General features: G+C 55.7%; 118 protein-coding genes and 1 tRNA gene (2 of these 119 only partly in view). 61 read left to right on the forward strand and 58 right to left on the reverse strand.

Features of this window, described 5'->3' with window-relative positions:
* Positions 1–717: the 5' end (the start) of a SulP family inorganic anion transporter gene (locus tag HK24_RS00255; protein WP_086632850.1), read on the reverse strand. The gene continues 738 nt to the left of window position 1, outside the view; the window shows 717 of its 1,455 coding nt (coding positions 1–717); it begins with the start codon at positions 715–717; its stop codon lies beyond the left edge, outside the window.
* Positions 718–890: 173 nt separating this feature from the next.
* Between HK24_RS00255 and HK24_RS00260 the strand changes: the two genes are divergently transcribed.
* Entirely contained in the window at positions 891–1,754 is an 864-nt protein-coding gene (locus HK24_RS00260; RefSeq protein ID WP_086632851.1) for an SDR family oxidoreductase, read from the forward strand.
* Positions 1,755–1,830: 76 nt separating this feature from the next.
* A tRNA-His gene (locus HK24_RS00265) sits at positions 1,831–1,906 on the forward strand.
* Positions 1,907–2,085: 179 nt separating this feature from the next.
* On the opposite strand, the gene HK24_RS00270 is transcribed toward HK24_RS00265, so the two are convergent.
* The 3 genes from HK24_RS00270 to rplM form a co-directional block, all read right to left on the reverse strand.
* On the reverse strand, positions 2,086–3,165 hold the full coding sequence (locus tag HK24_RS00270) for a branched-chain amino acid aminotransferase (protein WP_046901115.1): 1,080 nt from the start codon (positions 3,163–3,165) through the stop codon (positions 2,086–2,088).
* 190 nt (positions 3,166–3,355) lie between these two features.
* Entirely contained in the window at positions 3,356–3,847 is a 492-nt protein-coding gene (rpsI, locus tag HK24_RS00275; RefSeq protein WP_010502298.1) for a 30S ribosomal protein S9, read from the reverse strand.
* 9 nt (positions 3,848–3,856) lie between these two features.
* Positions 3,857–4,330, reverse strand: a complete 474-nt coding sequence (gene rplM / locus HK24_RS00280; RefSeq protein ID WP_046901116.1) for a 50S ribosomal protein L13 — start codon at positions 4,328–4,330, stop codon at positions 3,857–3,859.
* A gap of 326 nt (positions 4,331–4,656) precedes the next feature.
* Here rplM and HK24_RS00285 point away from each other — a divergent pair, with 326 nt between their 5' ends.
* From HK24_RS00285 to HK24_RS00300, 4 genes are all read left to right on the forward strand, one after another.
* A complete protein-coding gene (locus HK24_RS00285) occupies positions 4,657–6,072 on the forward strand; it encodes a hypothetical protein (protein ID WP_233125908.1) in 1,416 nt (471 codons plus the stop codon).
* Positions 6,069–6,974, forward strand: coding sequence for an NAD-dependent epimerase/dehydratase family protein (locus HK24_RS00290; RefSeq protein ID WP_086632853.1), 906 nt, complete (start codon positions 6,069–6,071; stop codon positions 6,972–6,974). Before HK24_RS00285 ends, HK24_RS00290 begins: the two co-directional genes overlap by 4 nt.
* A gap of 93 nt (positions 6,975–7,067) precedes the next feature.
* The gene (locus HK24_RS00295) at positions 7,068–8,003 is read left to right on the forward strand and encodes a DMT family transporter (protein WP_086632854.1); all 936 of its coding nucleotides are present in this window, start codon (positions 7,068–7,070) and stop codon (positions 8,001–8,003) included.
* Between the two features lie 364 nt (positions 8,004–8,367).
* Positions 8,368–9,789: a mannose-1-phosphate guanylyltransferase/mannose-6-phosphate isomerase gene (locus HK24_RS00300; RefSeq protein ID WP_086632855.1), complete on the forward strand. Its 1,422-nt coding sequence runs from the start codon at positions 8,368–8,370 to the stop codon at positions 9,787–9,789.
* Positions 9,790–9,798: 9 nt separating this feature from the next.
* Here the strand turns inward: HK24_RS00300 and HK24_RS00305 are convergent, their stop codons facing one another.
* Entirely contained in the window at positions 9,799–10,389 is a 591-nt protein-coding gene (locus HK24_RS00305) for an NTP transferase domain-containing protein (RefSeq protein ID WP_086632856.1), read from the reverse strand.
* On the reverse strand, positions 10,389–11,354 hold the full coding sequence (locus tag HK24_RS00310; RefSeq protein ID WP_086632857.1) for an XdhC family protein: 966 nt from the start codon (positions 11,352–11,354) through the stop codon (positions 10,389–10,391). Before HK24_RS00310 ends, HK24_RS00305 begins: the two co-directional genes overlap by 1 nt.
* Before the next feature lie 146 nt (positions 11,355–11,500).
* Between HK24_RS00310 and HK24_RS00315 the strand changes: the two genes are divergently transcribed.
* The 6 genes from HK24_RS00315 (at position 11,501) to HK24_RS00340 (ending at position 16,313) form a co-directional block, all read left to right on the forward strand.
* Complete coding sequence (locus tag HK24_RS00315; protein WP_233125909.1) at positions 11,501–12,697, forward strand: molybdopterin molybdotransferase MoeA; 1,197 nt, start codon at positions 11,501–11,503, stop codon at positions 12,695–12,697.
* Positions 12,651–13,724, forward strand: coding sequence for a GTP 3',8-cyclase MoaA (gene moaA / locus HK24_RS00320; RefSeq protein WP_369826500.1), 1,074 nt, complete (start codon positions 12,651–12,653; stop codon positions 13,722–13,724). Before HK24_RS00315 ends, moaA begins: the two co-directional genes overlap by 47 nt.
* 18 nt (positions 13,725–13,742) lie before the next feature.
* The gene (gene moaC / locus HK24_RS00325; protein ID WP_086632860.1) at positions 13,743–14,225 is read left to right on the forward strand and encodes a cyclic pyranopterin monophosphate synthase MoaC; all 483 of its coding nucleotides are present in this window, start codon (positions 13,743–13,745) and stop codon (positions 14,223–14,225) included.
* Positions 14,222–15,049: a MoaD family protein gene (locus HK24_RS00330; protein ID WP_086632861.1), complete on the forward strand. Its 828-nt coding sequence runs from the start codon at positions 14,222–14,224 to the stop codon at positions 15,047–15,049. The genes moaC and HK24_RS00330 overlap by 4 nt, the downstream gene beginning before the upstream one ends.
* Positions 15,046–15,552 (forward strand): molybdenum cofactor biosynthesis protein MoaE, encoded by a 507-nt coding sequence (locus tag HK24_RS00335; RefSeq protein ID WP_086632862.1) that lies wholly within the window; start codon positions 15,046–15,048, stop codon positions 15,550–15,552. Before HK24_RS00330 ends, HK24_RS00335 begins: the two co-directional genes overlap by 4 nt.
* A gap of 200 nt (positions 15,553–15,752) precedes the next feature.
* The gene (locus tag HK24_RS00340) at positions 15,753–16,313 is read left to right on the forward strand and encodes a hypothetical protein (protein WP_198942027.1); all 561 of its coding nucleotides are present in this window, start codon (positions 15,753–15,755) and stop codon (positions 16,311–16,313) included.
* A gap of 124 nt (positions 16,314–16,437) precedes the next feature.
* Here HK24_RS00340 and HK24_RS00345 read toward each other — a convergent pair whose 3' ends face one another.
* Together HK24_RS00345 and HK24_RS00350 are read right to left on the reverse strand one after the other, a co-directional pair.
* Positions 16,438–16,644 carry a molybdopterin-binding protein gene (locus HK24_RS00345; protein WP_046901128.1) on the reverse strand — a complete coding sequence of 69 codons (207 nt, stop codon included), beginning with the start codon at positions 16,642–16,644 and terminating at the stop codon, positions 16,438–16,440.
* A gap of 118 nt (positions 16,645–16,762) precedes the next feature.
* Positions 16,763–17,902 carry a type III PLP-dependent enzyme gene (locus HK24_RS00350; protein WP_086632864.1) on the reverse strand — a complete coding sequence of 380 codons (1,140 nt, stop codon included), beginning with the start codon at positions 17,900–17,902 and terminating at the stop codon, positions 16,763–16,765.
* A gap of 383 nt (positions 17,903–18,285) precedes the next feature.
* Here HK24_RS00350 and HK24_RS00355 point away from each other — a divergent pair, with 383 nt between their 5' ends.
* Positions 18,286–19,434, forward strand: coding sequence for a YihY/virulence factor BrkB family protein (locus tag HK24_RS00355; RefSeq protein ID WP_086632865.1), 1,149 nt, complete (start codon positions 18,286–18,288; stop codon positions 19,432–19,434).
* A gap of 30 nt (positions 19,435–19,464) precedes the next feature.
* Here HK24_RS00355 and HK24_RS00360 read toward each other — a convergent pair whose 3' ends face one another.
* The gene (locus HK24_RS00360) at positions 19,465–20,082 is read right to left on the reverse strand and encodes a septal ring lytic transglycosylase RlpA family protein (RefSeq protein WP_233125910.1); all 618 of its coding nucleotides are present in this window, start codon (positions 20,080–20,082) and stop codon (positions 19,465–19,467) included.
* 155 nt (positions 20,083–20,237) lie between these two features.
* Here HK24_RS00360 and aroQ point away from each other — a divergent pair, with 155 nt between their 5' ends.
* From aroQ to HK24_RS00380, 4 genes are read left to right on the forward strand one after another with little or no spacing between them, the layout of a single operon-like run.
* Entirely contained in the window at positions 20,238–20,687 is a 450-nt protein-coding gene (gene aroQ, locus HK24_RS00365; RefSeq protein WP_023943307.1) for a type II 3-dehydroquinate dehydratase, read from the forward strand.
* Positions 20,684–21,139 carry an acetyl-CoA carboxylase biotin carboxyl carrier protein subunit gene (locus HK24_RS00370; RefSeq protein WP_086632866.1) on the forward strand — a complete coding sequence of 152 codons (456 nt, stop codon included), beginning with the start codon at positions 20,684–20,686 and terminating at the stop codon, positions 21,137–21,139. The genes aroQ and HK24_RS00370 overlap by 4 nt, the downstream gene beginning before the upstream one ends.
* Positions 21,139–22,488, forward strand: coding sequence for an acetyl-CoA carboxylase biotin carboxylase subunit (gene accC / locus HK24_RS00375; protein ID WP_046901132.1), 1,350 nt, complete (start codon positions 21,139–21,141; stop codon positions 22,486–22,488). Before HK24_RS00370 ends, accC begins: the two co-directional genes overlap by 1 nt.
* Before the next feature lie 15 nt (positions 22,489–22,503).
* A complete protein-coding gene (locus HK24_RS00380) occupies positions 22,504–23,073 on the forward strand; it encodes an NIPSNAP family protein (protein WP_086632867.1) in 570 nt (189 codons plus the stop codon).
* Between the two features lie 104 nt (positions 23,074–23,177).
* On the opposite strand, the gene HK24_RS00385 is transcribed toward HK24_RS00380, so the two are convergent.
* Positions 23,178–23,852, reverse strand: a complete 675-nt coding sequence (locus HK24_RS00385; protein WP_086632868.1) for a YfdX family protein — start codon at positions 23,850–23,852, stop codon at positions 23,178–23,180.
* Positions 23,853–24,289: 437 nt separating this feature from the next.
* Between HK24_RS00385 and edd the strand changes: the two genes are divergently transcribed.
* From edd to HK24_RS00410, 5 genes are all read left to right on the forward strand, one after another.
* Positions 24,290–26,137: a phosphogluconate dehydratase gene (edd, locus tag HK24_RS00390; protein WP_086632869.1), complete on the forward strand. Its 1,848-nt coding sequence runs from the start codon at positions 24,290–24,292 to the stop codon at positions 26,135–26,137.
* 12 nt (positions 26,138–26,149) lie between these two features.
* Complete coding sequence (eda, locus tag HK24_RS00395) at positions 26,150–26,773, forward strand: bifunctional 4-hydroxy-2-oxoglutarate aldolase/2-dehydro-3-deoxy-phosphogluconate aldolase (protein ID WP_086632870.1); 624 nt, start codon at positions 26,150–26,152, stop codon at positions 26,771–26,773.
* A 214-nt stretch (positions 26,774–26,987) separates the two neighbouring features.
* Complete coding sequence (locus tag HK24_RS00400) at positions 26,988–27,551, forward strand: metal-dependent hydrolase (protein WP_083956515.1); 564 nt, start codon at positions 26,988–26,990, stop codon at positions 27,549–27,551.
* Positions 27,548–29,125, forward strand: a complete 1,578-nt coding sequence (gene purH, locus HK24_RS00405; RefSeq protein WP_064275084.1) for a bifunctional phosphoribosylaminoimidazolecarboxamide formyltransferase/IMP cyclohydrolase — start codon at positions 27,548–27,550, stop codon at positions 29,123–29,125. Before HK24_RS00400 ends, purH begins: the two co-directional genes overlap by 4 nt.
* Positions 29,122–29,475: a hypothetical protein gene (locus tag HK24_RS00410; RefSeq protein ID WP_046901138.1), complete on the forward strand. Its 354-nt coding sequence runs from the start codon at positions 29,122–29,124 to the stop codon at positions 29,473–29,475. Before purH ends, HK24_RS00410 begins: the two co-directional genes overlap by 4 nt.
* Positions 29,476–29,808: 333 nt before the next feature.
* On the opposite strand, the gene HK24_RS13380 is transcribed toward HK24_RS00410, so the two are convergent.
* Entirely contained in the window at positions 29,809–30,003 is a 195-nt protein-coding gene (locus tag HK24_RS13380; RefSeq protein ID WP_143412271.1) for a hypothetical protein, read from the reverse strand.
* Here HK24_RS13380 and HK24_RS00415 point away from each other — a divergent pair.
* The 9 genes from HK24_RS00415 to HK24_RS00455 all read left to right on the forward strand — a co-directional run bounded on the left by HK24_RS00415 (position 30,002) and on the right by HK24_RS00455 (position 39,390).
* Positions 30,002–30,844 carry a hypothetical protein gene (locus tag HK24_RS00415; RefSeq protein WP_143412272.1) on the forward strand — a complete coding sequence of 281 codons (843 nt, stop codon included), beginning with the start codon at positions 30,002–30,004 and terminating at the stop codon, positions 30,842–30,844. The genes HK24_RS13380 and HK24_RS00415 overlap by 2 nt on opposite strands.
* 13 nt (positions 30,845–30,857) lie before the next feature.
* Positions 30,858–31,580: a flagellar hook assembly protein FlgD gene (locus HK24_RS00420; RefSeq protein ID WP_086632872.1), complete on the forward strand. Its 723-nt coding sequence runs from the start codon at positions 30,858–30,860 to the stop codon at positions 31,578–31,580.
* A gap of 164 nt (positions 31,581–31,744) precedes the next feature.
* Positions 31,745–33,412: a flagellar basal-body MS-ring/collar protein FliF gene (gene fliF / locus HK24_RS00425; RefSeq protein ID WP_086632873.1), complete on the forward strand. Its 1,668-nt coding sequence runs from the start codon at positions 31,745–31,747 to the stop codon at positions 33,410–33,412.
* 2 nt (positions 33,413–33,414) lie between these two features.
* Entirely contained in the window at positions 33,415–34,428 is a 1,014-nt protein-coding gene (locus tag HK24_RS00430; RefSeq protein ID WP_086632874.1) for a flagellar motor switch protein FliG, read from the forward strand.
* Complete coding sequence (locus HK24_RS00435; protein ID WP_086632875.1) at positions 34,425–35,096, forward strand: hypothetical protein; 672 nt, start codon at positions 34,425–34,427, stop codon at positions 35,094–35,096. Before HK24_RS00430 ends, HK24_RS00435 begins: the two co-directional genes overlap by 4 nt.
* Positions 35,097–35,101: 5 nt before the next feature.
* Positions 35,102–35,434, forward strand: a complete 333-nt coding sequence (gene fliN, locus HK24_RS00440; RefSeq protein ID WP_086632876.1) for a flagellar motor switch protein FliN — start codon at positions 35,102–35,104, stop codon at positions 35,432–35,434.
* Positions 35,435–35,577: 143 nt separating this feature from the next.
* The gene (gene flhA / locus HK24_RS00445) at positions 35,578–37,659 is read left to right on the forward strand and encodes a flagellar biosynthesis protein FlhA (protein ID WP_369826502.1); all 2,082 of its coding nucleotides are present in this window, start codon (positions 35,578–35,580) and stop codon (positions 37,657–37,659) included.
* Between the two features lie 124 nt (positions 37,660–37,783).
* Positions 37,784–38,626, forward strand: a complete 843-nt coding sequence (locus HK24_RS00450; protein WP_086632878.1) for a carbon-nitrogen hydrolase family protein — start codon at positions 37,784–37,786, stop codon at positions 38,624–38,626.
* 5 nt (positions 38,627–38,631) lie between these two features.
* Positions 38,632–39,390 carry an NAD kinase gene (locus HK24_RS00455; protein ID WP_086632879.1) on the forward strand — a complete coding sequence of 253 codons (759 nt, stop codon included), beginning with the start codon at positions 38,632–38,634 and terminating at the stop codon, positions 39,388–39,390.
* Positions 39,391–39,395: 5 nt separating this feature from the next.
* Here the strand turns inward: HK24_RS00455 and HK24_RS00460 are convergent, their stop codons facing one another.
* From HK24_RS00460 to HK24_RS00470, 3 genes are read right to left on the reverse strand one after another with little or no spacing between them, the layout of a single operon-like run.
* The gene (locus HK24_RS00460; protein WP_086632880.1) at positions 39,396–40,328 is read right to left on the reverse strand and encodes a 2-hydroxyacid dehydrogenase; all 933 of its coding nucleotides are present in this window, start codon (positions 40,326–40,328) and stop codon (positions 39,396–39,398) included.
* A 17-nt stretch (positions 40,329–40,345) separates the two neighbouring features.
* Positions 40,346–40,837 (reverse strand): low molecular weight protein-tyrosine-phosphatase, encoded by a 492-nt coding sequence (locus HK24_RS00465; RefSeq protein WP_086632881.1) that lies wholly within the window; start codon positions 40,835–40,837, stop codon positions 40,346–40,348.
* Positions 40,819–41,799, reverse strand: coding sequence for an AEC family transporter (locus HK24_RS00470; RefSeq protein WP_086632882.1), 981 nt, complete (start codon positions 41,797–41,799; stop codon positions 40,819–40,821). The genes HK24_RS00465 and HK24_RS00470 overlap by 19 nt, the downstream gene beginning before the upstream one ends.
* Positions 41,800–41,959: 160 nt before the next feature.
* Between HK24_RS00470 and HK24_RS00475 the strand changes: the two genes are divergently transcribed.
* The gene (locus tag HK24_RS00475; protein WP_086632883.1) at positions 41,960–42,271 is read left to right on the forward strand and encodes a hypothetical protein; all 312 of its coding nucleotides are present in this window, start codon (positions 41,960–41,962) and stop codon (positions 42,269–42,271) included.
* A gap of 357 nt (positions 42,272–42,628) precedes the next feature.
* On the opposite strand, the gene HK24_RS00480 is transcribed toward HK24_RS00475, so the two are convergent.
* Together HK24_RS00480 and HK24_RS00485 are read right to left on the reverse strand one after the other, a co-directional pair.
* Positions 42,629–43,186 (reverse strand): hypothetical protein, encoded by a 558-nt coding sequence (locus HK24_RS00480; protein WP_143412273.1) that lies wholly within the window; start codon positions 43,184–43,186, stop codon positions 42,629–42,631.
* 60 nt (positions 43,187–43,246) lie between these two features.
* Positions 43,247–44,419, reverse strand: a complete 1,173-nt coding sequence (locus HK24_RS00485) for a hypothetical protein (protein WP_143412274.1) — start codon at positions 44,417–44,419, stop codon at positions 43,247–43,249.
* An 883-nt stretch (positions 44,420–45,302) separates the two neighbouring features.
* On the opposite strand from HK24_RS00485, the gene HK24_RS00490 reads away from it, so the two are divergent.
* Both HK24_RS00490 and HK24_RS00495 read left to right on the forward strand, forming a co-directional pair.
* Complete coding sequence (locus tag HK24_RS00490; protein ID WP_086632886.1) at positions 45,303–45,680, forward strand: LexA family transcriptional regulator; 378 nt, start codon at positions 45,303–45,305, stop codon at positions 45,678–45,680.
* The gene (locus HK24_RS00495; protein WP_086632887.1) at positions 45,680–46,939 is read left to right on the forward strand and encodes a Y-family DNA polymerase; all 1,260 of its coding nucleotides are present in this window, start codon (positions 45,680–45,682) and stop codon (positions 46,937–46,939) included. Before HK24_RS00490 ends, HK24_RS00495 begins: the two co-directional genes overlap by 1 nt.
* A gap of 170 nt (positions 46,940–47,109) precedes the next feature.
* On the opposite strand, the gene HK24_RS00500 is transcribed toward HK24_RS00495, so the two are convergent.
* The 5 genes from HK24_RS00500 to HK24_RS00530 form a co-directional block, all read right to left on the reverse strand.
* Positions 47,110–47,640, reverse strand: coding sequence for a hypothetical protein (locus tag HK24_RS00500; RefSeq protein ID WP_198942028.1), 531 nt, complete (start codon positions 47,638–47,640; stop codon positions 47,110–47,112).
* Entirely contained in the window at positions 47,637–48,557 is a 921-nt protein-coding gene (locus HK24_RS00505; protein WP_086632888.1) for a hypothetical protein, read from the reverse strand. The genes HK24_RS00500 and HK24_RS00505 overlap by 4 nt, the downstream gene beginning before the upstream one ends.
* 588 nt (positions 48,558–49,145) lie before the next feature.
* Positions 49,146–49,415: a hypothetical protein gene (locus HK24_RS00520; protein WP_143412275.1), complete on the reverse strand. Its 270-nt coding sequence runs from the start codon at positions 49,413–49,415 to the stop codon at positions 49,146–49,148.
* A gap of 132 nt (positions 49,416–49,547) precedes the next feature.
* Entirely contained in the window at positions 49,548–49,874 is a 327-nt protein-coding gene (locus tag HK24_RS00525; RefSeq protein WP_086632892.1) for a hypothetical protein, read from the reverse strand.
* Positions 49,861–50,364, reverse strand: a complete 504-nt coding sequence (locus tag HK24_RS00530; RefSeq protein ID WP_086632893.1) for a lysozyme — start codon at positions 50,362–50,364, stop codon at positions 49,861–49,863. The genes HK24_RS00525 and HK24_RS00530 overlap by 14 nt, the downstream gene beginning before the upstream one ends.
* Positions 50,365–50,462: 98 nt before the next feature.
* Here HK24_RS00530 and HK24_RS13385 point away from each other — a divergent pair, with 98 nt between their 5' ends.
* Positions 50,463–51,110: a hypothetical protein gene (locus HK24_RS13385; RefSeq protein ID WP_143412276.1), complete on the forward strand. Its 648-nt coding sequence runs from the start codon at positions 50,463–50,465 to the stop codon at positions 51,108–51,110.
* On the opposite strand, the gene HK24_RS00535 is transcribed toward HK24_RS13385, so the two are convergent.
* The 32 genes from HK24_RS00535 to HK24_RS00695 all read right to left on the reverse strand — a co-directional run bounded on the left by HK24_RS00535 (position 51,061) and on the right by HK24_RS00695 (position 81,737).
* Positions 51,061–51,399: a hypothetical protein gene (locus HK24_RS00535; protein ID WP_086632894.1), complete on the reverse strand. Its 339-nt coding sequence runs from the start codon at positions 51,397–51,399 to the stop codon at positions 51,061–51,063. The two genes, HK24_RS13385 and HK24_RS00535, sit on opposite strands and share 50 nt — an antisense overlap.
* Before the next feature lie 66 nt (positions 51,400–51,465).
* Positions 51,466–52,122, reverse strand: coding sequence for a hypothetical protein (locus HK24_RS00540; RefSeq protein ID WP_086632895.1), 657 nt, complete (start codon positions 52,120–52,122; stop codon positions 51,466–51,468).
* Positions 52,123–53,217 (reverse strand): hypothetical protein, encoded by a 1,095-nt coding sequence (locus HK24_RS00545; RefSeq protein WP_086632896.1) that lies wholly within the window; start codon positions 53,215–53,217, stop codon positions 52,123–52,125.
* 1 nt (position 53,218) lies between these two features.
* Positions 53,219–53,983, reverse strand: coding sequence for a hypothetical protein (locus HK24_RS00550; protein ID WP_086632897.1), 765 nt, complete (start codon positions 53,981–53,983; stop codon positions 53,219–53,221).
* A 4-nt stretch (positions 53,984–53,987) separates the two neighbouring features.
* Positions 53,988–55,610: a hypothetical protein gene (locus HK24_RS00555; RefSeq protein WP_086632898.1), complete on the reverse strand. Its 1,623-nt coding sequence runs from the start codon at positions 55,608–55,610 to the stop codon at positions 53,988–53,990.
* Positions 55,610–60,682, reverse strand: coding sequence for a phage tail length tape measure family protein (locus HK24_RS00560; protein ID WP_086632899.1), 5,073 nt, complete (start codon positions 60,680–60,682; stop codon positions 55,610–55,612). Before HK24_RS00560 ends, HK24_RS00555 begins: the two co-directional genes overlap by 1 nt.
* A 267-nt stretch (positions 60,683–60,949) precedes the next feature.
* Positions 60,950–61,594 carry a hypothetical protein gene (locus tag HK24_RS00570; RefSeq protein ID WP_086632900.1) on the reverse strand — a complete coding sequence of 215 codons (645 nt, stop codon included), beginning with the start codon at positions 61,592–61,594 and terminating at the stop codon, positions 60,950–60,952.
* Between the two features lie 2 nt (positions 61,595–61,596).
* A complete protein-coding gene (locus HK24_RS00575) occupies positions 61,597–61,791 on the reverse strand; it encodes a hypothetical protein (RefSeq protein WP_143412277.1) in 195 nt (64 codons plus the stop codon).
* A gap of 182 nt (positions 61,792–61,973) precedes the next feature.
* The gene (locus tag HK24_RS00580; protein ID WP_086632902.1) at positions 61,974–62,414 is read right to left on the reverse strand and encodes a hypothetical protein; all 441 of its coding nucleotides are present in this window, start codon (positions 62,412–62,414) and stop codon (positions 61,974–61,976) included.
* A gap of 95 nt (positions 62,415–62,509) precedes the next feature.
* Entirely contained in the window at positions 62,510–63,466 is a 957-nt protein-coding gene (locus HK24_RS00585; protein WP_086632903.1) for a phage tail tube protein, read from the reverse strand.
* Positions 63,467–63,530: 64 nt separating this feature from the next.
* Positions 63,531–64,304, reverse strand: a complete 774-nt coding sequence (locus HK24_RS00590) for a hypothetical protein (protein ID WP_086632904.1) — start codon at positions 64,302–64,304, stop codon at positions 63,531–63,533.
* Entirely contained in the window at positions 64,301–66,616 is a 2,316-nt protein-coding gene (locus HK24_RS00595; protein WP_086632905.1) for an SGNH/GDSL hydrolase family protein, read from the reverse strand. Before HK24_RS00595 ends, HK24_RS00590 begins: the two co-directional genes overlap by 4 nt.
* 12 nt (positions 66,617–66,628) lie before the next feature.
* A complete protein-coding gene (locus tag HK24_RS00600) occupies positions 66,629–67,633 on the reverse strand; it encodes a phage tail tube protein (protein WP_086632906.1) in 1,005 nt (334 codons plus the stop codon).
* A gap of 24 nt (positions 67,634–67,657) precedes the next feature.
* A complete protein-coding gene (locus HK24_RS00605) occupies positions 67,658–68,071 on the reverse strand; it encodes a hypothetical protein (protein ID WP_086632907.1) in 414 nt (137 codons plus the stop codon).
* Positions 68,068–68,394, reverse strand: coding sequence for a hypothetical protein (locus HK24_RS00610; RefSeq protein WP_086632908.1), 327 nt, complete (start codon positions 68,392–68,394; stop codon positions 68,068–68,070). The genes HK24_RS00605 and HK24_RS00610 overlap by 4 nt, the downstream gene beginning before the upstream one ends.
* Positions 68,394–69,044, reverse strand: coding sequence for a phage head-tail connector protein (locus HK24_RS00615; RefSeq protein ID WP_086632909.1), 651 nt, complete (start codon positions 69,042–69,044; stop codon positions 68,394–68,396). Before HK24_RS00615 ends, HK24_RS00610 begins: the two co-directional genes overlap by 1 nt.
* Before the next feature lie 21 nt (positions 69,045–69,065).
* Complete coding sequence (locus tag HK24_RS00620; RefSeq protein ID WP_233125911.1) at positions 69,066–70,307, reverse strand: phage major capsid protein; 1,242 nt, start codon at positions 70,305–70,307, stop codon at positions 69,066–69,068.
* A gap of 105 nt (positions 70,308–70,412) precedes the next feature.
* Positions 70,413–71,141 (reverse strand): head maturation protease, ClpP-related, encoded by a 729-nt coding sequence (locus tag HK24_RS00625; RefSeq protein ID WP_086632911.1) that lies wholly within the window; start codon positions 71,139–71,141, stop codon positions 70,413–70,415.
* Positions 71,138–72,475, reverse strand: coding sequence for a phage portal protein (locus HK24_RS00630; protein ID WP_086632912.1), 1,338 nt, complete (start codon positions 72,473–72,475; stop codon positions 71,138–71,140). The genes HK24_RS00625 and HK24_RS00630 overlap by 4 nt, the downstream gene beginning before the upstream one ends.
* On the reverse strand, positions 72,463–74,256 hold the full coding sequence (locus tag HK24_RS00635) for a terminase large subunit (protein ID WP_086632913.1): 1,794 nt from the start codon (positions 74,254–74,256) through the stop codon (positions 72,463–72,465). The genes HK24_RS00630 and HK24_RS00635 overlap by 13 nt, the downstream gene beginning before the upstream one ends.
* On the reverse strand, positions 74,246–74,833 hold the full coding sequence (locus tag HK24_RS00640; protein WP_086632914.1) for a hypothetical protein: 588 nt from the start codon (positions 74,831–74,833) through the stop codon (positions 74,246–74,248). Before HK24_RS00640 ends, HK24_RS00635 begins: the two co-directional genes overlap by 11 nt.
* Positions 74,834–75,020: 187 nt before the next feature.
* A complete protein-coding gene (locus HK24_RS00645; RefSeq protein ID WP_086632915.1) occupies positions 75,021–75,335 on the reverse strand; it encodes an HNH endonuclease signature motif containing protein in 315 nt (104 codons plus the stop codon).
* 18 nt (positions 75,336–75,353) lie between these two features.
* Complete coding sequence (locus tag HK24_RS00650; RefSeq protein WP_086632916.1) at positions 75,354–76,157, reverse strand: DNA adenine methylase; 804 nt, start codon at positions 76,155–76,157, stop codon at positions 75,354–75,356.
* 141 nt (positions 76,158–76,298) lie between these two features.
* Positions 76,299–76,910, reverse strand: a complete 612-nt coding sequence (locus tag HK24_RS00655; RefSeq protein ID WP_086632917.1) for a DUF3164 family protein — start codon at positions 76,908–76,910, stop codon at positions 76,299–76,301.
* Positions 76,907–77,104 carry a hypothetical protein gene (locus HK24_RS00660; protein ID WP_086632918.1) on the reverse strand — a complete coding sequence of 66 codons (198 nt, stop codon included), beginning with the start codon at positions 77,102–77,104 and terminating at the stop codon, positions 76,907–76,909. The genes HK24_RS00655 and HK24_RS00660 overlap by 4 nt, the downstream gene beginning before the upstream one ends.
* 42 nt (positions 77,105–77,146) lie before the next feature.
* Entirely contained in the window at positions 77,147–77,998 is an 852-nt protein-coding gene (locus HK24_RS00665; RefSeq protein WP_086632919.1) for a tyrosine-type recombinase/integrase, read from the reverse strand.
* 182 nt (positions 77,999–78,180) lie between these two features.
* The gene (locus HK24_RS00670) at positions 78,181–78,594 is read right to left on the reverse strand and encodes a hypothetical protein (protein WP_233125912.1); all 414 of its coding nucleotides are present in this window, start codon (positions 78,592–78,594) and stop codon (positions 78,181–78,183) included.
* 160 nt (positions 78,595–78,754) lie between these two features.
* Positions 78,755–79,315 carry a hypothetical protein gene (locus HK24_RS00675; protein WP_086632920.1) on the reverse strand — a complete coding sequence of 187 codons (561 nt, stop codon included), beginning with the start codon at positions 79,313–79,315 and terminating at the stop codon, positions 78,755–78,757.
* Between the two features lie 5 nt (positions 79,316–79,320).
* Positions 79,321–79,824, reverse strand: coding sequence for a hypothetical protein (locus HK24_RS00680; RefSeq protein ID WP_086633046.1), 504 nt, complete (start codon positions 79,822–79,824; stop codon positions 79,321–79,323).
* A gap of 13 nt (positions 79,825–79,837) precedes the next feature.
* Positions 79,838–80,050, reverse strand: a complete 213-nt coding sequence (locus HK24_RS00685; protein WP_086632921.1) for a hypothetical protein — start codon at positions 80,048–80,050, stop codon at positions 79,838–79,840.
* A complete protein-coding gene (locus HK24_RS00690) occupies positions 80,047–81,291 on the reverse strand; it encodes a hypothetical protein (RefSeq protein WP_086632922.1) in 1,245 nt (414 codons plus the stop codon). The genes HK24_RS00685 and HK24_RS00690 overlap by 4 nt, the downstream gene beginning before the upstream one ends.
* Entirely contained in the window at positions 81,288–81,737 is a 450-nt protein-coding gene (locus HK24_RS00695) for a phage regulatory CII family protein (protein WP_086632923.1), read from the reverse strand. The genes HK24_RS00690 and HK24_RS00695 overlap by 4 nt, the downstream gene beginning before the upstream one ends.
* 91 nt (positions 81,738–81,828) lie before the next feature.
* Here HK24_RS00695 and HK24_RS00700 point away from each other — a divergent pair, with 91 nt between their 5' ends.
* From HK24_RS00700 to holA, 16 genes are all read left to right on the forward strand, one after another.
* Positions 81,829–82,083: a hypothetical protein gene (locus HK24_RS00700; RefSeq protein ID WP_086632924.1), complete on the forward strand. Its 255-nt coding sequence runs from the start codon at positions 81,829–81,831 to the stop codon at positions 82,081–82,083.
* 435 nt (positions 82,084–82,518) lie between these two features.
* Positions 82,519–83,250, forward strand: coding sequence for a LexA family transcriptional regulator (locus HK24_RS00710; protein WP_086632926.1), 732 nt, complete (start codon positions 82,519–82,521; stop codon positions 83,248–83,250).
* A gap of 90 nt (positions 83,251–83,340) precedes the next feature.
* Complete coding sequence (locus HK24_RS00715) at positions 83,341–83,679, forward strand: hypothetical protein (protein ID WP_143412278.1); 339 nt, start codon at positions 83,341–83,343, stop codon at positions 83,677–83,679.
* On the forward strand, positions 83,676–84,065 hold the full coding sequence (locus HK24_RS00720; protein WP_086632928.1) for a hypothetical protein: 390 nt from the start codon (positions 83,676–83,678) through the stop codon (positions 84,063–84,065). Before HK24_RS00715 ends, HK24_RS00720 begins: the two co-directional genes overlap by 4 nt.
* Entirely contained in the window at positions 84,055–84,303 is a 249-nt protein-coding gene (locus HK24_RS00725) for a hypothetical protein (RefSeq protein WP_233125913.1), read from the forward strand. Before HK24_RS00720 ends, HK24_RS00725 begins: the two co-directional genes overlap by 11 nt.
* A complete protein-coding gene (locus HK24_RS00730) occupies positions 84,300–84,521 on the forward strand; it encodes a hypothetical protein (protein ID WP_086632929.1) in 222 nt (73 codons plus the stop codon). Before HK24_RS00725 ends, HK24_RS00730 begins: the two co-directional genes overlap by 4 nt.
* The gene (locus HK24_RS00735; RefSeq protein WP_086632930.1) at positions 84,508–84,738 is read left to right on the forward strand and encodes a hypothetical protein; all 231 of its coding nucleotides are present in this window, start codon (positions 84,508–84,510) and stop codon (positions 84,736–84,738) included. The genes HK24_RS00730 and HK24_RS00735 overlap by 14 nt, the downstream gene beginning before the upstream one ends.
* On the forward strand, positions 84,735–85,100 hold the full coding sequence (locus HK24_RS00740) for a hypothetical protein (RefSeq protein ID WP_086632931.1): 366 nt from the start codon (positions 84,735–84,737) through the stop codon (positions 85,098–85,100). Before HK24_RS00735 ends, HK24_RS00740 begins: the two co-directional genes overlap by 4 nt.
* Before the next feature lie 217 nt (positions 85,101–85,317).
* Positions 85,318–86,085: a hypothetical protein gene (locus HK24_RS00745; RefSeq protein WP_086632932.1), complete on the forward strand. Its 768-nt coding sequence runs from the start codon at positions 85,318–85,320 to the stop codon at positions 86,083–86,085.
* Complete coding sequence (locus HK24_RS00750) at positions 86,082–86,318, forward strand: AlpA family transcriptional regulator (protein ID WP_086632933.1); 237 nt, start codon at positions 86,082–86,084, stop codon at positions 86,316–86,318. The genes HK24_RS00745 and HK24_RS00750 overlap by 4 nt, the downstream gene beginning before the upstream one ends.
* Entirely contained in the window at positions 86,315–87,358 is a 1,044-nt protein-coding gene (locus HK24_RS00755) for a site-specific integrase (RefSeq protein WP_233125914.1), read from the forward strand. The genes HK24_RS00750 and HK24_RS00755 overlap by 4 nt, the downstream gene beginning before the upstream one ends.
* Before the next feature lie 1,025 nt (positions 87,359–88,383).
* Entirely contained in the window at positions 88,384–90,522 is a 2,139-nt protein-coding gene (locus tag HK24_RS00760) for a hypothetical protein (RefSeq protein ID WP_086632934.1), read from the forward strand.
* Positions 90,523–90,596: 74 nt separating this feature from the next.
* Positions 90,597–91,178, forward strand: a complete 582-nt coding sequence (locus tag HK24_RS00765) for a DUF3576 domain-containing protein (protein ID WP_086632935.1) — start codon at positions 90,597–90,599, stop codon at positions 91,176–91,178.
* Between the two features lie 7 nt (positions 91,179–91,185).
* Positions 91,186–93,783: a leucine--tRNA ligase gene (gene leuS / locus HK24_RS00770; RefSeq protein ID WP_086632936.1), complete on the forward strand. Its 2,598-nt coding sequence runs from the start codon at positions 91,186–91,188 to the stop codon at positions 93,781–93,783.
* Between the two features lie 2 nt (positions 93,784–93,785).
* Entirely contained in the window at positions 93,786–94,442 is a 657-nt protein-coding gene (locus tag HK24_RS00775) for a hypothetical protein (protein WP_086632937.1), read from the forward strand.
* A complete protein-coding gene (gene holA, locus HK24_RS00780; protein ID WP_086632938.1) occupies positions 94,442–95,443 on the forward strand; it encodes a DNA polymerase III subunit delta in 1,002 nt (333 codons plus the stop codon). The genes HK24_RS00775 and holA overlap by 1 nt, the downstream gene beginning before the upstream one ends.
* Positions 95,444–95,532: 89 nt before the next feature.
* Here holA and HK24_RS00785 read toward each other — a convergent pair whose 3' ends face one another.
* A complete protein-coding gene (locus HK24_RS00785; RefSeq protein WP_369826504.1) occupies positions 95,533–97,947 on the reverse strand; it encodes a TonB-dependent receptor plug domain-containing protein in 2,415 nt (804 codons plus the stop codon).
* Positions 97,948–98,186: 239 nt separating this feature from the next.
* Here HK24_RS00785 and HK24_RS00790 point away from each other — a divergent pair, with 239 nt between their 5' ends.
* Positions 98,187–99,404, forward strand: coding sequence for an L-dopachrome tautomerase-related protein (locus HK24_RS00790; RefSeq protein ID WP_086632940.1), 1,218 nt, complete (start codon positions 98,187–98,189; stop codon positions 99,402–99,404).
* Positions 99,405–99,462: 58 nt separating this feature from the next.
* Here the strand turns inward: HK24_RS00790 and HK24_RS00795 are convergent, their stop codons facing one another.
* The 4 genes from HK24_RS00795 to minC all read right to left on the reverse strand — a co-directional run bounded on the left by HK24_RS00795 (position 99,463) and on the right by minC (position 101,902).
* Positions 99,463–99,825 carry a YidB family protein gene (locus tag HK24_RS00795; RefSeq protein WP_046901159.1) on the reverse strand — a complete coding sequence of 121 codons (363 nt, stop codon included), beginning with the start codon at positions 99,823–99,825 and terminating at the stop codon, positions 99,463–99,465.
* An 82-nt stretch (positions 99,826–99,907) separates the two neighbouring features.
* Entirely contained in the window at positions 99,908–100,192 is a 285-nt protein-coding gene (minE, locus tag HK24_RS00800) for a cell division topological specificity factor MinE (protein ID WP_046901160.1), read from the reverse strand.
* Positions 100,189–101,007 carry a septum site-determining protein MinD gene (gene minD, locus HK24_RS00805; RefSeq protein ID WP_046901161.1) on the reverse strand — a complete coding sequence of 273 codons (819 nt, stop codon included), beginning with the start codon at positions 101,005–101,007 and terminating at the stop codon, positions 100,189–100,191. Before minD ends, minE begins: the two co-directional genes overlap by 4 nt.
* 157 nt (positions 101,008–101,164) lie before the next feature.
* The gene (gene minC / locus HK24_RS00810; protein WP_086632941.1) at positions 101,165–101,902 is read right to left on the reverse strand and encodes a septum site-determining protein MinC; all 738 of its coding nucleotides are present in this window, start codon (positions 101,900–101,902) and stop codon (positions 101,165–101,167) included.
* Between the two features lie 79 nt (positions 101,903–101,981).
* Here minC and HK24_RS00815 point away from each other — a divergent pair, with 79 nt between their 5' ends.
* The 9 genes from HK24_RS00815 to HK24_RS00855 form a co-directional block, all read left to right on the forward strand.
* Positions 101,982–102,650, forward strand: coding sequence for a glutathione S-transferase family protein (locus HK24_RS00815; RefSeq protein ID WP_046901163.1), 669 nt, complete (start codon positions 101,982–101,984; stop codon positions 102,648–102,650).
* Positions 102,631–103,839, forward strand: a complete 1,209-nt coding sequence (locus tag HK24_RS00820; RefSeq protein WP_198942033.1) for an aminoacetone oxidase family FAD-binding enzyme — start codon at positions 102,631–102,633, stop codon at positions 103,837–103,839. The genes HK24_RS00815 and HK24_RS00820 overlap by 20 nt, the downstream gene beginning before the upstream one ends.
* Before the next feature lie 103 nt (positions 103,840–103,942).
* A complete protein-coding gene (locus HK24_RS00825) occupies positions 103,943–104,188 on the forward strand; it encodes a hypothetical protein (protein WP_086633050.1) in 246 nt (81 codons plus the stop codon).
* A gap of 46 nt (positions 104,189–104,234) precedes the next feature.
* Entirely contained in the window at positions 104,235–105,461 is a 1,227-nt protein-coding gene (locus HK24_RS00830) for a DNA recombination protein RmuC (protein ID WP_086632942.1), read from the forward strand.
* A gap of 47 nt (positions 105,462–105,508) precedes the next feature.
* The gene (locus HK24_RS00835) at positions 105,509–106,240 is read left to right on the forward strand and encodes a response regulator transcription factor (RefSeq protein ID WP_086632943.1); all 732 of its coding nucleotides are present in this window, start codon (positions 105,509–105,511) and stop codon (positions 106,238–106,240) included.
* Positions 106,227–107,651, forward strand: coding sequence for a HAMP domain-containing sensor histidine kinase (locus tag HK24_RS00840; protein WP_086632944.1), 1,425 nt, complete (start codon positions 106,227–106,229; stop codon positions 107,649–107,651). The genes HK24_RS00835 and HK24_RS00840 overlap by 14 nt, the downstream gene beginning before the upstream one ends.
* A gap of 170 nt (positions 107,652–107,821) precedes the next feature.
* Positions 107,822–110,989 carry an efflux RND transporter permease subunit gene (locus HK24_RS00845; RefSeq protein WP_086632945.1) on the forward strand — a complete coding sequence of 1,056 codons (3,168 nt, stop codon included), beginning with the start codon at positions 107,822–107,824 and terminating at the stop codon, positions 110,987–110,989.
* Between the two features lie 59 nt (positions 110,990–111,048).
* Positions 111,049–112,275 carry an efflux RND transporter periplasmic adaptor subunit gene (locus HK24_RS00850; protein ID WP_086632946.1) on the forward strand — a complete coding sequence of 409 codons (1,227 nt, stop codon included), beginning with the start codon at positions 111,049–111,051 and terminating at the stop codon, positions 112,273–112,275.
* On the forward strand, positions 112,275–113,017 hold the 5' portion of the coding sequence (locus HK24_RS00855) for an efflux transporter outer membrane subunit (protein WP_198942029.1). 886 nt of this gene lie beyond the right edge of the window; 743 of the gene's 1,629 nt are visible here — the first part of the coding sequence; its start codon is at positions 112,275–112,277; the stop codon falls past the right edge of the window. The genes HK24_RS00850 and HK24_RS00855 overlap by 1 nt, the downstream gene beginning before the upstream one ends.

Raw genomic sequence — 113,017 nt, forward strand, 5'->3', positions numbered from 1 at the left:
TGCTGTCATCATGGATTCCAGCAAACCCACGGCAGCCATGGCGACGGCATAGGGAATAACGGCGGACAGGGTCGCCCAATCCAGGTTGATGTGGGGAAGAGTGAGGTGAGGGAGACCGGTTGGGAGTTCCCCCAGATCTGACACCGTGTGAACAGGCATTGGATGGACCATTGTGATGGCCGTCAGCAGGACAATGCAGATCAACGGGGATGGTATGGCGTCAGAAATCTTGGGAAGCAGGTAGATGATGACGAGACCCAGAGCGATCAGGGCGTAAGTTTCCCAGCCAACACCCAGCAACTGTGGCACCTGTGCGGAAAAGATCATGATGGCCAAGGCATTGACGAAGCCTGTGCGAACTTCCGCAGAAACAAACCGCATAACGGCCTGAAGGCGCAGAAGGCCGAAGACGATCTGTAGAGCACCGGCAATCAGGGTTGCGAGCAGCATGGCCTGCACGCCGTGGGCATGTACGAGTGGCGCGGCAACGAGAGCGACAGATCCTGCGGCTCCTGAGATCATTCCGGGTCGGCCGCCAAAAATTGCGATTGAGACCGAGATGACAAAAGACGCGAACAGTGAGACCGCAGGTGAAACACCAGCGATGTAAGAGAAGGCAATGACTTCTGGAATGAGGGCAAACGTGCCGACCATGCCAGCCAGAACCTCACGCAGCGGGTTTTGTCCCCACTGGCGGCGGTAGAGAGCGGGTGTCATGACAATCCTTGAGAGTGAAGAGCTACAGGGTGCGACGTATTCGGGCCCGGCGCGGCAATGATGCGGCCAGTGTAACGTGCCTTGGAGCGGGATTGAAGATGTTCACGTCGAAAGATGATTGAACATTCACGGCATTAACGGCGTTGGCATGGCGATAACTTAAGGAGTTCGACATGAGCCGATATCCGAAGCCCCCGTTCGACACGCCATTGCAGAAGCATATTCCTGGCCAGACATCGGAAATGACACCCAAGCCTGATCATGGCGAGCAGACCTATGTGGGGAATGGGCGTCTGAGGGGGAAAACGGCAATCATTACCGGAGGGGATTCCGGGATCGGCCGTGCTGTCGCCATTGCCTTTGCGCGGGAAGGCGCAGACGTGGCGTTGTCGTTTCTGCCCGAAGAAATGGACGACGCACGCGAGACTGCTGTTTGGGTCGAGAAGGCTGGCAGAAAAGCGCTGCTCTTGCCGGGAGACATTAAAGAACGCTTCGCCTGCAAGGAAATCGTCGACAAGACGGTGGCCGAGTTCGGGAAGGTGGATGTACTCGTCAATAATGCTGCCTTTCAGATCGAACGTGAATCTCTGGAAGATGTCAGCGAAGACGAATGGGATCTGACGTTTGATACGAATTCAGGCGCGGTGTTCCGTCTATCGCGGCTGGTTGTTCCTCATATGCCTGAAGGCGGCTCCCTGATTCACACCGTCTCAGTCAATGCGGATCGGCCAAAGCCAAAGCTGTTGGCTTATTCTGCAACCAAAAGCGCCATACTTAACTTCAGTGGTGGTCTGGCAGAGCTGCTGGCAGAACAGGGAATACGTTCAAATACGGTTGCTCCCGGTCCAATCTGGACGCCGCTGATTCCCGCAACCATGGGCGGAGAGCACGTTCGCAACTTTGGAGCAGATGGTCCGATGAAAAGACCGGGGCAACCTGCGGAGCTTGCCGGGGCCTATGTCTTTCTGGCCAGTGATGAGGCAAGTTACGTTTCGGGTGCCAATATCGCTGTAACTGGTGGTGTCCCTGTTATCTAAGCAGAAAATTGAAGAAAACTTTGAGAAAGGGCTAGACGCCAGCTGAACCTTTCTCTAAAGAACGCATCGCTGTGTGGCGGATGTAGCTCAGTCGGTAGAGCGCCGGTTTGTGGTACCGGTTGTCGCGGGTTCGATCCCCGTCATTCGCCCCAGCAATCTCTCTTAGAAAATATTGCCTGACTAAAGCCCATTACGGGTTTGCGTGCGTTCTTTCGGATGTGTGACTGCGCAATCCCCATGCGGTGCCGATCAGAAGCTGAAAGCCTGATCTGTGGTTATCAAAGCTGTAAAAACTCCTGTCAGTATTGAACTGACAGGAGTTTTTTTGTCGTCAGACGATGCGATGCACCCAGCCATGGGCGTCATTGGTGCGGCCACCCTGAAGATCGGTCAAAATTTTCTTCAGTTTTGTTGCTACCGGACCCGGCGTCTCGCCGTCACCAAACACGGCTTCTCCGGAAGGGCGAACCAGCTTGCCAACGGGTGAAAGCACCGCAGCCGTGCCGCAGGCGAAGGCTTCGGTGTATTTCCCGGATGCGGCTCCCGTGAAGATCTCGTCGATTTCAACGGGTTCTTCAATGACTTCGATGCCGTTGTCGGCAGCCAGTCTGATTAGGCTGTCACGGGTGATGCCGCGTAGAATGGTGCCTCCGAGGGGAGGCGTGACGATCTTGCCGTCGTTGCGCACGAACATCACGTTCATGCCGCCCATTTCTTCAACATAGCGTCGTTCACGGGCATCGAGGAACAGAACCTGATCGCAGCCTTTCTCCTTGGCTTCGGCCTGAGCGACAAGGCTGCCGGCATAGTTGCCGCCGCACTTGGCTTCGCCCGTGCCACCAATCGCTGCTCGGGTGTAAAACTCGGAAACCCAGACAGAGACACAGCCTGCGCTGAAATAGGCGCCTACCGGGCAGGCGATGACAATGAACAGGTATTCGCTTGCAGGCTTTACGCCGAGGAACACCTCATTGGAGATCATGAAGGGGCGAAGATAGAGGCTTTGTCCTTCACCAGCCGGAACCCAGTCCTGGTCGATCCGGACGAGTTCATCAACGGCCTGAATGAAAAGGTCTTCGGGCAGTTCAGCCATGCCCATCCGGCGGGCGGAGGCTGCGAAACGGGCTGCGTTGGCTTGCGGACGGAACGTCGCGATATGACCATCGGCTTCCCGGTAGGCTTTCATGCCCTCGAAAATTTCCTGTCCGTAGTGCAGGACTGTGGACGCCGGATCGATGCTCAGGGGGCGGCGCGCTGTAATTTTGGCGTCGTGCCAGCCTTTTTCGCTCGTATAGCGGATGGTCGCCATATGATCAGTGAAAACACGACCGAAAGCCGGGCTGACAAGAAGCTGCGCGCGATGAGCCGGGTCCATCGGGGTTTCGGTTTTTTCAATAGTGAAGGTCGTCATGAAAAGAACTTCCGCAAGCTACTCTGATAAACGTGCGGGGCACTCTGCCACAGGAGTTGGGGAGAGGCGATAGGGAAATATTATTTCCAAATTCACTTTCTGATAGAAATTAAAGTTTGCGCGTCAGGCATGAAAAAACCCCGGCCACATCGTGACCGGGGTTTCTCCAAAGCTTCGAAAAGCTGACGGATCAGCGCTTCGAGAACTGGAAGGAACGACGTGCCTTCGCACGGCCGTACTTCTTACGCTCGACAATACGGCTGTCACGCGTCAGGAAGCCAGCAGCCTTCAGGATGCCACGCAGGCTCGGCTCGTAGTGCGTCAGTGCACGGGAGATACCGTGACGAACTGCACCAGCCTGACCGGACAGACCACCACCAGCGACTGTGCAATACACGTCGAACTGGTTGTAACGGTCAGCGATCAGGAACGGCTGCGTCAGAAGCATGCGCAGAACCGGACGGGCAAAATACGTCGTGACCGGACGGCCATTGACGATGATGTCACCCTTGCCAGGCTTGATCCACACACGGGCTACGGCGTCCTTACGACGGCCGGTAGCATAGGAACGGCCCTGGGCGTCACGCTTTACTTCGTGAACCGGGGCGGCGTTGGTGGCTACTGCAGGAGCAACGCTCGCAAGGTCCTGCAGCGTGCCGGTGCGCTCTTGGGTCTCGGACATGGTCAGGCCTTACGACTCGTGTGAGATTGTGTTCTTGCGGTTCAGGGCAGCCACGTCCAGCTTGACAGGCTTCTGGCCGTCATGCGGGTGCTCGGAACCAGCGTAAACATAAAGGTGCTTCATTTGAGCACGCTGCAGCGGACCGCGCGTGATCATGCGCTCAACAGCCTTCTCGACAACGTGACCCGGGTTCTTGCCCGTGAGACGCTGCGTGATGGTGCGCTCCTTGATGCCACCCGGATGACCCGTGTGGTAATGGAAGAGCTTCTGGCCGAACTTGTTACCCGTCAGAGCGATCTTTTCTGCGTTGATGACAACAATGTTGTCACCGCAGTCGACGTGCGGGGTGAACTGCGGCTTGTGCTTGCCGCGGAGACGAGTAGCGATGATGGTGGCGAGACGGCCGAGAACGAGCCCTTCGGCGTCGATCAGCACCCAGTTCTTCGTCACCTCCGCCGGCTTCAGCGAACGTGTGGTCTTCATTAGTGACATTCCAGCTTGGGGCGCGAACAGGGCCGCGCCGTGGATGGCGCTTTCACAAACAGAAAAATTCTCTGATGAGAATGCTGCTGCCTGGAAAGCGGATCAGGTGCGGCCTTATTGCGGGCTCGCGCCTTTCCGTCAAGTCATCTTTTGGAATCAGGATGGTTGATTCGGCCCGGTTTCCAGCCATTTTGAGCTATGAGGTATTATGATACCGCAATTTTTTTGGGTCTGATTTGCCCCGGACGCCCGGAATGGTATCCTGCCCTCAATTCAGGGACCGCATCTTCCTGTCCCCAGTGTCGATGAAAAACAGGAAAAACAACGTGAAACGCCCTTGGCTCACAACGAGCCTGCTCGCAGTCATCGCTGGAATGAGCGCGATTGGTATCCATCACGCAGCCTCTGTTGCGCTTGATCGGGGGATTTCCCGGTTTCGTGCCTCCCTTCCTGTGGGAGCAACCCTGAGCTATTCCGCCGCGCGCCCGGCTATCCTCGCCCGTGGAGCGTTGCTGACGGATGTCATTCTTCAGAATGGCAACATGACGTTCCGGGCACATACTTTACGTCTGGGTCATCCAATCCCGACACCTGATGGTGGCCTGACGCTGTCCCACATGGATATGGTGGATCCGTCTCTCCAGACGCCTACTGCGGTCATCCGGGCTCATTCCGTCACCCTGAACCATCTGGTGACGCCCCCCCCTCCCGCAGGGAAAAGCGGTCTGGAGTCGCTCGATCTGGGGCATCTGAATTTGGAGCGTGGATATATTGATCATCTGTCGGTACAGAATCTTTCGCAGGTTCTTCAGCCGAACAGCATGCACTTCAACAGTCTGACGTCAGACTCGATCCAGATTGACGGCTACGGCCCGGGACGCACGACAACGATCGCGATCCAGAACGGCCTTGCCATTGCGTCCCGTACGACGCTTCAGCCTGACGGAACGCCTCGCGCCATGTCAGTGCAGATGTCTTTGAAAAACTTTCAGATTCGTCAGCCTGAACTTGCCACCCGGATTGCCTACGAACAGGCCGGGAATGAAGCCGCTGCCTATGCTCTGCCACCTCTTGAAAGCATGAAGCTGAGCGGCACGCAGATCATTTCGGCAGACAGAACGTTCAGCATGGATACGCTGATTGGTACAGGAACGCGTAAAAGCGGCAAAGACACGACGGTTTTCGAAGGAGAGGGTTTTCATACACACTCTTCAAGCGGCAAGGTGCCGGTCCATATTGATGGGCATTCTTCAACCTTGAAATATACGCAAGAGCGGATTGCGCAGACGGGTGAACTGCATGTGCAAGGTGTCTTGAACATTCCAAACTTCACCCAAGCTCATTTCGGCATGAATTTGCTCGGTCCTTCGGATCAGCAGCTCAAGGTTGGAACAGCCAAAAATCCGCATGATGCCATTCAGTTGGCGCAGGTGACTCTCACGTTGCATGGCGATCGTCTGGTCCAGTCTCTTCCGTCCCTGAATGCAGGACACCCTCTGGATGGCGCCGCTCAGGACCAGGCAAGAACGGTTCTCGCGCAGGGAATGGAAATGGGGCTGTCGCCATATCCTGCCCTGGCGGCTCTGCCGGATTACTTCGCGAACCCCAATGACCGCACGTTATCGATTACTCTGACACCAAAGCCGCCTTTGACGCTCACGGCATTAGCAGCAATAGCGTCGTCGCCTACGGCAGCCATGACGTTGATGTCGCCGGATAATCTCAAGGTGACCGTCCAGTGAGCCAAAGCGCCAGCGCGTCTACGATCTGTGTTATTGGCGCCAGTGGTCGTTCAGGCTCGGCGCTCTGTCGTCAGCTGATTGCTCAAGGGCGCAGTGTCATCGCTGTTGTGCGGAGCCGAGGAAAACTGGCTCCTGATCTTGCAGAGATATGCACAGCCGTAAGACAGGCCGATCTGACAGAACCGGTTGCTCTTCCAATTGCGTTGGAGCAGGCGGACGTTGTCGTGAATACAGCTCATGCCCGTCATCTTCCAGCCATTCTGCTTGCAACCCGTGCGCCTGTTGTTGCTCTTGGCAGCACTCGCAAGTTTACGCGTTGGCTGGATGATCATGGTCGTGGGGTGTTGGCAGGCGAAGCTGCCCTTAAGGCAGATGGTCGCCCTTCCATTCTTCTGCACCCGACGATGATTTATGGTGCTCAGGGAGAGGATAATGTGCAGCGGCTTGCGCGTCTTCTGGAGCGCCTGCCGATTGTTCCACTTCCTGGTGGTGGGCGCTCGCTGGTTCAGCCCATTCATCAGCAGGACGTCACGCGCTGCGTTGTTGCGGCCATTGATCTTATTTTGGGTGGAAAAGTCAGCGGGCCAGAGGTTTTTGTCATCGCTGGCCCCAATGCTGTTCCCTACCGAACGTTTGTTCGGATGATTCTCTACTTTTCAGGGCTCGGTGGTCGGCCAATTATCTCGCTTCCTGCGTGGTTTCTGATCGCTGCTGCTCACATCATGCGGCACGTTCCTAAGCTGCCCACAATTGCGCCGGAAGAAATCCGACGCCTTTTGGAAGACAAGAACTTCGATATTGCTCCGATGAGGGAGCGCCTAGGCGTGCACCCGATGCCGTTGGAGATAGGGCTGCAGAATCTTTTGGCAGGGCCGCCCGCTCATCAGGATCATACAGTTTAGTTTTAATGTTTTGTCACATTGACTGCGCGGCAGATGAGGTCTCCATAGTCTCCGGGCCATTATGACGGTCCGGAATGCGTGGAGACTCATCGGGTGAATCTGAAGTTCCTCTCATCAGGCATGATGTTGTCTTTCGCAGCTTTTGCCCTTTTTTCCATTAGCGATGCCTGTTCCAAAGGCCTTGCTGGGCAGCTGGATCCGTTTGAAGTTGCTTTTTCAGGCGGTATTTTCGGCTTTCTGATTCTGCCGTTCATCCGAAAGCCACAGGAATCCTATTCCGATATTTTCGCGACGGATCGCCCGTCCATGTGGCTGTTGCGTGCGTTTGCGACATTTGTGTCCACGGCTTCCAGTGTCATGGCTTTTATGCTGCTGCCGATGCCAGAAGCATTGTCGCTCATGTTCCTGATGCCATTTTTCGTGACCCTGATTTCCGTCGGAATTCTGAAAGAAAAGGTCTCTGGGTGGACCTGGCTTTCAGTCGGTGTTGGATTTCTCGGGGTCCTGATCGTTCTACGACCGGGTGCGCGCGCGTTTCATCTAGGGCACCTCTGTGCGGTGATTGCAGCCATGGCGAATGCTGCCAGTGTGATCGCCTACAGACTGGCAGGCAACCAGCGCGCCCGACTGTCCTTGTTTGGGTCAAGCCTGTTTGGCCCGCTGATCGGTGATGGTCTTTTGATGCTGGCACACGCCACCTGGCCACATGGTGCTGGGAACTGGGCGCTTTTGTTCGGATACGGTTTTCTGGCTGCTCTTGGTCAGCTCTTCATGATGATGGCAACGGCTCTGGCGCCGGCTAACCGGGTTGCACTGCCCCAGTACAGTCAGATGCTCTGGGCAGTCGCATTCAGTTATCTGCTTTTTCATCAGCCGTTGGATAACTGGACGTTCGTGGGCATCGTTATCGTAACACTTTCCGGCATGCTGCATTGGGTGCGCCAGAAGCTTCATTACGAACGGCTGGCCCTGGAAGGGCACTGGCAAAAACATCATCCGTCTTCTCGTCCGCCTGCCGAAGTGGCTTGAGTGGCGGGTAGCGGGCTGGTGCCTTTATGAGGGGCTGGCTGAGTATTTTCTGAGACATTCAGAAGCGTTGAGTAGCGAGATGTTTCTGCAGAAACGTATGTTTCTCTTATAAAAGATTAGTGATCGTCAGAATAAGATGCGGTTTCGTTTTTGCGGTAGTCTTGTGAGTATCTGCAATTGTCTCAGTTTTTGACCTGAGCATCTCATTTTTGTCGCGATGTGTCCGTATGTACTTTTGGGCGTCTCAAAGGTTCTTTATGCGTGACGCGATTGGCAATGCTCGTTAGCCCCTGTAAAATCGTTCGCAACTATGGCTGCGGACGTACGTGGCTACTTTATTAACTGGTGGAAGAATATCTGCTCCATGGTTCAGAACGTCGTCCCAGTCATCCTCTCTGGTGGGTCCGGAAGCCGCCTGTGGCCGGTTTCACGCAAAAGCTATCCAAAGCAGTTCTGGCCTCTTCTGACTGATAAGACGCTCATTCAGGAAACTGCTCTTCGAGGGCGAGCTGCGGGCTTTGCCGATCCGGTTGTCATCTGCAATTCAGAGCATCGCTTCATCGTTGCTGAGCAACTGCGCGACGCGGGGATTCACAAGGCCAAAATCGTTCTTGAGCCGGTTGGCCGAAACTCCGCTCCTGCCATTGCTGCTGCGGCTTTCATGGTCGCAGAGCAAGACCCGGACGCCATCCTCTGGATTATGGCAGCCGATGCAGCCATCACCGATGAGACGGCTCTTCAGCACTCCCTGAACGATGCTTTGAAGGCGGCAGAGGCTGGCCGGATCGTTACGTTTGGAATGAAGCCGACGCGACCGGAAACGGGTTACGGATACATTGAAGCCGGTTCTGAACTGGCTGGTGTACAGGGCGTCTATGAAGTGTCCCGCTTCATTGAAAAGCCGCAGGCTGCCAAAGCCGAAGAACTTTTCCAGTCCGAGAAGTGTCTCTGGAATTCGGGAATGTTCTTTGCCAAGGCTGGCGTATTCCTGAAGGAGACCGAACAGTTCGAACCCCGGATTTACGAAACCGTTGGGCAGTCGGTGCGCAATCGCCATACTGATATGGATTTTGAGCGGCTGGAAGAAGAAAGCTTCTCCGCTGCACCAGATATTTCCGTTGATTACGCTATTGCCGAGCGCACCAAGCTTGCGGCCGTTGTGCCGGGTAATTTCGGGTGGTCGGACATTGGAAGCTGGGATGCTCTGTGGGATCTGACGCCCAAGGATGCAGAGGGAAATGCGACCTTCGGCGATGTTTTCCTTGATGATGCGCGGAACTGTTACGTCCGTTCAGATGGGATCATCGCCACAGTTGCGGGTGTGGATGATCTGATCGTGGTGGTGACACCGGATGCAGTGATGGTCTCGCATCGTGATCGTGCTCAGGACGTGAAGCACATGGTAAACCGGCTGGCGCAGGCAGGCCGCAAGGAAGCTGTCGCGCACAACCGGTGCTATCGTCCGTGGGGTTTTTACGAAAGCCTCATCCAGGCCGATCGTTTCCAGGTCAAGCGTATCGTAGTGGAGCCAGGGGCGAAGCTCTCCTTGCAGAAACATTTCCATCGTGCAGAACACTGGGTCGTTGTTGGTGGAACCGCCATGGTGACACGTGACGAAGACCTGGTGATGGTTCGTGAAAACGAAAGCATCTATCTGCCGTTAGGCTGTGTTCACCGTCTGGAAAATCCGGGCAAGATCCCTTTGACCCTGATTGAAGTTCAGTCCGGTCCTTATCTCGGGGAAGATGATATCGTTCGTATCGAAGACGTATACGCACGAAGCTGATCTGAGACGTCAGGCAGGCGGATCAATCCACCCTGCCTTGACGGCTTCGGCCATTTGATCAGGAGTATCGAGGTCTTCGAGCAATTCGGGGGCTTCGATTTTTTTTGGTGGCAGGTCTGCCCACAAGTCCCGAAATCCCTTGTCCCCACTGAGTTTGGGGGCCTTGGCTAATGTGGCGGCAGAGACGCGAACCGGAACCCCCATCGCGCCTTTCTTGTACTGTGTGACGACATTCGCATTGGCAGGAATGGTGTCCCTCAGCCGGAGCAGGTGTGGCAGGGATAGCCTCGGCTGGTCTGTTCCCGCGATGAGAATTGACCTGTCCCGTCCACTCAAAGCTTGTGCTGCGCATTGAATGGAACTCGCCAGGCCGGTGTTCCAGAGCGGGTTGTAGCATATGTCCACAGGGAGCCCTTGAAGGGCTAAGGCGACGGCTTCGGCGGAGCCTCCGGTGATGATGACCAATCGGTCCGGAGATGTGCTCAGGAGAAGTTCTGCAACGTAGCGGACAAGCGGTGTGCCCTGACGGGTAAGCAACTGCTTGGGGCGCTTCAGTCTCGTGCTGCCGCCTGCGGCAAGAAGAACTGCGTCATGGGGCATTATGCTGGGCGGTTCGCTGTGATCTGAGACAAAATGGACAGAGCAATCTGCATCGGATTACGTGCGTTGATGTCCATCCCTGCGGGCAGGTGCAGTTTTTCCAGATCTTCTTCAGTGATGCCGGCTGCGTGTAATGCAGCAAGCCGATTGGAGATTTTGCGCCGGCTGCCCAGAATCCCAACGCAGAAGGCGTCGGATTTCAGAGCTTTCGAGGCGATGGCCAGATCAGTGTGAGCATCGTGGGTCAGAGCGTAAACTGCGCTCCAGGCGTCCAGACGCAAATCATGCAGAGCCTCGTCCAGATAGCGACGATCGTAGCACTCCGGTGCCAACCCTTCCGGCGGAAACGCAGGACCCAGTGGGCGCAGCAGGAAAGGCGCAACCCCGAACTGAGGGGCTAGCTTCAGAAGAGCCAGTGTCACCGGATCTCCCCCCGCGACAATTAGTCGAATCGGTGGCGTATATCGTCGTACAAACAGATTACCCTGCGTTCGCACTGCTGAAGGCGAAACATGCATCTCGCCGGTTTCGAGGTCCGTTTGGACGATGATGGCCTGACGGGCTTCTCTCGCTTGACGGAGCGCGGCAACACAAGAGGCAAGGTTCGCGATGGGCCGAACGAAAATGCCGATCCTGCCACCACAGGTTAATTGAATATCCAGAACCGGACTGCCTGCGCCATAATCCAGAGATCTGGGCTGGCGGTCTTTCAGGCATTGCAGGGCTTCTGCTGCAACCGCTGCTTCCACGCATCCGCCAGACACATAGCCCTGTACGTCTCCCGCGCTGGAAATGGCCATTTCACTGCCAAGGGGGCGGGGAGACGATCCGGTGATTGACACCAGCGTAGCAAGGGCTACCTCTTTCCCCTGTGCCAGCCAGATCTCAAGGTACGGGAGGAGATCGTCTGTAAGGCCATAGTCTGGCCACTGGGGAAGAGGAACAAGCCCGTCCGGCCCAATCATGAAATATCCTTTCCTTTATGGGGCCATGAGACTAATCCCAAATGCGTTTGTGACATAGCCTGTCATGCCGGGGAGTTGATCGGGGTGGCATCAGGTCTATATCGGCAAAGATGAACTCCGGACACGGATCATCAGTGGAGCGGAAATTGGTTGAACTCCTGAGCGTCGCGCAGGCCGTGGATCTTGTCCTCGGATATGCAGGTCATTTTGGAACGGAACATGTTCCGCTGGCCGAGGCTTCTGGCCGCATCCTGCAACAGAGTGTCCATGCCGAACGTGATCAGCCTCCTTATGACCGGGTCATGATGGATGGCGTGGCTTACCGTTATGGCGCAGGCTCAGTTCTCGGCTGCCATGGTGTCCAACGCGCAGGGATACCCGCTCGGCCTCTTCCAGATGGAGCGACCTGCCTTGATGTCATGACGGGAGCCGTCTTGCCGGAAGGGGCGGATACCGTTGTCCCCGTCGAGCGACTGATCCGTGATGGCAAGCATGTGCATTTTGAAGCCGGATATGAGCCGCAAAAAGGTCAGTTCGTTCATCTGAAGGGATCAGACTGCGAGGCGGCGCATGAACTCCTGAAGCCCGGTCTGCGTCTGAATGGGCCTGCATTGGCGGTGCTGGCTGGTAATGGATATCCCTCCGTTGAAGTCTCTAAAGTGCCTTCAATCGGCATTGTGGCCACGGGTGATGAACTGGTCGATGTCGGGACGGCTGTTCAGAGTTGGGAAATCAGGCGTTCAAATGAATACGCCCTGACGGGAGCTTTGGCTGCGAGAGGCTTTACCCGCCTTGAACGTTCGGTGGTCCCCGATGATCTGGCTGAGACCATGCTGGCACTGGAAAAGCAGCTTGCCCGGCATGAGGTGCTGATCCTGAGCGGTGGCGTCTCAATGGGGCAGTTTGATCACGTCCCCAAGGCGCTGACGAAACTTGGTGTGGAGCGGGTTTTCCATAAGGTTGCGCAACGTCCCGGTAAGCCGCTCTGGTTTGGGGTTGGTCCTGAAGGGCAGCGCGTTTTTGGTCTGCCGGGAAATCCCGTGTCGGCCACCTGTTGTGCCACACGTTACGTTATTCCCATGCTTCTGGCAGGGCAGGGTGTCAGTCGGCCAGAAACCTACTCCGTTAAGCTCGATGCTGATGCTGCACGTGTGTCGACATTGACCCGCTATCTGCCCGTTCGTGTCCGGCACGATGCCTCCGGGCAGGCATGGGCAAGCCCTTATCCGATGCCCACATCTGGCGATTTCAGCTTTCTTGCGGCAACGGATGGGTTCGTGGAGTTGGCGCCTGGCGATGTCGCTGCCCCAGCCGGGTCCCATGCTGTGTTCCATGGCTGGTAGCACGTCTCCCGATCCTGTACGGGACCGCTTCAATCGCCCGCTGCATGATTTGCGGATTTCGGTGATGGACCGGTGCAACTTCCGATGCCCTTACTGCATGCCGGAAGCGACGTATCATGAACATTTTCGCTTTCTGGAGCCCAAGGAACGTCTGAGCTTTAACGAAATTGGCCGGGTCGCACGGGCGGCGGTCTCGCTGGGCGTCACCAAATTGCGTCTCACAGGGGGTGAGCCTCTTCTGAGGCCCGATCTCGTCTCTTTGGTGAGCAGGCTGGTCGCAATTCCAGGCGTCGAAGATGTGGCACTGACGACCAATGGTGTTCTGCTAGGCCGACATGCGCAGTCTTTGAAGGACGCTGGTCTAGGGCGCATTACGGTAAGCCTGGACAGTCTCGATCCCGCTATTTTTGCACGAATGAGTGGGGGGCGGGCGCAACTCGAACCGGTTCTGGAGGCTATCGAGCACGCGCAGGCATTGTCGTTTCCCGGTGGGGTTAAGCTGAACACCGTTGTGCAGCGTGGCGTTAATGATGACGGGGTCGAAGCTTTGGCTGACCGCTTCCGTCATACGGGTGTTATCGTCCGTTTCATTGAATACATGGACGTCGGCACGCGGAACCACTGGGAGCTGGGTGAAGTTGTTCCATCCCGTGAACTGGTCGAGCGGTTGAACGCCCACTGGCCGCTTGAGCCACTGGGCGCGCAGTATCAGGGTGAGGTTGCGCGTCGGTATCGGTATCAGGATGGTGCGGGTGAGATTGGGTTCATTTCTTCCGTGACAGCGCCGTTTTGTGGAGATTGTTCACGGGCGCGACTGTCGTCGGAAGGACAGATTTATACGTGCCTTTTTGCTTCGGAAGGGACAGACCTGCGGTCACTTCTTCGCAGCGGGGCAGATGACGAGGCTTTACGCGAGCGTCTGGCTTCGGTGTGGCGGATGCGTACCGACAGGTACAGTGAAGAACGAACCGCCGGTGAGGCATCTTCGACGAAACGTCGGATAGAAATGAATTATATCGGTGGTTAGATCGGGAGATCAGGACGGATGAAAACGCTCACTCATGTTGATGAACGTGGTGAAGATCCGCGCATGGTGGATGTCGGCGGCAAGACCCTGACAGACCGCACGGCTCATGCTCAGGCCCGTGTTCTCTTTCCCCGGGACGTTGCGCAGACGCTGAGTGATGCCGGGTTCATGACCAAGAAGGGTGCGGTTCTGACTGTCGCGCAGATTGCGGGGGTCATGGGTGTGAAAGCGACGTCCCAGTTGATCCCGCTGTGTCATCCTCTATCCCTGAACGGATGTCGTGTGGAAATCACCATGGAGGGTGATGAAGCCGTCATTGACTGCCGCGTGTCCTGCCAGGGCAAGACAGGCGTGGAAATGGAAGCCCTTACCGGTGCCTCAGTCGCTGCCCTGACGATCTATGACATGTGTAAGGCCTTGTCTCATGACATGGTCATTCGCGAATTGAAGCTTATGGGGAAGGCCGGTGGAAAGCGTGACTTCCAGCGGATTGAAGCATGAGGCCGCTTTACGGTCTGGTTCTGGCGGGTGGCGTCAGTGCGCGGATGGGGCAGGACAAAGCTGAGCTGTCCTATCATGGAGCACCCCAGTTACAGGTGGCGTATGAAACGCTTTCTCCGCTTGTAGAACGCTGTTTTGTCTCTGTGCGTCCGGCACAGAAAGAGGACCCGCTACGGGCACGGTTTCCTCAGATTGTTGATACTGTCGCGGTAGACGGTCCAGCCGCTGGCCTTCTGTCTGCACATCAGGCATTCCCGGAGGCTGCCTGGCTGGTTCTGGCGTGCGATCTACCACTCCTGGATCAGGTTACGCTTGAAACTCTGATTGCCGCCCGTGATGATCAGCATGTGGCGGTGGCTTATCGCAGCGAACATGACGGACTGCCAGAACCTCTCTGTGCGATCTGGGAGCCGAGAGCGCTGGACGCTCTGGCGCTTCAGGTCGAAGGAGGGCGGAAATGTCCTCGCAAGCTTCTTATCAATAGCCAGACGTTACTGCTTTCCCCACGGACAGTCGGTGCTCTGGATAACATCAATACTCCGGAAGAACGTGCAAGCGTCTCACGGCGATTGGGAGGACAGATGATCCGCCTCGATGTGGAATATTTTGCTCAGATGCGTGAACTCGCAGGGCAGAAAATGGAAACTGTGGAAACGCATTTCGGAACGGTCGGTCCGCTTTACGAGCAGCTGAAAGAGAAATATGGCTTTCCGTTCGAGGCTGATCGCCTGCGGGTTGCTTTGAATGGAGATTTCGCACCTTGGACGCAGCCTCTGAAGAGCGGGGACCACGTTGTGTTCATTCCGCCGGTGACCGGCGGATGACCCATTTTCTGATGGCTGATGCGCCAGTTGATCTGAACATGCTGCGAGAGGGCTTACATCTGGCCGAAGCAGGTGGCTTCTGCACTTTTGAAGGCTGGGTTCGCAATAGCAACGAGGGCCGTCCAGTGGATGGTCTGGAATATGAATCCTACGCTGCTCTCGCAGAAAAAGAGGGAGCGCGGATTATTGAAGAAGCATTGGCTCGATTTGAAATCAGCCATGCTGTCGCCATGCACCGGACGGGAACACTACGGGTTGGGGATGTTGCCGTCTGGATCGGTGTCTCCGCGCCTCATCGGGATGCGGCGTTCCGGGCATGTCGTTATATCATTGACGAGATCAAGCACCGGGTGCCCGTCTGGAAGAAAGAGCATTATCTGGATGGTGACGCTGAGTGGGTGGCCTGCCATCACTGTCAGGTTGCTCCCCGGATAAGCGCTGACGATCACGGGCACGATCATCACCATCACCACGATCATGGGTCTTGCGGTCACAAGCACTGATCTATTGCCCGGCGAGTACGTCTGACTCTTGCCGGGCATTCTCTTCTTTCTGAAAAATCAGAGTGTTGCTGTCCTCTTTCCAGGAGAGGGCAGCGAGCATTTTTTTCGTGCAACAAGCGTGCGGTCACGCATTTTTAGTTTGATATTGCAAATCATTCTCAATTAGAGTGTCTCTGGTTCTGCTGATTCGGAGATTAATCATGACACGGACACCGCTTTTCCTGTCTGACCTGTGCTGCTGCGAAAGACTGGCACTCTGGAGTATCCGGTGTCTGGTCAGCCGATACCGTTTGCCGTACTGCCATGAAACCCGCACGACGGATGGCATGTTTCCGGCATCTTTCCGTCCTGTTCTTGATGCCGCGGAGCGCGCGTTCGAGGATGCAGCCCAGCATCTGAGAGAAGCCGGGCAGCCTGTGCTGGATATCAATCCGCCGGGCTCTCAGGGGCTAAGTGCGATGGAGGAGCGCTTTCTCCAGGGGATCCAGACGGTGCAGAATGATGGCCAGAAGGAAGTCTTCCACCTTCTTGCCGACCTTTTTCCCGAGCGACTGATGCAGGGTTACATTGTCACGGCTCTCGCCCTGATTTCAGACTGTATGGCTGGGATTGGTCACTGGCTTCCGCGGCATGAGCGCAAGACGGCAGGGGCCGGAGCTTTGTCATCTCTAGCACGATGGAAAAAGATTCATCCGGCTGAAATGCGGGTGCTTTGGCCACGGGATATCCCCCAGGCCTGGGCGGGACGCACTCTGCACTGAATTCCGCTGAATTCTGCAAGAGACGAAACACCACAGCCTGCTGGACTTGGATTTAAAAGCGGTCAGACCTCATCAGACTGCCCTGCAATCATGAGTGAAGTCTGGACCGAATGGGTGTGTGGACTCAGTCCACGCCAACCATGACGCTGGAAGCCTTGATAACGGCATAGGCTTCCTTGCCCACTGTCAGTGACAGTTCCTCAACAGCTTCATTGGTGATGGCACTTGTAATAATCGTGCCGTTGACGTCGATCGTGATGTGAGACGTCGTTGCGCCTTTTACGATCTGTGTAATCTGGCCTTTGAGCTGATTACGTGCGCTGAGTTTCATGGTGCTGTCCTTTTGCTACCCCCTTGGAGATGGGGGTGACACATTAGGACACAAGGCCTGAGGAAGTGGACAATGCGTTTTTCGGGGATGGCCTGTGCCACCCCCAATCAGAAGCGTCTTAGATATAGTGCTCGGTCAGAGGCGGAAAACCATTGAACCCGACGGAGCAGTAGGTCGAAACATAAGCGCCAGTCGCCAGGATTTCGATACGATCTCCAGACTTCAGGCTGTTCGGCAGCGGGATGCGGTTCTTCTCATAGAGAATATCGACACCATCGCAGCTTGGTCCTGCCACGACGCAGGGGGAACGTGAGCTGTCTGTGTCGTCACGAGACGTGCGGAATGTGTAGCGAATGGCTTCACCTTCCGTCTCCGCGAGGCCACCGAAGCGTCCGATGTCCAGATAGACCCAGCGTGGGTCTGTTTCTGCACCGCCACGACGGCTCACAAGAATGACCTCGCTCGACACTACACCGGCCTGACCGACCATATATCGGCCCGGCTCCAGCAGAACCTCTGGCTGCCCATCAGGAAAGTGCTCACGGAGAGCCGCCTGAATGGCGGCGCCAAATTCCTGCACAGACGGAATGTCTTCCCGATAATGGGTTGGGAAGCCGCCGCCCAGATTGATCATCTGAAGGTCAAGGCCTTCCGCGCGCAGCTCATGATAGAGGCGTGCAGCCGTTGCAATGGCGTGCTGGTAAGCGGCGATACCCGTCTGCTGGCTTCCGACATGGAACGAGAGGCCATAGGGATGCAGGCCAAGATCGCGCGCACGGATCATCAGGTCGCGGGCGTGGGCAATTGTCGTGCCGAACTTGCGCGAGAGCGGCCAGTCAGCGCCTTCGTTCTCAACGGCCAGACGGCAGAAGACACGGGCGTCTGGTGCGTTCTCTGCAATCTTTTCGAGCTCTTCCATGCTGTCGAGCACAAAGAGATCAATGCCCATGTCCCGGGCTTCACGGATGGCACCAACCTTCTTGAGTGTATTGCCATAGGAGATGCGATCAGGTGTGGCGCCAGCCTTCAGGCACATTCGGATTTCTTCGAGTGATGCTGCATCGAAAGACGATCCCAGAGCGACAAGGCGCTTCAGGATGGACGGTGCCGGATTAGCCTTGATGGCGTAATAGATCTTGCCAGCTGGTAGGGCGTCGTGAAGGGCACGATAGTTGCTTTCCACAACATCGAGATCAACGACGAGGCAAGGGGTTGCCGGCTGCTGCTCGGCAAGAAAACGGGTGATTTTGGGAGTCATGACACTCTTTCCCAGAACCGGACTCGTCAGGGAACAGTTACACCCTGCGAGTGTGTTGCGAAACGGTCGAACGGACCAGCGAATAGCGGGGACCCAAAAGAAGCGGGACCCGGAAGGCCAGAACGCTTGACGTCGTTGCGTAACCTCGAGAGGGCCAGTGGCACGTGCGTTGCTGCGTGACGGGGCGTATGAAACCAAAGCCCCGCCGTTGCAAGAGCTAATTTTGCATTATTTGTGTTTTGGAAATATTGAGGGGATTGAAATCGGGGCAAATTCGGAACGCAGAAGGCGATTTCTGCGTATGCTAGGTTCTGTCGATCCTGAGAACGGAACGACTTAATCTCGCCTGTTGCCCATAACAGGAACTGCCGAGGACCCCCTGAGTGAGCTTATTTCCCGATTCTGCGTCAGCTTCCGGTCCAGCGCCAGACGCACCTTCGGAGCCTGACCGGAAAAAAATCCACCAGGACATCCAGCGTGTCCATGAACTGGCGCCTGAACCTAGCGAAGAAGATATTCGCAAGGCGCGTGAACTTGGTCCTGATGCCCCGGGTACGGGAGCGAACTCCCCTCTGAGTATGCCCAGAGCAGGGTGGAAGATTGTCCTGCGCCAGGTTTTCTCGGAAGTAGGATCGTCCCAGACGTCCCTTTCTGCTGCGGGCTGCGCGTTTTACGCCACGCTCTCTCTCTTTCCGGCCATATCGAGCCTGATCTCGCTTTATGGTCTGGCATTTGATCTGCAGACCGTTGAGCCGCAGCTTGAAGTGCTGCGTCATCTGCTGCCCCCAACAGCTTATTCGCTGATTGGCAATCGGATCCACGAGCTGGTTTCCCAGCCGCATACGTCTCTGACCATAGGGCTGATTTTTTCTGTTTCCGTCGCGTTGTGGTCCGCTTCAGCCAGTACGAAGTCCATCCTGTCCGCATTGAATATGGCGTATAATGCCACCGAGACGCGCGGCTTCCTGAGGTTCCAGGCAACTGCTCTGGCTACCACCCTAATGGCTGTTGTTGGTGCTGCGCTGACCTTGGCACTGATGGTGGCAGCGCCTGCGCTGGTTGATTACCTTCCGCGGTATCTGGGTTTCAGAAAGCCGCCGCCGCCGTTTGATCTTCTGGTGTCTTACGGTGCGCCGCTTGTCGTGCACACGCTTGCACCGATCCTGATGCTGCTGTTCGTCTTCGTGGCAGTCACGATGCTTTATCGCTTTGCCCCCAGTCGGGAGCCAGCAAAGTGGCGGTGGATATTCCCCGGATCAGCGCTGGCTACCGTCCTGTGGGTACTCATGTCGCTCGGATTCTCGTGGTACGTCGCGCACTTTGCGAGCTACGGCGCAACCTATGGGCCCTTGGGCGCAGTTGCGGCGATTATGATGTGGTTCTTTGTCAGTGCGTATGTTGTGCTTTTCGGAGCAGAGCTGAATGCGGGGCTGGAAGAGCGCATTAAAGGTGCGCAGCCCCGGATTTCTGGTCTGCCACAGACAGACCCTTTGATTGCTGAAGCTGTTACTGCCGAAAGCACACCCCGGTAACCACCGGGGTAACTCAGCCCGTCCGTCGTTTTAACGGTGGGTGGGCTGCTTTGTGGTGTCAGATTGTGTGCCCGCAGCCTTGATGGCTTGTTCGCTCGTATCCTTGGACTCGGCTTCCGCGACTTCGCTCGCGGCATCTGACGCAGGCTTGTCAGCCATACGGGCAATAGTGACGTGAGCAGTTCCGCTGTTCAGCATCCCGATCTTCGCTGCTGCCGCATGTGAAAGATCGATGATGCGGGTATTGAACGGCCCGCGATCGTTCACTGTGACGACAACAGAACGGCCCGTATCTTCAGACGTCACCAGCAGTTTTGTGCCAATTGGCAGGGAAGGGTGTGCGGCGGTCAGATCATTTGTGTTGAAGATCGTCCCGCTACTGGTGCGGCGTCCGTGGAAATGACGTCCATACCAGCTCGCCATGCCATGCTGGGTCCAGGACGCGGCCTTGTGAGCCCGGTTAGCCAGCGCGGATCGAACAGAGGCTGCCCAGCTGGTCCGGACCGTCCCCGCTGCATCACCAGAAGAATCGTCTGCTGCATGAGCAGTTGTTCCACCTGCAATTCCGGCAAGCGCGAGTGCAAATGTCATGCTGCGCAGGGGAGACAGTCGACGGGATGAGCGAATGGCAGGCGGGGCAAATTTCACTAGACTGGTATCTTCTCCAGTGGACGAAAACGGGCTTAAGCCGTGCTTCCTAGCACAAAACCATGGGCCTGTCCCCCTTTTGAAGCCTGCGAAGACGGCAGGATTAGGGCGATGACGCTTTCATGACGGCTCCGAAAGTGCTATCGCGCGGCCAGATGAAACGTCCTCTCATTGCCGTTCTGAACGGTCCGAATCTCAATATGCTGGGTCTGCGCCAGCCTGGAATCTACGGTCACGCTACGCTCGACGATGTCGAGCAGGTGTGCATTCAGGCTGCTGAACGCCTCGATGTCGCGATCGATTTCCGACAGACAAACGGTGAGGGAGAACTTGTGTCCTGGGTGCAGGAGTGTCGCGGCCGCGCTGATGGAATCGTGATTAATCCTGCTGCTTATGGGCATACCTCGATTGCCCTGCTCGACGCGCTTCTTGCTGTTGAGTTGCCGATAGTTGAGGTTCATATTTCCAACATTCATCGCCGGGAGCCATTCCGCCATCATACCTACGTCTCGCAGGCCGCCATCGGTGTGATCTGCGGCCTCGGCGTCAGGGGATACGCGCATGCGCTTCAGGCAATAACCGACATGATCGAAGACGAAGGATGAGCCGCATGCTCGTGGACAAGGATGCCATTCGGGCATTGGCCGATATTCTGACGCAGACCGGCCTGACCGAAATCGAGATCTCCGAAGCTGATAGCCGCATTCGCGTGGCGCGCAACGTCAACGTGGTTCAGGCTGCTGCACCAGCCGTTGCTGCTGCTCCCGCCGCAGCACCAGCCGCTGCTCCTGTTGCGGCACCTCCGGCTGATCCTGCCAAGCATCCTGGTGCGGTTCCAAGCCCGATGGTGGGTGTCGCCTATCTGGCGCCGGATCCGGCTTCCCCGGCATTCGCTCAGGAAGGTCAGGTTGTTTCTGCCGGTCAGACGATCATGCTGATCGAAGCCATGAAAACCTTTAACCAGATTAAGGCTCCTCGCTCTGGTACCCTGACAAAGTTCTTTGTCGAGTCTGGGCAGCCTGTTGAATTTGGCGAAGCTCTGGCGATCATCGAGTAATGATTTCTAAAGTCCTTATTGCCAATCGAGGCGAGATCGCGCTGCGTATCCAGCGCGCCTGCCGTGAGATGGGCATCAAAACCGTGGCCGTGCATTCGACGGCCGACGCCGATGCAATGCATGTGCGTCTTGCCGATGAAGCCGTCTGCATCGGTCCGCCGAGTGCACGCGATTCTTATCTGAACGTCGCTGCCATTCTGTCAGCTGCCATGATTACGGGCGCGGATGCCATTCATCCGGGTTATGGCTTTCTGTCAGAAAATGCCGAGTTCGCCGAGACTGTTGAAGAGCATGGTCTGGCGTTTATCGGCCCGACGGCGGAGCATATCCGCACGATGGGCGACAAGATTACCGCCAAGACGACCATGCGCGCGCTTGGCGTGCCGCTGGTGCCGGGCTCCGATGGGGCGCTGGTCGATATTCAGGCCGCTCGTGAAGTCGCCGAGAAGGTCGGTTATCCGGTCCTGATCAAGGCTGCTGCCGGCGGCGGTGGTCGCGGCATGAAGGTTGCGCAGACGGCAGACGATATCGAGGAAGCCTGGTCGGTAGCTCGTGCAGAAGCCCGTGCTGCCTTCGGCAATGACGAGGTCTATCTCGAGAAGTATCTTGATCGCCCGCGTCATATCGAGCTTCAGATCCTTGGTGATGCCCATGGCAACGTGGTGCATTTTGGCGAGCGTGACTGTTCTCTCCAGCGTCGTCACCAGAAGCTGCTTGAAGAAGCCGGTTCCCCAGCTCTGACGGATGCCGAACGTGAAGAAATCGGTAGGACCTCGACCGAGGCTCTGGCACGCATGGGCTACCGAAATGCTGGCACGCTTGAGTTCCTGTATCAGGATGGCCAGTTCTGCTTCATCGAGATGAATACCCGCCTTCAGGTGGAACATCCGGTGACGGAAATGGTGTGCAGTGTCGATCTGGTGCGTGAGCAGATCCGGATCGCTGCTGGTGAGCAACTTGGTTATACGCAAAAGGACATCAAGATGTCCGGCCATGCGATCGAGTGCCGCATCAACGCTGAGAACCCGGAAACTTTTGCGCCGAGCCCTGGCACGGTCAATGTTTTCCATGCACCAGGTGGTCTTGGTGTGCGAATGGACAGCGCCATTTACGCTGGCTATCGCATCCCGCCGTACTACGACAGCATGATCGCCAAGCTCATCGTTCATGCGCCGACGCGTCAGGAAGCCATTGCCCGCATGCAGCGTGCTCTGGATGAATGTGTGGTGGATGGAGTGGAAACGGTCATTCCGCTGCATCGGAAAATTCTGGCGGATCCGACTTTCCAGAAAGGTGACTACACAATTCACTGGCTGGAAAACTTTGTCGCCGCCCAGACCAAGTCCTGAAGCGGAGATGATGTGATGAGTTATGTAGAGACCATCTTTCTGGACGTTCAGCCTGGGCATATCCCGCAGGTGGTCTCTGCTCTCTCAGGTCTTGAGGGGGTAGGGGCATGGGTGACCGAAATAGGTCGCCTGAACCGCATTACCCTTCTCAGGACAGCGCAGACCTACGAGGCGCTTTTGAGTGGCCGTCCAGACGTCTTGTCTAGCCTGCCTCATGAGAACCTGGTTCGGGTGGAAGTGACATCCTGGCGCGCCATCACGCCTGTCGCCAATCCCGGCTCTTATGGAAGTGTCTATGAATGGCGCTGCTATGAGGCCAAGGCGGATGGCATGCCTGACGTTGAGGAGCGTTTCCTTGCTGCTGTGCCGGAGAGAGAAACGGTGTCCCCGCTGACGTGCACACTCGTCTCTCTTGAGGGTACGCCGCGCATTGCGCATCTGTGGCCTTATGCAGACCTGAATGCACGGTCGGAAAAGAGGGCCGCTGCTGTGGCTACCGGAAGCTGGCCGCCAAAAGTCGCGCCGTTTCTGACGCGGATGGAAAGCGAGATTCTGCTGCCATTGGCAATCTCTCTCTGGAACTGAAGTGTTCGGTCTTTAGTGTCCGTATTCAAAAAAAGGCGGCCTGCAGAATATGCAGGCCGCCTTTTTTTTGTTTCTGGTTCCGCGCGTTAGATGGGCGCGAGAGCTTACTTCTTGGTCGCGTTTGCGGGGGCTAGTGTCGTAACGAAGTCTTCGGACACAAACACAATGGAATCCAGAGCTTCATCCAGAGCCTCTACAGCTTGCTGCGGATGGCGACCTTCCGTGAAGACAGTTGCCCGATTGATTGCGCCTTGGAATGGGGCAATCGGGGCTAGGGCGAGAATGAAGTCCGCATTCTGGCCCACGACTTTCATTGTCTGGGCAGCTGAGTCCGTATCACCGTTCTTCAGCTGAGCATTGGCGGATGCGACAGCTGCTTTCTGCTCTGGGGCAAGCGTCTCGCTGGCAATGAACTCACCACCCACGGGTAGCCAGTCAACCTGGCCGGAGACCGCATGATGCGTTGAGGGAAGTGGGTGCTGTGGAGCTGCGTGCAGATCGTTTTCTGCGGCCTGGAACTTCTGACTGGCTGTTGTTGCGGCGGTCAGTCGCTTCTGGGCATCATAGAGAGCCGGAATGGCAGCATCTGTCTGACCGGCACTCAGGATCTGACGTGCTTTGAGAATGTCCGTAACGGCGCGTTGCCCGTCAGCAGACAGGTGATGAAATGCCCGATGGGCTTTGAAAGATTCCCAGTCCTTGTGAAGAGATCCGGCATGCGCTGGCATGGCGAAGAGTGTCAAAGCTGCTGATGCAAAGATGGGAAGTAGAATTCGCATGATGAGATCCTAATGAATATAAAATCAATATCGAGAAACATAAAAACATAATTCAAAATCTATCAAATGAAAGTTGATTTATATTTCATCATTAATCCGGATCAATTTCGTTCTGATTTCCTGCGGCGGGAATTCATTTTGAGTATTTGCTCATCATCGCATCTGCGTATATGAAAATACATAATATTGAAAATACCGGGTAAATCTGAGTTTGTACTTTATTTTCATTTTTTCGAAAAAAACGGTTTAAATGAAAAGATAGAAAGCCATTCTGAGAAATAAAAATAATAAATTTTCTCGGAAAGGCATTGTGAGGTGTTGCTGTTCCAGGTTCGGTTCCGTATGAAAGTAGCCCCTTCACGAGGCTGTGTCTTTCAGCGGAAAGAGCGTTTTTTCCGTCTGGCAGCGCGTGTGTCAGTCGAGCAGCGAGTGTTCCAATGTCTTTGAATTCCGTCGTCGAGAGCGTGACCGCCCGGATCATCGAGCGTTCGAAAGTCTCCCGTCGCCGTTATCTTGCTCTGATGGAGCGAAACCGGGCCAAAGGCGTCTCCCGCCCACGCCTGGCCTGCGGAAACCTCGCTCACGCCATTGCAGCGGCTGCGTCTGACAAGCCGGAGCTCATGCGTCCGGCCAGCACGAACCTCGGGATTGTGACGACTTACAACGACATGCTGTCGGCGCATCAACCGTATGGACGTTACCCGGACCAGATGAAGCTGTTCGCCCGCGAAGTTGGGGCAACTGCTCAGATCGCCGGTGGCGCGCCAGCAATGTGTGATGGCGTGACGCAGGGACAGGAGGGAATGGAGCTTTCCCTGTTCTCCCGTGACGTTATTGCCATGTCCACGGCTGTCGGCCTGAGCCACGGCATGTTCGAAGGTGTCGCGCTTCTGGGGATCTGTGACAAGATTGTCCCGGGCCTGCTGATGGGCGCGCTGCGCTTCGGGCATCTGCCGACAATGCTGATCCCGGCCGGCCCTATGCCGTCAGGCCTTCCTAACAAGGAAAAGCAGCGGATCCGTCAGCTCTATGTGCAGGGCAAGGTCGGGCAGGACCGTCTGATGGAAGCGGAAAACGCGTCCTACCATAGCGCTGGCACATGCACCTTCTACGGCACGGCCAACACGAACCAGATGATGGTTGAGATCATGGGTCTCATGATGCCGGATTCTGCCTTCATCAATCCGAACACGCCGCTTCGGCAGGCCATGACGCGCGCAAGCGTGCATCGTCTGGCGGAAATCAGCCTGAATGGCGAAGATGTCCGCCCACTGGCACAGTGTGTTGATGAAAAGGCCATTGTGAATGCGGCAGTCGGCTTGCTGGCAACCGGCGGTTCGACCAATCACACGATCCACCTGCCTGCCATTGCACGAGCTGCTGGTATCATTATCGACTGGGAAGATCTGAGCCGCCTCTCAGCCGCAGTTCCGCTGATGACGCGCGTTTACCCCAGTGGCTCTGAGGACGTGAACGCCTTCAATCATGTGGGTGGTATGCCGACACTGATTGCCGAGCTTTCTCGTGCCGGCCTTCTGCACACGGATATCATGACGGTCTCGCGCGGTGGATTTGCCGATTATGCCTGCCGTGCCAGCCTGCAGGATGACGAAGTCGTTTACACGCATGCCAAGCCATCGCTGGACCGTGACATTCTCCGGGACGTCAAAGAGCCGTTCAAGGCTGATGGTGGTATCAAGCTCATGCAGGGCAATGTCGGTCGTGGCATCTATAAAAGCAGTGCCATTGCTGAAGAGTTTCTGACCATTGAAGCCCCGGCGCGCGTTTTCCATGATCAGCATGATGTCGCCACGGCGTTTCAGAATGGTGAACTTGAGCGGGATGTCGTTGTTGTTGTGCGGTTCCAGGGGCCGGAAGCCAACGGAATGCCGGAACTGCACAAACTGACGCCAACGCTCGGTGTGTTGCAGGATCGGGGCTACAAGGTGGCTCTTCTGACAGACGGACGGATGTCAGGTGCGAGTGGTAAGGTGCCTGCTGCCATTCACGTCGGCCCGGAAGCTCAAGTTGGGGGCCCGATTGCCCGCGTTCGGGATGGTGACATGATCCGGGTGTGTGCCGTAACGGGGCAGATTGAGGTTCTCGTCGATCCGGCAGAATGGGAGGCACGCGAACCTGTTGCGCCGCCGCCGCCCGCTTTCGGAACCGGACGTGAGTTGTTTGCCCTCATGCGTTCGGTGCATGATCCGGCCGAAACCGGCGCATCGGCCATGCTGGCCCAAATGGATCAGGTAATCGAAGCCGTTGGCGACGCCATTCACTAAGGACCAAATTTCATGACTGATACTGCCAAACTTGATGCTGTCATGACCCGCTGCCCGGTTATTCCGGTGCTGGTGGTCAATGATGTTGCACAGGCTCGTCCCTTGGCTGAAGCGCTGGTCGCTGGTGGCCTGACCACTCTGGAAGTGACGCTGCGGACGCCTTGTGCGCTCGAAGTGATCGAGGAAATGTCCAAGGTTGAGGGCGCGTTTGTTGGGGCGGGCACTGTGTTGAACCCGACGGATCTGGAGCGCGCAGTAAAGGCTGGCTCCCGCTTTATCGTGAGCCCTGGCCTAACCGCGCCGCTGGCTGACGCTGCCCGTGACCAGGACATGCCTTTCCTTCCGGGCGTCGCGAATGCTGGTGACATCATGCGCGGTCTGGATCTGGGGCTGACACGCTTCAAGTTCTTCCCGGCTGTGACCAATGGTGGCATTCCGGCGCTGAAGAGCTTGGCCAGTGTATTCGGTAATGTCCGCTTCTGCCCGACAGGCGGCATCACTGAAGGGAGCGCTCCGGACTGGCTGGCACTTCCTTCCGTATCCTGTGTCGGCGGATCGTGGATTACGGCAGGTGAGTTTGACGCAAAGACGGTGACGCAGCGTGCAACGGCTGCGGCTCTTTTGCGCCAGAGCTAAGATCCCTTGTAAATTATTCGCTCCATTGAAAACAGGAAGGCGGTCTGGAAGTTATCCGGATCGCCTTTCTTTTTTTCATTGAGGGCCTGTTTCTCAGCTTGAGAACGGATAAAGAACATCCCCAGAAGAAGAGGGGATGGAATTTATGAATATCTTTGCAGGAAAAGGGGTTACGGCCCTTTCCGATAACGTCCGAATCGGATCATAAGAACCCGTGACTGGACGTTCTCACCTCCTGATTGGCGGATTTGCTGTTTTGTGTGCGATGCGCTGGCATGTCCTGTCACCCGAGCCTTTTTCGGTCTGCACAGGGTTGCTGGGTAGTCTGCTTCCGGACATTGATACGGAGCGCTCCATGCTTGGGGCCCGGGTCAAATTTCTGTCCCGTTTTCTGGCGCGGACGTTTGGTCATCGTGGGATGACGCATTCCGGTGTTGTGCTGCTTTTGATCGCCGCTCTGGTTGGGGCTTTTATGGGGGAAGGTGCGCTGCGAGGCCCGATTGGCGCTCTTCTACTGGGCGTTGCCACCCACATTGCGGCTGACCTGCCAACCGGTGGTTGCCAGCTTCTGGCACCTCTTAGCCGGTCCAGACTGTCTTTCTGGCCCTATGTCCGCACGGGCGGTCTGGGCGAGATCATGCTTCTTCTGCCTACTCTTTTTCTATTAGGGTGGGCAGGGTTCGCGGGACGTGATCCATTTGGTGGTCACGCTCCTTACGTCGTGCATCACCAGCGGTTGCACGGACATGTTTTGAAGGATATTGCATTTCCATCATGACTGAGACCCGACTCCCCGTCCGTCGCGCCCTTCTCTCCGTTTCTGACAAGACGGGACTGATTGAACTGGGGCGCGCGCTTGCCGCCCACGGTGCAGAACTGCTTTCGACGGGGGGCTCGGCAAGGGCGCTGCGTGAGGCGGGTCTGACTGTCAAAGATGTTTCAGAACATACGGGCTTCCCCGAAATTCTTGACGGTCGTGTCAAGACGCTGGTTCCGCAGGTTCATGGCGGCATTCTCGCACGTCGTGATCTGCCGGCTCATCTGAGCCAGATGGAAGAGCACGGCATCGTGCCAATCGATCTGGTCTGCGTTAACCTGTATCCTTTCGCCGCTACGGTTGCATCCGGCGCGGGCGATGAAGACTGTATCGAGAATATCGATATTGGCGGTCCGGCCATGATCCGCGCTGCGGCCAAGAACTTCGATCATGTCACGATCCTGACGTCTCCTCAGCAATACGGTGATTTCGTTCAGTCTCTGGACGCGGGTGGAACGTATTTGAGTGAGCGTCGTGATTATGCCGGTGCTGCGTACGCCCATACGGCATCTTATGACGGTATGATCTCCCGTTGGTTCGCGGAGCGTGCGGGTGAATTGTTGCCTCCTGTTCTGACGCTCAGTGGCTCCCGCGACGAGCTTCTGCGTTATGGTGAAAATCCACATCAGAAAGCTGCTTTCTACCGTGATGGCAGCACACGGGCGGGCATTGCGACGGCTCGTCAGGTGCAGGGCAAGGCGCTGAGCTACAACAATCTGAATGACACAGACGCAGCGTTCGAGGCTGTTGCTGAGTTTGATGCGCCGACTGTTGTGATCGTCAAGCACGCTAATCCATGCGGTGTGGCGTCTGCTGAAACGCTGGAACAGGCATGGATCGCGGCGCTGCGTTGTGATCCGGTTTCGGCATTTGGTGGCATCGTAGCCGTAAACAGAACGCTTGATGCAGAAACGGCTCAACGCATCAGTGCGATTTTCACGGAAGTGATTGTTGCCCCGGATGCGGATGCGCAGGCTATTGAAATTCTTTCTCGCAAGAAGAACCTGCGTCTGTTGCTTACTGGCGGAATGCCGGACCCGGAAGCTGAAGGGCTGGCTTTTCGCTCTGTCGCCGGTGGTTTTCTGGCGCAAAGCCGGGATGCAGGCCGCGTCCTTGAGAGCGATCTAAAGGTCGTCACTAAACGCGCGCCCACGGAAAAGGAGATGAAAGATCTCCTGTTCGCGTTCCGAGTGGCCAAGCACGTTAAATCCAACGCGGTCATTTATGTTCGCAACAATGCGACTGTCGGGATTGGGGCGGGGCAGATGTCCCGTGTGGATAGTGCGCGCATTGCTGCTCGCAAAAGCGAAGATGCTGCAAATGTTGCGGGTGAGACTGCCCCGTTGACCAAGGGATCTGTGGCGGCATCGGATGCGTTCTTCCCGTTCGCAGATGGTCTTGAGAGTGTTGTTGCTGCTGGTGCTGTGGCTGTGATCCAGCCCGGTGGCTCAATCCGCGATCAGGAGGTGATCGACGCTGCCGATGCAGCTGGAATCGCCATGGTCTTCACTGGCATGAGGCATTTCCGGCATTGAAACCTTTCGCTCTCGCAAGCCTGCTTCTGGCTTTCTCCGCCCCGATGGTCGCCGAGGCCGCGCCATGTCTGTATGACATGTCACCGCTGCCCGTCACGAAAGGGATTGTTTCCCGTATTACGCCTACAGGTGTGATGCTGCGTGATGGGACGACTGTCATTCTTCCAGAGGAACTTCTGGCAGGTGTACGTCTGGCACAGCCTCTTGCGGTGAGAGGGCTCGTGGCAGCATCGACCCACACAGTGCAGGCTTTTGCACTTGATGGCGTTCCGCCAGTTTGCCCGGCGCCAGCCGCAGTTACGCGAGGGCCATTTCCTGGTTCTCCTGGATACGATCACATTCAGAATTGAGTTTTGTGCGCGGCCTCTCTGAAAGGGCCGCGTATAAACCTTTTATTTACGTCTGCCGTGCCACTCTCCTTACCGGTTGTTTCCCCGGGAACTGGAGGGCTTGTCATTGTCGCAGATTTTGCCCGCAGCAAAGCCGGGAATAACAACTGCTGGCAGCGCGTTTCCTGTTGGTGCGCCACTTGCTTCAAAAGAACGATTTCAGGATTTTCTGAAAAGCTACGTTCATGAGAAGTCTCCGTCCTCTGACTGTGCCGCTCTCTCTCGTAAAAATACGCCGCGGGTGCAGAGTGAAAAGAACGTTCAGACAAACAGAGGGTCTGAGGTCGGCAAGGATCAGCCTGTTTCAACAGAGAATCGCGAGGTCTCTCGAAGTTTAAAACCTTTGAGCTCAGCGACGAAGGTCTCCGCACAGCCTGTCCGTTCGAATTCACTTCCCGAAAAATCTTCGAAAATACCGAACCCGGTTAACATTTCTCGACGCGGATCAGAGTTATCCGCTCGTAAAGTTTCGACGGATGCATCCTTCATGGAAGCTCCCGAAGTGTCTTCATCGGTGCTGCAAAACGACGTCGTAGACGAGCCTGTGACGACAGAAGAACCTGATCTGGGCCAACACGCAGAACAATTCGCACAATGTGCGTCGGATCTAGAGGACGACAACGGCCAGAGTTTGATGTCTGATTTGTCTCTTGGTGTTGCCTCTTTTGATGGCGCGTCGAAATCCACGATAGACCCACTTGAGGTCAAGGAAGACAGGACAGTCTCTGAAACAGTGGCGTCTCCCACGTCGGCAGAAAATATTCACGTCTTGCAGGGGGCGAATACTGAGGCCTCCGGATCACGCTTGGAGCTTCCGTCCTCGGAATTACAGAATTCCGGTTCCGAACATACGAGCGTTTCAAGCTCCACGCGGGACGAAGCCGGCCCGTCATCCCTGAATGGCCCTGTCATTACTCATCAGGCAACGGATCAGCGTCTCAATACCCAGATCGACATTTTCCTGGAACATGACGGCAAGATCCGGATGTCCGTTGCTGAGGACAAAGGGGGTGAACGCCACATCCATATTCTGGCTGAAAATTCGGAGGCGCTGCGTAGTCTTTCTACAAATAAAGAAAGCTTATTGTCGTCGCTGAACCAGAACCTCGTGCCGGTCTCCGCAGATCAGCCTGTGATATCCACAGAGGTCAGTTTTGGTTTGCTGGGATCTTTCTCTCAAGACTATCCGACAAATTCTGGCCGGGATGAGGGTCAGCAACGGCCCTTCACGGCTTGTGGTTCCTCTGAGACTTCGTCTGAAGATCTCAGTGAGAACGCCTCTGTATCTCCTCGAAAATTTTTGCGCGGTGTTGTTGATCTGACCGCTTAAAGGACGTTTTTTAATGGTCTCTTCTGTCACGTCATCATCGCTTCTGAACCAAGCTGTCTCGGCGGCCAAGTCGAGCGCGTCATCTCAGACGTCGAGTGCATCAACATTCACAGCAAGTAGTGTGGGCAGCGCTGCACTGTCTTCCATGGCAGGAAATTTCAATCAGTTTTTAACACTTCTGACCACTCAACTTCAGCATCAAGACCCCAGTAATCCAACCAGCACGGACAGCTTCACCAGTGAGTTGGCGCAGTTTGCGGGTGTGCAGCAACAGGTCGAGACCAATACTAATCTTACCAGCCTGATTTCTGCCACGCAGGGCACTCAGATCACGTCTGGTATTGCGCTAGTCGGTAAAACAACAACAGCCACGACGGCTTCGCTGCCCTTACAAAGCGGTAAGGCCAGCATGACATTTACAGCGGAGCAGGCTGGGCCTGTAGCAATTGCCGTGACCGATGCGAGCGGTCAGGTTGTCAAAACCGACACGATGACGGCCACTGCGGGGACAAATTCCTGGTCTTGGGACGGCAATGATAACAGCGGACAACAAATGTCTGATGGTCAGTATTTCGTAGCTGTTGAAGGGACCGGGGCGAGTGGAGACACGGCATCTTTCCCGACAACAGTTTCCGGTACCGTTACAGGTCTGACACGGACATCGAGCGGCGTTAACGTGCAGATGGGAAGTGCGACTGTTCCGCTGAGTGATCTGGACGGATTTTCAGGAGCCTGAACAGTCGGGGCGGAAAATTCTATCGTTTTAAGCGCCCATTAACCTTTTCTGTCCACAATGTCTGTCAGTGATTGCAGCAGGACAGGGTGAACGCGCATGTGGGCAGGGCTTGAGGCATCTCCTGAAAAAGCTTGTACGCAGATGACCGTATGGTGGGCGATTAAGTGAAGGCTCTTCTCACAAATCTGAAGCAGCTCGGCCTCCCGCGGCTGGCTGCTCTGGGGGGAGTGGGGGCGGCGCTGCTTGTGCTGCTCGGAGTTCTGGTTATGCACGGAGCAAATTCCACTACCGGACTGCTCTATCGAGATCTGGACCCCAGAGAAGCCGGTGAAATCGTTGATCAACTTGCTAAGGCCCATATTGCGTATCGCCTGCAGGATCAGGGGGCGACGATCATGGTCCCTGATGCCGAGGTGGCAAAAGCACGCCTTCTTCTTGCGAAAAGTGGCCTACCGTCTGGCGGTTCGGTCGGATACGAGATTTTCGATAAGGGAAACAGTTTTACAGCCACGCAGTTTGAGCAAACGATCAACGAGACGCGTGCGCTGGAAGGAGAATTGGAGCGATCCATCCGGCTGATCCACGGTGTTCGCAATGCTCGTGTTCATCTTGTGCTGCGGCACAGAGAGCTTTTCTCTACGAACGAGCAGGGCGCCCAGGCAAGTGTGCTTCTTTCAATGGAAGGCGCCCGCCGTTTGGATGAGGAAAGTATTGCGGCGGTCGTTAACCTGGTTTCTGCGGCGGTACCGGGTTTGGAGGCGCAGAATATCTCACTCGTAGACAATCGCGGGCATGTCCTGCTGCGCCAGGGCGCGGGAAGCGTCGATGGTAATCAAACGGCAGAAATGCAACGGCAGGCGTTGGAACAACGCATTTCCCGTGAAGTTGAGGACATGTTGGGGGCTTCTGTCGGCATAGGGCGTGTGCGGGTGGAAGCGACCGTGGCGATGAATAATGATCATGTGCGGGAAACTCAGGAAAGTTACGACCCTGACCAGCAGGTTCTTCGTTCTCAGCAAACCAAAAATGACAAAAGTATAAACACACAAGGAACAGCAAATACGACGGTCGGGAACAATCTGCCGAATGCTAACGCTGGTCAGCCGCAGAACGGAAGTCAAAGCAGCAGGCAGGAGCAAACGGATAATTACGAGATTGGTAAAAAGGTTCGGACCCTCGTGCAGGATCAGCCACGCATTTCTCGTATCAGTGTTGCTGTCATGGTTGATGGAGCCGTGCAGACGGACGTGAAAGGTCAACATGTCTGGCAGCCACGAAATACTCAGGAGCTGGAAAGACTAACGGCTTTGACCAAGACAGCCATCGGGTTCGATCAGGCTCGTGGCGATGTTGTTACCGTAATGTCGATGCAGTTTTCGGATATCGAAGCGGCAATGCCCGCGACCCAACAGACGTTTCTGAAGGGAATTTTGAGCCGCTCAAATGAAATGGAAGCTGCGCGTTTCGGTATTTTCGCTCTGTGCCTATTGATGGTGCTTTTCTTTGTCGTGCGCCCCTTGTTGCGTCCCCCTGGGGGCGGGCTTCCGGCCGGGCAGCTTCTTTCTGAAGCAAGAAGTGGCGGAACTCGTCTGCCTGAGTTGGAGGGCACACTGGCGACTGAGGCGGGGAACCCGACAGCTCTTTTGGCTGCTCCATATGATGCCACAGTGCCTCTAACAGAGAGTGACGAAGAGACGGTGGCCGTGAGTGGCGTTTCCGGCCGTATTCGAGCGTCCTCTGTTCAGCGGGTGGTAGACCTCGTGGAAACGCATCCGGCGGAAAGTATTGCACTGATGCGCAGTTGGCTGATGCCGAGACAGGAGGGGCACTAACAATGATTGGACTGGAAAAATCTGTCACGGGTGCGCAGAAGTCCGCCATTCTGATGATGGCATTAGGAGAAGAAAACTGCGCTCGCCTCTTTGAGCAGATGCATGAAGAAGAAATTCGAGAAATTTCTGCCGCCATGTCTCAGCTTGGGATGGTCTCTGCAGAAACTGTCGAAAGCGTCTGTCACGAATTCAGCCGGAGCCTCGGGTCTTCAGAAGTTTTGATTGGCGACATCGAAACAACAGAACGATTGCTCAAAAATACGCTCCCCGCCGGGCGAGCCGCGGCCATCATGGAAGAAATTCGTGGTCCTGCCGGGCGAACTATGTGGGACAAACTTGGAAACGTCTCAGAGGCAGTGCTCGCTAATTATTTAAAAAATGAATATCCGCAAACGGTCGCAGTTATTCTTAGCAGGATCAAGGCAGCGCATTCGGCGAAAGTTCTCGCTCTGCTTCCTGAAGAATTTTCGCTCGATGTTATGACGCGGATGCTGAAAATGGAAAATGTGCAGAAGGGTGTTTTGCACAGTGTGGAGCAGACATTAAGATCCGAGTTTGTCTCTAACCTTCCGCGTGGCTCGCATAGAGACAGCCACGAAGTTCTCGCAGACATCTTTAATAATTTCGATCGAAGACTTGAAGCACGCTTTATGACGGCCCTGGATGCGCGCAGTCATGATGATGCGGAGCGAATTAAAAGCCTCATGTTTACTTTTGAGGAATTGGCTCAGGTTCCTGTAGAGGGCCTTATGGTGTTGCTTAATCAGATTGCACGCGAAAGTTTGCCGATCGCTCTCAAGGGTGCAAGCGAGAAACTGCGAAGTGCATTTCTCGCATCAATGTCTGAGCGTGCAGGGCGTATTCTTATAGATGAAGTTGAAGCATTAGGCCCTGTGCGCGTTAAGGACGTCGATGCGGCACAGAGTGATATTCTGCTTGTCGCCAAAGTTCTCCTTGATCGTGGGGAAATTGAACTTCTGGATCAAGAACAGGCCGCGAATGAGATGCTCGTATGAGTATTTCTGATTTCGACCGCCGCGATCAGGTCTCCAAAGTTCTTTACGCTGAAGATTTTGACATCCCGGTTTTGTCTCTAGTCGAACCGGAATCAGTCTCAGATCTGTCTCCTGGGGAAATAACTACACCTGAACTCTACACTGCCGAAGATTTGGATTTTGCCTGTAGGCAGGAAAAAGAACGAGTGTCTGCACTCGAAAGAAATTTTTATGAAAAAGAAAAATCTGAGTGGAAGAACTGTATTGAGAATAATTCTTTAAATATTATAAAAAAAATTTCTGATCAGATGAATCAATGTGCACAGCAAGAAGCTGAAAATTCCTCAATCGCCATTTTTTCTTATCTAGCAAAAATTTTTCCATCCCTTTTGGAAAATTATGGCCCCAGAGAACGGGATGTATTGATTGATAAAATCATGCCAACCCTCAGAGATGCTGCGCGCATCAGAATAGAAGCTAAATCTCAGGAAATTCAGCATTTATTAACGTTGTGTGAGCGAGAAGGAGTGGAAGTGATTGATTGTCGTGCAGATGACACTTTGGCTTCGGGAGATTTTCGAATTTTTTGGGCGACGGGAAAGGCTTGCCGAGAGGCAGGAACCTTGGTGCAGGAAATTTTGAAAATATTTTCTCTGGATAAAGTTTTACCTGCAGTGAGCGCGGAATAATTGAAATGACTGATACACAGAATAATTTCGATCTTGATGACGTCGAAGCAGTATCGGCGCAGTCTGTAGAGCCGCCTCGCTTCGCTCATGATCTTGAAGCGATCTACGATATTCCTGTAACGGTCAGTGCCGTTCTGGGACGTGCAAATATGCAGGTGAGCCAGCTATTACGCTTGGGGCGTGGGGCTGTTGTGGAGCTTGATCGAAAAGTCGGTGATTCGATCGACATTCTCGTAAATAATCGTCTGATAGCTCGTGGTGAAGTCGTGATGGTTGATGAGAATAGACTTGGTGTAACCATGACGGAAATTATTAAATATGGAAAAGTTAAAAACTGAAAAATTTCCTAATATTTAACCTTTTGGTTATATTTTCTCTCAAGATAAAAATTTAATCAGGTAAGACTATTATTATGAACACATCAGAAGGGGTTCTTTCTTCCTTTGTGAAAAAGACCTCTCTCTCTGGTTATTTTCAGAAAATGCCCTTGCCCGCCTGGTTACAAGGAGGGCAGCGCTGGCTGCCGGGAACAGATGTTGGATTGGCACTGGCTGTTGCCGGATTGCTCTCAGTTCTCGTCTTGCCGCTGCCGACATTCATTCTGGATGTCGGGCTGGCCCTCTCAGTCACGGCGTCCGTACTTGTCCTGATGGTCGCTTTGTTTTTAACGCGACCACTTGATTTCACCTCTTTCCCGACATTGCTGCTCCTCACAACATTGCTCCGTCTGTCGTTGGAGGTTGCGACAACCAGACTTATTCTTAGTCACGGTTATGAGGGGATGTATGCAGCTGGCCATGTCGTCGCTGCCTTCGGAGGTTTTTTGATGGGAGGTGACGTCGTAATCGGCGCGATCCTGTTTGCAATCCTTCTGGTTGTGAATTTCATGGTGATCACAAAGGGGTCCGGGCGTATTGCCGAAGTGGCAGCACGCTTTTCGCTGGATGCTATGCCTGGAAAGCAGATGGCGATTGATGCGGAACTGTCTTCTGGCGCCATCAGTGACAAAATTGCGCGGCAGCGCCGTAAAGAACTCCAGGAAGAAAGTGGGTTCTATGGAGCGATGGATGGTGCGGCCAAGTTCGTCCGTGGAGATGCAATCGCGAGTTTGATCATTACGGCAATCAATATCGTCGGAGGGTTAGCCATTGGCATTGGGCGTCATGGGATGACTGTGGCGGATGCCGCATCTGCTTTCACGACTTTGACGATCGGCGATGGCCTGGTTTCGCAAATTCCTGCTCTGCTTGTCTCTACGGCCTCGGGTATTGTGGTGACCAAGGGAGGTACTGAAGGTGCGGCGGACGTAGCTTTGGTGCGGCAACTTGGCGGCAACCCCAAACCGCTTGCTTTGGCAGCTGGCTCAGCGGCTGTCCTGTCATTAATGCCTGGGTTGCCGACGCTTCCCTTTCTTGGTTTGGCAGCTCTTGCAGGAGGAGGAGCGTGGTTGCGACATCGCTCACCTGTTAAGGATCAGAATGCTGAAGAGGATGCTGTCAGCCTTCCTGAAAACACGCAGTCTGGTGAGCCCCCCATTACTGAAAGCCTCCGTGTAGATTTGCTACGTTTAGAGTTGGGCTTTAATTTGCTCTCAATTGCGAGCGGTGATGGTGCGCGGTTGACTGAACAAATCAAGGTTCTCAGAAGAACAATTGCTGGAGAAATGGGATTTATTCTGCCTCCCGTCCGTATTCAGGACAATCTTCAGCTTTCTTCCGACGCGTATGCTGTGAAAATTAAAGAAATCGAAATTGGACATGGAGAAGTACGGATTAGTCGGATTTTGGCGATGAATCCGAAGGGAGGTTTGCCAGACTTGCATGGTGAGGAAACGCGAGAGCCGGCATTTAATCTCCCAGCATTGTGGATTGATCAAAGTGAACGAGAGAATGCGATTATCAAGGGATATACAGTCGTTGATCCAGCAAGCGTCATTATTACGCACTTAACGGAGTTGGTTCGGGAAAACATGGCCGACCTCCTGTGTTACTCCGAGACACAGAAACTTCTGGATGACATGCCACGAGATCAGCAGAAACTGATTGTCGATCTTATTCCGTCTCAAGTGTCAGTGAGTGTTGTTCAGAGAGTTCTACAAAGTCTTCTTGCAGAGCAGATTTCAATTCGTGATCTGTCGGGTATTTTAGAGGCGCTTCAGGAAGGCTGTGGGCAAGGTCTGAAATCTGTACTGGCGTTGACCTCACATGTTCGAAGTCGTTTGGCGCGTCAGATCAGCTTCGCTGTTACCGGACCAAAAGGCTATATTCCTGTTTTGACACTAAGCCCCGATTGGGAAGTCGTGTTGTCAGAGAACATGATTGGTCCTGCAGATGATCGCCAGTTGGCGCTCCCGCCATCTCGCCTGAATGAACTGGTAGGCAAGCTGAGGCAGGCTCTGGATGTAGCTTTGGGGCAGGGTGAAAACCCGGTTATTCTTGTCGCCGGAGGGATGCGTCGTCCTATACGAATGATTGTGGAACGCATTCGCCCCGCGACCATGGTTCTATCGCAAACAGAAATTTCTACTCGCGCAAAGATACGGACCGTTGGGGTCATTCAGTAGGAACCCAAGAGTGCATGGCTCTCGTGTGTTGCAAGCTGCCATCTGAGTCTAAGGTGTACGGGCTTACCTCGGACTTTGTGATCGCTTATGGTCTCTGGTCATTGCTAAAGGGAATGTACCGACCATGCGTGTTGCACTGATCCAGATGGCTCCTTCGGCTGACCGGGATGCAAATATTGCTCAGGCTCAGAAGCTCGTGGCGGATGCAGTAAAAGCCGAAAACCCTGTCTTGGTGGTTTTGCCAGAGGTGTGGAGTTGCCTGGGCGGGACGGCCGAGACCAAGCACGCCAGCGCTGAGCCACTCCCTGCTCCGGGAGCGTCAGGCGGTCCGCTGTATGAGGCTTTGCGCGCAATGGCCAAAGAGCATGGCATTTGGGTTCATGGCGGCTCAATCGGAGAAACCGTCTCGGTTGAGGGAAAAGATAAATTGGCGAACACATCGCTGATCTTTGACCCTGACGGCAATGAATGCGGACGCTACAGGAAAATTCACCTTTTTGATGTGGTCACGCCGAATGGGGATGGTTATCGGGAAAGTGATAACTATGTGCCGGGTGACAGCGTAGAGGTTGTAGATATTTCAGGCGTCCCGACGGGTCTCGCCATTTGCTACGATTTGCGTTTTGCTGAGCTGTTTCTTGCATTGCGAGCCGCAGATGTGGCGATGATCATTTTGCCTGCTGCGTTTACACAGCAGACAGGGGAGGCTCATTGGGAAATCCTGATCCGGGCACGTGCGATAGAAACGCAGGCTTGGGTCATTGCCTGTGGGACAGCCGGTTGGCATACGGATGCCGCTGGCAACGAGCGTCAGACATATGGTCACTCCATGATTGTAAATCCGTGGGGCGAGGTTGTTCTGAAGCTGGGGGGCGAAGCTGCTTGGGGAACTGCCGATCTCGATTTTGATCAGGTGCGTCAGGTGCGTGAACGCATGCCAATTCAGGCAAACAGGCAGTTGATCTGATTAGTATGAAAATTGCTTTTGTAGCGGCGTCAACAGACGCCGCCCAGGATGCACTCGCAGTTCTGGTCGCTCGCTATGGGAACGTTCCGCTCGAAAGCGCTGATGTGGCTGTCAGTCTGGGGGGCGATGGCTTCATGCTCGAAACGCTTCATCGTGTTCTTGGGCTTGAGTTGGCAGTGTACGGTATGAATTACGGAACCATCGGGTTCCTTATGAATACGCCCAATGAAGATGATCTACCGGAACGCCTGTTAAATGCGCAGCCTTCCTTGCTACATCCGCTGCATATGACGGCAAGGACAGTTAATGGAGAAGTGTCGGAAGCGCGGGCGTTTAATGACGTGTTCCTCTTTCGCCAGACACGCCAGACATCCCGTATTCGTATTGAGGTTGATGGCCGGACAAGGCTGGAAGAGTTGATTTGTGACGGGGTCATTGTTGCGACCCCTGCGGGATCGACGGCGTACAATCTTTCCGCGCATGGCCCCATCGTGCCTCTGAGTGCGAACATCTTACCGTTGACGCCAATTTCTGCTTTCCGTCCCAGGCGTTGGCGGGGCGCTCTCCTGCCATCGACGGCGGTAGTCAGACTGACGTTGATGGACACAGACAAGCGACCCACCGCTGCAGTTGCAGATTTCAAGGAAATTCGTGATGTGGCTGAGGTGATTGTTAAAGAGGACCGCAAGCTGCATGCCACGGTCCTCTTCGATCCAGATCACGGCTTGTCCGAGCGTATTATCGCTGAACAGTTTCTGGAGTAGTTGTTTTACAGGATGGGTGTCAGTAACGGCTTACCGTCAAAGTGCGCGATGAGATTGTCGACCATCAGGTTGCCCATAATGGTCCGCGTTTCTACGGTTGCCGATGCCTGATGAGCTTGCAGGACCGTATTATCAAGCTTGAAGAATTCAGGATTGATGTTTGGTTCATTCTGGAACACATCCAGTCCTGCGCCTGCAATTCGCTTTTCTTGCAAAGCTGAGAGCAAAGCTGCCTCATCTACAACCGATCCGCGGGCAATGTTGATGAGGACGCCGTCTGGCCCGAGAGCTTCAAGAATTTCCGCATCAACCATATTGGCTGAGCGAGGACCTCCCGAGACTGCCAGAACGAGAATATCGGCCCATTCAGCCAGTTTCTTCAGATCACTCTCGAAGCGTACGGCGCTTTCAGGGCGTGGCTTCGAATTGAAATAGGCCAGTTCCATACCGAATGCTGCTGCACGATGGGCAATGGCTTGCCCTATCTGACCAAAACCTGCGATGCCCATCCGCTTTCCAGTCACGCTGCGGGACAGAGGCAACGAATTTCTGGACCATTCACCGGAACGAACAAGACGGTCATTCAAGACCGTGTCACGCATGACTGATAGCGTCAGGACAATGGCCATGTCTGCGACATCATCGGTGAGGGTGCCGAGCGTTGTTGCAACACCAATTTTGCGGCGGCGTGCTTCGTCAAGGTCGATCTGATCGGTCCCGACGCCGTTGACGGCGATGACTTCTAACGCAGGAAGCGCGTCCATAAGGGGGCGCGGAAGTCCTGAACCGCCGCCAGTGGCCACCCCCCGGACTTTATCTGCAATTGGCTTGAGCTGATCGAGGTCACTGTATGTGTGCAGGTTAAAATGCTCTTCAAGTCGCGCTACGATCCCGGCTGGGAAAGGGTCGATCATGAGCAGGTCAGGTTTGGTAGACAAGTCGGTTCTCCTGTTGATCAGTGACGGGAGGGAAGAGTGTCGAGCTCTTTGTCCGCAAGGGCACGGCAGGCGTGTTCAACGTCGTTCCAGGTGATCGTAAAGCCGCTTTCTGGGCCATAATAAGGATCATCCACGTCTTCACCCTCTCGGCCAGGAATATGGTCGAGCATAAGGGAGAGGCGCGCTCTACTATCCGAGGGCTGCATATTTTGCAGGTGGGTCAGATGTGAGTGATCGAGCGCAATGATGTGGTCAAAACGGTAAAAATCATCTTCGCAGATGAGGCGTGATCTAAGTGCCGAAGCGTCTAGGCCGTGTTGGCTTGCTACCTTGCAGGCTCTCGGATCTGGTGGATATCCGAGGTGCCAATGTCCAATAGCAGCTGAATCAATATCGAGTTCAAGTTCTCGCTTCTCAGCCTCTCGACGCATGGCAAGTTCAGCGAGTGGAGAGCGGCAGATATTGCCAGTGCAGACAAAGAGGAAGCTATTTAAGCGCCGGTTAACCATATGAAAAATGCCATTGTTGCAATGGAAGTCAGTGTCCCGAAAAACAGGACGGAAGCGATTTCGCGTTCCAGAACGTGATACCGCATTGCCAGAATAACGTTGATGGAGGCACTTGGGATTGCCATCGTCAACACACTTTCCTGAAGGGCCTGCGGGGGAAGGTGCCATGCGCGAGCCAGAGCGTAGATTATACCCGGAATGACAATGTTGCGGATCCCCACAATCGTGCCCACCAGAGGACTAAAACGAACCTGCCGCGTAAACAGGACGACGCCTGATGCGAACAAAGCTGCTCCTCCCGTCGTATGGCCGAGCAGAAGAAAAGATCCCTTCAGGAATACCGGCAGGAAAGCGCCAGCACTGACGAGCACAAGAGCTAACAGGGGCACCCAGACTACGGGCTCACGGCATGAATGAAGAAGATGCCCTATCAGTTCACGAAGTTCGTTGCGTCTTTCCGTCGTGGTATCGCGGGCCTGTCTGTTTCCGTGATCGTGCCCCATCAGAATAAGGGTAATGGGTAACTGGATCAGGTTCATCGCTAGGGCGGCGATTGAAATCGGCACACCGCTGGCAGCCCCGAAAATCTGCCCTAAAACTGGGATACCAATAAACGGGACCGAGGGACCGGTGATTGTCATGGCAATGATGGCGGCTTCGCTCAGTCGGCGCTTCAGTGCAAAACGGAATACACTGAAAACGGCAGCATATCCGCCCACCATTGCCAAAAGTATGAGCGCCGCTACCGGACCAGCAGACAGCACCTGAGCTTTGGGCGTGCTCAGAATGGAGACGAAGAGTTCGAGCGGAAGGGCATAGAGCATGACCAGTCGCGTCAGAACGCCTGCCTGCTGGGCATCAAAATCTTTACGGTATGCGGCGAAATAGCCGAAGCCCAGTGTGACCAGAATGGGCAAAATAGCCTGGATGATCGTGAGCAGCAGGTTGGGCGAAGAGGTCATGAGATGCTCATAGAAAGGCTGATGTTCCAGGTGTCGCTATTCTCTTTCGTAATGACATCGTTATCATCCGTCCATCCCTGCCGCTGGAAGCGATTGACCAAAAAGAGCGGGTGATGTCTTTGTAGAATGCTTTTGCTTCAATTCTCACTCTGGGCGAACCATGCAATCCATTTTTGACACCTTGCTCAGTTTTATCCTGATGCTACTGGGCTTTATTGTCGCGGCCGTAGCTTTTGTGGAAGTCGCTGCGCGTGCCGTATTGAGTAGTATCGGGATACATGGGCAGTTTCAGACGGTTCTTCTTCTATGTCTGTTATGCGCCCTAATTGTTGTGGCATTTCGTATTTTTGGACGCTTATTGGCGGTACTTCTGACCGCTGCCTTTGTCGTGTATCTGTTGCACGCATTGTTAGGTGTTCCTCCTAATATTCCCGTCAGGGAAAACTCCTCGGAGAAGGCTATTACTCTGTAGGTATATGTTTTCCGTTATGGGGAATGCATTTTCTTCTAAGTGCTATTTTTTAAATGAATGTGATAATATTTTTTATTGTAATTTAATCAATTTTTTACTCGAAATGCATTCATCTCAGTTTCTGAAAGTCTGTTTCGATAAAAACGTGGTAGTTTTTCTTGAATTTTTGGATTTCATCTGGCTTCATTTTTGAAAATTGGCGGTTTAGGGTTCAAAATAGTATGGACCACTTGCAGGAAATTACTGTGCATTCCGCCATAACCCTTGAAGAATGTGGTATCTCCCTGTCGCTAGGGGCGCTTCCAAAGCATAGCCGAGGCCAAGGACGGAAGTCTGGAGCGTTATTTCCCGTAGCCGTTAAGGTGCTAAGGGCGCACCAAGGAGGATGGGAACCCATTTCCCCCGGGAATAGATCACTGGCTGTGCACTGCCCCCGGCACAGTCTGAACATAGGGCCATGCCGCCCTCCACGCCTTTCACCTTCGAAAGAAGTATTGATTTTGTATAAGGCTGCATGAACAACAGGCCGCCATATGTAGTGGCGGCTGTTGCATCCCCAATTGAGATATTATGGGTGACAGGATCTGCGTTGACATATGCGAGACGGGCATAGGATGCGGGTGCAGTTTTTGTTGCGGGCACTGAGCTTCCCAGAACAAGGGATTTGGCTTGCAGTGTTGTTTTTACCGTGGCTAAGCCATTGATATAAATTGCGCCATTGGGAGGCGTTACCGACGTCATCGCTTCATTTGTAGTACTGCTGAGGTTCACTGTTGTCGGAGAACCCACAGAAGAATTGTAAATATTGTTATTGCCGTTCCAGCCGCCAAAAATACTGATTGCACCAGATTGCCAGCAGTTATTATTGGATATTGTAGTCTGGGATACTGTATCTGCCGGGGTGGTGATAATCATGCAGGTGCCATGCCAGATGCCAGACGTCTGATTTCCAGTCACAATTGAACCGTCTGACACTTATAATTGGTAGACAGGTGTTGTCTGGGTTGGTTGTCCACCCAGAGAATTCGCACCATTGTCCGTAATCACGGAATATACGCTCGAAGCCGTCGCGCTACCGATTGAGTAGCCAATAAAAGACGGGTTAGCTGCGGCCTGCAGGTTATTTCGTGAGACGATATTTAAGCCGCCCTGAATCCAGATACCGCCATATTTCACATTCAGGCCGTTATCTACAATCTCCATACCTTCGGATCCAGTATGATCTGCTGGACCCATGTATACCCCGTACCCGAATGTCAGGAACCTGTTTCGAGAAACGAAGATGCCTTGGACATGATCGTGAATACGCACGGCGACTGACTCCTGCGTATAAACGCCTTGAACGCTGTTATCATAGACATCAGAATCAGATGAGTACTGGTCTGCGCCGGTTGTTCCTACTGCTTTCGCCACGCCCGTGAACTCGGTGAAGGCCCGAGAAAACGAGCCGTAGTTTCTATAGATACTGAAATGGCCGACATTTTGTCCGTAGAATAAGGACCCTGCCCCCGCAGACACAACAGAAGCATTTGGGTAACGTGGGTCTTTGTTAGGAACCGACATGCCGTGAATGCTGGACTGGAAATATCCGAAAAATTCTTTCGCGTTCTGGACGGGCACGAATTTTGCTTTTCCGGCCGTATCAAAAAATACGCCATCATGAATGTTGAAGCCGGACATCTTGGGAACATTTGATCCATCGAAGACCCGAAAATCTGATCCGGTCGTCGTCACAACGCCTCCGCTGTTGAAATTAATATCAACAATATTGCCTGATCCGGTTAAAATGCGGATTGGTGCGTTATTGACGCAAAGCCGACCCGCCGGGAACGTCAGTGAATTGCCGGTGGCCATAACATAGGCAAAAGCGGTCGAGAGCGCGACATGATCATCAATGGTGGCGTTACATTTGGCGCCGAAATCCAGAGGGCTGAGAATGCGTCCCAGATGATCAGCAAGTGTATGTGCTGTCGGAGCTCCGATGGCTCGTGCCACGGAAGTGGTGACGTCAAGACCTGAGGCTGAACCGCCCTGAATGCTGGGATTTTGCATCCGCCCGTTGACGGCATCAGACCTGACAGGATCTTCCGGATTTCCAGCTGGAGTATGAGATCGCCAGTTTGGCACGGCATTGACGGGATCGGCCACTGCATGCCTCGTGCAAGGCAGTAATAAGACGGCGATGAAAACTGTCCTCACGAGTTTCATGTCACAGGCTCTCCTTATGCCTCAATCGCTATTTTGTAATGCAGGCTGATGTCACGTTTGATCGCCATAGTAGGCCAAACACATGTTTGTAACGTACTCGCACTTTTTGGGTCATCACATGTGGAGGGTCGGTCCCTTCACATAAGCATTCGCGTCGAAGTGGGTATGTTTGAGATACGGTGCCGATACTAACCGCTCATCTGAGGTTAGGGGCACCGTGTGCTAAATTTGGCCTTAGGCTGCGGAAATTTCCAAGGTGAGTGGACAAGCGGCCTACTGAAAAAACTGGCGTCTTCAAAAACATTAGAGGTGGAGGAATGCGGACAATTTTTAACCGGCCCTACCTTAATGGCTTTCCGAAGTGATTCGATACGAATGGAAAGTAAAAACCTAATAGTGACTAAAAAATCTGGCAATATTTTATCGCTGTTTCGAAGATTTTTACTGTGTAAATTCCTCTGAATAGGGAGGTATGCAAAAATTGTTGAATAAAAAATTTATTGGAAAATACGAAAATTATCGTGACTGTAAAGCGTAGGGAAAATGTAAAATATTACTTCGGAATGGAGAAAGGGGAGCTTTGTGTGGTGTCCGCGAGAGGAATAGATTTCTCTAATAAAATTATAGCCTTGCGTTTTAACACAGCTCTAATGTCACCACCTAAAATCAATGACTTAGAGGGAAATTGTAAAACAATGACCCTCTCAGTCTAAGGCGTTCCGCCTAACTTGCTGAAATTCCTAGCAAACAAAATTTCATTTCAGAATTCATTTGACGCAGCTCGTTATGTTCTCTTTCTGTTCTCATTAAGCAGGAGGAGAAGATGGCGTATCAAGGCGACCGTACAACGGGTTTTGCATCACCCGCAGCTGATAATATCGAGGGCACCATCGACTTGATGGCGGCCGTCCTGGATCTGCGTCAGCCAAGCCGCTACCCCGTTCGCGTCGAAGGTGATGCCCTGGTCGGACGCGGAATCAAGCACGGCGACATTCTGGTGGTCGATTCTGCCTTGGCTCCTCGGGCGGGTGTCGTCGTCGTGGCCAGCGTTGGGGATGAACTGCGCGTCTGTGAGCTGACACAGCGTCCCGATGGCTGGTGGCTTCGCCCGTCAGGGGCCACAAAACCTGTGCAGGTTGATGATGACACCGACGTCTCAATTTGGGCTGTCGCAACCGGTCTTGTCCGCACAGACGTCTGATGCCTGTCTTTGGCCTTATTGACGGCAACTCTTTCTATTGTTCGTGCCAGCGTGCTTTCGAGCCGCGCCTAAAGCGCAAGCCGGTCGTGGTTCTCAGTAATAATGACGGCTGCGCCATAGCCAGAACACGTGAAGCCAAAAGCCTTGGGATCAAGATGGGCGATCCCTGGCACTTCGCTCGTAAACGCCCTGAAGCTCGGCCGGTCGTTTGGTACTCGTCCAATTACGCCCTTTATGCCGACATGTCCCGCCGGATGTACGAGGTTCTTCAGGCGCGCGTTCCTGCTGTGGAGCCCTATTCGATCGATGAGATGTTTCTCGACCTGACAAGCCTGCCAGGTGACTTGTATCAGCGCTGTAAGGATATCAGGGAGGCTGTCTGGCAAGAGGCGAAAATTCCGACCTGCGTCGGGTGGGGACCAACAAAGACGATCGCCAAGCTGGCGAATGGTCTGGCCAAGGATCACGCGCGCCTCGAAGGGCTATGTGACCTGACAGACCCGCGCATCCGGGCCGAATGGTACGCTGTCACCAGCATCGAAGATGTCTGGGGGATTGGAAGGCAAACTGTAAAGAAACTGCAGTCGACAGGTGTTGAGACAGTGGCAGACTTTGTTTCACTGGACCCAAAATTAATCCGGAATTTGCTGACTATCGTGGGCGCGCGCGTCCAGGCGGAACTGCGTGGACAGTCGTGCCTTGCGCTTTCGGATGTTTCGTCCAGTCGGAAAAGCATTGCCTCGACACGGACCTTTGGCCGTTTGCTGACAGAATGGTCCGAGATCCGCGAAGCCTTTGCTCATTATGCAGCCAGGGCAGCAGAGAAGCTGCGTGCCGAGCATCTGGAATCCGCTCACCTCTCTGTTTTGATCCAGACCAATCCTCACAATGGAGATCCCTGGTACGCAAAGCATGTCGGTGCAGCCATTGAGCCTACGTCTGACACCCGCGATCTGATCCGACATGCGACGCAACTCGCGGAAGCCATTTGGATTCCAGCCTACCGCTATTTCAAAGCAGGCGTGATCTTAACTGACCTTAGACCGGCGTGTCGGCAATCGCAGCTTTTCGCATTGCGAGAGTCAAAAGTCTCAGCAGCGGCCATGACAGCCATGGATGCGATTAATATACGATTTGGATCGGGCGTTATCCGCTTGTCTTCTACAGGTAGAAATCGGGATTGGCAGCCTAGGGCATCGCTGCTTTCTGATCGCTATACAACCCGTCTTAGCGAAATTGTGCGTGTGCAAAGTTGGTAAATTTATAATGCCCATTTTCTCGCTGTCATAATGGCCTCCCAATCAAGAACGGTGAATTCTACAATCCGGAATTACCTTTTCAAAGTATGGAAAATTCAATTTATTTGTCTGAATCTTTTCTCAAGAGAGATAAAATTTGAAATTTTTCCGCTGAATCCCCTTTATCAAAATCAATTAGGACTATCACGATATTCCTTATCGAACAGTGCATGAGCGCGTTTGACAACCATTAGCAACGTTAACAGAAAGTGAGCATAGAGAAACACCATGGCAGCAGAAATAATGCAGCTTTGGAGCGACTGGACATATGACAGTAATGAAAGCACCAGTGCAGCGCAGCAAACGAGAACGAGATAAGACATGTTAGCGTTCAGCTCGATCAGTAACCTCTTCCGATCTGCAAGTGTGTTTGCTATCGATGTCGCAATGCGCGTGTCGGAGGGTAAGTCCCATTTTCGTTGGAAGATGGAAAACATTGCTACCTGAATATTCAATATCAGCGCAATAAAGATACCGAAGAATGTAATGGAAATATTATATGTGTCAGATGTAAAGCTGCGTCCGGCATAATATGAAAATCCAGCTGTAACGAAAGGAAGAACGTAAAACAAAGTAATATCAAATATAGAAGTTTTGTTTGTTCTGCTATCATATAGGGTTCCAAAATGGTCCCTAAATATTGATCCTACGTTGATTTTCATGATTTAGTCTTATCTAGGGTATCGAAGAAATCTAAAAGTATTTTATCGGATTGCTCGCATAGAGATTGGTATGTGGGATGACCGTCGCTGCCACGAATAACATCTTCGGTAATGTCGATAACACCAGCGTTAGAGTCACTGCCGAATACCCCAACTGGACGATACTTTCCGCCGATTTTCACATCGGCGTAGGCCTCAGAGAATTCAATGCCATCATGTAGCACTAAGCCGGCGTCACTTGTTTTCAGTGCCCCCGTCACTTCGCCGAACAACCCAAGAATCTTACTACGTCGGGCGGATAGACGCACTTCGAAGTTTACCTCATCCGGAGCTTCTCTGCCGAGGTAGCGATCCGTTACGTCCTGTGGAGCATTGCGTTTGATGAGGCGAAGACTTCTAACCGGCTCCTTGTCGTAGAGACTGTTGCTTTCGCTGGGAAGCAACTTTTGATATTTCAACACATAGCCGGGGTTGATGGCTGTAAATTCCTGCTGTGCTTGATCCATAATGAGTCCAATGCACGACCTTCCTTGAAATGATTGGAACGCCGCGAAGAAAAAATCTTTCTTCTCTGGAAACCAAATTTCGTAGAACAGTGGTATTTCTTCAATATCATTAACTTTGCGTCGATAGTTTTGCGTCTTCGTCTTGCTATCTACGAAGTTACTCTCAAAGCCGAATGTGCCGTAATGTGTGTAGCCTTTGCTATTTCCTAAGCTATCTTTTTCACGCTCGGCAAAATACCAACTACGTTCCTTCTCTTCGTTCTGGACAGCTACGGCGTGATTTTTAACGAAGTTCGTGAAGAACTGTGGCGGTGTGATATTAAATTCACTGGAATTGAATGGCAGACGTGCTCGATCACCCTTCTTATGCGCCGTAACCAAATACCCACGTAGGCCGATTGCACTCGCCATTCTAATACCCCTGCTTTATTCTCCGGATCAAACCAAGTTATGAGCGCAAGTGCAATAGTAGTGCATCTGTGGATGATCATCCGATGAGTGTGGGCTCCCCATTGTTTGGCAGTTATATCCGTTAAATTAGGTTTCTTCCCTCCGACCTCGTTCCTCTTTCTTTACCGACCGCGACATGCGCGGACTTGGTCGCGCAAGCCGATGTAATCCCCAAGCCAGCGCACAATCTGCTGCCGGGGGTTGTCGTTGATCTCATTCGCTAACTCCATTTGATCAGTGTTGGAGTAAGCAATGACGGTGGGACAAGGCACATATTGGACTGATGTGCAGCTCGTGAGAACAAACCCAAGAGCAATCCACTTCATGCATCACCTCTATTTAATCTCGCTAACACAGCATCTTTTGCTGCAGGCTTATTGGTTTCAGCCTGAGCCATGGCTGAAGCCCGATCGAGAGCACTCTGCGCGGTTCTAACGTCTTGATCAGCCGTATCGGCTTTCTGCGATTTACCCCCGGCTCGATAAAGCCCGAAGGCCGACGCCACGCCCACAAGGAGCATGACGCCAAGAATCGTCAGATTGGCGGTACTCACTGGCCAGGCGCTTCCATCGCCGGCTGAACGGCCGGGCCGGCAGCGATGACACGCTCCAGTTCCGTGGCACCTTCCAGCGTTTTAGTCAGAGCAGCATCGAACGCCGTGATATCGACATGCTCGGCGAGCTTCGACATGGAGGCTGCCAGAACACCCTGAACCACGAGACCGCCGACGCTGATGCCCTGCTGGACCGAGGGTGTATCAGCCTTGCCCAGAGACTGGTTCACAAGACCTTCAAGGGCGGTAACAGAACTAAAAGCCATTGGTGTTTCTTCCATAAAAAAAGCCACCTCGATGGGCGGCATTGCATCCGACGGTCTGACAGCTGGGGTGCTGCCTCCTTCGGAAACCTGAGGAATGAGGATGATCGAGCCAGGACCGGCTGAAGGGCTCAGTCAGGTCGGCGCTTTGGGCTTGCCTTGGCTGTCGAGGATCTGCACGCCACTGTCTGCGCCGGCCTTTTTCAGAAGTGGCGCTTCAGCCCGCGTCGTCATGACGGCCGTGAGCCCGATCTTGTACATGGCGGCAGCATATTTCTGCTCGAAGGCCAGAACGCTCAGAAGCTGATACGGCCTGACCCAAAGAGATCCGGGAGCCGGAGGGGCAATCCGAGACCGCAGAAAGCCGCAGACATTCAGCAGCACCGATGCCAGGACAAGAAAGATACCACCCCAAAACAAGACCTGCGGCGGAAGCAGTCCGAGAAGATCAGACCATTGCATGGCTTGCCCTCATGATTGTCCGCTTGCCCAAGAACACATCCCGTTCATAGGCGCGGCGATTGGTCAGGCCGGCCAGCTCGATCAGGTGGCCTTTCACGGTCGTCTTGTTCCAGCGTGGCAGCTCATTGGCCGCGCCAGCATAATCCCCTGCATTCAGCTTTCGCAGAAGCGTGGAGCTTTCCACGGCTGGTGTGCCGACATTGTATTGCCAGGACAGAAGCGCCGCCCGCTGGACATCCGAAAGCGGAACCTTGACCAGGCGCGACAGGGCCGCGTCGTAGGTCATGACTGACTGGAGCAGCAGACTCGCCGCATCCGCTTCACTGATGGGCGGCGTTCTGGCCGTGATAGGCTTTCCGGATTTCAGCCAGCGGCTTCCATAGCCAATCGTCCAGCACCCGGCAGGACAAACATAGGGCTTCGACCGGAACCCTTCGAATCCGGGCAGCTTCAGGAGCGTCGTGGCCAGCACGACGGCAGTTTCATTCATGGAATTTTCCTATTGTGTTAGTATAGTTACGTCACTTAAAAATATCGAATTTATAATTATTCTGATGGAATGGCTCAATGATTAAGATAATATTGGATATGATTTTGCTACTTCCAATGGCTTGTCTATCAACAAATTTCGCTATTAAGTTAACTAACGGCACAACATATCAAAAATCTATGTTCTTTATACTAATAAATTCTTACTTATTCTTTTCAATTAATTTCTTTATAATAAAATACAATTATGTTGATTCAAACTACAAACCAAATGGAAGTGTAGGAGAATTTCTTCAAGATATATTATATACTTTTATAGATTTAAAGGGAGAAATTATAATATACACTTGGATATTATTTTTATTTCTAATTCCATATTTTTTTAGTTATATTTTTGTTGGACTTTTTGGGTATGCTAGAAAAATTAAACCTTCAAAATCTATAAAGTATTTTATCTTGTTTTGCTCTAAATCAATGATGTCTTTTTCGGGGGCTGCAATTGGACTCATTGCATCTTATTTGGTCATGGGATTAAAGGTTCCAGTAAGTATAGGAAAATTATTTGAAGTTATTTGTAGTTTGATTATATATACTAACGCAATGATAGTTATTTTTTATCTATTCGTAAATATAGATTTATTAAATAGATTTAATTCTCCTTGTCTAAATAAAATAGATAAATTCTTCCGAAGAAAAATCACCTCCCAACAGATACCACCAAGTGAACAACCCCGGACCCAAGAATAGACGTCGCCAGGGTGACCACCGCCGTGACAACGGCCTTGCCACCCATGACGCGATCGACCTTGGATCCAAGTGCCTTGATTCCGTCCTCCAGATCTTCTTTCAGATCACTGATCTGGGTGCGCAGGGATGCGATCTCAGAGCGCATTTCAGCCCGTAGATCAGACTGATTGTCGCCGAGCGCTGAGACGAGCGTTTCCAGCTTGAGCACCCGGTCTTCCAGAACCCGGATCACCTCATCCTTGCTTGAAGGTACATTGAGGCTCGGAGCGGAGGTCTGTGTATCAGGCATGATTTTTCCATAAAAAAGCCGCCCGGAGGCGGCTATCAGAACAGGGTTAAGTGTAGGGGCTGGCGATCAGGCCAGGACCGGGTCAGGCCGCGCGGGCAATGCCGTGCTGGTGGTATCAGTGCCGCTGGCAATCGCCGCGACAGCCTTCACGTAAGCCTTCATGGCGTCGGTGAAGGTCTCACCCATGGCAGCGGCCAGGCTGGCCTGTTGCTGGATCCACACCTGTTCGGTCTCGGCCTGGAGCGTCAGCGGAATAGGCGCGGGCGGCGGCGTGTAATCCACGATTTTGCCGTCCTGAAGACCCTTGTTGCCCTTGTAGCCATGATCCCCGCCCAGAGCCTGCCATTCGGCCGCAGACAGAAAGTGCATATCGGCCAGAGGCGGGAGATTGGCATGCGAGCCAAGCGCCCACAGATCAAACCAGCTTAGAACCGCGGTGGGCTGCGCGGCGGTGTGGTCGTAACAGGCGACATACCGGCCGGCATAGGTCAGCGCGCCATTGCTGACAGGGATGTTGCTGGCCCCGACCGTGTCAGAAAACTGGTCGGCCGTCAGCACGATCAGGCTGGAGACGGCCGGCAGATCCAGCACATTGATGCGGGCCTGCGGATCTTCCGTGGTGCCGGACCAGGCGTCATAAACGCCCGTGACGGTCGTGCCATCCGTGGCCGCATAATAGCGATCAGGATAGGCGGCCTTGATGGCCTCAAGAGCAGTGGTCATTTATTTGGGTCCGATTGCAAATACCGTGATGTCTGTTGTGCCGCCGCCGTTGATCCACAACGTGAAGCCACCCGCATCGGCATTGACCGCCTTGCAGTTCGCATCGCTGGGACTGGCGTTCTGCGCCATCACCTGCGGCGTATCCGAGAATCCGGACGAGAACGTCACGCGGCTTTGAGAGGCGACGCCACGGACGATCATGCGGACAATCTTGTCCGTCTTGGGAAGCGGCAGATCGTCAGTGAAGACAAAGCCATGGCCGTTCCAGTTGATGGTGCCCGAAGACACGGAGAAAAAGGCGTTTCCCGATCCATCATAGGCCACGGCGTTTCCGTCTGGCTGGAAGCTGAATTTCCCCCCGCCATACTGAACCGTCAGATAGCCGTTGATGGTCTGATTGTTGCTTGTGTCGCCCGCACGCAGAATTCGGGTCTCTGCATTGGCGCTGGCGGAACTGGCCGCGTTGGCTGCACTGCTGGCGACGTCATTGACGCGGGCATTCGTGGCATAATCGCCGGCGGGCTGGAAGGTGTGCCAGCTTCCACCTGCATAAGCCCCGAGCTGACCATTGCCCAGATAGATCGTGAGCAGGTCCGGAGCCACTGCGGCGGAGTCACCATATTTCCGCAGGTATCGCCCGTCCGCCTGAACCGCAGGCACGGACTGCTGACTGCCCCAGTCACCGACATTCGGCACCAGGGCACTGTCTGACACGACAAGCGCCTTGATAGCCGCTCCATCCGTGGACAGACCCGCCACTGTCAGCAGGCCGTTGCCATCCAGAAGCGGCAGATAGGAACTTGGAACCCAGGAATACACCCGGACCGTTCCGGTGAAATTCAGGGCTGACGTGGAATTCTGCGTCGTACCCCGGATGGTCTGGCGACTGAGCGTGTTCGGTGTGCCCACTGTCAGGACACCCACACCCCATTCCGCCTGCGTGCCATCATCGGCAAAATAGAACACCTGCCCACCGCTTGGTGCGGCCGCCGCAAACGAGCGCCGATCCTGAACGGCCCCATTCAGAACGAATGACGCGGTTCCCGGTGTGGTCGAGGTCTCCAGGACAAGGTCCAGGAGCAAGGGCGCTGCCATGTCACAGCCTTTCCGTCAGAGTGAGGGTCTGGGCATGGCGATCAGCCGGCCCGAACGGATTGGAGAGATCCCCACCAGACAGCCGCCCGAACAGCGCGGTTTCAGCCAGCGCAGGAGGGTCGCTGTCCGGATCCGGGATAAAGAGAATATTCTGGCCCGTAGCGGCGGCCCGCTGGATCTGTCGCAGGACAGGCGCATCCGCATCACCATAGGACTGATGCGCGATCGACAGGCCGCGCTGGACATAGCGCGCATCTACGAATTCACCGCCTGACAGCGTGGTCGTGCTCTGCTGACCGACCTTCAGGTTTTCCGTGCTGTCCGTGGAGTAGTTCCGCGCCGGCTGCCAGAGAGGACCGACGAAGGCCAACGGGATTGAGAGAAAGCCGTCCGGATTGTTCGGATCATTCACCCAGAGCGTGATGGCATCCGCCGAAAGGCCGGCAGGCAGAACATGAACGCATTGACCTCCCGCCACCGCCGCAGATCCATCCCAGGAATATGTTCTGTTTCCACCCGCACGCAGTTCGATGTGCCAGGTTGCTGCAGCGGACAGATTGGTCCGGTGCAGGCTGATCGCCCGAACGGGTGCAGATCCAGACAGGGTCAGCGTCAGTGTGCCCCCGGTGGAGGGCACCCGCCAGCCAAGACTGGCCGCACCGTGCTGATTGCGCAGGTTGGTTCCCGGCAGACCGGGCACCTCGCCACTGACCGCGATCGCCGCGTCCAGGACGCGGTTCTCCCAGCCAAAACCACAGTTTTGCATTGTGTCAGACCAGTATCGTGAGGGTTGTTGTCGTGCTGGAGCTGCTGACGTGTTCGCTGATCACCACACCCGGAACGGCCGTTTTCGCACCAGGCACAGGCGCCTGAAGCAGAACAGGATCCCCGAGATCCACGGCGAGCGCTGCGGATTGCGGAACATCCACCGCCCAGAGATGCCGGCAACGGCCCCAGACAGCGCCATGCCAGTTTGCAATGGCCTGCGCGTCTGCCTGATTGGCTAAGGCTGTTGTGATCAGTGCCGGATCTCCAGGCACCCGCCAGGACGCCTTGATCGCGGTATCAAACCACACGGCACCCCGGTCGCTTTCGGCAATCAAGGACTGCCGGTCGGATGCGGCCTGCGGATGCAGACCAGAGCCGGATGTCTGAACCGTGAAGACGTGCTGCCAGCCAGTACGCCAGCGCCACGTGGGCGGATCCAGAGAACTGTCGAGAGCCACCGGGCTGATCGCGCTGATCAGATCCGTGGTGAGGGTCAGAAGCGGCGCGCCCGCCTCGGCCGGATCCCGCAGCCGGATCGGCCGCAGCGTTCCGGTCCGCGTCGGCACCAGGGAAATTCCGAGGCCAGACAGAAGCGTGGTCACAGCCTGGCGTCCCGTCACACTGTCCGATCCATCCCAGTACCACCCGCCCCAATAGGGCGCGAGGTCAGAGAAGGCTGGCCAGGCGGCATCGATGTAGGTTGCCGGCAGGACCAGGTCTTCAATCAGAAGCTGGCGCAAGACGTCCAGGACGTTTTCAGGGCTGGCCCCGGAACGGAACCGGCCCACGGCGTCCACGGTGATGCCATAGACGGGCTTCGTGCCAAGGCGGATCCATGTTCCTGCACTGCTGGACAGAACCGTGTAGGTGCCCGGTGCAGGAGAAACGGCATAGAGATCCGTAACCGTCCCCCCGAACGCAATGCCACCGCCAAAACCGCCTTCATACAGGGCCGTGATGGAGACCGGACCGTCTGAGAGCTGATAGACATAATTGGCACTGTCGATCAGCACAGGCGAGATATTGCAGACCCGCCCCCGCAGACGCGGGATATTCCGGCCGGAGACATTGCTGTCCCCATCCAGCCGGCCGGTACCGCCATAGATTGAAACCGGCATGGTGCCATCCAGCCAGTATGTGGCATCGAGCAGCGTAATCGACACGCTGTTCAGACCCGGCTGCCAGTTTTTCCCGAGACCTGAAAAAACCGGGCTCAGGTTTGATGAAACCGGGTCCGTCCAGATCTGGCGCGCGCCATCCCACAGGCGCGTGCCCTCACGGATCCGCACAGGCAGATGATCATTCACGCGGGTCTGGAGCAGGCCATCCAGAACGCCATCCGGATTGGCCAGCGTCAGGATCCCGATCGAGAAAGATCCGCCCAAGGCATCGGCTGACAGGGTCAGGGACCGTGTCAGATCAAGCGCCTGGGTCACATACGGCGGATATGGGACGTGGTTTTCGTCCACATATCCCGCATCGGAATAGCGCAGGGTTTCAAGAGATTCAGGATCATCCGGAAGCTGGGTCAGTGCGCCCCAGGGCGCATCACCCCAGCCTGGAACCGCTGCCGGCTGAATGACAGTCGGCAGAACGATATCCATTTCAATCGTGCGAAACCGCATCAGGCTGCCCTCGGCCGCGTGGCGTCCGTGGCAGCTTTCAGCTTCTGGTCCTTCTGCATGGTCTCCAGAACCTTGATGATGGCGTCCAGCTGGACTGGCACCTGTTGCGTTCCTGCGGTCTGATCCTGAACTTTCTGAAGCAGCTGTTTCAGAAGATCCAGGAGGCTGCTTTCGGTGCCAGACAGGCTTGTCACAAGCGTCTGGACGTCCGGGCTCGCCAGAGACGTGCCGGCCGCCGTTGTTCCGGACGGGCTCTGAGCAATGCCAGAAAACGTCATCTGTCCGATAGAGGACATTAACGTCTCAGCCGCCTGAGACAGACCTGTTGAAGACACAGTGCCCGCACCCAGGCCAGCCCCCTGATCTGTCTGCGCGGCTGCTCCGGACAGGGTTTGAGCCGCGTTAGGGTACGCCGTCGCACCGACCGACGCCGTCAGCTTGTCCGCAGCCTGAGACAGCGCGGTTGTGGAAACACTGCCGGATGTGGTGTCCGACTGGGCCTGCACAAGCTGCTGGACCAGAGACGTGGTCAGACTACCGGTATCAGCACTTCCCAGGGATTTCAGGATATTGGCCACACTGGAGAAATCGCCAGCATAGCCAGTCCCGGACCCCTGATAGGTTTTTGAAGCCGTCAGGAACGTGCTGGCATCCGACTGGATCCGTGACAGGGCATCATAATCCCCCGCCATGGCCGCCTTGTAGTCGGACTGGAGATTGTCGTTGGCAGCGGCATATTGCATCTGCGCGGACAATGGGGATGCGTCCGAGGTATCCAGACCACGGGCATAGTCTGCCAGGCTGGAGAACACCGACCCCAGAGACTGCTGCGCCTGCTCCTGATACTGCTTCATCTGCGCCAGGCTGGTGCCGTTGTACTGCTCCTGGATCTGGAGCCGTTCAGCGGCCAGAGCCTTTTCGAGATCCGCAGATTCGTCCAGGTATTCGTCATTGCTTTTATAGGCATCCCCCAGGAACGACTGCCAGGCGCTGTCCAGGGCTTTGCGCTGCTGATCGGCACTGGTGTCGAAATTCAGAAGGGCAGCCCCCTGATCGTCACCCGTCGCCGTCAGATAGCGCGCCCTCACGGACGTGTCTGAATCGCGCAACGTGTCCAGCTGTTCTGCAAATCCTTCGTCATAGAGAGACTGGTATTTTGCATTGAGCTGCGTTCCGTCCAGCCCGTATGCGCCCGCCTGAGAGCCCGCGACATCATAGGTCTGTCGCAAGGCCGCCATCTGGTCCACCCAGGACTGCTGCCCGGAGACAGTGGCCTTGAGCAGATCCGGCATGGTTGTGTTGACGAACGTGGTGACAGTGGAGATCTGCGTCTGGAGATCGGACGTGGACAGGGTTTTCCCGCCCAGAGCCGTCGTCAGCGCTGTTTTCAGATCCCCGGTCGCCTGGGTGAAAGTCCCGACCGTGACGGTGCCGTCCGAATTGAACTTCGAGACGGCAACGCCGAGCTGATCAACAGTATCAGCCATGGTCTTCAGGTTCTGAATGGCTGTCGCGTAATCCGACACGGAGGTCGCATCACTCGGCAGCCCCTGCTGAAGCGCCTGATTGAACGTCGCATCTGACGTGCTGTACGTCGCCTGTTTCAGAAGATCCGTCAGCGACACGGACTGCAAGGACGCATCCTTGTTGTTCTTGTCGTCACGAACCGTTCCGAGCAGGCCGCCATCACCGCCGCCAATCGTAACGCCGGCAGAGGACAGAACCGAATTGAAGGACGCAATGTCGCTCTTCAGCTGTTCCGTGATCTGGTCAGTTTGTGCCTGATTCCAGGTCTTGCCCAGGGACAGCTGACCGTCCGTCGTCATGACCTGGTCGATCGTGTACGGGTTTTTCTTGTGGCCGAACATGCCACCGAAAAGACCGCCCAGACCGCCACCAATCAGGCCGCCCAGCATGGTGCCGATAACCGGAATGAAGGATCCAGCCGCAGCCCCCGCCGCAGCACCTACGGCACTTCCGATTGTGCCGTTGCTCTTCAGGCCGCCGCCGATCCCGGACAGGGCAGAGCCGATCCCGAACCCGCCACCAACACCACCGAGCAGGTTTCCGACCGTAGCAGTTCCAAACAGATTGGTTTTAAGCCCGGAGGAAAGCCAGGACGTTGAACCGCCCGCGCTACTCAGAGAACCCGAAGCCGATCCCGCCGACCCAAGGCCGCCGAGAGCATCCGCATCATCCTGCGCCGTGTAACTGGAAGAACTTCCACCAGACAGAATGGAAGAGACGTTCCCCAGTGTTGTCCGGCTTTTGCCATCGATGGCACTCAGAAGCGGATTGATCAGCGCCAGCTTGGCGATCATCGAGATCAGCTGACTTTCCACACCCTGCATGGCAGACTTGAACGTCACCCCACCATTTGAGGCGTTGACCAGGGCCTGTGTGAAGCTGCTCGACAGTGTATCCGCTGCGGACGAGATATCACTGGTCAGCTCATTCAGGGTGTCCTGCTGATGCTGGTAGGCATTTGTGGCTGACTGGATCGCCGCAACGTTGGTCAGATTCTTCTTGCTGGCCTCGCTTTCCGCATCGCCGCCATCTTTCAAAATCTGATTGCGCTCTTTCAGGACGGCAAGCTGAACCGATACCGCATCAGAATTCTGCCCGAGCAACGCTGTTTCCGCCTTGATGTAATCAAGGTCGAGGCTCTGGCCATACAGCTTCCCAGCGGAGGCCAGGTCTACTTTGGCCGCTGTTGCGGAATTGAGAACGCCCGTCCAGATCAGGATCTGGCGCGATTGTTCCTTTGTGCCTTCCGTGGACGTGTCCCGCGCTTTTTCTGCTGCCTCTTCAGCGTTGAGATACTGCGCAAGCGGCCCCTTTGTGGCATCATAGCCTGCCACCAGATCCATCTGCGCCGCTGTCTGCCGATTAACAGCCGCCACAGAGTTATTGAACTGATCTGTCAGGATAGCCTGCTGACCTGCCTCAGCCGCCTGAAGCTGCGCCGCCGTTGCATGCGCCTGTCCCAGTTTCTGCGCCGCCTGTTCGGCTGCCTGGTCAGCCTGGACCATGGCCTGTTCTGCTGCCGAATAGGTATGAGCAGATTGCTCTGCCAGCCCCTGCTGATGCGTGAGTTCCTGCATCGGGTCTCGCAGGTTCAACAGCGCTGCGCGGTGTACGCCCAGACGTTCTGTCAGCCCCTGCATCTGAGTGGCGTATTCCCCGTCGGTATAAACACCAGCCTTGCGAAGATCTGACAGATCTTTCTGGGCCTGCGTCAGTTTCGCGATTTCCTGCGACTCTGACTGATACGCCGCAGATGTGGATCCGTTAGACGTGGCCAACGCATCATCCACAGAGGTCCGCTTGGCTGCGACTGTTGTAGCGCTGTACGCCTGACCGCCCGTGACTCTTTGCGCATAGTCCAGGACACCACTTGGGACCGTGTTCGTTTTTCTGCTCAGATAGTCATCGACATTGCCCGGACCCCAGTTGTACGCCATGGCCACAAGGATCTGATTGCCCTTGTACTTCTGATACAGCTTGATGAGGTACTGCTCACTGGCAGTCACATTGCCGGTTGTATCATTCAGGTCATTGCCGTTTGCATTCGAAAGCTCGACCTGCATGGCGCCAATAGCACCAGCAGACGAGACGACAACCCGGCCATTCTTGTATTGTCCCTCGGGACTTTCAATGGGCTGCATCCGATGTGCCAGCGAGATGACATCAGACGGCGCATTCAGTTTCGTCCCGACACTGTCAATAATGTCTGAGAGGCTGGAGGAAGATGAGACGCTGGATTTTTGCGTGATCCCACCCAGATCGTCGCCATTCAGCGTTGACGTCCGGATCTTGTTAATTCCGTTCAGGACTTCAGCCAGGCTGCGCACGGCCTTTGTCGCGGCAACGTCAATGCCATCGCCCAGCCACTGAGCCAGAGATTTTGCGCCGTCAATTGGGCCATAAAAGGCAGTGCTCAGGTCATGAAGTGCCGTTTGAAGAGGCGTCAGGCCATGCTCTGCTGCGCCAGCCGTGGCTGTTCCGACCTGCTGCATCAGCAGTTGCCAGGCCTGAAGGCGGTTTCCAGAATTCTGAAGATCAGAAATCTGGTCGACCAGCCCCCTATGAACGCCAAGCAGTCCCTTATTCGCAAAATCTTCAGCCGCTTTGGCAGGGTCGGTGAAGGCGGCCGCCATTTCTTTAGCCGCTTCTGGCACCGTTTCACCCATGACTTCCGCCAGATCCCGCGCTTCTGCAGACAGCTTCTGAAGGCTTGAGCTATCAATGGTCGGAACGGCAGCAAATGTGGTTGTAACGGACCGACTGTCTTCAAGAGACAGGCCACTGGTGGATGAGAGCTTGCGTGCCGCAGACTCGGCGGAAGCCGCCATTGCGGTGTAGTCATCCCGTGCGGCTCGCAGATGCTGCGAAAGGCCAGCCAGCTGTTCCTGCTCGGCCTCGGCATAAGCGCCCATCTTGTAAATGGCGGCCCCGGCTGCAAGGGCACCGGCAGCAAGGCCTAGCTTCAAGTATCCGCCGACCAGCTGGACGGCATTGCCAAGGCCGCCCACAACCTGGACCATGTTCGGCACCTGGTAGAAGGCAGCTTTCATGGCAGATCCGCCGCTGGCGACCTGGTCAAAAAACTTGTGCGCTTCGTCCGCCAGAATGCCCAGCTGATAGCTGGAGACCTTGGCCGTTTCCGATGTCTCTTTCAGGCCATCAGTGGATTTCTTTGTGGCCGCCACAGCCTCTTCATGGGCAGTCACGAGCTTGCCGACGATTTCCCGCTGCTTATCAAGCGCACGGCCAGCCTCTTCCTGCGTGACCTCGCCACGGCGCACACTTTCTGCCAGCTTGTCTTCAGCATCCTGCAGCGTCGTCTGTGCTTTGGTCAGGGCTGTTGCAGATTTGGTCACCGCGTCCAGACTTCTGACATATCCCGGGCCGCTTTTCCCGGATCTGGTCATTTTCGTGTCTGTGACTTCGACGGAATCGCCTACACGGTCGATACCATCGGCCAGCTTATTCAATGCGTCAGTATCGGCGGCGGCAGAGGACGCAATTTGACTGTCAAAAGCGACTTTAAGCTGTTCTACAGTCGGCATGGTAGCGTCCCCTGGATTTACTAAGAGGTTATTGCGATGAACTGGAAATTTTTACTGGGCCTTCCGTTAGCTCTGACGGCCTGCACGACTGCCTCATCAGTCCCAAAACCGGGCGGCGGCGCTTATCACATCATCGGCTGCGGAACTGCTGCCCCGCTCCGTATTTGCTACGAACGAGCAAATAAAGAGTGCCCAACGGGATACAAAGTCATCAGCACAGACAATGATGGCGTTCGGAAAGAACTGACAATAGATTGCGACAAGTAATCAGTTTCTTCTTGTAAGAATTAAGGCCGGATACGTGATTGGTTTTCCGGCCGCCCTGTCTTTCGAACGCCCCTGACTGCGTCGAAGGATATAGGGAGCATTGTTGAAGAGGCCGGCCGGGATAGACACAAAGGCCCGTTGTGCCGTGACCGTTGGAAACTGGCGTTGAACGTACTGCCTGGCTGCTTCAACGATGCCAGGCGGAACGCTCATGCCCTTCATCGCGCCCGTGTCGATTTTCCGGGCATAGGGCTGCGGATTGACAATCATGATTTCCACATTGTCCGGGATCTCGGACAGATCCCCGCGCCAGGGCTTGCCATCGACCGCAGCAATCCAGGTATCCCGGTAAATTCCAGACCGTACCGGAGAGCGATCTTTGCAGATCTGGAGCGCGGCTTTGACGGCCAGCCCCAGAGTGTTGAACTTGTAGAGAATGAAGCCATCCGGCCGGACAGACGTTTCCGAAGCGCCCAGACGGCCATCCACAGTGGTGGTCCAGTGCGGCGGCGCGTCCCCGCTCCTGATCAGTGCGTCACGCTCCTGGATAGCGATCTGCGCCAGTTTTGCGGATAGCGCGGCCGGAGAGAGGGTCCGATCCGCGAACAGGCGAATACTTCGGGCCACGGAACGCGGTTTTGCCATCGTTACCCCCGCATGAAGCTGGTGACTTCTGCTGTAATTTTTGCATTTCTGTGCCGGACAAAAACGGCGTCCATTGCGCGCACCTGGAACAGGAGCCAGACCCGCTCTTCAGATGGAAGGTCATTGGCCTCACACCAGGCTTCGATCGTGACCCACTGGATGGGCAAAGGCCGGGCAATACCCCGGATTTTGCCCATACCCACGCCGACCAGGTCTTCGACCCATTGCCGGTCATATTGCAACTCATGCCAGCAACGCCACGGCCGACTCAGCCAGGGATGGGGGAGAACCCGCTGTTCGAGCAGGAACTCACGGATTTCGGCACTTTCTCCGTCACCGACAAACCCACCCCAGTCCAGTTCCCATTCCAGGGCGCTGATCAGTTTCCCACGGCAGCTTCATTCTGCTGCACCCGTTCGTCACCGACCCGGCCCGCCGCAGAAATCGCCAGGAAGACCAGAACCGGATAATTGCCGCTTTCCAGCATGGCCTTGAACTCATCCACCGTGATGTCCGGGCCGTCATCGTCTTTCTGAAGTCCGTCCACCCCGAGAACGCATTCACGGGAGATGGCAATGCCCTGGACCTTGTCTTCCTCGGACGGCGGCAGCGTGTCCGGAGTGTACAGCGTTGCCCCTGGCACGATCGTGCGGTTCAGACGGCGTGCGGCTTCAGCCTTGAGCGCATAAAACGTATCCCGATAGGCAGGGGTAAAGCCACGGGTCGTGATGCCGAATTGTTCGCCGGCAGGGCCGACGACAATGCGCTCGCCTTCAGAGACGCGGGACTGATTGCGGGTAAAGGAAGACAGTTTTGCCATGGTAGTGATTCACTCTGATCTGAGGGCTGATGTCAGCCCGTGAGACATAAAAAAACCGCCCGGAGGCGGTCATTCAGGGCAACAGAAAGGAAGGATCAGCCGCCAGCCGGCTTGATCTTCGCAATCAGGAAGGTGCCCCCACCGGCCGCCGGATTTCCCTCGATGTCGAAGGTGGCCATGATGGAGGTATTCTTGCTGCCGGCATTGATCTGCGGGTTCAGCAGAACGGCGTTGAGGAAGGTCAGCACATAGCCGTTTCCTGTCCCGTCAGTGACCGTGACAGCGATCGGACCGCCCTTGCCAGACGCATACCGCTCATAGACAGCGTAGGACTTGAAGAACATCTGAAGCTGGCCAGATGCTTCAAGCTCGCCATGGCGCACACCGCAGGCGTCGGCATGACCGTTGCCGTAATCTGCGCCGCTGCCGTTCCGGTCGAGCTTGATGGACAGGGTCCGGATGCAGCCGTCCGGCGTCGTGCCATCGATCGTGACACCACCGAAATTCCCGACTGTGTCGAGGACCGTCCCGGTCGGTGCGTCCAGATAGCCCGAGGCTGGATCCGCATCTGCCTGATCCTGGCGCGCAGCCGTAAAGTCAAAAGAGACCTGCGCAAAGGAGCCCTGGGAGAACGTCAGCTGCGCGCTGGTGCAGATGGCCCCCGGCCGGACAAACCATTTCTCGCCAATCGCTTCGACAATGGACCAGGTTTTGTAAACCTTGCCATTGCGCACCGTACCGTCCTCGGCCCAGTCGTTACACAGCACGGCCCCTAAGAGGTCATCATAGGTGCCGACGGACAGGGCACCCGACAGCGTGCCAGAGACTGAAACCTGTGTGGTGACAGCCTGCGCAGCTTCGGCCAGATCGTTGATTTCATCCGGACGCTGCCGGCTGTCCGTTGGCTTGAAACTTTCGCCTGTGAAACGGGTCTTCTGGAACGCAGCCGCTGGAATGGCGGCATAATTGTCCTCTTTCGCATAAGCGAGAACGGCCGCATTCGCCTGGGCAGCGGCCAGGAAACCTGCCGTGGATCCTGAATAAGTCGTCATGGGATTCATCCATAAAAAAACCGCCTCAGAGGGCGGTGACGTGAACAGTCAGAAGGATTGAGGATCAGACGGTAATCGCCTCGGCTGCCAGGTCAGCACGGATCAGCGTGGCCATGGCGTCCACTTCCGCATCAGACAGCGTCATGTTCCACAGGAAGCACCGCTTGATCTGGATGGGCTGTTTTGTTCCGAACAGGGGGAGATAATCAGCGCCAAGCATGACGGTTGGGGTTTCCCCATCCTTGGCGTACATCGTTCCAGACCAGTTCTGAACCTGTTGTGTGCCAGCCGTCAGCGCCTGAATGGTTGCGGTAATGCCACCACCACCAGATGACCTGATCCGGGCGACATACAGCCCCCAGTTCTGCGCCTGCGCATCCGTCAGCACTGCGCCCCCGTATTGAGTGGACAGAGCGTTGTTCACTTCATTGGCGAGGTAGAGAAAGGCGTACCCTTTGCCCAGGCCAAAGGAAAAGCCGGCCCACGCGGCCTTGCTGGCTGAATTGTAGAACGTGGCCCCCATGACGCCGATCATTTCATTGCCGGCCACGGGGGCATTCGGCAGACGGGCAACAAAGAGCAGGGTCATGTCAGCGCTCTGGGCCACAGGTGCCTGAATGGCCACAGGCGTCGGCAGACTGCGCCCCAGGGTCACTTCCCCATCAGACGCTGCTGGAACCGACAGAAAGGGAGCGGCAGGAACGCCGCTTTCCGCCAGGTTATCGAGCGGGGACGAGAACCGGCTGGCATAAACAGGCTGCTGGCTGGTCGGGAAAATATAGCCAAGCCGGCCGCTGGCCATCTGACCTGCAATCGTGTGCGTCTGAACGTAGCTCACTGATCAAGATCCTGTGCAATAAAAGCGTTGATATCGCGGCCTGCAAGGGATGCGAGCGTGCGACCACCCGACGGAAACGGGTGGATGGTGTCCCCATGCCAGACCAGAGCATCGAAATTTCCGGCAGCATTGACCGAGAGCGGAAGCCCGTTCAGGAACGGCGTCAGAAGCGTGATGTTCGGATGCTGGCCAGCCGGGAAATACTGCCAGAACCAGTCCATATCCCCGACCTTGGCCTCGGAAATGATCCAGACGTGTTTGACACCGGCCGCGAGAACAGCGGAGGCAATCGCCCGGACATTCTGAAGCGTTGCGGCCTTGTCTTTACCATGGCTGAAATCGTTGATCCCCAGCCAGATGGTCGCCAGGTTGTATCCGCCCTTTTGCAGTTCAGTGATGAGACCCGGCTGCGTGTTGGGGATGAAGTCTGTTGTCTGCGACCCGGATACAGCAAGGTTGAACACCTCCAGCGGCTGATCCAGATAATCCCCGATCATGCTTGGCCAGTTCTGGCAGTCTGCGTTGATGTAACCAGCCGTGCGGCTGTCCCCAATGCAGAACAGGCGCGGCTTGACCTGCGGCGTGTAATTCCACCGCAGCGCGGCCGACCGGTTGGCGCGCTGAATGTCGGTCGTGGTGGCCGCACGTTTCGCCAGGACCACACCCGTCAGAACGCCATTACAGGCATTTCCCAGGCCGGAAGAGCCAAGTGTGAAGCCTGTCAGCGTCTTGGACAGCACCCCGGCAGGGACTGTCAGCGGCGCGGAGGCTTCGCCCACCCACGTTGAAACCGACGTGCCACCGGCCGCGCTGATCCCTACCATGGATGGATTGCAGGGCTGGTACTGGCTGCCCTGAACGTAGGACGTGCCATCATAGACGCCGAGCTTGCCGTCTTCATTAATACCGCTGACTGTCGAGACGGCCCCGACCGTCAGAAGCTGAATGCGCTCATCCGATGCCGCGTTCGTTCCGGCCCATCGGCCAAACGCCAGGGCCGTGAACGTGCCGGACGCAAGAGACACCGCGGTATTCTTCAAAGACCGTGCAGCCGAAGCGCCAGACGTGTCAAAGGAGATGGCCGTAAAGCCGTTGACCGTGACCACACCGATTTTCGGGGCTGATCCGTAAGAGCCCGTCAGCTGATGCCCGTTTCCGGACTGGTCATACAGCGTGGTGATTTCGGCCGTCGTGCCGGTATCGCGATCAACAAGGGCGCGGGACAGAATGCCAGCGTCATGCTTGCCGCCCGCGACAATCGGAACCGTGGTGACAACCGAAGAACCCGCGACTGTCGTGGTGACGTCAAAGGCAGGTCCCGTGAAACCTGCGACAACCGCATCCACGCCCCAGGCACCGGCAAGGTCGGTTCCGAACACATCCCCCGGACAGGCCGGCGCAACGTCAGGTGTCAGATCCCAGACCGCGCCGCCTGCACCATTGCGCAGGCAGGTGTAATGCCGGCCACGGAACTGCCAGCGGTCATTCGCAGCATACCCGACACGGGCATCATCGAGATGGCCAGGCGCACGGCATGTGACGTTCGCTGCAACAGGCCCACGCGTATCTGCAACAATGCCAGGGAATGCGAGAGTGGAGCGGTTATCCACCACGCCCCCGGTTTGATCGAGGGTCAGGACACCCGAACCCCGCAGAGAGGACGTGACAATCTCAGAGGGGCCGATCAGGGCAGACGCGCCTGGAAACTGGGGGGAGCCGTCTGCGAGAATGCCCGCGATGATTCCGCCGAGATCATCCAGCCAGGCAATGGACCACCGCGATGACCCCGGAGTGCGGATTGTGCTTTGCCCCGCAGCGACCGAGGACAGGCCCGTCAGGGTCTGCGCGACGGCAGCCCAGCCCGCACGGGCGAAATACTGCCACTGTCCGCTGGTGAACCATGCCGCATCCCCGGCCGTCCACGCCGCGTGCCCATCCAGATCCGTCGTGCCGGCACTGGAGACGATATAAAGGTCGCCTTCTATGCCCTGGCCGCTGGTCAGGGACGGACTGTTTCGGGCGGCATCCCAATAGCCGCGCCAGTTGAGTGGCGCATTGCCCTTGAGTGCATCTGTCAGCAGGACTTTGGCGGAATTTCCGTCAAGCGTCAGTCCTGCCAGAGTATTCAGGGCCGCCTCAGAAGACGCGATGGCTTCCTGGGCCACGCCGCGAAGCCCGGCAACATCTGAAAAGCTGGATACATATTCGCCATCGAGCTTGTAAGCCTGCGCGACACCCCCAACAATCCGCACGAAGAGGATGGCGTCGCCCGCCTGAAGCCGCTCTTCTGGCAGCGTGGATATTTCAACCACGGTCAATCACTCCTACGGCCTCAGAGCCGTTCCATTAAATGTCACTGACGCGCCTGAAACACTGATGGTTCTGAACGGGTCAGTGTGTCGGGACAGGGCAAAGGTTCCGCCGCCTGGCAGCGGGTTTCCTTCGATGTCGAAGGTGGCAAGAATTGAGGTATTGCGGCCGCCCGCGTTGATTCTGGGGTTCTGAAGCGTCGCGTTCAGGAACGAAAACACATAGGCATTTCCATTGCCGTCATTGACGCGGATCACCACAGGACCAGCGAGCCCGCGCTGATAGCGGCGATACAGGTCAAAGCTCCTGAAGAAGATCTGGACGCTGCCTGTTGCCGTTAAATCGTCAGGCTTCTGCCCGCAGGGACCAGCTTTACCCAGGCCATATTCAGGCGTGGATCCATCGCGCCCCAGTGTGAAGCTGAAGCTGCGCACCGCTCCGTCCACGGGCACACCGTCGATCAGAAGGCCGTCAAAGTTTCCCGCCGTATCGAGAACAGCCCCCACCGGCGCTTCCAGGCGCAATGTGGCTGGATCCTGCGTCACGTAGGTCTGTTCTGCACAGGTGAAATCAAACGCGACCTGCGCATAAGATCCCTGCGACAGGGTCAACTGGGCTTTGGTGCAGACACATCCGTAACGGACGATCCAGCCCGCGCCATACCGCGCACAGAGCGTCCAGGAGCGGACCTGTCTGTCATTCAGCATGCTGCCGTTCTGAGGGGTTGAGCCGAGAATGGCCGCGAACAGCCTGTCATAGCCCCCGATTGAGAACGCGCCTGTCAGGGTTCCTGAAATTGAGATCTGAGACGTGAAAGCCTGGCAGACTTCACCGCGCCTCGTGATTTCTGGTGGACGGATCCGCTGGCTCTGTTCCCGGAGGGTTTCGTTTGTAAAACGGAGCTGCTGGAACGCACCGCCGGAATACTGTCCGTAATCCTGCTCCAGAGCCAGCGACAGCTCAACGTCGTTGGACTGGACGCCGGCATGAACGCCCGCCGTCTGTCCCGTGTATGCCATATCTGACCTCTGGATCTGAAAGCGTTACAGGACGCGGTCCTGGTATCGGTAATCGACCATCAGCGAGAACCGGAACCAGTTGCCTTTGTCGTCAGCGTTAGGGGGATCAAACCCCTGGCCGTCGTAATAAAGACCGATCGGCAGCGGGGAGACCGGAACACGGAAGGCCACAGAAAGCGCCTTGCGCAGGGTGATGGCCGACAGTGCCCCGGATCCGCTTTCCACCATCAGGTGCAGCCAGATCTGTCCGGTTTCTTCATCGACGATTTCACCAGCCCCAAGCCGGTCCGCTGCGGCGCTGGCCACTTCAAACAGGACATAAGGTCCATCAGGCGTTGTGCGCTGTTGTTCCAGGGCATCCAGAACTGTCAGCCCGAGGGCAGCCCCCGCAGCCTTGGCGCGGTCAAAGGCGTCTTGCCAGACGACGGGAGAGGTCATGTTCCACCTGCTGTAATAAGGGTCCAGCCACAGAGGTCTGCCCCGTCATAGACAGGGGACGCATCCGTCAGCGTGTAGTCCCGCACGCCGTCGAAGAGGCGGTCTCCCTTGAGGGGAGGTCCGTAGCCGGCTGCTGACAGTTCATCGTTCAGGATCTGGGCAATGAAAGCCTGGACCGGCAATGTCGCATCGATCGTGGCTGTCGTGGGTGGTGGAGCGTAGCCTACCAGTTCAACAGATTTGATCTTGTTCGCAGTGACCAGGCGCATCGGGCGGCCTTTGCTGCGGATCTGGCGGCGGCGGCGTTCTGCTCTGTAGCCCATCAGATGCCCTTTACCGCTCGAAAGCTCTGAACGAGACCTGCGGCTTCCGGTGTCAGTCCACCCAGGGCCGGGTCGGGTGTGACCCAGCTTGTGGATCCGACACCCTGTTCATTTTCTGACTTCAGGGCCTGATCCCGGCCTTGTGCATGGTAGGCCGCTGCGGCAACGCGCCGAACAGCCAGCACAATCGGACCTGGAAATGTTCCCGGATCCGCCGTGCCGTCCTCATTTTTGCCTGGCAGCCTGTAGCCGGCCTCATACGTGACTATATACCGCCCTGGAGGCCAGGAGGGATGGGATACGTCCGGTCGGAACACCTCGCCGCAGTCGTCATCGATGACCAGATCGTCAAGCGCGTCCTGCGCAAGCGCTGCTCCATTGCGCGTGACGGCTGTCACTTTCTGAACGGGATAGACGCCCAGCAGCAGAGACAGCGTGCGCGGGAAGGGCCGCACAAAGATCTGGTCCTGCCAGGTCTGATACAGAAGAGGCCGCCCGATAAAAGCCAGTACGGCCTCAGTCGCATCCAGAAGGTAGCGCTGGAGGTCTGTGTCAGACTGGGCATCCGTGATGCCCAGATCTGCCTTCAGGTCATCCAGTGAGGCCAGAGGCACCAGGGCAGGAGCTGACCCGAGGGCAATGCTTCTCATCGATCAGTCTCCTGCTTGAGATCAGCCGCCGCCTGGAGCAGGAGCTGCGCCAGTCTGAAGAGCCTTGATGGCCGTGCCAGCACCAGGCATGCCGCCGCCGAAGCGGGCATATCCGAAGAAGGCGGTCTGGAGAGCATCGGCATAGCGCTCATTCAGGCGCACGACCGAGAGGCCTTTCACGTTTCGGAACTTGTAGTTCTTGAAGTTGCCGAACAGCATGGCCTTATTGCCCGCGCCAATGTCAGGCATGCTTTGGTTGATGTTCAGAGGCGAGCCCGCGAACATATCCGGTGCGCCTGTAGCAATGGATGGCGACCAGAGTGGGCGGCCTTCATTGTCCTTCAGCTTGCGCAAAGCCTTGAACGTCATATCGTTCAACATGAACGTAGCGCCCTGACGATAGGCTGGATCCACACTGTGCTGCAGGTCGAGAATGTCATCATAGCCGATGGCAACGGTGGCCGTGGTGGCGCCTACTCCTGCGGCCGTGCAGACACCCTGCGGCATATTCGTTCCGGTACCTACCGTCAGATCATCCGCCAAAGTACGGCCAAAGCGCGTCGCCAGAGCGGTGCGCAGGAAGGCGTCCAGATCGAGGAAGGAATCCTGCATCAGCGTCCAGGGCACCAGAACGGCATCCGTAGCGTACAGATAGGCTAGGACACTGGAGATGCCGAACTTCAGGTCGCCAGTGCCGATCGTGGTGTTTTCACCAATGATCTTTGCTCGGGCGGCTGTGTCATCGTTCGTTGGCCAAGGAAGCGGTGCACCTGAGGCCGTGGTGATTTCGTCGAACAGATCCAGTGCCGTGAAGTAGCTCTTCAGAGCGACCAGAAGCTGATCAGCAAAAAGCGGCGGGACAAGATAGCCGCCAGCCTGGCCAGACTGGGTGCTTTGTGCTGCACGGAACTCAGTGCCTAGGCGCGCCTGGTTAAGTGCGAAGACACGGTCCTCTCCGGCAAGGTTGTCCATGCCGCCACGCAGCCAGGCCCCGAAGACGCGGACTTCCTGTGTTTCACGATCACGCTGTTCGTCAGAGCCCCGGCCTTCCTGTTCGCCACGGGCGGCAACCTGGACCGCCAATTCCGCTTCAGCGGCTTCTGCGGTCTCAATGCGGTCAATGCGGGCCTTCAGTTCATCTGCCTCGGTCATCATGGCATCGAACTGGGTATTCTGTTCTGCGGTGACGGTTTCGCCGTTGATCAGGGCGCGGGCGTCAGAAATCAGCTTCGCACGCTTGGCGCGTAGTTCCTTGGAACGCATGGAATGTCCTGTTTTAGATAGGAAATGGGCATGCTGCGCCTGTGCGGCGCGCTGCCGTAAAGTCATGTCTGATTCTGCCTCCCCTGGAGGTCAGTCAGAGCATGGTCAGACGGTGTTTTCGGCCTCGGCCAGACGGGCCATGCGCCGACGCGAGCAGAGCGCCATATCGGCCGCCAATGCGAGGACATCCTTATCAGGTGTCAGATCGATCTTGGCGGATGGCGAGGTCGTGCGGTCATCATTCACGATGACGTCTGCCAGACCTGCATCCTTGGCCTCTTCGGCCGTAAACCAGGTCTCGGCATCCATCAGTGCGGAAATCTCTTCGACACTCTGGCCGGTTTTTCCGGAGTAGAGGGCCGCCATCTGACCATCGATCTTGGCCATGACACCGGCCGTGGCTGTCATGTCGGCTTTGTTGCCGACGACAAGGCCCCAGGCATTGTGGATCATCATGAAGGCGTTTGGTGCGATCATGACCGTATCGCCCGCCAGAGCAATGTAGGAGGCCGCCGAGGCTGCCAGACCGTCAATGATGACATTGACCGTGCCATCATGCTGCTTGAGCGAGGCATAGATAGCCAGCCCATCGAACACGTCACCGCCTGGGCTGTTGATGCGCAGGTTAATGGGTCCGGGACCGACCTGCGCCAGCTGGTTGGCAAAGTCCTTTGCCGTCACACCCCAAAAGCCAATTTCGTCATACAGCAGGATCTCGGCCGGTTGCCCGTCTGCACGTGGCCGGCTGGTCAGGGTCTGGGGAAGCCCTGCCTGCGTAAAGGCCAGGAGAGCGCGGTTTGAGAACCGGCCAGCCTGGGCATTATAGCGTTTCATTCCTGTTGCCCTGGTGAAGGTTGAGGAACAGGCGGGGCATTATCCGGCCCCTTCGCTGCCTGTGTCGTCAACGGCACGTTGGTGCTGTTGATCAGTGGCGTGTCGCCGCCCTTGACGGGTGGTCGGTTCTTTTTCCGGCGCGCCTCATTGATGGTGCTGACACCGCTGGAGATCTCGCTTTGCATGACCGATGCCGTTTTGGCTGGATCCATGGACAGCAAGCCATCCCGGTCAAATTCTGCGAACACACGCGTGCCCAAGAACAGCTTGTAATTCAGCTCGCTTTCGATCCGTCTCAGATCTGCATCGAGCGAGAAGATGAGGTACGCCAGTGTGTTCTCGGACAGGCCTGTGCCCCAGGACGTGGTCTTGTCCGTCTCATTCAGCAGGTGAAGCGGGACGCCGAAGAAACGGGAAATATCCGCCACCTGGTAGCGTCTGGCTTCGATGGTCTGGAGATCCTGTGGCGAGAGCTGAAAGGGCGTGTATTTGGACCCTTCATCCGCGATGACCGTTTTGCCCCAGTTGGCTACGCCCGTGTGAGCCTCTTCCAGCTGGCGGCGGAGCCGTTTGAATGCTGGATCAGACATTTTCCCAGGCACCTGCATGACACCGCTCGGCATCGAGGCGTTCTGATGGACACGCCCGGTGCGCTCTTCCATCGAGCGTGCCAGGCCGACCGATCCGCGTGCAAAAGACTGGATCCGGGACAGGCCCTTGATTCCGTCAAAGCCCGGTCCGGGAATGTGCAGCATGTCCTCCTGGTGCAGCACTTCGCTGTTGCCGTCATCATCCGTGCAAACGTAGAAATTGATGCCACGCTTGCCAGGCAATCGGACCACTTGAACCTGCCAGGGCATATAGGCGTCAAAGCCGATAACGCGGCCCGCGTTGTCGTAGCGGATCGCGCTGTAATGATTGCCCCAGAGCAGCATGTTCACGCCCCAGAGTTCCCGCCAGGAGAAAGCCGTAAGAGCCCGCCCTGGAAAAGGTGCAGTCTGAAGGAGTGGCATCAGCCGATGGTTCGGCAGTTCTTCGCGCTGCCCGTCCGCAGACAGGCGATAGATCTTGAGCGGCAGACCCGCGATGACGCCGGCTTCCAGGGTCACGCATCGATAGACCGCCGAGCAGGCCATGGCCGTGCGCTCACTGACAGGCGGCATCCAGTCGTCATTGGTGCCTGGTAGCCCCAGAAACTCACCCCAGCTGCCGATGTCCGAAAGAGGCGTGCCGGGATTTTCGAGGCTCTGGGCCATCACGGGCGGCAAGACACGCTCGATCCGTTCCGAGGGGGGACGTTGAGAGCCGCCGAAAATACTGTTCAGGAATCCCATAGATCCTCACGGTCAAAAATGCTTTTGGGTCCGGGTGGCTCCGGGTTTTTGGACATACAGGCCACGGCATCGAACGTGGCCATCAGGGGATCGATCTTCTTTCCGCCTGCCAGCTGCTTGGTGATCTCGATATTGTTGCCCCGTGCCTGGGCTTTGGCGTTGCCAACCGCCCAGGCCATGATGGGACGGCCGCCATGATGGAAAGACCCGTCCGCCAGCTTGCGCTCCAGGGTCTTGATTGGCCCAGTGAGCTTCCAGCCCTGACTGACACCGACGATCTGGCTTTCCTCGATTCCGCGACGGCGAAGCTCAAAGACGATTTCCGCGACCCCAGCCGGATCGAGCCCGATCAGGGCAAGTTTGCCCGATCGGTTGAGATCCTCTGCGATGTCGCCCAATTCAATGATGTCATCCTGCATGAGTGTGACCAGGACGAGATCGCCTTCTTTCTCGAAATCAAGATAGCGGGGAGCCTCTTCTTTGCGGGTCTTGAGGACATCGCAGAAGACCCAGCTGCATTGCCAATGCAGCCACTCTTCAGTTTCCTCATCACAGCCCAGAACGACCATGGACAGAAAGTCATCCAGGCCACCGCCGTCAATGCCGGCGACGAGGACACGAGAGCGTCTTACAAGCTCTTTTAGGGTCAGGTTCGGATCACCGCACTTTTCCCAGTATTTCGCACCGGCCCAGGCCTTTTCTCGCAGGGAGAGACCGACTTGGACATTCAGATGCTTTGCCATCCAGACCCGTAACGGGCCTTCACCGGCTTCCTTCTGCTGGTCAAACTGACTGAGAAGGAACTCCTCACTGACTGACAGCCCGTAGTTCGGATTGGTGATGTACCAATTGTCTGGATCTTTGTGTTTTTCACCCTCGATAAGAGAGGCGGGAAACTCATAGATGACTGGAAAGAACTTCTTGTTCTCCAGCTTTCCGTCCCGGACAGACCGGGCATATTCCAGCTTTGATTTGAAGACGCCCGCTGGCTCTTCTTCCGACTGAGTGGACAGGTAGATCACGAAGCCTTCTGGCCGCGAGGACATGCCGCCCATGGCCTCCATGATCATGTTTTCGCCTGTCGGTTTCTTCCCGAATTCCCACAGTTCGTCGATCAGGATCCCAGTGGCTTTCTTGCCAACGACTGCCTGACCATCAGCCGCAACGACTTTGAGCGTGGCCCCTGTCTGTCGGTGGGTAATGACGCGGTTGTACTGCTGGACGTGGAAGATTGCGTCCAGGTCCGGGTCGTTCAGGACCATGTCTCGCGCCGGTTTAAAGGCGTTGTCAGCTGCCTCCTTGGTCGGTGCCAGAATGAGAAATTCGGCAGACCGCCGCCAGTTCAGGACGAGCTGGGTCAGCATGACGCCGGCAGCGATGGTGGACTTGGTGTTCTTCTTGCTGACTAGCAGGAAGAATTCGTTGATGTGTCGGACGCCTGTGTCCGGATCGTAGGATCCGAAGAAGGATGCCGCGAAATCCTTCAGCCAGGGACGGCAGGACTCACCAATCGTTGGTTCGCCCATCACATCGACGAGCTTCAGGGCGTTGAAAACGTCCATGCCCTGCTTGGCAGCGTCAGGAAAGAGTGGTGCGCAGGGGATCAGGCTTTCGCGGGCAACAATCCGCTGTTCCCAATCAGGGCAGGCCGTTGACCAGGTGAGGCTCGCAACGGCCGCTGTAATAGCTGCGACCTGTTTAACCGCTTTTTTGATGCCCGATCGTTTTGGTGTCGTTTTTCGTGCCCGCGAGGTTGTTTTGACCGTCCCCTCACTTCCCATTGTTCACCACGAGCTTGGGCTGGTTCATCGGAGCAAACCGACCTGAAGACGCGTTTTCCGCCGCGTCTTTCTGCTGCTCTTTCTTGCCTTTTTTGGCACCAGCTTTGCCGCCCAAAAGTGCGACCGTCTGCGCAATCGTTTTGAGCGAATTCGTACGCATCGGGTGGCTGATGGCTTTCATCATGGCATCCCGCCGCCGAGAATTTTCGTCGTTAGCGGTCTCGATTTCAATCGCTTCCGAGATTTCGCCATGGTGCGCCGTGATGTCTTCCAGTTCATCGGTCATGCGCTCGGCCAGGCTCAAAAGGCGGCCTTCCAGGTCTTCGGGAATGGCCTCCGCGACGACAGGTGAGGGGCGTTTTTGCGCAACTGGACGTTGGTGCGCAGTGGTGCGCACTTTGGGAGTGGTTGTGCGCACCTTTTGCGCGGCCGTTTTCTCCCATCCTTCAGACGCGATGCGCTTGCGCAGGGTGCTTTCAGCAATCCCGAATTGCTTTGCAATCTGACGGTTTGACAGGCTTCCCGCGCAATAAGCGTCGGCAATTTCCGCCCAGTCTGTTGGCGGTTTCTTCGACATTCAGGACCGTCCTGCGCAGGATGGTGCGCACCTCATTTCGTAATTTCAGGAAAAATTTTCACGCGTGGGACTGGCGCGGTTACGCCCCCTGGGCCGGCCTGAAGATCCGACCCACCCCCCTCAATCCGTACCATTTCGGTATGGTTTGACGTGTCGAGATGAAAAAAACGGCAGTTTCCCGACATTTTCACCAGTTTTTGGCAGTTCGCCTTGCTCTGGCCTGCGCTGTCTTGGCTGTGTGGCACGAACCACAGAGCAGCTGGACGTTCTTCGGGTCCAGCTTCGCACCGCCGTCCTTCAGCTCAACGATGTGATCACCGAAGATCCGGCAGCCCGTGCGGCCGCAGCGCTCGCAGACGCGTCCACGCTGTTTGAGGATGGTGGCCATCAGGCCTCGCCATTCCTTCGACACGTAGAACGCATCCGCGGTCTTGGGAGGAACGCGGGCAATGCTGGTGTCCAGCACTGCTAACCCGCTGTTGATGCAACGTAGCAGTGCCATGACACTCTCCCGTGTGGTCTAGTTAGAGATCAGAACTTCACCGCGCTTCCCAGCTGCGTTGGGATTGATCGAGTAGTTCACGTCCACGCTTTCAATCCGGAACCGGTTGAATGTTTCCCGGACCTCAGGGCGATCATTCAAAGACAAGATGAAGCGGCCTTTGATCGATGCCAGAGCATCAGCCATCTGCATGAACTGATCGCGGCTGAAAGCCGCTGCATAGTCGTTCTCGTTCCCCCAGTAAGGCGGATCCAGATAGAACAGCGTTTCAGGCCGATCATAACGCGTGATGACATCTGCCCAGGGCAGACACTCGATGACGACGCTTGAGAGGCGCGCATGCACGTCTTCAAGGATCGGTCCAAGCGTTGCGACGTCAAAGCGGGCAGGGCGCCCAACGGAGACGCCGAATGCCTGAACCTTGGTCTTCCCGCCGAATGCCATGCGCTGGAGATACAAAAACCGAACAGCACGCTCCAGATCAGTCAAACTGGTCGCTTCAGCACGCCGGAGTCGTTCAAACTCGTCTCGGCTTGTCACCTGCCAGCGGAGCATGTCCATGAGTGGCACGTAATGCCGCTGGAGGATCCGGAAGAGGTTGGCAACATCACGGTTCAGATCGTTGATGACTTCAGCCTTCGACCTGAACGGACGCCGCAGAAATACGCCTCCCATGCCAACAAATGGCTCAACATAGGTGGTGTGCGGAATGTCCTTGATCCGTTCGCTAATGGTCTTCGCTAGACCACGCTTTCCACCAAGATAGGGCGCAACAGGACGCACAGGTGCGACAGGGATAAGTCCCTGATTCGACTCCCTCATTTATTTACCCGATAAAAAGCCCCGCCACTGCAGTGGTCGGTGGGGCAGCTTCGCTGTGGGTGTTAGTCGCACCCGGATCAGCTGTGTACGCAGCTTATCCCCCACCACAAGACTGCGTCCAATCAAATGGCAGGAAGCTGTTCAGGCCTTGGCGATGTCCAAGGGCACCTGAATGAACGCGCTGTCCGGTGATGCGCGCTCGTGAAAACGGATGTAACTCCGAGAGGCATTGACCTTCACCGCGTCAGTGATGGCTTGCATGGCGCGTTTCCATTCCTCATCGTCAATCGAAAGCCGGCGCAAGCCCAAGATCTTCGAGACGTTCAGCTTGCCTTCCTTGCCCACGTCAAAGGCATCCGTGACAACAGCGCGGATGTTGGCGTTTCCGCCTTCCGTCCAACGTGTCAGGCAGCTGTCCACCAGTTCCTTGGCGATCTGGAGTTCAGGGCCGAACGTGATGGTGTCACTGATGGCGATGGTCACGCGCTCGCAGCCGTCATAGGTCGACAGCGTCAGATTGCCCTTCGCACCGCCTTTCTTGGCTCCATACTGTTCAGCCAGAAGGTCCAAAAAGGCCCGGATATCGCTGTCCGCAGTCTCACGGAACTGGCGCATGGTTTCGCGGATAGTGCGGGCCTGCTCGAACAGCTTGCGCACCAGTTCGTCCTGGAGAAGGTCTTCCGGCTTCACGTTCGCACGCGGGACAAGGCGTCCAGCGGAATCCTTCATGTAATCGTCGGGATTGTGACTCATGCCTGTTCTCGCTTGCGCTTGGCTTCAACTGCGCGGGCACGGCGTGCCTCGGCAGCCGCCCAGATCTTCATTCCAGGCATCCGGGCATGGTGCGCCGTGCGTTCGTAGCGCTCGGCTGCGCGGGTCCAGAAATCCACGTGCTCGGCCCGGATCTCGGCTGGCGTCTCAGGGCGTCGTCGGTATCGAGTGCTCATTTCGCTCTCCAATAATGGCCGACGCCACCGCTTCGTGAGGCGTCAGTCTTTCAGGTAATTGCCGCCGCCATCGCCCTCTCGGACGTGGGCGTATCGTGTGGTGGTCTTCAGGTCGGAATGTCCCAAAGTCTGCTGGACAACATGGGCTGGTGCACCGTTGTCCAATGCGTGTGAGGCATGGGCGTGCCGGAACCAGTGCGCAGAGGCATCAGGCAATCCGGCACGCTTCGCCGCCCGCTTCACGAGGCGATGTGCCGCTCTCAAGTGAAGCGGGCTCCCATCGTGACCGGGGACGACAGGCGTATCGGGACGCCAGTCGTCTGCTCTCACAGCCACGATCTCTTTCCACAGCTTTGCGCGAACAGACACATGCCGTGTCTTGTTCCCTTTGCCGAACACAGAGGCCACGCCTCCCTGTTGACGCCGTGTCATGTCTCGCCATTTGAGGGCGCACATCTCTGAGATGCGCAGCCCCATGTAATAAAGGACATTCAGAGCAACCTGCTTTCGTGGGCAGGGCTCCATGTCGATGATGCGCCGCACTTCCTCTTCCGTGAGGATCCGCTCACTGAGACAATCGCGCCCACGCTCCAGGCGAAGCGCTGCGCCAACGTCCACATCCAGAAAACCAACGCGGACCCCGAAGGCCAGAGCCGATTTGACGGATGCCAGCTTTCGCCGGCGCGTGGCGTCTGATCCTATGAGGCTGTCAAACCAGCCTTGCAGGTCATCCAGGACAACATCCGCAAGCGGCTTGCCTGTCCACTGGCGGAACGCATCCACATCCGCACGATAGGCGCGGGAGGTGTTCGCAGACCGGTTGTGGAGCCACATATTCACGAGGCGATCGTCATCAGAGATACGGGGCTTTTTCGCGTCCGTCGCTGGCGCCATTGGCCCAACTCTCCGACAAGGTATTGAATTATAAAGGTTTCCGATCCTGCGGAGACCCTGAAAAACCGTCAGATAACGCTGATTATCTGACGGGTTATGAACCCATCCAGAGGGTTATCTGACACTCTGTCCTGATAGGCTTGTCAGATAACTCTGGGTTATCGTGTCGGCTTTTGCTCTGGTCAGTCAGAAGGCGATCCGCCTTTCTTTCGACCACGATCACCGAGCTTAGGACCGCGTGCCAGGACAGATTGATACAATCCTGAGCCGCCAGCTTCTATCGTCTGGGCTTCGAGATCCCGACGAAAGCTGGCAAGGATTTTTCGTATGGTTGCAGGACTGGCCTGCATGACGCGGCTGTCCCAGGTGTTGCTGTGCCAGCGATGATCCGTGCACCGCACGACCGTGGATCCAGCAAGGCTCAGGAATTTTTCGCGCTTTCCGCCCCAGACTGAGACATCGGCGCGATGGATAAAGGTGCGATTGAAGATGACAGGCACGCAAAGTGCCCGCGCACCTTCGACCGCCAGCACAAAATAGTGCTGCGCGCCGCGACGGCACACGTCGCCTGCGCTCGCAGGTGCGAGTGTCCGCATTTCTGATTCACTTATGGGGAGGCAAAACGCCAATAAAAAAGACGTGGACCGTTTCCAGTCACACGTCTTCGCAGAGATTAAAAGTTTACTGTCTGTTCCTGTTTCAGGTCAAGAAGGTAATCAAGATTAGCCCCAGAAAAATCATTTATCCGAGCGCATTTTAGGGCACATCTGGAACTTTTAACTCAGTACGAATTTCAACTAAAAATGTTTCTACCAGACTTCTCAAGAAGTTAAATTGTTCAATAATTTTTAGCCTGTATTCGTCCAGCTTTATTCGGCGATGTTGTTCTTTATCGAAAACGCGATAATAAAGATTTTTCATTGATACATATCTGGATGTTAGAAATCGCAATTCTTTAGTAGTTTTTTCTATTGCATTAATATGAAATTTATTTCCAAATAAATTGTTTATTCCATCTATTAATACCATTATATCATAATATTCTTTAACTATTTCATTTGAGTTGCTTGGATTTTTTTCTAGCCAAACTTCAATTTTCTGGACGGCGCGAGAACGAACTTCATATAGGCTTATTTTATACTGATTAGCAGCTATGTCCCTTTGTGCTTGGGTTGCCTCTTTGGCTTCTATTGAGACCTTGTAAGCAACCCAGGCAACCGCAGCAGGAACAGCTGCTTTCATGGCATCCCAAGCAAACGCGAGAACGTCTGTAGATTTCCAATTCGGGATTACCCAAAAGCAGCTAAAATCAGTCATGCGGATTATTTCACTTTGCTTAAGTTTACCTCATAGTAGTCCGCGACCTGCTCTAAGAGAAGCTCAACGGTTCCAGTCATGCTTTGACGATTTTTGCCGTACATTTCGGCAATTCTAGCGACTGACAATCCGTCCAAAACAAGAAGAACCAGAAGATCAGCAGCATAACGCCCCAACGTCCTACGGACGCCCTCACAGCGCGCCACGGCTGCGGAGCGTGCCAGCATCATGTCTTCAAGAGTGCCTTGGCCAGTAGATCGCCGCTCTGGATCGGCTGCTCCCATAATTCCGGTCTCAAAATCACGAGCCCAACGCTGCGCAGCATCGACATGCCACTGCTTGATAGTGCCGCTGCGCAAGAGACTGTAAAGGCCAACGCCGCGGCGCATAACCTCAGTCCTGACTTTATTAATCTCCAGTTCTGCAAAGGTAATTCGTTGGTTCCAAGCCCCGGTCATCGGGACGATTTCTTCTTTAAGGTCTTCAGTTGCCTTGGCGGCAGTAGTCATTTGCATTCCACGTTCATGTGGGGTTGCGCTTCATAAATCGGCCGTCGGCATCCCGGGTCGATGTGAGCCGAGCCAGACGGGCCTGGAGTGTGACAATCTCCAGGGCTTGGTTCGCTACTGTCTTCGCCATGGTGTCAGCGCGCTGTTGCGCCTGGTCGCGTTCGAGGCAGACAGTATCGAATTCGGAATGGGCGAAAGAGGCGAGGGCGCGTCTCAGTGTCCTCACGCTGCCTGCTCCTGCGGACGGTACCAGGAAAGATACGCATCCCGTTCTACGGCGCACGAGGGAAGCCCGTTGGACTTTGCTACATCTGGCCAGTCCCGCATCATCGCAGTGAAATCGCGGTTTTCAGCCAGCATTTCGGTCCGGAGCTTCAGCGCCCTGGCATAATCATCCAGCGCTCTGACTTCCCACGCCGCAAGCGCAGGGGCTGGTGGTGCCGGTTCGGTTGACACTCCGGCCTGATAATCAGCCCAGAACCGTTCAATCGGTTTACAGAAAGCCCCCATTCGGTTGGCAGTATCACCGTTCAGGGCCATTTTCTCGGCATGCTGCTTTACAGCTTCCACCAGAATATCCGCTGGAACACCGTCCCGCAGGAAGCGACCGCAAATGCTCTTGGCGAAACCGGCCTGACCATCAGGGAGGCGTCCAATCTTGAGAACGCGGGCCACAGTCTGAGAGATCAGGGCTTCTGGAACTTCAAGAGCCGGTTTCTCGGTTTGAGTTTCTAAATCAGTTTCGGTTTTGGTTTCTGCCGGTTTCGTAGATTTAGAATTAGAAAGGTTATTATCTCTCTCTAACTCTAGATCTACGGGAAACTCAGAAACCGGTTTCGAAACTGAAACCCCTGAAACCAAAACCGTTTTTGAAAACTGGTTTAGGTTTTCGGTTTCGGAATTCCGCCCACCAGAAACAGCCGACAGGAGGCGCATTTCACGTTGCTGGTTAGCTTCATGTTCTTCGGTAGCTTCACGCTCCCGACGTAGACGAGCCTCTGCCCGCGTTTCACCCTTGCGGGGACGGCCGCCCTTGTCGGCATTAGCACGGGACGTCATCGCCTTCACACTAGCATCAGGAGCGAATTCACCGGCCGCCTGGCGGGCTTGGAACTCTTCCAGGTGTCGTTGTCGCTCGGCACGCGCCTCAGCCCGCTCCAGGCGACGGATATGGCGCTCTACAAGGTGAGGGCTGTACAGCGCCCCGTCTTCATCGCGCAGGATGAAGCGTGTGAACTCAAGTTCCGGCAAAACACGCTGCAGCACATCGACAGTCTCGCACGCCATCTGCGCCACCTGGGCATCATCCAGCGCACGGCCGCCAACGCGGAACACAACGTCACGAGCCGCTTTAAGCGCATCCATGAGCGAATGAAACACGCCGCGCTGCTCGGCCGGGAGAACCTTCAGGAACGCCATTGACGGAACATCGTCACGGTCAAACGTGGCGGGGATCTGGATCGTCATGCTTGCGATCCCTTCTTGATACGAGACCTGACGGCACGAAGGCCGTGGCTTACTGCCGTTTGCAGCTTGCAGAGTTCGGCTTCGAGTTCGACAGCTTCACCATCATCGATGACGCCGTCCGCCATGATACGAACTGTCGTGGTCATCGTGTCGCCAGCGCGCTTGGCCACCAGTTCCATACTGGACGGAATATGGCCTTCCCCAACGTGGACTGGCACCAGAACATATCCAAGATGCTGCGCCATAACCGTTAGGATCAGCGGCTCCTGGGCAAACTCATCCAGAGCGACAGCCACATCCACCGGGATGACCGAGGAAGAATGGCGCTTCTGGTATTCAGAGATCCGCGCACGACTGACACGTGAAGCCTCGGCTGCTGGATCTACACCGCCGATAGCTTTTACGGCCATCTGAGTGGCGGTCTTGATGCGGGAAAGCAGCGTCATGCACCCGCTCCTCTCGCTGTGGTCGAGGACTCGCGTCCCCGACCACGATCGTCCATTCTGCTCTCGGGCAAACAAACAGGAGACGATTCTAATGTCTGAGTGGAAACTTCGCAAAGACGGTCAGGTAGACTTGTCTGCCGTGACTGGACACCAAGTAATAAAAATACACGGCGCATCAGACGTGGTTCTGATCGTCCACGCCGCTTCTGCACCAGAGCACTTGCCTGCCGGTGATCGACAGGAGCAGTTTTCTTTAACGCCTCAAGCTGCAATTGCTCTGGGCGAAGACCTGATAAAGACCGCGAAATCTGCTCTTGAGGATAGACCCTCCGGTCCCCTGCAATAAGCTGGTCTGGAGAAACCGACCAAGGATCATAATTCGGCAAGACAGCATCTTGCTGACGGCGGCATGAGCGAAGCTTACGCTTGAGAGTATGAAGGATGCTCATGCTGCTTGCTCCGCTTCAGGGCGGATAATGATGCTCTCAGGCCAAGAGGCGTTGAGCGGCCAGTTTTGTGAAAAAAAGCTGACTACGCGGTTAAAGGTATCAACTCGGCATCCCCCTCCAGTGCGTAGCCGAGAAAAGAAATTCCCGTCACACCCCGCAAGATTGGCAATGCGGGCCTCAGAAATTCCACGGGCCTTAGCCATGGTTTCTGCGAGGCACACAAGTTGTTTCCGATAATCCAGCATCATCACTCCGTACGCGATACTTTCATCGCATACGGTACGATACTCATATCGCACGACAATGACAAGCATATGCGACAGAATTATCGCATGAGCTACGATTTGCTATTGGCCCGTATCGACGAGCGGTTGAAGGCGACTGGCATGTCTGAACGCAAGGCATGCATCACCGCTGATGTTGGTTTGAATACCATCCGACATATTAGGAAGCGCGGTCACGCGCCCAAGCCGGTGAACCTTCAAAAACTAGCCGTAGCGCTTGGAGTAAGCCCGTCTTACTTTCTTGATGCAGCCGGGGGGGATGAGCCAGTTCAGACGGCACGAGCCCCAGAGGCAGAAGAGGTCCCTGTGGGCACGGTGTATGTTAAAGGTGCCGTGCAAGCTGGTCTGTGGCAGGAAGCTTTAGACTGGCCTGCTGAGGATTGGCGCGCGATTAACGTGCCAGCTGATAGCCGTTATATCGGTGTAGAACGATTTGGTTTGCTCGTTCGAGGAAGCAGTATGAATCGTGTCTATCCAGAAGGAAGCATTGCGATTGCGGTGCGTACTGATTGTATAGGCAGAATGCCGCGGACTGGCGAGCGGGTCGTTGTCCTAAAGCGCGGCGAAAGTGGCCTCGAAGCAACGATTAAAAAGTATGAAGAAACTCCGGAAGGTAGGAGAATTCTGTGGCCTGAGAGCTACGATCCCGCCTTTCAAGCACCGGTAATTCTCGATGATGTGGCATTGGCTTTATCGCGTGACGGCCATGATGCGGATCATGCGTCTGCACTAGACCTAGAAATTATCGCGATCATCGTTGGTAGCTACAGACCCGAATAAAAATGCGATAGTTTTGTCGCATTTGCACTTGATAGCGATAAAACTATCGCATAACGATATCTCTATCGCACCGATGCGATGGAGATCGATATGTCATTGCCCGCAGGTGAGGCGCGCCAGTCTCACACCCTTATCAGTTTCGACGTTGCGAGAGCGCTCATCATCCTGCGCCGCAACCTACCGGACAGCTTTCATCACCTTTCAGGTCTGAAGCTCGCTGCATCCCGCGCTTATGTTCCCGTCTTCGTCATGCTTGGCGAAGCTGACCACTGGGACATGTTTGCAAACTACGCCACCCAGCATCATGACCCGATGATACCGAACGGAATCCGGTGGGCCTTCGTGACGGTTTTCCGCGACATAGCGAACACTTGGCGCTGCCGTGCGCCTTCGCGCCAGCTGACCCATGACTTGGGAGCTGCAGCATGATGCGTCCGCTTCATCCTCTCCTGCATGGTCATACCGATCAGACGTTTGCAGAATATCTGTCTGACCGCCCGCTGGCAGTCCAACAGAAAGCTCGGGAGCGCCGCGTGTGCCTGGTGCATGCACGCGCAAGAGCTGCTGATGCTTCTATTCCCGGCATTGCCAAAGCGTATGCAGCCACAGCTGAAGCTGTTGAGGCAGAATTGGTCGCTCTGCTGCACGCCACGAAGCCGGCAGAGGCCATCCCGTTTCCGGAGCCTCCCGTGCGCGGTCCTCAGGCCATGCAAGATCTGCTGATGCGCACTGAGGCCGCAAAGGCGTCTGGTCGCCTTGCTGGCTTCCTGCGCTTTTGCACCGACCTTCTGCCAGGAGGGCGCGATGTCCACTGAAGCAAGAACGCCGGAGATGTTTACGGTTTGCATGCTTGGCGTTCGCCCTCGGCCATATGCGGGCCAGCGTTACACCGAGTACAAAGACGCCGAGCAGCAGGCAAAAGACGACGTCCGCGAGACGCTATGTGACCACGATATCTATTTGGGTAATCGCCTGGTCGCCACGGTCTGTTCGCCGTCCTTCGCAGGGAAAATCAAGGTCGATCTGACTGAACTGGGGAGCCGCTACGCATGAACGGCCTTCACTCAGACATGCGCCGCCTGCGCAAGAAAGCGGCTGCCCTTGGCTGGTCAGCGGCCCGTACCAACGGCGGCCACCTGCGATGGACGCATAAAACGGGCGGAATTGTCTTCAGCCCATCCACACCAAGCGATGTCCGTTCGATGCGCAACACTCTTGCCAGGATCAAACGGGAAACTCCCAAGGGAGATCACACTCATGCCACGCAGTAAGCCACTCCCACCCCCGGTCAGGGATGTTGAGCCCAAGCCACTGCCTGGGACATTGAGGCCAGAGAAGTTCGTCATCGTTGGCTGGCAGTACCTCGACCAATTCAAGAACTGGGTCGGTGCCCGCAATGAGCATCATGCACGGAGCTGGGCTTCGATTTTAGAGACAGACTACCGGGCTATTTACGCCAAGTCTTCCGCGCAGGATGCCGCGAAATGACCCAGAACACGGAACAGAAAGTGCGGACGCGTGAATATGGCGAAGCAAAAGCCCTAAAAATCCAGCGGGAGCTGCGGCTTTCATCCCATGACTTGCCCGCGCTGGCTCGTCATGCGCGGCAATGTTTTGAAGAGGGCGCAGCGGAAGAGCAGCGCCGGAAGGATGCGGAGATTGCGTCCCTGAAGGACGCCGAGCAGCTTGCGCGGTCTGATGCCGAGGCGAGTAAGGCGCGGGCTGAGAAGCTGAAGAAGGTTGCATTAGACGTTCTTCAGGTCTGCCAACGATCGAAGATGGGGCCGAGTGATTTGGGATATGTGACAAACATGATCCGCGCAGCCCTCACACGCGAGGGAGGGGTGTGATGGAATACTCATGGAGCCCGCCGAAATATACTACGGGGAGGATCGTTCGTTTTGAATGGGGTAGGAGTATCTGGAAAACAGGCAGGATCTGCTCCCTCGAAACCAAATACGATCATAAAGGAGCTGCCTACCACATATATCGTATCCAACCCCTCGGAGGCGTAGCGTGCAGGTGGGTAACTGAAGGCCTCATGGCTCCAAGACCGGGAGACCCGGCATGAGCGGATCTGCAATCGAACGGCTAGGTCATGAAGAGGTGGACGGCAGGATCGTCCATAATGACCGCGCTATGTCTTGGGAGGAAGCCGACAAGCGGGCTGGATTCCGCCTGGATCGCCGCAAGTCATGGGCGTTTATCCATAACAAGCGCGATATTGGCCTTCCTGAGCTTTGCGAAATGATTTCCTTCACGCGGGCGTGCAGCGACTGTGAAGACAGTGAAAGCATGTATTGCACACCGACTGGCAGCGGTTGCCGCGAGTGCGGATACACTGGGAAACGCCGCGATCATTACTTTGTCCCTTTTTGCCGCCCGAAACGCATCCGGAAGGCTTGGACGGTAGTTGTCGCGAGGTGGGCTGAAGGCGATAGCTGTATTGTATATGGCCCCTCAGCCAGCAAGGTTCGAGCTGAAGTGCGAAGGGAATTGGATGACGTCTCATTTGCAGACATCACAGTCCGACGCTGTAAAGAAAAGGACATCAGCCTTCCGGCTCCGGACGAGATTGCCTTGGGACTTACACCTAAGGAACGCGATGTGCTCTTGCACGCCCATGGCTCGACTTGCGGTGATGTTATGAAGGCAGGCTTCAGGGACGACTATTACACGGACCGAGCCAATCCTGTTCTTTGCTCACTGGTGGAGAAAGGATTGATGCGGCAATCAGATCGCGAGGTGCCTTGGGGAGAAGGAAAAGTCTATTTCTTCACGACAGACGCCGGCAAGCACTGCGCGAACTCCCTTACGCCGGAGTACAACCCATGACTGATAAGCGCCTCTATACGACCCGAGAGGCAGCAGAATACTTGGCTCTATCCGAATCATCTTTCAGGACGGCCGTCGCACCGCATTGCCGGAAACTTTCTCCTGTGCCTGGTCGGGTAGCTTGGGCACGAGAAGATCTGGACGCGTGGGTAGATGGTCTGCTGGGAACGAAACGGCAAAGCATTCCTACGCCAGCATTGCCGGTTAATCCACTGGATCGTTTCGTTACGTGACCATTATCCGCCTGAAATATATCCAGAAGGTTAGGGATCGATACGGCAAGTACAGACTTTATTTCCGGAGGCCAGGACATCAGTCTATACGGCTTCCGGCCCAAGAAGATGCCCGCTTCTTACTTGCCTATCAGGAGGCTCTGGCGAAAACGGAAACAATAGAACGGCCGCCAGCACCGAAAACGCTCGCCTACCTGATAGATCTCTGGATGGAATCCGCCCGGTTTATGTCTTTGGGCAAAAATACTCAGACGAACTACCGCCGATTGTTGCTGTCGATACAAAAAGCGCCATATGCGGACGATTATGTAGAGCATTTTCAGACACTACATCTGCGTCGGTTCGTTGCAGAATTTTCTGATAGGCCGGCAGCAGCAAATCATCGGATTAAATTGTTTCGCATGCTGTTCGACTATGCCGTCGATGACGGCTGGCGTGCAGATAATCCGGCTATTCCTCTCAAGAGATACAAAGAAAAGGCTGATGGTGTTGAAACGTGGTCTGATGAGCAGATCCAGCAATATGAAGATCACTGGTCTAGCGGGTCCGTCCAGCGTCTAGCCTTGGCGTTATTGTTATACACTGGGCAGCGTCGAAGTGACGTGGTGAGGATGGAACGGAAGCATCTGCGCGGGGACATTATTGAAGTAACCCAGCAAAAGACTGGAACGTCCCTGATGATACCTGTTCACCCTAATCTGATGACCGAACTAATTCAGGCACCTGAGAATGGTAATTTCTTACAACGTCGTAATGGAGAATCATTTACAGCAAATGGTTTCTATATGCGCTTCAAGTCATGGCGAGACGCAGCAGGTCTCCCGGATGGCCTAAGCCCGCACGGCTTAAGAAAAGCTGCTGCACGGCGTCTGGCAGAGGCCGGATGCACAGCGCATCAAATTGCCGCGATAACTGGCCACACGACACTGTCAGAAGTGCAGAGATACACCCGCGCCGTTGACCAGGAGAAGCTGGCGAGAGAGGCGATGAAGCGGATGGATGCTGTAAAACAATCCCTAGGAACTGTAAAACAGTCCTAAAAAATGGCTATTTACTGCGACTCTTGTGAAGATATGGTGTCCGCGAGAGGATTCGAACCTCCGGCCCCAGGATTCATACCACTTCGACTTTCGCCGCCATGCCTTTGGGCATGTTCGTGGTCTGGACTGTCTCTTCACCACAGCCCCCTAAGCGGCCAAGGTGTCACCCTTACAGTCTCTACACCTTCTTTCCGGTCAATGCGGAAAGCTTGGCTCGGGATTGGCACGGTTCAAGTGAACCAGAGCGTTCCCCGAATTTGAGTGAATCCACCATGAAGTTTCCTGTCATGGCGCCCAATTCAGACCTTAGGAATCCTGTGCTCTATCCTGCTGAGCTACGCGGACACACGAGGAGCTAGTTATCCTAAGATGCTTTCACCTGCAAGCATCGCTCTGGATAGGGTCAATACTGAAAAAAATGTTATTATTTTGCAAACCAAATATGATATCAGTGAAGCGGAAACGTTATTCATTCCGTAATTTAATTATCAAATTAACATAAAAACGTAAATCATATTTCCAATTATCGGGTTTTTGGCGTATTTATATGTCTAAATTTGGAGGCGAAAATGTAAGAACATTCTTGCACTTTCGTGTTGTCTGTGGTTCCAGTTATCCCTGTCTACATAGTTTTTTGATATCAAACTTTCAGAAGTGCCTGTGTCAAAAGCTGTCTCTGATGAAGTGCCATAGTTTTGGCTTATCCTGTGGATAGGTTGAGAAAGTAGTACGTAGCTGGGTGGTATATCTTTGCCTCAATGTATGAGTGCGAAGAATTGCTATCCTCGAAATAGACCCCTCCATAAAGATTTCAAGAAATCTTCTGATGGGGTGTGGTTGCTGAACATTATCAGCGCCTGGGTAGGGAGGACGGTAATGCCACAGCCTGTTCCTACAGCGAGCGTTTTGAAACGCCTGTTCCAGGGCTGTTAGGGTTGAGGGTTGCTAGCCATGGTTTCGCATCGAATATCTGATCGAGATAGTCTGCGTCCTTTTCATGCGTTTCGGTCTGACTGCGGGTATTGATGGGTATGACTAAGATGCTTTCAAGTTCAGTGCGCCAGGCCCGCGAAGCAGACCCTACACTTCTCCGTCTCAAGCTTATTGGGCAAATGGAAGCGCGCACCCTGACCGGAGAGAGTGTTCTTCCTGTTGGAGGTAAAACACGCGCGCTTCTGGCTATTCTGGCTCTGTCTGACAGGAAGCCCGTTCTTCGTTCTCGACTGGCTGAACTGCTATGGAGTCGTCGGCCAGAAGATATGGCGCGCGCTTCATTGCGGCAGGAAATTCACCGTCTTTTGGACGCTCTGAGCCCCTTGGGCGTCGAGATCATAGATGTGCAGCGGCATTCTCTTATGCTGAAGCCAGCTCTGACGTCTGTGGATGCTGAGCGTATTCTCACAGCCAGTGTTAGGACCATCGACAGTATCCCGGCGCCAGAGGAAGTGCTGCTTGGAGAGCTTAGCGGAATCGATGTTGCACTGGATGAGTGGCTCAGTCAGCAGCGCGCACGGCTCTCACATCATCTTCTCGGGCTCTACGAAGGCTGTCTGCGCGAGTTGACTGACCCAGAGCAGGTTGATGACGTTACGGATCGTCTTCTCAAGGTTGATGCCCTGAATGAGGCCGCATGGCGGGCCAAGATTCAAAGTGCTTTGCGTCGCGGTGAGCAGGCAAGGGCCGTTCTCCTGGCGGAGCAGGCCGTGCGAGCCTTTGGGCAGGAAGAGGGGCATGTGGCAGGCCCTGTTACCCAAGCATTAATTTCCAGTGTTCTGAAGGCAGCAGGGCTCGAGCCGAGCATTGGGGCCGCAGGTATTGCCGAGCTGGACGGCGCTTCGGTGCTATTTTCAGGCAACGACGATACTCTTGCTGTTCCTACAGGCGCACAGCGTACAGATCCGATGCTGGCATTACCGCTTCATCTTTCGCAGATGGCAGCAGGACAATCCCGAAAGATCTCCCTGCTTGTATTGTCGCCGTTTGCGGCGGACGGTTTGAAAGATGCCGAGCTGAAGTGCGCGACCAGCTTGAGCGATCAGTTTGAACTTCTGTTCGTTCATGTCGACACTTTTGATATTGTGGCAAAGCCTGAAGGTTTCGTTCCAGACCCGGCCAACCCCCTTGCATCGTATCGCGGCCTCGGCGCCGATTATGTGGTGACCGGCGCAGTTCGGGCCGGTGCCTCGGATAATGCTTTCCGGCTTATCCTGAAGGTTCTGGATGTTCGGGCCGGTGGTTTTATCGTCTGGGGCACTTACTACGATCTGCCAGATCTGGACCCGATGTCAGTCAGCAACGGACTGATGGGGCCTGCAACGGCAATGCAGTGGGGCCTTCTCCTTGCAGAGGCACGCCGTACGGCGAACCGCGCAGACAGTGAACTCTCTGCTCTGGGTAAAGCGACCAGGGTTTTCATGTTGCTGTTGAAGCGGGACAATGCCCTGTTCCCGAGGATTAGTCAGCTTCTTGACGCTGCGGGGATTGAAGATCCGCGGGAAGGTACCGTGGCAGTGATGCAGGTGCTCTACTGCCTGATCCGCTACGAAAATGACTGGAGTACGGCCGGAACAGCGCTGCTTGCGCGCGGCATCGAGTTTGCGCGCCTGTTGGTGAATCTCAAGCCGGATGCGCCTGGGATGGCCATTCTTTTGTCCACGCTGCTGATGCACGATCCGGCATCTGTGCCTCTGGCACGTTCCATCATGCGGATGTGTGAGAAGTCTATGGCTGGGGCTTCAAGCATGCATAACATGCACGATGTGCTGCTATGCCGCGTCCTGTTACATGTTCTGGATGGAAACCTGGCTGAGGCCGCCGCGGTAGCAGGAAAGCTGCGTCACAATCCGTATCATTCTCCACTTTCAACACTGATCAGACCGTTTTTCATGATGGTCATGATGTTGGGCGGAGAACGTCAGGACGTCATTGAAATGGGGCGTCTGATGGCTGGGCTGCACCCCAATTACTCGAGCACGCTGGTCTATTATCTGGCAGCTCTGGTGCTTGAGGGCGAAAGTACTGAGGAAATCCAGCAGGTTCGACAGCATTTGCACCGTCTGGTTCCGGATCTGACAATTGAGAAGATTTTGAGTCGTTTTCCGTATCTGAGTGCGGCCAAAAAGGCGGAGCTGCGGCAGGCTTTCAGCTCAACAGGTCTTTTATAAAGCGATCATGTGCAGGTAGGGCGCTTGGCCTTACCCGATGAGCGCGATATGAACACGGAATTGATGTTGCCCGGATTCAGGTTTCGCCAGTCTGTCTCCATGCCCGTGACGGCCCTGGCCCGGCCCGCAGGACCACCATGATGTCTCGTATGCAGATGATTGTTTCCAGCTCTTCCCGCCGTTCAGCGCTTCGGACGGCCGTGGGCATTCTTGTCCTCGGTACAGTTGCTGCCTGTGGCGGCGCTCGCGATCCTAGCAGCCTTACTGCGCCCCGCAATCATCTGCTCGGCGTTGATCGCGGGGCAGAAGGTGGCGCTGACCAGCTCAAGGGCGGCGTTAATGCCTATCTGTGGCGTGGCGCGATCGATACGCTTTCGTTTATGCCGCTGGCTTCCGCCGACGCAGTCGGTGGTGTCATTCTGACGGACTGGTATCAGCCGCCGTCCAGCAAGGGCGAGCGCTTCAAGATTGCTGCGTATGTGCTTGACCGCCGTATGCGTTCTGACGCGCTTCGCGTGTCGGTATTCCGGCAGGTGTTTCAGGACGGCGAATGGCAGGATACTCCGGTTTCAGCCACGACCACGTCTGACATTACGACCCGTATCCTGACCCGCGCCCGCCAGTTGCGTGCAGAAAACGGCGAACAGGGTAACTGAGTTAGACATGAGCGACACGACACATACGGCTTTCGATTTTCAGTCCCGGGAGCCGTTCTGGCAGGCAGAGTGGAAACAGCGGAATGTATTTGCTGTTCCAGATGTGCCTCCGGCTGATCGGCCAAAATATTACGTTCTGGAGATGTTTCCGTACCCCTCCGGCCAGCTGCATGTTGGCCATGTGCGGAATTATACGCTTGGAGACGTCGTAGCGCGGTATAAGCGCGCACGAGGGTTTTCGGTGCTTCATCCTATGGGATGGGACGCTTTTGGACTGCCCGCTGAGAATGCAGCGCGAGAACGCAATGTGCATCCTGGCAAGTGGACGATGGAAAACATCGCCACAATGCGCGGCACGCTGCAACGTCTCGGCTTTTCCTTGGACTGGGACCGCGAAATCGCGACCTGCCTTCCGGAATATTACGGCAAGCAGCAGAAACTGTTTCTGGACATGCTCGCCGGTGGTCTGGTTGAGCGTCGGGATTCGTCTGTAAACTGGGACCCGGTCGATGAGACGGTTCTGGCCAATGAGCAGGTTGTCGAGGGACGCGGATGGCGGTCCGGAGCGCTGATTGAGAAGAAGGTTCTTTCTCAGTGGTTCCTGAAAATTACCAAATTTGCTCAGCCGCTGCTTGATACGCTGGGGCAGCTGGATCGCTGGCCGGAACGCGTGCGGACGATGCAGGAACGCTGGATTGGGCGTTCAGAAGGTGCGCGTGTCCGTTTCGCTCTTCATAGCCCGCCGTCGGGCTTCGACATTGATCTTGATGGTATCGAAGTCTTCACGACCCGGCCGGATACGCTGTTCGGATTGAGCTTCGTTGGTATTGCCGCGGATCATCCGCTGGCAGCCAAGGTCGCGCGGACTAATCCTGCTGCGGCTGAATTTATTGAAGAATGCCGTCGTCTTGGAACATCCGAAGAGGTGATTGAGGCCGCAGAAAAGCGTGGCTTCGATACGGGTCTTCGCGTCAGCAATCCTTTGAATCCAGATCAGACGGCGCCTGTCTGGATCGCCAATTTCGTGTTGATGGATTATGGCACGGGGGCAGTGTTTGGGTGCCCGTGCGGCGACCAGCGTGATCTTGATTTCGCTCACAAGTATGATCTCGCCGTGCCTCAGGTTTTGCTGCCCGCTGGTGAAGATGCTGAGACATTCCGCGTTAGCCGGAAGGCTGTCTCAGGCGAAGCCACACTCTACAATTCGGGATTCCTGGACGGTCTGGCTGTTGCAGTCGCCAAAAAGACCGTCATCGAGCGTCTCGAAGGCATGGGCGTTGGGCATGGCGTCGTAAACTGGCGTCTGCGGGACTGGGGAATTTCCCGTCAGCGTTACTGGGGCTGCCCAATCCCCATTATTCACTGTGAGAAGTGTGGTGCAGTTCCGGTTCCGGATGATCAGCTGCCAGTTGTCCTGCCAGAAGATGTGACATTTGATCGGCCGGGCAACCCGCTGGATCATCATCCGACCTGGAAACACGTTTCCTGCCCAAGTTGCGGGTCTGCCGCCACGCGGGAAACAGACACGTTCGACACGTTTGTGGACAGTTCGTGGTACTTCGCCCGCTTTACCAGCCCGCATGCGCTGACGCCGACCGTACCGGCCGCGGCTGATGGCTGGCTGCCTGTCGATCAGTATATCGGCGGAATTGAACATGCGATCCTCCATCTGCTCTATGCGCGCTTCTTTACCCGCGCCATGCATGAGACGGGTCACCTGGGTCTGGATGAGCCGTTTGACGGCCTCTTCACTCAGGGCATGGTCACGCACGAAAGCTACAAGGACGGGGCAAACTGGCTCTATCCGGAAGAAGTCGAGCGTCGCGGCGATGTGGTTGTCCGACGTGACACGGGAACGCCCATCCAGGTCGGACGTTCTGAAAAAATGTCCAAGTCCAAGCGCAATACGGTCTCTCCGGTAGAGATTATTGAGCGTTTTGGTGCCGATACGGCGCGGTGGTTTGTGCTGTCTGACAGTCCGCCAGAGCGTGACATGGAGTGGACAGCGTCTGGCGTGGCTGCTGCGGCCCGGTTTGGGCAGCGCCTGCATCGTCTGGTTTCCGCTGTGGCTGCGGCTGATCCGATTGACAGTGCGCATGGCTCGGCTGGAGATGATCTGCGCCGTGCTACGCATCGTGCCATTGCCGCCGTCACAGAAGCTTTGGAAGCGTTCACGCCCAACGTCGCAGTAGCTCGATTGCATGAGTTGACTTCCGCTCTGGCAGAGGCGCAGGGCAAAGAAGGGACTGGTTTTGCTGCCGCACGACGGGAGGCCGCCTCCGCGCTGTGTCTGCTGTCTGCACCAATGATGCCGCATCTTGCTGAAGACATGATGGCGGTTCTCGAACCTGGTGGTGAACTCGTTGTGGATCGGGCATGGCCCGAGGCGCAGGATGAGTGGCTTGCAGTTCAGAGCGTCACGATTGGTGTGCAGGTGCTTGGAAAGCTGCGTGGAACAATCCAGGTGCCACCAGATGCGCCGAAGGATGACGTTCTCGCTGCGGCGAAGGCTGAGCCTAATGTTGCCCGGGCCCTTGAGGGCAAACGTCTGGTGAAGGAAATCCACGTTCCCAACCGGATCGTCAATTTTGTGGTAGCAGGCTGATCGTGAAACATCGCAGTTCCCTGACCCTTTCTGCGTTCCTTCTGCTGGGAGGGTGTGGTTTCACCCCGCTCTACGGCAAGATGGATACGAAAACCGATATTTCGGCTGAACTCGCACAGGTTTACGTCGCGAATATTCCGGGAAGATACGGTCAGGAACTGCGACTGGCCTTGCAAAAAAATCTTGCAGGTGCCGGTCCTGAAAATCCTCAGCATTATATGCTGCGGGTCAATTCCGGTGCCAACAGTGAAGCCATTGATATTCACCAGGACAATACAGCGGGGCGTATCCGTGTTTCTGGTTCAGCGCACTGGCAGTTGTTTACGGTAGAGCAGTCTCCCCAGTTAATCACGCAGGGAGATGCGACAACGCTTGACGGTTATAGCGGCAGCTTCGAGCAGTATTTTGCTCAGACGCTGAATGATGAAACGACCAAGGGGCGTGTTGCGGATACCTTGGCTCAAAGTCTCACACAGCAGCTCGCCGTCTGGTTCCGCTCCCATAACATGCCGTCCAATGCGGCACCTGTTGATATGCCGAGGTATATCAACACGGACAGAATGCCGTCCGATAACGGGTCTGCGACGGATCGCGTTGGCGTGGATGGCTTCCCGGCCTCCGCGACGGGACGTGTCTCTCAGGGCACCACAAGCAATTAATGAAAATTGAGGCCCGTAACATTGGCCGCGCCCTGTCCGATGCCGGAACGTGGCGCGCCATTCTTCTTCATGGCGAAGACACGGGGCTAATACGGGAAAGAGCGGCTCAGGCCGTGCGGCTCGTTGCAGAGACACTGGACGATCCATTTCGCGTCTCCCAACTCGATCGCGAGACGCATGATCGTCTTGAGGAAGAGGGCACAGCCCTCTCGTTGATCGGTGGTCGGCGTGTTGTGTGGGTCCGCAGTGGCACAGACGCCCTGACCCCCATGCTGACGCGTGCTCTGGAAGTCTCGACGGACACGTTGATAGTGATTGAGGCACCCGGTCTTACGTCACGATCCACGCTGCGTGCTTTCGCCGAGCGGCACAAGGAAATGGCATCGATTGCCTGTTATCCTGAGGAGGGGCGGGCGTTATCCCAGACGGTGACGGATGCTTTATCCCAGGCCGCAGTTTCCATTGATCGGGATGCTTTGACCTGGCTTATGGGACGGCTGGGGGCAGATCGAAGCGGTGTTCGCGGTGAGATCGAGAAGCTTGTTCTCTATGCAGGGCCAAACGGTCGGCTTGATCTTGACGCTGTTCAGGACTGCGCAGGTGATGCGGGAGGGAGTTCTCTGGAAGATGCGGTCTTCGCCGCATTGTCTGGCCATCGGGCAGAAGCAGATCAGGCCTTGGAGCGCGCTTTGGCCGATGGGGCTAATCCCGTAGCGGTTGCGCGTGCGGTATTAAGCGTGCTGACGCGGCTTCAGAAAGTGGCACTTGCAGTGAAGGCTGGCCAAGGCCGCGCAGAAGCTATGAAAGCGCTCAAGCCGCCAATCTTCTTTAAACGGACTGCTGCGTTTAATCAGGCTCTGGACCGTTGGTCTGTCGCGGCACTGAGCCGGGCTGCACGCGAAACGCAGGCTTTTGAGCTGGCCTGCAAGCAGAGTGGTGCACCTGATCTGGCACTTTGCCGACGTCATATCTCGGCGCTGTGTGGCATCTGGAAAGTCTGAGTTTCCCGCGTCTGCATCAAGTGGATGGGTTGTCAGTATTGTAGATATGGAAAACGGCGGAGTTGAGCTCCGCCGTTTTCCGTTCTGGCTTAAAAGCGCGCAGACACATCCAGATAATAATAGCCGCCAGAAATACCGAGCTGGTTGGTGCTCATGTAGTACTTGGGCGCACCAAGATAGCGGTTTTCCTTTGGCACGACGGAGGGGTAAGCAGCGAAGATGTTGTTGCCGCCAATCGTCGCACTCCAGCGTGTGTTGATGTTGTAGGTCACAGACGCGTTGGTGGTCCATTTAGGTGCGTTCTGGAACTCACGATAGTTCGTTGTCGAGAATGCGTTCGGGCCAGTGTAATAGGTCAGGTTTGATGTCGTCTGGCCATAGCGGATTTCATGAATGGCGACGGCCCATGTGTTGTTGGGGGAGTGCCAGCGACCGCCAAAGATGATCTTGGAGCGCGGATAGGCTGTCGTCAGATAGGCGAGAGTGGGGATGGTCAGCAGGTTTGCACCGCTGGTGGTCGTACCCTGATGGCGCAGGCGCGTCCGGTTCAGGTTGATGGCAACGTCCCAGTCCACATGACCGAAGCGGCCGAACTCGCTTGGATAAGTTGCATTGATGTCCAGGCCCTGTGTGCGGGTCGTGGCGACGTTCGCGAACCAGTAAGCTGACAACTGGCCGGCACCCCAGTTTTCGGAACCTGACGGCAGCGGGAAGCCGTTTGCGTAGAGGGCCTTATACGCCTGTGAACCGTAGATTGTTCCACCTGGCTGGATACGATCACGCAGATCAATTTGGTAGGCGTCGACCGTGACGTGAAGCTTACGGATCGGCTCAACAATGATGCCGCCTTCGACGCTTGTGGCCTGCTCCGGCTTCATCTGTGAAGCGCCGTTGGCCAATGCACCGGTGGAGTTGGCTGCAATCAGGCCGCGCGCTGCCGTTGGGGAGACGGCAAGCGCGGAGTAATGCTGCTGGGCCAGTGTTGGGGCGTGGAAGCCACTGCTGAATGTTCCGCGAACAGCAAACCGCGGGCTGAAATCGTAGCGTGTGGAGACCTTGCCGGTTTTGGCGTTTCCAACATCTGTATAGTGCTCGACGCGGCCTGCCAGATCGACCTGCCAGTTCTTCATCAAGTGGGTAGAGATATCGACATATCCAGACGCGACATCACGGGACCAGTTGCCTGCGTTGTAAGTTGTCGTCCCGGGAATGCCGTCAGCGCCTGTGCCCGCAATGCTGTCTGCGGAGCCGGTGCCCATGGAATAGGATTCATAGCGATACGCTGCGCCACCGGCGACGTTGATGCTGTGAGGCCAGAAAGAGAAGTTGAACTTCCGGGACAGATCGAAACTGCTCGTCCACTGGGAGTTGTTATACCCCTGCGCATTGTAAAAGTTCGTAGGCGTCCGTCCGTCGGCTTTGTAAACGGCGCTGTTAATCGTGCTGAGAGCATCAAACCGATCGAAGTCACGGCCATACACTGTGGAAAGATCCCAGTGCCAGCCAGCCAGCATACCCTTGAAACCAGCTGTCAGTTCGTAATCGTTTTCTTCCAGTCCCAGGATTGGCGAATAGCCATAAGGGTATTTTGCGGCGTATCCGGGATAGGCGCTCAGGGTCGAGGGCAGGCGATAGTTCTGGTAAGATTCCGCATGCCGATGGGCATAGGTGGCACTGGCATAGGCCTGAACAGTTTCGGTGATGTCGTAACCTGCAGTAATGGCGACGCTCTCACGTGTCTGTTCGGGCTGGCTTAGCACCTGGTTGGTATACTGGTTGGTACGATTGTCTTTACCGGACCGGAACGCATGGTCCTGATGCACGAAATCGCCACCGATATGCACATAGCCACGGTTATTCAGATTGAACCCGCCATCCAGATACACACCCTGCTGAAAACCATCACCCTCGCTGGTGATGCCGGTGTTAGAGCGCATGCTCAGACCATGGTCCTGCTTCTTGGTGATGATGTTTACCACGCCAGCGATCGCGTCCGAGCCGTACTGGGCTGATGCGCCGTCGCGCAGAACTTCAATGTGATCGATCATGGACATTGGCAGCATGTCGATATCAACCGGGGTTGCGCCCTGAGACGGCCCCGGATCGGCATAAATATTGGCCGTCGTATGACGACGCTTGCCATCCACGAGCACAAGGGTTTCGTTCGGGTTCAGGCCACGCAGGGCGATGGTGTCCGTAAGGGCCCCAGCGTCGAAGCCTGCTGTCGGGACTGTCAGGGACGGTAGCAGGAGGGAGAGGGCATCGCGAAGAGTTGGCTGACCCGTTGACGTGATCTGGCGGCTTGAAACAACATCGATCGGGGAAATCGAATCCCGTGCTTTCTTGCCGAACTCACGCGTTCCCGTGACAATCACAGCCTCAGTGCCGCCAGAGACGTCCTTGGCGTGTGCGGGAGCGGCATTGCGGACTGCCTGGCTCTTGGCTTTTTTGTGATGGGTGTCCGCTGTCGGGACGGCTGCGCATAGTCCTGCAACCGGCATCATGAGGGAGGAGCCAAGAAGTGTGGTACCAAGGAGTCCCAGATGTCGGGAAGAAAAGCGTACAGCCACGATTTAACGATCTCACGAGAGTGTATTGATAATTCGACAATCTGATGTCGTGTATCGTTTTGGTCAACACAATTTCTTGCAGTTTGATAACATTCCCGAAAATTGTGTCCTGGTGTTGCTTCATTCCCTCAGTTGAGGCGTTGCTCTTTGACTGACCACTTGGAGCTTGAACAGTGAAGCGTCGTCATTTTCTGCGCGCAGCATCGGTTGCGCCCGCCTCTCTCGCTGCATCCTCTCTGGTATCCCAACCCGCCTGGGCTGATGGAAATGAAGACCGCGGAACAGGCCCGTCCGGGGTATTCGAAGTGGTGGCCCGGTTTGACGGACCGGGGCCTTCGGGCGTCGTGGTTCTGCCAGATGGTCGCATTTTCGTTGGTTTTCCGCGTCATGCAGTTGACCATAAGGGTGCGACCCTCGGTGAACTCGTGAAGGGAAGGGTGGTTCCTTATCCTTCGGTCGAGGAAAGTATGCCCGGCAGCCGCGCGGCCGCGGATTGCCTTATATCCATTCATGGCATGACGCTGGACGCAAAGGGCAGGATCTGGGCGATTGATGATGGCAAAAGAGCCGGTCACCCCCTAGCGCCAGGGGCTGCCAAGATCATTTGTATCGATCCGCAGACCAACACCATTGTTCACAGGATTATCCTGAAAGCGCCGGCGCTTTTGCCGGACAGTCATATGAATGATCTGCGTGTGTCCTTGTCTCATGGACCCCAAGGCACGGTATTCGTAACGGATTCTTCATTCGGGACGAAGCCAGGACTTGTGGTGGTGGATGTCGCGACGGGGCAGGCGCGTCGTGTCCTGACGCAAAGCAAGGCCATTCTGGCGGAACAGGGCTTCCTGGCAATCGTGGAGGGCGAGCCCCGCCGATACATTCCCGGCAAGCCTCAGCTTGTTTCGGGCGGTGTGGATGGTATCGCCATCACAAAGGACGAGCAGCGTCTGTACTTCTCGCCTCTGACAAGTCGCCGTCTTTACAGCTTGCCCGTTGCTCTGCTCGCAGATGTCTCATCGGATGACGCAATGCTTGAGCCAGCGATCAGGGATGAAGGTGAGAAAGGGGTGGCTGATGGCCTCGACTTCGACCGGCATGATCGCCTTTACACGACCAACTACGAACACGACTGTATCTTGCGGCGTGATCCGGATGGCAGTTTCAAGATGATGTTGCGGGACCCGCGCGCTCTTTCGCCGGATGGTATTTTTGCATCCGACAATTATGTCTACTGCACGTTTGGTCAGTGGAACCGGCTGGCGTCTTTCAATGAAGGCAAAGACCGGCGCGTTCCGCCCTATCTGCTGGTCAGGTTCCCGATTGAAGAGCCGGAAGCCTACAATGCCCTACCCGAGGGGGCACCATCCAAAGCCGGGACACCGGGGGATTAAAAACGAAAAAGCCCTCGACCAGAGGACTGGGTCGAGGGCTTTTTCGGGCTTGGAGCCTTCAGGCTGTCTGCTGCGGAGGCAGTTGGTCTTCTGTCGTGTGCTTGTCCACTGCGGCAGGAAGCAACTGGGCAATAGCCGGAAGAATGGTTGCTGCTGGAAGACCTGTCTTTGCGACAATCATCTGAATCTGCTCGTTCGTCAGCAGGTTGCGGAGTTCATCCGTGGTGATGGGCAGGTTCTCGCCATTACCAATCCAGGAATGGATCTTTTCATCAAGGCCAGCGCTCTTGGCCTGTGCGATGAGCATGTTCAGGCCTTCGCCTTTGAGCATGTCCCCAAAGCTGCCACCCAGCTTGTCGCCGAGTTGGCCGCCGAGGGCGCCCATGGCCTGATTCACGATGTTACCGAAAAAGCCGCTCATGGCGCATGTTCCGTTTTTGATGCGGCCTGAACGCCGCTAGGAGAAAAAAGGGCCGAGCCAAAATGATCGGCCCGGCTTTAAATCAGGACGCCCGTTTTTTGTTCAGTTCCTGAGGAACTTCGACGTCAATTTCGAGCATTGAACAGCCACTGCCACGGTCGACCTTGATCTTGACCTTGTCCTGATCGACGGCGACGTGGCGTGCGATGACTTCCATGATTTCTTTGTGAAGCTGCTTGATCAGGTCTGACTCGCCTTCTTCACCTGCGCCACGTTCGTGTGCGAGAAGAATCTGGAGGCGATCCCGTGCGACAGCGCTACTGGACGTCTGCTGACGTTTTGCGAAGAGGTTTGCGAGGAAGCTCATGCCGCACCCTTCTTGCCAAGGAGCCAGTCAAAGAAGCCACGCTTCTCGACCGGGACTGAAACTTCAATCTTCTCACCAGCCAGACGACGTGCAGCTTCGAAATAGGCGCGCGCCGGGAGGCTTTCCGGAGAGGACAGGGTGACAGGAGCGCCAACGTTGGACGCCTTCAGAACATCATCGCTTTCCGGAACAATACCAACCAGCGGGATGGATAGGATTTCCAGAACGTCTTCAACGCTCAGCATTTCCTTGCGGGCAGCGCGGATCGGGTCATAGCGCGTGATGAGAAGGTGCTTTTCAATCTTCTCGCCGCGTTCGGCCTTTTCAGTTTTGCTATCCAGCAAGCCGATAATGCGGTCTGAGTCACGTACGGAGCTGACTTCAGGGTTCGTCACGATGACCGCAGCGTCAGCATGGTACATGGCGAGTTGCGCACCGCGTTCAATGCCGGCCGGGCTGTCACAGATGACCCAGTCAAACTTCTCGCGAAGTTCTTCCATGACTCGGGCTACGCCTTCTGACGTCAGCGCGTCTTTGTCACGCGTCTGGGAGGCCGGAAGAATGGACAGGGTTTCGCAGCGTTTATCGCGGATCAGAGCCTGGGACAGTCTTGCGTCGCCCTGCACCACATTGATGAGGTCAAACACAACGCGACGTTCTGCACCCATCACCAGATCAAGGTTACGCAGGCCAACGTCAAAATCCACCACAACGACGTTCTGGCCGCTCTGCGCGAGTGCGGCGCCGAGAGCGGCGGTCGATGTCGTCTTGCCGACGCCACCCTTGCCTGAGGTGACAACCAGAACCTTGGCCATGAATACTCCAAAAACTGCTTCTGTGACGTAATGCCGCCCGTTGTGCGGAACCCGCGCCTGATGCCTTATCCTATGGGATAGTAAAGCCTTACGGCAACACGGGAATAAGGGCTGTTTCGTGGCATGAGGTCACTTTCTTGCAGTTCCTGCCTCCGGATCAGCGCGGAAGAGGCAAAACGCGGACCCGGTCCTCATCAAGAAGGACCTGTGCGGGCTGGCCGAAAATCGCAGCGTCAATGTCTTCCGTAACGGCGTAAAAGCCATCCAGAGCAAGGAGTTCGGCCTCCATTCTGGACGCAAAAATTCGCGCTTCAGACTTGCCGCCGACACCGGCAATCGCGCGGCCGCGTAACGAACCGTAAACGTGGATAGAGCCTGCCGCGACGATCTCCGCTCCTGATGAAACGGAGCCGATAATGATCACGTCGCCCTGCATGTGCTGGATGCACTGTCCTGAGCGGATGGCACCATCGAGGATCAGCGTTTGCCCGCCTGCGGGCGTCGCGACGGCTGTTGCATCCGCTGCGGCCCCTTGATCGGGAAGCTCCACTTCGCCGGAAGGGCGGCCGCCTTCGAAGGAGGCAGGCCAGTCCCACCCCGCGACAGCCGGCCATGAACGATCACCGCCTTCAATGCTGATGATCCGTACGCCACGGCTGCGGATATCTTCCAGAAGGGTTGGCAAGCCCGGTGTTTCTTCCGAGAGAAGTCCGAGGTCAAGAATCACCGGCTTGCCGCTGAAAAGGCCGCCCGAACGAACGACCTGCTGATCCAGGCCAGCCAGCCAGAGGTTCAGGGGAGCCTCCGGTGACAGGACGAGAGCCAGAAAAGAGCGGCCGCGGGCACGGATGCGCATCGGGGAGGAGGCGTGAGAAGCGGATGCGGTGTCTGACATCGGAAAATTCGTTGGCCCTGTATGGAAGCAATGACGGAGGCTCTTGTGAGCGCGGAATGGCTGACTTAGAACATGAAGAATGCGTATCCTGCATCACCTTCCACTCTCCCCGCAATGCCGTCTTGTCCGGCTTGTGCTCGGCGAGAAGAGACTGCCCTGTGAACTCGTGATCGAACGGGTGTGGGAACAGCGCGAGGAATTCCTTGCTCTGAACCCTGCTGGTGAGGTTCCGGTTCTTGTTGAAGAGAACGGGCTGGCCGTACCCGGCGCCCGCGTCATCTGCGAATATCTGGATGAAGCCTATCCGGATACACCCCTGCTGGGCCGTACGCTTGCCGAACGTGTCGAAGTCCGTCGATTGATGGACTGGTTTGAGACCCGTTTCGGGCAGGAAGTGACGCGCAACCTGCTGGGCGAAAAAGTTGACAAGCGGTTGTATGGCCGTGGTCACCCGGACGGAAACGTCCTGCGGGCCGGTTACGGCAACATGCGCTTCCATCTGGACTATATCGGCTGGCTGGCAGAAACGCGGTCCTGGCTTGCGGGGCCGTCCATTTCGATGGCCGATTTCGCTGCTGCTGCGCATCTCTCGGCGCTGGACTTCATTGGGGATGTGAACTGGGCAAAAGCGCCGGCCGCCAAGGACTGGTATGCTCGGGTGAAGTCCCGTCCGTGTTTCCGCGGCCTTCTGACTGACCGGATGAGTGGCATCACGCCGCCCGGTCATTATGCGAATCTGGATTTCTGAGCGGGAGCTGTCCGTGACATTTGATGTGGTGGTCCTTGGGGCTGGTGCGGCTGGCCTCATGGCTGCTGCAACAGCGGGACGTGGTGGTGCGCGTGTACTGGTTCTGGATCACGGGTCCGAACCCGGACGCAAGATCCTGATCTCGGGTGGTGGGCGCTGTAATTTTACGCATCTGGAGACGGGGCCAAACTGTTTCCTGTCCCAGAACAAGCATTTTGCGCGCTCGGCGCTGGCACGTTACACGCCGCGTGATTTTGTGAAGTTGGTGGATCGCTATCAGATTGCCTGGCATGAAAAGGCCAAGGGACAGTTGTTCTGCGATGGGTCTGCCCGTCAGATCGTGGATATGCTGGTGTCTGAATGTCAGGATGCTGGTTGTGAAGCACGGATGGAGACCCGGATTACGGATGTCGAGGCCGATGCGGATGGCTTTGTCGTTCGCACGGATGCCGGGGATGTTCGAAGCCGTTCTGTGATTTTGGCGACCGGTGGTCTGTCCATTCCCAAACTGGGCGCTACGGACCTCTCCCTGCGGATCGCACGATCCTTCGGTTTGAAAATTGTCCCGACTGCTCCTGCTTTGGTGCCGTTGGTCCTGGATGATGCGGACCCTTCTCTGGCGGGTGTGTCTCTGGATGTCGTGACAACTTGCGGGAAAAAAGGGCCTCGCTTTGCTGACGGGATGGTTTTCACCCATCGTGGGCTGTCAGGCCCGGCCATCCTCCAGATTTCCTCTTATCTTGAGGCAGGCGGCACGGCCCATATTGACCTGATGCCGGGGCGAAATGCGTTGGAGGTTTTGCTGGCGATCAAGAAGGCACGTCCGCGCGCGCTTCCTCCGAGCCTGCTTGAAGCACTTCCTGCGCGTCTGGCGAAAGAGCTGGCTGCCGGGCTTGGAGACGTCATGCTGGCCAATCAGCCGGACAAGAATATAAAAGCGCTCGCAGAACGCCTGTCCCGATGGGAAGTCCGTCTTTCTGGAACGGAAGGGTACGCGAAGGCCGAAGTTATGCGCGGAGGGATCGATACGAGCGGTCTGTCGTCCCAGACAATGGAAGTGCGGGACGTCCCGGGGCTGTATGCGATTGGTGAAGCAGTGGATGTCACGGGATGGCTGGGTGGCCACAATTTCCAGTGGGCCTGGTCCAGCGGTGTTGCTGCAGGGCAGGCTGCTGCTGCCCGTGTGTAGGCTGGTGCGCCACAGGATTGCCATATCGGCATAGGATTCCCGCAACTGATGAGCGGAAGATCCGTTTTGCGCTCACATGAATTGTTTTGAGAGGGTCATGTTGATGTCTGGTTCTATTCGCCGTTCAGCCCTGCGTACTGCTGCAGGCCTTTCATTCCTGGGATTGGGTGCATGCGTCGGAACGGCCGCGCCGGGCCCTGTTAACCCGTCAGCGCCTGTTGCCGGGTATGGCTATACCTGCAAGGCCGGGATCTACACCTGCAAGATGCCAACTCAGGTTCCTTTGGGCACCTCCTGTTCCTGTCCGGGGCTGGGCGCTGCAAGCTACGGCAACATCCATCAGCCCTGAGGCTGCCAGGATTGGACATGAGCTCCTAAGGGGCTAGAACCGCGCCATGCAGGATGGGAGTTCCGGTATGGTGCAGTTCGTTCCATGGATTATTGCAGCAGCGGCTCTTGTGGTGGCTGCCTTGGCACTATTGCGTGGTAATAGCGGGGAGGTCGCCCGCCTGCTGGACCGTGAAGCCGATGAGCGTGCGCGGGATGCGGACTATCAGCGAGCGCATCTGGCCGAGGTCGAGCGTGTCCTGTCCGGTCGGATGGATGCTCTTCGGCTTGAAACCAGTGAAAAACTTGGTGATCTCGCGCGGCGCGTTGGGCAGGATCAGGCTGAAGGGCGCGTTCTACTCTCTGATGCGTTGCGTGACATGGCACAAAGTCAGAACGAACAGATCGAGCGGATCCGTCTTGCCGTAAATGAACAGTTGCACGGTGCTGTCGAAAAGCAGATGCAAACCAGCTTTCAACGCGTGGTTGAACAGTTCAGTGCAATGCAGAAAGCCCTTGGTGAGGTCACAAGCGTGACAGCCCAGATCGGAGACCTCAAGCGTCTGTTCTCGAACGTCAAGACGCGCGGTGGCTGGGGTGAGGCACAGTGCCGGGCTATTCTGGACGATATTCTTCCGGAAGGGAGCTATGACACCAACTTCCGACTGGGAGACAGCGGAGATTTGGTAGAGTTTGCCATTCGAATGCCTGTGAAAGGGCATGTTGCTCCCCGCCTGGCGATTGACAGCAAATTTCCCACCGAGGCTTACGAGCGGCTTTTGAATGCCTCAGAGCTTTCGGATGCATTGGCTGAAAAGGCTGCAAGGCGCGAGCTTGAAACGGCGATCAAATTCGAGGCTCGCAAGATCGCGTCCAAGTATATCCGGCCACCTGTCACGGTTGAATTCGCCGTCCTGTATCTGCCCACGGACGGTCTTTATACCGAAATTGCCCGGATGCCTGGCGTTATTGATGAAATCGGGCGGTTGTATCGGGTGATTGTCATGGGGCCGTCATTGCTACCCGCCATGCTGCGTACGGTTCATCTCGGTTATGTGACGCTTGCGTTGGAAGAGCGGACAGAAACCATTGCAAGCCTGCTCGGCGCGACACGGCAGGAAATGCTTCGGATGGATCAGGTTCTTGAACGGTTGCAGCGGAATGCCGGTACGATGGGGAACACGATCGAAGAGGCGCGCCGCCGGAGCCGTGTTCTTGGGCGTCGCCTGAGATCGCTGGATGGTATTGATAAAACGGATGAGGAGCAGGACGAGATTGATAGTCTGGAAGCTTAAGACTGATTTTAATTGGATGACAGGATATATTCCCGCATGTGACAGTTATGAGCATGATGCCCGTACCTGAGCACGAGGCGGTCTCCCGCCCGATTGAGCCTGTCATTCGTCTCCTGCTGATTGAGGACGATGAAAGTATTGCGTCGGAAGTCTCCGAGGAGCTTAAGACGCGCGGTTATGATGTGACGTGGGTCGATAATGGCATTCTGGGCCTCGAAGCTGCGCAGTCCGGTCAATACGACCTGATGGTCGTTGATCGTATGTTGCCTGAGATGGACGGCCTGAGTGTTATCGAGGCCCTGCGTCGCCAGAAAATCACGCTTCCAGTTTTGGTTCTTTCCGCATTGTCCGCAGTTGATGACCGTGTGAATGGCTTGAAGGCTGGCGGTGACGACTACCTTACAAAGCCGTTCGCCATGGAAGAGCTTGCTGCCCGGTTGGAGGCTTTGCTGCGTCGCCCCACGGATAGCCGTGTAACGGTTCTGCGTGTTGGTCCGCTTGAAATGGACCTCATTGAGCGCAAGGTGTCTCGCAGTGGCCGGGACGTTGAGCTTCTGCCGCGTGAGTTCCGTCTTCTGGAATACATGATGCGTCGCCCGGGCACCGTTCTGACCCGAACGATGCTGCTTGAGGACGTTTGGAACTACCGCTTTGTTCCACAGACCAATCTGGTGGACGTGCATATCGGCAAGTTGCGCAGGAAGATTGATCTTCAGGGCGAAACGCCGCTGATCCATAGCATCCGGGGCGCGGGGTTCAGTCTGCGTGTATCGGACTGACATTTTCCGGACGGCCACGTTCCGGCTGACACTGGCATTCGTGGTGGCGATGATCGGCGGCATCACGATGCAGTTCCTGCTCGTCTATGCCCAGATGAACGGTTACGAAAGTGCTCGTTCCAGCGATCTGCTCCGACGTGAGGCAGCACTTCTCGTTCAGGAAACGCCTGAGCGTCTGGAAGATGTCGTCCGGGAACGAAGCAAGACGGACCTGCGCGTCATTTTGAATGGCGCTGGCCTGTTCGACCTGAATCACAACCGTATTGTTGGTGACATTCGACGTTGGCCTGAGGGGCTGGAGGTTTCCAACCGGACGCGTCGGCTCAAAGTCGCGCCTCCGGGGGATACGCCTTATGAGATGCGATATCTGGCGATAGAAGTTCCGGGGCCGGGTGGCGGAGCAGGGGATCGGATTCTGGTTCTTGCCCGCTCCATGCATATGGCGGATGAGCTTCGGTACATCATCAAGCGGGCTGCGCTGATCTCACTGGTGCCAATGGTGCTGTTTGCGCTGCTGGCGGGATTGTTTCTCAGTCATCGGGCCTTGGCACGGGTCAAGGAGATGCGGCAGGCCATTGAGCGGATCATGGCAGGCGATCTGCATGAGCGTTTGCCCGCCGGGCGCGAACGGGATGATATCGAGCGTCTTGCAGGCGCCGTGAACCGGATGCTGGATCGGCTTGAACATTTGTTGGATGAAATTCGCGATGTTGGCAACGATATTGCGCACGATCTTAGGACGCCGCTGGCACGTGTGCGAGCGCGGTTGGAGCGAGCGCTCTCATCGTCAGATGATCCTGTTCACCTCAAGTCCATTATTCTGCGGGCCACACAGGATCTGGATCAGTGCTTTTCAGTGATTACGGCGCTGTTGCGCATCGGTGAAATTGAGAACGGGCGTCGGCAGGCTGGTTTCACGACGATGGATTTGTCAGAGTTGGTTGCGGGTATCGCAGATCTCTATGAGCCAATTGCCGAGGCTGGCGGATTAGTCCTTAGTGTGGAGGGGGCGGAGCGCGCAATCCCACTCTATGGAGATACGGATCTCCTCAACGAGGTTTTGGCAAACCTCGTAGACAACGCCATCAAGTTCACGCCTCCAGGCGGGAATGTTGGGTTGATGGTCGGGCAGGACGAGCAGGGCTGTGCCTGGCTTCAGGTTCATGACACGGGCATCGGGATTGCGGAGGAAGAGCGGGGCGCCGTATTGGGGCGATTCTACCGTTCAGACAAAAGTCGTCACATTCCGGGAAGTGGTCTTGGGTTGAGTCTTGTATCTGCAATTCTGCATTTGCATGGGGCAACGCTGAAAATCACTGCGTTTCGGCCCAATCAGGAACTGGCAGGATCAGTATTTACGATTCATTTTTCGGGGCGCGGTGGCTCCGATCGTGATGTCAGTATTACATGACATTTTTGTCTCATGGCTGAATCCGGTCTTTCTTAAATTCAATTTTGCTTGTCGCACTTCCTGTGTCCGGTATGACTTGTCTCAATTTAAAGGGGACGCCCGTTGAGACTGAAAAAGACTGACGTAATCGCGCAGCTCCGATCATCCAGGAACAGGAGCATCGCAGACGCATGAATGCCATCGTCGTAACGGCCCTCAAACGGCCTTATACGTTCGTTGTTCTTTCGATCATGATTCTTATTTTTGGGGTCAGGGCGATTGTTTCGACGCCGACGGACGTTTTTCCTTCAATCAAGATCCCTATTGTTGCGATTGTCTGGTCCTATACCGGGCTTATGCCAGACGATATGTCGGGTCGTATTGTCTATTATTACGAAAGATCGCTAACAGCGACTGTCAGTAATATCGAGCATATTGAAAGCTCGTCTTACTATGGCCGTGGCATCGTCAAGGTCTTCTTCCAGCCCGGAACGAATACTGCGGTTGCGCAAACGCAGATTACATCTGTTTCCCAGACAGTCATCAAGCAGATGCCGACCGGGGCGACGCCGCCGTTGATCATCGCGCTGGATGCGTCTTCCGTTCCGGTTCTGACGTTGCAGGTCAATAATTCGACCATGTCCGGGTCGGAAATCTACAACATGGCGTCCAACCTGATTCGCCCGGCGCTTGTGCCGGTCGCGGGTGCAGCCATTCCGAATCCATATGGTGGTCTTGCGCCGGACATCATGGTCGATATCGACCCGATCAAACTTCAGGCTCACCGTCTTTCACCTGAGGACGTTGCGAATGCGCTGAACCGCCAGAACATTGTTCTGCCAGCTGGTGATCAGAAGGTCGGGTCCATTGACTGGATGGTGAAGACCAACTCGACCCCGCTTGATCTCTCGGTCTTCAACAAAATGCCCATCAAGCAGGTGGGGAACTCCGTTATCTATCTGCGAGATGTCGCGTGGGTGCATCGAGGGGGCCCTCCCCAGATCAACGCTGTTCTGGTGAAGGGGCAGCAGGCCGTTCTGATCGTCATCTTGAAAAGTGGTGACGCCTCGACCCTGTCTGTCGTCGCGGGTGTGAAGGCGCTTCTGCCTCAGATCAAGGCTACGTTGCCCGCTGGCACCACTCTGAACGTACTGACGGACGCGTCAGGCTTCGTGAAAGAGTCGGTTTTTGACGTGGTGCGTGAGATGATCACCGCTGCGATCCTGACCAGTCTGACAGTTCTGCTCTTCCTCGGTTCCTGGCGCTCTACCGTCATCGTTGCGACGTCCATTCCGCTGGCCATGCTCTGTTCGTTGATCGGCCTCAGTATTGCGGGGCAGTCGATTAACGTCATGACACTGGGTGGTCTTGCTCTGGCTGTCGGTATTCTCGTGGATGACGCAACCGTCATGATTGAGAATATTGATGCCCATCTTGAAATGGGGAAAGAGCTTGAAGACGCTATCATTGATGCAGCCAATCAGATCGTCATTCCGACATTCGTATCGACAACCTGTATCTGTATCGTCTGGCTACCGCTTTTCGAGCTGACGGGTGTTTCCGGCTGGCTCTTCATGCCAATGGCCGAGGCCATCATCTTCGCGATGATTGCGTCCTTCATTCTCTCTCGAACCCTCGTCCCGACAATGGCGAACTGGCTGCTTCCGGCGCAGGTGAAGATGCACCGTGATCCGGAGTGGCATCATCGTAAGCCAGGCTTTTTCGGACGGTTCCAGAGAGGCTTTGAAGCCCGGTTTACGAGCTTCCGCGAGCATTACAAAGGTATCCTGTCGGGCCTGATTGCTATTCGCGGCCGATTTGTTGCCATGTTCCTTCTGGCGGCTGTGGCGTCCATGGCTCTGCTGTTGTTCGTCGGGCAGGATTTTTTCCCCGAAATCAAATCCGGTACGCTTCAGATGCATATGCGCGCACCGGTTGGCACGCGTATTGAAGAGACAGGCAAGATCGCTGGGCTTGCAGAAAAGCGCCTGCGGGAGATCCTGCCGGGTCAGGTCGAGAATGTCGTGAATAACTGTGGCTTGCCGTTCAGTCAGTTGAACCAGGCCATGGTGCCGTCACCGACAACGGGTGCGCAGGATTGTGACATCACGATCCAGCTCAAGAATGATGAGAGCCCGATCCCGGAATACCGTCAGAAAGTCCGTAAGGGTCTGACAGATGCGTTTCCTGGAACAATCTTCACGTTCCAGCCGGGCGACATGACCGCCAAGATCCTGAACTTTGGCTTGCCAGCGCCGATTGACGTTCAGATTTCGGGCCGTGATCTGCAGAACAACTTTGCCTTTGCAACGCATCTGGCCAAGAAGCTGCGTCATATTCCGGGGATCACAGATGTATCCGTTCAGCAACCGATGACGCAGCCAACGTTGCTGATCAACAATCGTCGAAGCTTTGCACTGGGAACGGGCATTACACAGCGGGACGTTGCATTGAATGCTCTCGTAACGCTGTCTGGTAGTGCGCAGGTGGGGCAGACCTACTACCTGAATGCTCAGGGAACGTCTCAGCTTATCGATGTGCAGACACCTGCGAACTATCTTCAGACCATGAATGATCTGGAAATCGTTCCAATCGACAAGGGCGACGGCAACCCGACCAACCAGAACCCGCAGATGCTGGGTGCCCTGAGCGAACTGGTTCAGACCGGTACGCCTGCGGAAATCTCACATTACAACATCATGCCGGTCTTCGATATTTACGCAGCTCCAGAGGGTACGGACCTCGGCACCCTGTCGCGCGCGGTGAACCGTGTGGTTGATGGAGAGCGCAAGGACCTGCCGCACGGATCAACCCTTGTGGTGCGCGGTCAGGCCGTGACCATGAATGATGCCTATGTGCAGCTGATTGGCGGTCTCGCCCTGTCCATTGTTCTTGTTTACCTGATCATCGTAGTGAATTTTCAGTCCTGGCTTGATCCGTTCGTGATCATCACAGCGTTGCCGGGTGCGCTTGGTGGTATTTCCTGGAGCCTGTTCCTGACCCACACGCCATTGTCTGTGCCTGCATTGACCGGTGCGATCATGTGTATGGGAACGGCAACCGCGAATGCCATTCTTGTCGTCTCGTTTGCACGAGAGCGGCTGGATCACCACGGTGATGTTCTGCTGGCGTCTCTGGAGGCGGGATATGAGCGTATCCGCCCGGTTCTGATGACAGCGCTTGCCATGATGATCGGCATGATTCCGATGTCGATCAGTAATTCCTCGAACGCTCCGCTGGGTAAGGCCGTGATTGGTGGCCTGCTCATCGCAACAGTGGCAACGTTGCTGTTCGTTCCCTGTGTTTTTGCCCTAATGCATTACAAGCGGCCTGCTGGGCCTGAAGGAGACCGCGCGTGACCCACCCGACACAACAGGGGCAGACGCCTCAGGGAAACCGACAGGAAAGTGGATCACCCGTGCGGAACAGACTGATTCTTCTTGGTGTCGTGGTGGTTGCCATTGTGCTGGCTGCCTGGGGTATCGTTGAAAGAGGCGTGCACTATCATTCGCTCAGCGGTGTGACTGAAGAAGCGGCCATTCCGCCGGTAACGCTGATTTCTCCGCAGCCTGGGCCGAAAACGCGTCAGGTGGATCTGCCTGCCAATCTGGCAGCCTGGTATGAAGCGCCGATTTATGCGCAGGTCTCCGGCTACGTGAAAATGTGGTACAAGGACTACGGTGCGCATGTGAAGCGTGGCGATGTTCTGGCTGAAATCAATACGCCAAGCATTGATGCCCAGTTCCAGGCGGCCAAGGCGCAATATAACGTCAAACTGGCTCGCTATAATCTAGCCGTTATCACGACTCAGCGCTGGACCGCTCTGAAGGGGACACAGGCTGTTTCCCGGCAGGAAGTGGACGTGCAGGCTGCAAATGCAGCGGCACAGAAAGCTGAGCTGGAAGCTGCCGAGCATGAAGTCGAGCGTTTTCAGGCGCTGGAAGACTTTAAGAAAATAGTCGCTCCATTCGATGGAATCGTGACGTCACGTTTGGTGAACGTCGGTGACTATGTAAATGCAGGGGGTGGAAACGTGAGTTCGCGCGGAACAGCCTCAGAGCTGTTTTCGGTGGCAGATGTTCATCGGATGCGCGTTTTCGTCTCTGTTCCACAGGATTTTGCGAGCGTTATTTCGCCTAAAATTACGGCTGATCTGTCTGTTCCGCAGTATCCAGGGCGCCGCTTCCGCGCCACGTTCCTGGCAACGGCAAATGCGTTCAATGCGTCTACGCGAACGGTGACGACAGAACTGACGATCGGAAATGAGGACAATCTTCTCTGGCCGAATTCCTATGCGACGGCCCATATCGCTGCTCCCGGCAATCCTGATATTTTGATTCTTCCTGAGGGCGCTATCATTTTCCGAGCCCAGGGAATGCAGGTTGCCAAAGTTATCAACGGACATGTCCATCTGATCAGCGTCACGGTTGGTATTAACTTCGGGACGACTGTGCAGATCCTGAGTGGTGTGACGAAGGATGACCAGCTTATTGCCAACCCGACCGCTGATCTGCTGGAAGGGGATGAGGTTCGTGTTGTGCCAACGACACCGGGCTATAACATTCCGACCAAGGCTCAGCAGGAAGAGGACCAGAAATCTGTGCGTTCGCATGATGCCAATCCGGATGAGGCTGGATCCCGTTGATGAGATTGACTGATCGCAAGCGCGGATATTTCTCCAGGCCTCGCCGTCATGTGGCGACGGCTTTGGCTGGTGTCCTGTCCATCGGTCTGGCGTCCTGCAATTTGGCGCCAGAATACCATCCCCAGAAATTCCTTTATCCGGAAGGCTGGGAAGGGAAGGGGGTCATGGGCAACGCTCGTCCTGCGGATGATGCGCTCCGTAGTGACTGGTGGACGATGTTCAAGGACCCGATCCTGAACGAGATGGAAACGCGGATGCTGCAGGTCAATCCGGACCTGCAAGCCGCCGCGGAAGCCTTTACCCAAGCCCGGGACGTTGCGCGCGAGGCGGAGAGCAAGCTCTATCCGCAGCTCACCGGTGCGGCCCATATGAGCTATAACAAGGGCTCGGTTGGGCGGTTGTATAACAACCCGAGAACCAGTTCATCGCTCGTGTATGAGTCAAATCAGGCTTATAGCGGTGCTGCAACCTGGGAGCCGGATTTCTGGGACTCCATCCGTAACTCAACACGGATGGAGAAAAATCTCGCTCAGGCAACGGCCGCAGAATACGCCTCAGCCAAGCTTAGTCTGGAGGCGGAGCTCGCCAGCGATTATATCGCGTTACGAGGGCTTGATGCACAGAATGCGGTTTATGAAGACTCAATCCATTACTTTAAGGCCGCAGTAGAAATTACGGAGTTGCGTCAGGCTGGTGCCATTGGTGCTGGACTTGACGTTTCGCGTGCCCAGAATCAGCTGTT

This window comes from Gluconobacter sp. DsW_058 (assembly GCF_002153615.1).
GTDB lineage: Bacteria > Pseudomonadota > Alphaproteobacteria > Acetobacterales > Acetobacteraceae > Gluconobacter > Gluconobacter cerinus.

What these genes read in the sequence shown, in the direction of transcription:
- HK24_RS00260 (WP_086632851.1), top strand. Translation starts at nt 891, where the DNA reads ATGAGCCGATATCCGAAGCCCCCGTTCGACACGCCATTGCAGAAGCAT.
- HK24_RS00270 (WP_046901115.1), bottom strand. Translation starts at nt 3,165, where the DNA reads ATGACGACCTTCACTATTGAAAAAACCGAAACCCCGATGGACCCGGCT.
- rpsI (WP_010502298.1), bottom strand. Translation starts at nt 3,847, where the DNA reads ATGTCCGAGACCCAAGAGCGCACCGGCACGCTGCAGGACCTTGCGAGC.
- rplM (WP_046901116.1), bottom strand. Translation starts at nt 4,330, where the DNA reads ATGAAGACCACACGTTCGCTGAAGCCGGCGGAGGTGACGAAGAACTGG.
- HK24_RS00300 (WP_086632855.1), top strand. Translation starts at nt 8,368, where the DNA reads ATGGTTCAGAACGTCGTCCCAGTCATCCTCTCTGGTGGGTCCGGAAGC.
- HK24_RS00305 (WP_086632856.1), bottom strand. Translation starts at nt 10,389, where the DNA reads ATGCCCCATGACGCAGTTCTTCTTGCCGCAGGCGGCAGCACGAGACTG.
- HK24_RS00310 (WP_086632857.1), bottom strand. Translation starts at nt 11,354, where the DNA reads ATGATTGGGCCGGACGGGCTTGTTCCTCTTCCCCAGTGGCCAGACTAT.
- moaA (WP_369826500.1), top strand. Translation starts at nt 12,651, where the DNA reads ATGTCGCTGCCCCAGCCGGGTCCCATGCTGTGTTCCATGGCTGGTAGC.
- moaC (WP_086632860.1), top strand. Translation starts at nt 13,743, where the DNA reads ATGAAAACGCTCACTCATGTTGATGAACGTGGTGAAGATCCGCGCATG.
- HK24_RS00330 (WP_086632861.1), top strand. Translation starts at nt 14,222, where the DNA reads ATGAGGCCGCTTTACGGTCTGGTTCTGGCGGGTGGCGTCAGTGCGCGG.
- HK24_RS00335 (WP_086632862.1), top strand. Translation starts at nt 15,046, where the DNA reads ATGACCCATTTTCTGATGGCTGATGCGCCAGTTGATCTGAACATGCTG.
- HK24_RS00340 (WP_198942027.1), top strand. Translation starts at nt 15,753, where the DNA reads ATGACACGGACACCGCTTTTCCTGTCTGACCTGTGCTGCTGCGAAAGA.
- HK24_RS00345 (WP_046901128.1), bottom strand. Translation starts at nt 16,644, where the DNA reads ATGAAACTCAGCGCACGTAATCAGCTCAAAGGCCAGATTACACAGATC.
- HK24_RS00350 (WP_086632864.1), bottom strand. Translation starts at nt 17,902, where the DNA reads ATGACTCCCAAAATCACCCGTTTTCTTGCCGAGCAGCAGCCGGCAACC.
- aroQ (WP_023943307.1), top strand. Translation starts at nt 20,238, where the DNA reads ATGAAACGTCCTCTCATTGCCGTTCTGAACGGTCCGAATCTCAATATG.
- HK24_RS00370 (WP_086632866.1), top strand. Translation starts at nt 20,684, where the DNA reads ATGAGCCGCATGCTCGTGGACAAGGATGCCATTCGGGCATTGGCCGAT.
- accC (WP_046901132.1), top strand. Translation starts at nt 21,139, where the DNA reads ATGATTTCTAAAGTCCTTATTGCCAATCGAGGCGAGATCGCGCTGCGT.
- HK24_RS00380 (WP_086632867.1), top strand. Translation starts at nt 22,504, where the DNA reads ATGAGTTATGTAGAGACCATCTTTCTGGACGTTCAGCCTGGGCATATC.
- HK24_RS00385 (WP_086632868.1), bottom strand. Translation starts at nt 23,852, where the DNA reads ATGCGAATTCTACTTCCCATCTTTGCATCAGCAGCTTTGACACTCTTC.
- edd (WP_086632869.1), top strand. Translation starts at nt 24,290, where the DNA reads ATGTCTTTGAATTCCGTCGTCGAGAGCGTGACCGCCCGGATCATCGAG.
- eda (WP_086632870.1), top strand. Translation starts at nt 26,150, where the DNA reads ATGACTGATACTGCCAAACTTGATGCTGTCATGACCCGCTGCCCGGTT.
- purH (WP_064275084.1), top strand. Translation starts at nt 27,548, where the DNA reads ATGACTGAGACCCGACTCCCCGTCCGTCGCGCCCTTCTCTCCGTTTCT.
- HK24_RS00415 (WP_143412272.1), top strand. Translation starts at nt 30,002, where the DNA reads ATGGAAGCTCCCGAAGTGTCTTCATCGGTGCTGCAAAACGACGTCGTA.
- HK24_RS13380 (WP_143412271.1), bottom strand. Translation starts at nt 30,003, where the DNA reads ATGAAGGATGCATCCGTCGAAACTTTACGAGCGGATAACTCTGATCCG.
- HK24_RS00420 (WP_086632872.1), top strand. Translation starts at nt 30,858, where the DNA reads ATGGTCTCTTCTGTCACGTCATCATCGCTTCTGAACCAAGCTGTCTCG.
- HK24_RS00430 (WP_086632874.1), top strand. Translation starts at nt 33,415, where the DNA reads ATGATTGGACTGGAAAAATCTGTCACGGGTGCGCAGAAGTCCGCCATT.
- HK24_RS00435 (WP_086632875.1), top strand. Translation starts at nt 34,425, where the DNA reads ATGAGTATTTCTGATTTCGACCGCCGCGATCAGGTCTCCAAAGTTCTT.
- fliN (WP_086632876.1), top strand. Translation starts at nt 35,102, where the DNA reads ATGACTGATACACAGAATAATTTCGATCTTGATGACGTCGAAGCAGTA.
- flhA (WP_369826502.1), top strand. Translation starts at nt 35,578, where the DNA reads ATGCCCTTGCCCGCCTGGTTACAAGGAGGGCAGCGCTGGCTGCCGGGA.
- HK24_RS00450 (WP_086632878.1), top strand. Translation starts at nt 37,784, where the DNA reads ATGCGTGTTGCACTGATCCAGATGGCTCCTTCGGCTGACCGGGATGCA.
- HK24_RS00455 (WP_086632879.1), top strand. Translation starts at nt 38,632, where the DNA reads ATGAAAATTGCTTTTGTAGCGGCGTCAACAGACGCCGCCCAGGATGCA.
- HK24_RS00465 (WP_086632881.1), bottom strand. Translation starts at nt 40,837, where the DNA reads ATGGTTAACCGGCGCTTAAATAGCTTCCTCTTTGTCTGCACTGGCAAT.
- HK24_RS00470 (WP_086632882.1), bottom strand. Translation starts at nt 41,799, where the DNA reads ATGACCTCTTCGCCCAACCTGCTGCTCACGATCATCCAGGCTATTTTG.
- HK24_RS00475 (WP_086632883.1), top strand. Translation starts at nt 41,960, where the DNA reads ATGCAATCCATTTTTGACACCTTGCTCAGTTTTATCCTGATGCTACTG.
- HK24_RS00480 (WP_143412273.1), bottom strand. Translation starts at nt 43,186, where the DNA reads ATGATTATCACCACCCCGGCAGATACAGTATCCCAGACTACAATATCC.
- HK24_RS00490 (WP_086632886.1), top strand. Translation starts at nt 45,303, where the DNA reads ATGGCGTATCAAGGCGACCGTACAACGGGTTTTGCATCACCCGCAGCT.
- HK24_RS00495 (WP_086632887.1), top strand. Translation starts at nt 45,680, where the DNA reads ATGCCTGTCTTTGGCCTTATTGACGGCAACTCTTTCTATTGTTCGTGC.
- HK24_RS00500 (WP_198942028.1), bottom strand. Translation starts at nt 47,640, where the DNA reads ATGAAAATCAACGTAGGATCAATATTTAGGGACCATTTTGGAACCCTA.
- HK24_RS00505 (WP_086632888.1), bottom strand. Translation starts at nt 48,557, where the DNA reads ATGGCGAGTGCAATCGGCCTACGTGGGTATTTGGTTACGGCGCATAAG.
- HK24_RS00520 (WP_143412275.1), bottom strand. Translation starts at nt 49,415, where the DNA reads ATGGCTTTTAGTTCTGTTACCGCCCTTGAAGGTCTTGTGAACCAGTCT.
- HK24_RS00525 (WP_086632892.1), bottom strand. Translation starts at nt 49,874, where the DNA reads ATGCAATGGTCTGATCTTCTCGGACTGCTTCCGCCGCAGGTCTTGTTT.
- HK24_RS00530 (WP_086632893.1), bottom strand. Translation starts at nt 50,364, where the DNA reads ATGAATGAAACTGCCGTCGTGCTGGCCACGACGCTCCTGAAGCTGCCC.
- HK24_RS13385 (WP_143412276.1), top strand. Translation starts at nt 50,463, where the DNA reads ATGATTTTGCTACTTCCAATGGCTTGTCTATCAACAAATTTCGCTATT.
- HK24_RS00535 (WP_086632894.1), bottom strand. Translation starts at nt 51,399, where the DNA reads ATGCCTGATACACAGACCTCCGCTCCGAGCCTCAATGTACCTTCAAGC.
- HK24_RS00540 (WP_086632895.1), bottom strand. Translation starts at nt 52,122, where the DNA reads ATGACCACTGCTCTTGAGGCCATCAAGGCCGCCTATCCTGATCGCTAT.
- HK24_RS00545 (WP_086632896.1), bottom strand. Translation starts at nt 53,217, where the DNA reads ATGGCAGCGCCCTTGCTCCTGGACCTTGTCCTGGAGACCTCGACCACA.
- HK24_RS00550 (WP_086632897.1), bottom strand. Translation starts at nt 53,983, where the DNA reads ATGCAAAACTGTGGTTTTGGCTGGGAGAACCGCGTCCTGGACGCGGCG.
- HK24_RS00555 (WP_086632898.1), bottom strand. Translation starts at nt 55,610, where the DNA reads ATGCGGTTTCGCACGATTGAAATGGATATCGTTCTGCCGACTGTCATT.
- HK24_RS00560 (WP_086632899.1), bottom strand. Translation starts at nt 60,682, where the DNA reads ATGCCGACTGTAGAACAGCTTAAAGTCGCTTTTGACAGTCAAATTGCG.
- HK24_RS00570 (WP_086632900.1), bottom strand. Translation starts at nt 61,594, where the DNA reads ATGGCAAAACCGCGTTCCGTGGCCCGAAGTATTCGCCTGTTCGCGGAT.
- HK24_RS00575 (WP_143412277.1), bottom strand. Translation starts at nt 61,791, where the DNA reads ATGGGCAAAATCCGGGGTATTGCCCGGCCTTTGCCCATCCAGTGGGTC.
- HK24_RS00580 (WP_086632902.1), bottom strand. Translation starts at nt 62,414, where the DNA reads ATGGCAAAACTGTCTTCCTTTACCCGCAATCAGTCCCGCGTCTCTGAA.
- HK24_RS00585 (WP_086632903.1), bottom strand. Translation starts at nt 63,466, where the DNA reads ATGACGACTTATTCAGGATCCACGGCAGGTTTCCTGGCCGCTGCCCAG.
- HK24_RS00600 (WP_086632906.1), bottom strand. Translation starts at nt 67,633, where the DNA reads ATGGCATACACGGGACAGACGGCGGGCGTTCATGCCGGCGTCCAGTCC.
- HK24_RS00605 (WP_086632907.1), bottom strand. Translation starts at nt 68,071, where the DNA reads ATGACCTCTCCCGTCGTCTGGCAAGACGCCTTTGACCGCGCCAAGGCT.
- HK24_RS00610 (WP_086632908.1), bottom strand. Translation starts at nt 68,394, where the DNA reads ATGGGCTACAGAGCAGAACGCCGCCGCCGCCAGATCCGCAGCAAAGGC.
- HK24_RS00615 (WP_086632909.1), bottom strand. Translation starts at nt 69,044, where the DNA reads ATGAGAAGCATTGCCCTCGGGTCAGCTCCTGCCCTGGTGCCTCTGGCC.
- HK24_RS00620 (WP_233125911.1), bottom strand. Translation starts at nt 70,307, where the DNA reads ATGCGTTCCAAGGAACTACGCGCCAAGCGTGCGAAGCTGATTTCTGAC.
- HK24_RS00625 (WP_086632911.1), bottom strand. Translation starts at nt 71,141, where the DNA reads ATGAAACGCTATAATGCCCAGGCTGGCCGGTTCTCAAACCGCGCTCTC.
- HK24_RS00630 (WP_086632912.1), bottom strand. Translation starts at nt 72,475, where the DNA reads ATGGGATTCCTGAACAGTATTTTCGGCGGCTCTCAACGTCCCCCCTCG.
- HK24_RS00635 (WP_086632913.1), bottom strand. Translation starts at nt 74,256, where the DNA reads ATGGGAAGTGAGGGGACGGTCAAAACAACCTCGCGGGCACGAAAAACG.
- HK24_RS00640 (WP_086632914.1), bottom strand. Translation starts at nt 74,833, where the DNA reads ATGTCGAAGAAACCGCCAACAGACTGGGCGGAAATTGCCGACGCTTAT.
- HK24_RS00645 (WP_086632915.1), bottom strand. Translation starts at nt 75,335, where the DNA reads ATGGCACTGCTACGTTGCATCAACAGCGGGTTAGCAGTGCTGGACACC.
- HK24_RS00650 (WP_086632916.1), bottom strand. Translation starts at nt 76,157, where the DNA reads ATGAGGGAGTCGAATCAGGGACTTATCCCTGTCGCACCTGTGCGTCCT.
- HK24_RS00655 (WP_086632917.1), bottom strand. Translation starts at nt 76,910, where the DNA reads ATGAGTCACAATCCCGACGATTACATGAAGGATTCCGCTGGACGCCTT.
- HK24_RS00660 (WP_086632918.1), bottom strand. Translation starts at nt 77,104, where the DNA reads ATGAGCACTCGATACCGACGACGCCCTGAGACGCCAGCCGAGATCCGG.
- HK24_RS00665 (WP_086632919.1), bottom strand. Translation starts at nt 77,998, where the DNA reads ATGGCGCCAGCGACGGACGCGAAAAAGCCCCGTATCTCTGATGACGAT.
- HK24_RS00670 (WP_233125912.1), bottom strand. Translation starts at nt 78,594, where the DNA reads ATGCGGACACTCGCACCTGCGAGCGCAGGCGACGTGTGCCGTCGCGGC.
- HK24_RS00675 (WP_086632920.1), bottom strand. Translation starts at nt 79,315, where the DNA reads ATGACTGATTTTAGCTGCTTTTGGGTAATCCCGAATTGGAAATCTACA.
- HK24_RS00680 (WP_086633046.1), bottom strand. Translation starts at nt 79,824, where the DNA reads ATGACTACTGCCGCCAAGGCAACTGAAGACCTTAAAGAAGAAATCGTC.
- HK24_RS00690 (WP_086632922.1), bottom strand. Translation starts at nt 81,291, where the DNA reads ATGACGATCCAGATCCCCGCCACGTTTGACCGTGACGATGTTCCGTCA.
- HK24_RS00695 (WP_086632923.1), bottom strand. Translation starts at nt 81,737, where the DNA reads ATGACGCTGCTTTCCCGCATCAAGACCGCCACTCAGATGGCCGTAAAA.
- HK24_RS00700 (WP_086632924.1), top strand. Translation starts at nt 81,829, where the DNA reads ATGTCTGAGTGGAAACTTCGCAAAGACGGTCAGGTAGACTTGTCTGCC.
- HK24_RS00710 (WP_086632926.1), top strand. Translation starts at nt 82,519, where the DNA reads ATGAGCTACGATTTGCTATTGGCCCGTATCGACGAGCGGTTGAAGGCG.
- HK24_RS00715 (WP_143412278.1), top strand. Translation starts at nt 83,341, where the DNA reads ATGTCATTGCCCGCAGGTGAGGCGCGCCAGTCTCACACCCTTATCAGT.
- HK24_RS00720 (WP_086632928.1), top strand. Translation starts at nt 83,676, where the DNA reads ATGATGCGTCCGCTTCATCCTCTCCTGCATGGTCATACCGATCAGACG.
- HK24_RS00725 (WP_233125913.1), top strand. Translation starts at nt 84,055, where the DNA reads ATGTCCACTGAAGCAAGAACGCCGGAGATGTTTACGGTTTGCATGCTT.
- HK24_RS00730 (WP_086632929.1), top strand. Translation starts at nt 84,300, where the DNA reads ATGAACGGCCTTCACTCAGACATGCGCCGCCTGCGCAAGAAAGCGGCT.
- HK24_RS00735 (WP_086632930.1), top strand. Translation starts at nt 84,508, where the DNA reads ATGCCACGCAGTAAGCCACTCCCACCCCCGGTCAGGGATGTTGAGCCC.
- HK24_RS00740 (WP_086632931.1), top strand. Translation starts at nt 84,735, where the DNA reads ATGACCCAGAACACGGAACAGAAAGTGCGGACGCGTGAATATGGCGAA.
- HK24_RS00745 (WP_086632932.1), top strand. Translation starts at nt 85,318, where the DNA reads ATGAGCGGATCTGCAATCGAACGGCTAGGTCATGAAGAGGTGGACGGC.
- HK24_RS00750 (WP_086632933.1), top strand. Translation starts at nt 86,082, where the DNA reads ATGACTGATAAGCGCCTCTATACGACCCGAGAGGCAGCAGAATACTTG.
- HK24_RS00760 (WP_086632934.1), top strand. Translation starts at nt 88,384, where the DNA reads ATGGGTATGACTAAGATGCTTTCAAGTTCAGTGCGCCAGGCCCGCGAA.
- leuS (WP_086632936.1), top strand. Translation starts at nt 91,186, where the DNA reads ATGAGCGACACGACACATACGGCTTTCGATTTTCAGTCCCGGGAGCCG.
- holA (WP_086632938.1), top strand. Translation starts at nt 94,442, where the DNA reads ATGAAAATTGAGGCCCGTAACATTGGCCGCGCCCTGTCCGATGCCGGA.
- HK24_RS00785 (WP_369826504.1), bottom strand. Translation starts at nt 97,947, where the DNA reads ATGATGCCGGTTGCAGGACTATGCGCAGCCGTCCCGACAGCGGACACC.
- HK24_RS00795 (WP_046901159.1), bottom strand. Translation starts at nt 99,825, where the DNA reads ATGAGCGGCTTTTTCGGTAACATCGTGAATCAGGCCATGGGCGCCCTC.
- minE (WP_046901160.1), bottom strand. Translation starts at nt 100,192, where the DNA reads ATGAGCTTCCTCGCAAACCTCTTCGCAAAACGTCAGCAGACGTCCAGT.
- minD (WP_046901161.1), bottom strand. Translation starts at nt 101,007, where the DNA reads ATGGCCAAGGTTCTGGTTGTCACCTCAGGCAAGGGTGGCGTCGGCAAG.
- minC (WP_086632941.1), bottom strand. Translation starts at nt 101,902, where the DNA reads ATGTCAGACACCGCATCCGCTTCTCACGCCTCCTCCCCGATGCGCATC.
- HK24_RS00815 (WP_046901163.1), top strand. Translation starts at nt 101,982, where the DNA reads ATGCGTATCCTGCATCACCTTCCACTCTCCCCGCAATGCCGTCTTGTC.
- HK24_RS00820 (WP_198942033.1), top strand. Translation starts at nt 102,631, where the DNA reads ATGCGAATCTGGATTTCTGAGCGGGAGCTGTCCGTGACATTTGATGTG.
- HK24_RS00825 (WP_086633050.1), top strand. Translation starts at nt 103,943, where the DNA reads ATGTCTGGTTCTATTCGCCGTTCAGCCCTGCGTACTGCTGCAGGCCTT.
- HK24_RS00830 (WP_086632942.1), top strand. Translation starts at nt 104,235, where the DNA reads ATGCAGGATGGGAGTTCCGGTATGGTGCAGTTCGTTCCATGGATTATT.
- HK24_RS00835 (WP_086632943.1), top strand. Translation starts at nt 105,509, where the DNA reads ATGAGCATGATGCCCGTACCTGAGCACGAGGCGGTCTCCCGCCCGATT.
- HK24_RS00845 (WP_086632945.1), top strand. Translation starts at nt 107,822, where the DNA reads ATGAATGCCATCGTCGTAACGGCCCTCAAACGGCCTTATACGTTCGTT.